The 115343-nt window shown below is 59.9% G+C and carries 89 protein-coding genes and 1 pseudogene (1 of these 90 running past the window's edge); 52 read left to right on the top strand and 38 right to left on the bottom strand.

What is annotated here, in order from left to right; translation table 11 throughout:
• The 5 genes from EAH78_RS29295 to EAH78_RS29275 all read right to left on the bottom strand — a co-directional run.
• Positions 1 to 178 carry the 5' end (the start) of a thiolase C-terminal domain-containing protein gene (locus EAH78_RS29295; RefSeq protein ID WP_140671493.1) on the bottom strand. Its footprint begins 986 nt before the window's first position, so only the first 178 of its 1164 coding nucleotides appear in the window; the start codon lies at positions 176 to 178; its stop codon lies off the left edge, out of view.
• Between the two features lie 163 nt (positions 179 to 341).
• Positions 342 to 3011: a helix-turn-helix transcriptional regulator gene (locus tag EAH78_RS29290; RefSeq protein ID WP_140671491.1), complete on the bottom strand. Its 2670-nt coding sequence runs from the start codon at positions 3009 to 3011 to the stop codon at positions 342 to 344.
• Positions 3012 to 3064: 53 nt separating this feature from the next.
• On the bottom strand, positions 3065 to 3352 hold the full coding sequence (locus EAH78_RS32445; RefSeq protein WP_193560108.1) for a hypothetical protein: 288 nt from the start codon (positions 3350 to 3352) through the stop codon (positions 3065 to 3067).
• A 63-nt stretch (positions 3353 to 3415) separates the two neighbouring features.
• Positions 3416 to 3829, bottom strand: coding sequence for a hypothetical protein (locus EAH78_RS29280; RefSeq protein ID WP_140671489.1), 414 nt, complete (start codon positions 3827 to 3829; stop codon positions 3416 to 3418).
• Positions 3830 to 4077: 248 nt separating this feature from the next.
• Complete coding sequence (locus EAH78_RS29275; RefSeq protein ID WP_170219188.1) at positions 4078 to 5505, bottom strand: DUF1254 domain-containing protein; 1428 nt, start codon at positions 5503 to 5505, stop codon at positions 4078 to 4080.
• 261 nt (positions 5506 to 5766) lie between these two features.
• On the opposite strand from EAH78_RS29275, the gene EAH78_RS29270 reads away from it, so the two are divergent.
• Positions 5767 to 6675 carry a LysR family transcriptional regulator gene (locus EAH78_RS29270; RefSeq protein WP_140671487.1) on the top strand — a complete coding sequence of 303 codons (909 nt, stop codon included), beginning with the start codon at positions 5767 to 5769 and terminating at the stop codon, positions 6673 to 6675.
• Positions 6676 to 6684: 9 nt separating this feature from the next.
• Here the strand turns inward: EAH78_RS29270 and EAH78_RS29265 are convergent, their stop codons facing one another.
• Positions 6685 to 6939, bottom strand: a complete 255-nt coding sequence (locus EAH78_RS29265; RefSeq protein WP_140671485.1) for a hypothetical protein — start codon at positions 6937 to 6939, stop codon at positions 6685 to 6687.
• A gap of 165 nt (positions 6940 to 7104) precedes the next feature.
• On the opposite strand from EAH78_RS29265, the gene EAH78_RS29260 reads away from it, so the two are divergent.
• The gene (locus EAH78_RS29260; protein ID WP_140671483.1) at positions 7105 to 7422 is read left to right on the top strand and encodes a DUF883 family protein; all 318 of its coding nucleotides are present in this window, start codon (positions 7105 to 7107) and stop codon (positions 7420 to 7422) included.
• Positions 7423 to 7494: 72 nt separating this feature from the next.
• Here the strand turns inward: EAH78_RS29260 and EAH78_RS29255 are convergent, their stop codons facing one another.
• Positions 7495 to 8532: an Ldh family oxidoreductase gene (locus EAH78_RS29255; RefSeq protein ID WP_140671481.1), complete on the bottom strand. Its 1038-nt coding sequence runs from the start codon at positions 8530 to 8532 to the stop codon at positions 7495 to 7497.
• Positions 8533 to 8736: 204 nt separating this feature from the next.
• Here EAH78_RS29255 and EAH78_RS29250 point away from each other — a divergent pair, with 204 nt between their 5' ends.
• Together EAH78_RS29250 and EAH78_RS29245 are read left to right on the top strand one after the other, a co-directional pair.
• Positions 8737 to 13590, top strand: a complete 4854-nt coding sequence (locus tag EAH78_RS29250) for a dermonecrotic toxin domain-containing protein (protein ID WP_140671479.1) — start codon at positions 8737 to 8739, stop codon at positions 13588 to 13590.
• Positions 13591 to 13686: 96 nt separating this feature from the next.
• On the top strand, positions 13687 to 14688 hold the full coding sequence (locus EAH78_RS29245; RefSeq protein ID WP_140671477.1) for a FecR family protein: 1002 nt from the start codon (positions 13687 to 13689) through the stop codon (positions 14686 to 14688).
• 56 nt (positions 14689 to 14744) lie between these two features.
• Here the strand turns inward: EAH78_RS29245 and EAH78_RS29240 are convergent, their stop codons facing one another.
• A complete protein-coding gene (locus tag EAH78_RS29240; protein ID WP_140671475.1) occupies positions 14745 to 17090 on the bottom strand; it encodes an acylase in 2346 nt (781 codons plus the stop codon).
• A gap of 226 nt (positions 17091 to 17316) precedes the next feature.
• Between EAH78_RS29240 and EAH78_RS29235 the strand changes: the two genes are divergently transcribed.
• Complete coding sequence (locus EAH78_RS29235; RefSeq protein WP_140671473.1) at positions 17317 to 17718, top strand: fe2+ zn2+ uptake regulation protein; 402 nt, start codon at positions 17317 to 17319, stop codon at positions 17716 to 17718.
• Here EAH78_RS29235 and EAH78_RS29230 read toward each other — a convergent pair.
• Positions 17708 to 17896, bottom strand: coding sequence for a hypothetical protein (locus tag EAH78_RS29230; protein ID WP_140671470.1), 189 nt, complete (start codon positions 17894 to 17896; stop codon positions 17708 to 17710). The genes EAH78_RS29235 and EAH78_RS29230 overlap by 11 nt on opposite strands.
• A gap of 155 nt (positions 17897 to 18051) precedes the next feature.
• Between EAH78_RS29230 and EAH78_RS32395 the strand changes: the two genes are divergently transcribed.
• From EAH78_RS32395 to EAH78_RS29205, 6 genes are all read left to right on the top strand, one after another.
• A complete protein-coding gene (locus EAH78_RS32395; RefSeq protein WP_170219187.1) occupies positions 18052 to 18189 on the top strand; it encodes a hypothetical protein in 138 nt (45 codons plus the stop codon).
• Positions 18190 to 18448: 259 nt separating this feature from the next.
• Positions 18449 to 19690 carry an MFS transporter gene (locus EAH78_RS29225; RefSeq protein WP_140671468.1) on the top strand — a complete coding sequence of 414 codons (1242 nt, stop codon included), beginning with the start codon at positions 18449 to 18451 and terminating at the stop codon, positions 19688 to 19690.
• Between the two features lie 21 nt (positions 19691 to 19711).
• A complete protein-coding gene (locus tag EAH78_RS29220) occupies positions 19712 to 20842 on the top strand; it encodes an acyl-protein synthase (RefSeq protein ID WP_140671466.1) in 1131 nt (376 codons plus the stop codon).
• A 1-nt stretch (position 20843) separates the two neighbouring features.
• On the top strand, positions 20844 to 23246 hold the full coding sequence (locus EAH78_RS29215) for an aldehyde dehydrogenase family protein (RefSeq protein WP_140671464.1): 2403 nt from the start codon (positions 20844 to 20846) through the stop codon (positions 23244 to 23246).
• 64 nt (positions 23247 to 23310) lie between these two features.
• Positions 23311 to 24618 carry an AMP-binding protein gene (locus EAH78_RS29210; RefSeq protein WP_140671462.1) on the top strand — a complete coding sequence of 436 codons (1308 nt, stop codon included), beginning with the start codon at positions 23311 to 23313 and terminating at the stop codon, positions 24616 to 24618.
• The gene (locus EAH78_RS29205) at positions 24618 to 25553 is read left to right on the top strand and encodes a GNAT family N-acetyltransferase (RefSeq protein WP_140671460.1); all 936 of its coding nucleotides are present in this window, start codon (positions 24618 to 24620) and stop codon (positions 25551 to 25553) included. The genes EAH78_RS29210 and EAH78_RS29205 overlap by 1 nt, the downstream gene beginning before the upstream one ends.
• Here EAH78_RS29205 and EAH78_RS29200 read toward each other — a convergent pair.
• On the bottom strand, positions 25542 to 26468 hold the full coding sequence (locus tag EAH78_RS29200) for a LysR family transcriptional regulator (protein ID WP_140671458.1): 927 nt from the start codon (positions 26466 to 26468) through the stop codon (positions 25542 to 25544). The genes EAH78_RS29205 and EAH78_RS29200 overlap by 12 nt on opposite strands.
• 118 nt (positions 26469 to 26586) lie before the next feature.
• Between EAH78_RS29200 and EAH78_RS29195 the strand changes: the two genes are divergently transcribed.
• Positions 26587 to 27582 (top strand): aldo/keto reductase, encoded by a 996-nt coding sequence (locus EAH78_RS29195; RefSeq protein ID WP_140671455.1) that lies wholly within the window; start codon positions 26587 to 26589, stop codon positions 27580 to 27582.
• A gap of 44 nt (positions 27583 to 27626) precedes the next feature.
• Here EAH78_RS29195 and EAH78_RS29190 read toward each other — a convergent pair whose 3' ends face one another.
• Positions 27627 to 28157 carry a hypothetical protein gene (locus EAH78_RS29190; RefSeq protein ID WP_140671453.1) on the bottom strand — a complete coding sequence of 177 codons (531 nt, stop codon included), beginning with the start codon at positions 28155 to 28157 and terminating at the stop codon, positions 27627 to 27629.
• Between the two features lie 384 nt (positions 28158 to 28541).
• On the opposite strand from EAH78_RS29190, the gene EAH78_RS29185 reads away from it, so the two are divergent.
• The 18 genes from EAH78_RS29185 to EAH78_RS29100 all read left to right on the top strand — a co-directional run bounded on the left by EAH78_RS29185 (position 28542) and on the right by EAH78_RS29100 (position 51307).
• Complete coding sequence (locus EAH78_RS29185; protein ID WP_140671451.1) at positions 28542 to 30533, top strand: methyl-accepting chemotaxis protein; 1992 nt, start codon at positions 28542 to 28544, stop codon at positions 30531 to 30533.
• 188 nt (positions 30534 to 30721) lie between these two features.
• Complete coding sequence (locus EAH78_RS29180; RefSeq protein WP_140671448.1) at positions 30722 to 31168, top strand: DUF411 domain-containing protein; 447 nt, start codon at positions 30722 to 30724, stop codon at positions 31166 to 31168.
• Entirely contained in the window at positions 31168 to 31602 is a 435-nt protein-coding gene (locus tag EAH78_RS29175; protein ID WP_140671514.1) for a YqaA family protein, read from the top strand. Before EAH78_RS29180 ends, EAH78_RS29175 begins: the two co-directional genes overlap by 1 nt.
• Before the next feature lie 85 nt (positions 31603 to 31687).
• Positions 31688 to 32713, top strand: a complete 1026-nt coding sequence (locus tag EAH78_RS29170; RefSeq protein WP_140671446.1) for an alpha/beta fold hydrolase — start codon at positions 31688 to 31690, stop codon at positions 32711 to 32713.
• A gap of 13 nt (positions 32714 to 32726) precedes the next feature.
• The gene (locus EAH78_RS29165; RefSeq protein WP_140671444.1) at positions 32727 to 33680 is read left to right on the top strand and encodes a D-2-hydroxyacid dehydrogenase family protein; all 954 of its coding nucleotides are present in this window, start codon (positions 32727 to 32729) and stop codon (positions 33678 to 33680) included.
• Between the two features lie 580 nt (positions 33681 to 34260).
• On the top strand, positions 34261 to 35847 hold the full coding sequence (gene glgA, locus EAH78_RS29160; RefSeq protein ID WP_140671441.1) for a glycogen synthase GlgA: 1587 nt from the start codon (positions 34261 to 34263) through the stop codon (positions 35845 to 35847).
• A 13-nt stretch (positions 35848 to 35860) separates the two neighbouring features.
• Complete coding sequence (treZ, locus tag EAH78_RS29155) at positions 35861 to 37657, top strand: malto-oligosyltrehalose trehalohydrolase (protein WP_140671439.1); 1797 nt, start codon at positions 35861 to 35863, stop codon at positions 37655 to 37657.
• Positions 37654 to 39732 (top strand): 4-alpha-glucanotransferase, encoded by a 2079-nt coding sequence (gene malQ / locus EAH78_RS29150; protein WP_140671437.1) that lies wholly within the window; start codon positions 37654 to 37656, stop codon positions 39730 to 39732. Before treZ ends, malQ begins: the two co-directional genes overlap by 4 nt.
• Positions 39729 to 42506: a malto-oligosyltrehalose synthase gene (locus EAH78_RS29145; protein WP_140671435.1), complete on the top strand. Its 2778-nt coding sequence runs from the start codon at positions 39729 to 39731 to the stop codon at positions 42504 to 42506. Before malQ ends, EAH78_RS29145 begins: the two co-directional genes overlap by 4 nt.
• A 21-nt stretch (positions 42507 to 42527) precedes the next feature.
• Positions 42528 to 42860, top strand: coding sequence for a DUF2934 domain-containing protein (locus EAH78_RS29140; protein ID WP_140671433.1), 333 nt, complete (start codon positions 42528 to 42530; stop codon positions 42858 to 42860).
• Between the two features lie 104 nt (positions 42861 to 42964).
• Positions 42965 to 45124 carry a glycogen debranching protein GlgX gene (gene glgX / locus EAH78_RS29135; RefSeq protein ID WP_140671431.1) on the top strand — a complete coding sequence of 720 codons (2160 nt, stop codon included), beginning with the start codon at positions 42965 to 42967 and terminating at the stop codon, positions 45122 to 45124.
• Position 45125: 1 nt separating this feature from the next.
• A complete protein-coding gene (locus tag EAH78_RS29130; RefSeq protein WP_140671512.1) occupies positions 45126 to 46115 on the top strand; it encodes an acyl-CoA dehydrogenase family protein in 990 nt (329 codons plus the stop codon).
• Positions 46112 to 46870 carry a PIG-L deacetylase family protein gene (locus tag EAH78_RS29125; protein ID WP_140671429.1) on the top strand — a complete coding sequence of 253 codons (759 nt, stop codon included), beginning with the start codon at positions 46112 to 46114 and terminating at the stop codon, positions 46868 to 46870. Before EAH78_RS29130 ends, EAH78_RS29125 begins: the two co-directional genes overlap by 4 nt.
• Entirely contained in the window at positions 46867 to 47466 is a 600-nt protein-coding gene (locus EAH78_RS29120) for an SAM-dependent methyltransferase (protein WP_140671427.1), read from the top strand. The genes EAH78_RS29125 and EAH78_RS29120 overlap by 4 nt, the downstream gene beginning before the upstream one ends.
• Positions 47463 to 48122 (top strand): glycosyltransferase, encoded by a 660-nt coding sequence (locus EAH78_RS29115; protein WP_140671424.1) that lies wholly within the window; start codon positions 47463 to 47465, stop codon positions 48120 to 48122. Before EAH78_RS29120 ends, EAH78_RS29115 begins: the two co-directional genes overlap by 4 nt.
• Before the next feature lie 126 nt (positions 48123 to 48248).
• Positions 48249 to 49007, top strand: coding sequence for a PIG-L deacetylase family protein (locus EAH78_RS29110; protein ID WP_140671421.1), 759 nt, complete (start codon positions 48249 to 48251; stop codon positions 49005 to 49007).
• A gap of 119 nt (positions 49008 to 49126) precedes the next feature.
• Positions 49127 to 49915 (top strand): endonuclease/exonuclease/phosphatase family protein, encoded by a 789-nt coding sequence (locus tag EAH78_RS29105; RefSeq protein ID WP_140671419.1) that lies wholly within the window; start codon positions 49127 to 49129, stop codon positions 49913 to 49915.
• A gap of 315 nt (positions 49916 to 50230) precedes the next feature.
• Complete coding sequence (locus tag EAH78_RS29100; protein WP_140671416.1) at positions 50231 to 51307, top strand: autotransporter domain-containing protein; 1077 nt, start codon at positions 50231 to 50233, stop codon at positions 51305 to 51307.
• 140 nt (positions 51308 to 51447) lie between these two features.
• On the opposite strand, the gene glgB is transcribed toward EAH78_RS29100, so the two are convergent.
• From glgB to EAH78_RS29080, 3 genes are all read right to left on the bottom strand, one after another.
• Positions 51448 to 53679 (bottom strand): 1,4-alpha-glucan branching protein GlgB, encoded by a 2232-nt coding sequence (gene glgB, locus EAH78_RS29090; RefSeq protein ID WP_140671410.1) that lies wholly within the window; start codon positions 53677 to 53679, stop codon positions 51448 to 51450.
• A 2-nt stretch (positions 53680 to 53681) separates the two neighbouring features.
• The gene (treS, locus tag EAH78_RS29085) at positions 53682 to 57023 is read right to left on the bottom strand and encodes a maltose alpha-D-glucosyltransferase (RefSeq protein ID WP_140671408.1); all 3342 of its coding nucleotides are present in this window, start codon (positions 57021 to 57023) and stop codon (positions 53682 to 53684) included.
• A gap of 235 nt (positions 57024 to 57258) precedes the next feature.
• The gene (locus EAH78_RS29080) at positions 57259 to 59256 is read right to left on the bottom strand and encodes an alpha-1,4-glucan--maltose-1-phosphate maltosyltransferase (protein WP_140671406.1); all 1998 of its coding nucleotides are present in this window, start codon (positions 59254 to 59256) and stop codon (positions 57259 to 57261) included.
• A 198-nt stretch (positions 59257 to 59454) separates the two neighbouring features.
• Here EAH78_RS29080 and EAH78_RS32390 point away from each other — a divergent pair, with 198 nt between their 5' ends.
• Positions 59455 to 59619 carry a hypothetical protein gene (locus EAH78_RS32390; RefSeq protein ID WP_170219186.1) on the top strand — a complete coding sequence of 55 codons (165 nt, stop codon included), beginning with the start codon at positions 59455 to 59457 and terminating at the stop codon, positions 59617 to 59619.
• 124 nt (positions 59620 to 59743) lie between these two features.
• Here EAH78_RS32390 and EAH78_RS29075 read toward each other — a convergent pair whose 3' ends face one another.
• Complete coding sequence (locus tag EAH78_RS29075; protein ID WP_140671404.1) at positions 59744 to 60244, bottom strand: MgtC/SapB family protein; 501 nt, start codon at positions 60242 to 60244, stop codon at positions 59744 to 59746.
• Positions 60245 to 60365: 121 nt separating this feature from the next.
• Here EAH78_RS29075 and EAH78_RS29070 point away from each other — a divergent pair, with 121 nt between their 5' ends.
• The 3 genes from EAH78_RS29070 (at position 60366) to mapR (ending at position 63777) form a co-directional block, all read left to right on the top strand.
• Entirely contained in the window at positions 60366 to 60599 is a 234-nt protein-coding gene (locus EAH78_RS29070) for a DUF3203 family protein (protein WP_140671402.1), read from the top strand.
• 195 nt (positions 60600 to 60794) lie between these two features.
• A complete protein-coding gene (gene ccoG, locus EAH78_RS29065) occupies positions 60795 to 62225 on the top strand; it encodes a cytochrome c oxidase accessory protein CcoG (protein WP_140671400.1) in 1431 nt (476 codons plus the stop codon).
• A gap of 142 nt (positions 62226 to 62367) precedes the next feature.
• On the top strand, positions 62368 to 63777 hold the full coding sequence (mapR, locus tag EAH78_RS29060; RefSeq protein WP_123436271.1) for a GntR family transcriptional regulator MpaR: 1410 nt from the start codon (positions 62368 to 62370) through the stop codon (positions 63775 to 63777).
• Between the two features lie 134 nt (positions 63778 to 63911).
• On the opposite strand, the gene EAH78_RS29055 is transcribed toward mapR, so the two are convergent.
• From EAH78_RS29055 to tpx, 7 genes are all read right to left on the bottom strand, one after another.
• The gene (locus tag EAH78_RS29055; protein WP_140671398.1) at positions 63912 to 64658 is read right to left on the bottom strand and encodes an SDR family oxidoreductase; all 747 of its coding nucleotides are present in this window, start codon (positions 64656 to 64658) and stop codon (positions 63912 to 63914) included.
• Between the two features lie 119 nt (positions 64659 to 64777).
• Positions 64778 to 66859: a putative bifunctional diguanylate cyclase/phosphodiesterase gene (locus EAH78_RS29050; RefSeq protein WP_140671396.1), complete on the bottom strand. Its 2082-nt coding sequence runs from the start codon at positions 66857 to 66859 to the stop codon at positions 64778 to 64780.
• Positions 66860 to 67193: 334 nt separating this feature from the next.
• Positions 67194 to 68675, bottom strand: coding sequence for an efflux transporter outer membrane subunit (locus EAH78_RS29040; RefSeq protein WP_140671392.1), 1482 nt, complete (start codon positions 68673 to 68675; stop codon positions 67194 to 67196).
• Positions 68672 to 71779 carry an efflux RND transporter permease subunit gene (locus tag EAH78_RS29035; RefSeq protein WP_140671391.1) on the bottom strand — a complete coding sequence of 1036 codons (3108 nt, stop codon included), beginning with the start codon at positions 71777 to 71779 and terminating at the stop codon, positions 68672 to 68674. The genes EAH78_RS29040 and EAH78_RS29035 overlap by 4 nt, the downstream gene beginning before the upstream one ends.
• The gene (locus EAH78_RS29030) at positions 71776 to 74880 is read right to left on the bottom strand and encodes an MdtB/MuxB family multidrug efflux RND transporter permease subunit (RefSeq protein ID WP_140671388.1); all 3105 of its coding nucleotides are present in this window, start codon (positions 74878 to 74880) and stop codon (positions 71776 to 71778) included. Before EAH78_RS29030 ends, EAH78_RS29035 begins: the two co-directional genes overlap by 4 nt.
• Entirely contained in the window at positions 74877 to 76193 is a 1317-nt protein-coding gene (locus EAH78_RS29025; protein ID WP_140671386.1) for an MdtA/MuxA family multidrug efflux RND transporter periplasmic adaptor subunit, read from the bottom strand. The genes EAH78_RS29030 and EAH78_RS29025 overlap by 4 nt, the downstream gene beginning before the upstream one ends.
• Positions 76194 to 76372: 179 nt before the next feature.
• Positions 76373 to 76873, bottom strand: a complete 501-nt coding sequence (gene tpx / locus EAH78_RS29020) for a thiol peroxidase (protein ID WP_008030203.1) — start codon at positions 76871 to 76873, stop codon at positions 76373 to 76375.
• Between the two features lie 206 nt (positions 76874 to 77079).
• Between tpx and EAH78_RS29015 the strand changes: the two genes are divergently transcribed.
• On the top strand, positions 77080 to 77505 hold the full coding sequence (locus tag EAH78_RS29015) for a YciI family protein (protein ID WP_140671384.1): 426 nt from the start codon (positions 77080 to 77082) through the stop codon (positions 77503 to 77505).
• Between the two features lie 178 nt (positions 77506 to 77683).
• On the top strand, positions 77684 to 78706 hold the full coding sequence (locus EAH78_RS29010; protein ID WP_140671382.1) for an HAD family hydrolase: 1023 nt from the start codon (positions 77684 to 77686) through the stop codon (positions 78704 to 78706).
• 148 nt (positions 78707 to 78854) lie between these two features.
• Here the strand turns inward: EAH78_RS29010 and EAH78_RS29005 are convergent, their stop codons facing one another.
• The gene (locus EAH78_RS29005) at positions 78855 to 79526 is read right to left on the bottom strand and encodes a DUF3313 domain-containing protein (protein WP_140671380.1); all 672 of its coding nucleotides are present in this window, start codon (positions 79524 to 79526) and stop codon (positions 78855 to 78857) included.
• 215 nt (positions 79527 to 79741) lie between these two features.
• Between EAH78_RS29005 and EAH78_RS29000 the strand changes: the two genes are divergently transcribed.
• Complete coding sequence (locus tag EAH78_RS29000) at positions 79742 to 82096, top strand: tetratricopeptide repeat protein (RefSeq protein WP_140671378.1); 2355 nt, start codon at positions 79742 to 79744, stop codon at positions 82094 to 82096.
• 163 nt (positions 82097 to 82259) lie between these two features.
• On the opposite strand, the gene EAH78_RS28990 is transcribed toward EAH78_RS29000, so the two are convergent.
• The 3 genes from EAH78_RS28990 to EAH78_RS28980 form a co-directional block, all read right to left on the bottom strand.
• A complete protein-coding gene (locus tag EAH78_RS28990; protein WP_140671376.1) occupies positions 82260 to 83228 on the bottom strand; it encodes a hypothetical protein in 969 nt (322 codons plus the stop codon).
• 231 nt (positions 83229 to 83459) lie between these two features.
• Positions 83460 to 83969, bottom strand: a complete 510-nt coding sequence (locus tag EAH78_RS28985; RefSeq protein WP_140671373.1) for a hypothetical protein — start codon at positions 83967 to 83969, stop codon at positions 83460 to 83462.
• Positions 83970 to 84039: 70 nt separating this feature from the next.
• A complete protein-coding gene (locus tag EAH78_RS28980) occupies positions 84040 to 84810 on the bottom strand; it encodes a helix-turn-helix domain-containing protein (RefSeq protein ID WP_140671370.1) in 771 nt (256 codons plus the stop codon).
• Positions 84811 to 84887: 77 nt separating this feature from the next.
• Here EAH78_RS28980 and EAH78_RS28975 point away from each other — a divergent pair, with 77 nt between their 5' ends.
• Complete coding sequence (locus EAH78_RS28975) at positions 84888 to 85580, top strand: aspartate/glutamate racemase family protein (RefSeq protein ID WP_140671368.1); 693 nt, start codon at positions 84888 to 84890, stop codon at positions 85578 to 85580.
• A gap of 1 nt (position 85581) precedes the next feature.
• On the opposite strand, the gene EAH78_RS28970 is transcribed toward EAH78_RS28975, so the two are convergent.
• The 3 genes from EAH78_RS28970 to EAH78_RS28960 all read right to left on the bottom strand — a co-directional run bounded on the left by EAH78_RS28970 (position 85582) and on the right by EAH78_RS28960 (position 87725).
• On the bottom strand, positions 85582 to 86103 hold the full coding sequence (locus EAH78_RS28970) for a GNAT family N-acetyltransferase (protein WP_140671366.1): 522 nt from the start codon (positions 86101 to 86103) through the stop codon (positions 85582 to 85584).
• Between the two features lie 173 nt (positions 86104 to 86276).
• Positions 86277 to 87197, bottom strand: coding sequence for a LysR family transcriptional regulator (locus tag EAH78_RS28965; RefSeq protein ID WP_140671364.1), 921 nt, complete (start codon positions 87195 to 87197; stop codon positions 86277 to 86279).
• An 87-nt stretch (positions 87198 to 87284) separates the two neighbouring features.
• Positions 87285 to 87725: a carboxymuconolactone decarboxylase family protein gene (locus EAH78_RS28960; RefSeq protein ID WP_140671362.1), complete on the bottom strand. Its 441-nt coding sequence runs from the start codon at positions 87723 to 87725 to the stop codon at positions 87285 to 87287.
• Positions 87726 to 87931: 206 nt separating this feature from the next.
• Here EAH78_RS28960 and EAH78_RS28955 point away from each other — a divergent pair, with 206 nt between their 5' ends.
• The 4 genes from EAH78_RS28955 to EAH78_RS28940 all read left to right on the top strand — a co-directional run bounded on the left by EAH78_RS28955 (position 87932) and on the right by EAH78_RS28940 (position 91361).
• A complete protein-coding gene (locus tag EAH78_RS28955) occupies positions 87932 to 89365 on the top strand; it encodes a PLP-dependent aminotransferase family protein (protein ID WP_140671360.1) in 1434 nt (477 codons plus the stop codon).
• Positions 89366 to 89488: 123 nt separating this feature from the next.
• On the top strand, positions 89489 to 89782 hold the full coding sequence (locus EAH78_RS28950; RefSeq protein WP_140671358.1) for an antibiotic biosynthesis monooxygenase family protein: 294 nt from the start codon (positions 89489 to 89491) through the stop codon (positions 89780 to 89782).
• A gap of 225 nt (positions 89783 to 90007) precedes the next feature.
• Positions 90008 to 90421 (top strand): cupin domain-containing protein, encoded by a 414-nt coding sequence (locus EAH78_RS28945; protein WP_140671355.1) that lies wholly within the window; start codon positions 90008 to 90010, stop codon positions 90419 to 90421.
• Positions 90422 to 90650: 229 nt separating this feature from the next.
• Positions 90651 to 91361 (top strand): ATPase, encoded by a 711-nt coding sequence (locus tag EAH78_RS28940; RefSeq protein WP_140671353.1) that lies wholly within the window; start codon positions 90651 to 90653, stop codon positions 91359 to 91361.
• Positions 91362 to 91541: 180 nt separating this feature from the next.
• Here the strand turns inward: EAH78_RS28940 and ltrA are convergent, their stop codons facing one another.
• Both ltrA and EAH78_RS28930 read right to left on the bottom strand, forming a co-directional pair.
• Complete coding sequence (gene ltrA, locus EAH78_RS28935) at positions 91542 to 92963, bottom strand: group II intron reverse transcriptase/maturase (RefSeq protein ID WP_140671350.1); 1422 nt, start codon at positions 92961 to 92963, stop codon at positions 91542 to 91544.
• A 481-nt stretch (positions 92964 to 93444) separates the two neighbouring features.
• On the bottom strand, positions 93445 to 98346 hold the full coding sequence (locus EAH78_RS28930) for an NAD-glutamate dehydrogenase (protein WP_140671348.1): 4902 nt from the start codon (positions 98344 to 98346) through the stop codon (positions 93445 to 93447).
• 502 nt (positions 98347 to 98848) lie between these two features.
• On the opposite strand from EAH78_RS28930, the gene EAH78_RS28925 reads away from it, so the two are divergent.
• From EAH78_RS28925 to EAH78_RS28880, 10 genes are all read left to right on the top strand, one after another.
• On the top strand, positions 98849 to 99202 hold the full coding sequence (locus EAH78_RS28925) for a hypothetical protein (protein ID WP_140671346.1): 354 nt from the start codon (positions 98849 to 98851) through the stop codon (positions 99200 to 99202).
• A gap of 286 nt (positions 99203 to 99488) precedes the next feature.
• A complete protein-coding gene (locus EAH78_RS28920; RefSeq protein ID WP_027923426.1) occupies positions 99489 to 100448 on the top strand; it encodes an AAA family ATPase in 960 nt (319 codons plus the stop codon).
• 5 nt (positions 100449 to 100453) lie between these two features.
• Complete coding sequence (locus EAH78_RS28915) at positions 100454 to 101398, top strand: DUF58 domain-containing protein (protein WP_027923425.1); 945 nt, start codon at positions 100454 to 100456, stop codon at positions 101396 to 101398.
• Positions 101395 to 101889 (top strand): DUF4381 domain-containing protein, encoded by a 495-nt coding sequence (locus EAH78_RS28910; protein ID WP_123436198.1) that lies wholly within the window; start codon positions 101395 to 101397, stop codon positions 101887 to 101889. The genes EAH78_RS28915 and EAH78_RS28910 overlap by 4 nt, the downstream gene beginning before the upstream one ends.
• A complete protein-coding gene (locus tag EAH78_RS28905) occupies positions 101882 to 102961 on the top strand; it encodes a vWA domain-containing protein (RefSeq protein ID WP_140671344.1) in 1080 nt (359 codons plus the stop codon). The genes EAH78_RS28910 and EAH78_RS28905 overlap by 8 nt, the downstream gene beginning before the upstream one ends.
• Positions 102958 to 104697, top strand: a complete 1740-nt coding sequence (locus EAH78_RS28900; protein WP_140671342.1) for a VWA domain-containing protein — start codon at positions 102958 to 102960, stop codon at positions 104695 to 104697. The genes EAH78_RS28905 and EAH78_RS28900 overlap by 4 nt, the downstream gene beginning before the upstream one ends.
• Positions 104694 to 106334 (top strand): BatD family protein, encoded by a 1641-nt coding sequence (locus EAH78_RS28895; protein WP_140671340.1) that lies wholly within the window; start codon positions 104694 to 104696, stop codon positions 106332 to 106334. The genes EAH78_RS28900 and EAH78_RS28895 overlap by 4 nt, the downstream gene beginning before the upstream one ends.
• Before the next feature lie 275 nt (positions 106335 to 106609).
• A complete protein-coding gene (locus EAH78_RS28890) occupies positions 106610 to 107854 on the top strand; it encodes an exonuclease SbcCD subunit D C-terminal domain-containing protein (protein ID WP_140671338.1) in 1245 nt (414 codons plus the stop codon).
• Positions 107851 to 111492 (top strand): AAA family ATPase, encoded by a 3642-nt coding sequence (locus EAH78_RS28885; protein ID WP_140671336.1) that lies wholly within the window; start codon positions 107851 to 107853, stop codon positions 111490 to 111492. The genes EAH78_RS28890 and EAH78_RS28885 overlap by 4 nt, the downstream gene beginning before the upstream one ends.
• Positions 111489 to 112085, top strand: a complete 597-nt coding sequence (locus tag EAH78_RS28880; RefSeq protein WP_140671333.1) for a glutathione S-transferase — start codon at positions 111489 to 111491, stop codon at positions 112083 to 112085. Before EAH78_RS28885 ends, EAH78_RS28880 begins: the two co-directional genes overlap by 4 nt.
• Positions 112086 to 112244: 159 nt before the next feature.
• On the opposite strand, the gene EAH78_RS28875 is transcribed toward EAH78_RS28880, so the two are convergent.
• The 7 genes and pseudogenes from EAH78_RS28875 to EAH78_RS32500 form a co-directional block, all read right to left on the bottom strand.
• Positions 112245 to 112502, bottom strand: a complete 258-nt coding sequence (locus EAH78_RS28875; RefSeq protein WP_140671331.1) for a hypothetical protein — start codon at positions 112500 to 112502, stop codon at positions 112245 to 112247.
• Positions 112499 to 112711 carry a hypothetical protein gene (locus EAH78_RS28870; RefSeq protein ID WP_140671328.1) on the bottom strand — a complete coding sequence of 71 codons (213 nt, stop codon included), beginning with the start codon at positions 112709 to 112711 and terminating at the stop codon, positions 112499 to 112501. The genes EAH78_RS28875 and EAH78_RS28870 overlap by 4 nt, the downstream gene beginning before the upstream one ends.
• Positions 112712 to 112826: 115 nt before the next feature.
• Positions 112827 to 112952: a hypothetical protein gene (locus tag EAH78_RS33090; RefSeq protein WP_275671759.1), complete on the bottom strand. Its 126-nt coding sequence runs from the start codon at positions 112950 to 112952 to the stop codon at positions 112827 to 112829.
• A 209-nt stretch (positions 112953 to 113161) separates the two neighbouring features.
• Positions 113162 to 113341 carry a hypothetical protein gene (locus tag EAH78_RS28865; RefSeq protein WP_140671326.1) on the bottom strand — a complete coding sequence of 60 codons (180 nt, stop codon included), beginning with the start codon at positions 113339 to 113341 and terminating at the stop codon, positions 113162 to 113164.
• A gap of 155 nt (positions 113342 to 113496) precedes the next feature.
• Positions 113497 to 114672, bottom strand: coding sequence for a lactonase family protein (locus EAH78_RS28860; protein WP_140671324.1), 1176 nt, complete (start codon positions 114670 to 114672; stop codon positions 113497 to 113499).
• Positions 114659 to 114955, bottom strand: a complete 297-nt coding sequence (locus EAH78_RS28855) for a DUF5629 family protein (protein ID WP_140671321.1) — start codon at positions 114953 to 114955, stop codon at positions 114659 to 114661. Before EAH78_RS28855 ends, EAH78_RS28860 begins: the two co-directional genes overlap by 14 nt.
• 200 nt (positions 114956 to 115155) lie before the next feature.
• A pseudogene (locus EAH78_RS32500) lies at positions 115156 to 115343 on the bottom strand (IS110 family transposase); the annotation flags it as partial.

The raw sequence follows: 115343 nt of genomic DNA, 5'->3' as shown, positions 1-115343 counted from the left end.
TACCGGATTCACCGTGGACGCAGGCAGTAAACACCTGGTCGATCAGGTCATAGTCGATTCGCGCATCGGCCAGCGCCGCACAAATGGCCTGTCCCGCCAACGCTGCATGACTGTCACAGCCACCCAGCGGCAGAAACGGCGCCATTCCCGCGCCGGCGACCAGCACTCTTTCAGACATAAACCCTGCTCCCCACCCACCGATGCGCGTCGCGCTCTTGTTGGGGCCAGACTATGGCGAAGCCGAACAGCACAACCCCCCATTGACAGGGGGGGTGGCCGGAAATCAGATGGGGGGAATTGAATGATGATCCGAACGGATCACCTTGAATCGCAGGCGGGTATCAGCCCGCCGTTTCGAGAATCCCCAGCATGTACGCGCGCGCGACAACATGCTGCCGGGTACCTGCCTGGAATTTTCCAAACAGGTTTTTCAGGTGCCACTTCACCGTTTCCTCGCCGACATTCAGGGCCAGGGCGATTTGCTTGTTGGAAAGATTACGGGCCAGCAGCTGCAACACCTCGCGCTCCTTGGGCGTCAGCAAACGACTGGCTGAGACGCTCGATGTTGCGGACTCCGGTCGCGAAACAGGCATCGGCGCGGAGGATTCTGCCGTTACCGCCGGGAGGGTTGGACGCTGGAGCGTCTGCACCCACTTGGTCAGATCGGGATGAGTGTCTTGCACCACGCGCTGCATATCATTCTCTTGTGCGAGGCTGACCGCTTCCAGTAAACAGGGGGTGCCCTCCTCGCCCGTCGCTTTGAGCGCCAAGGCCCTGAGCAGTTTGATCTGCACAATTTCCCGGCCACGGCGCAGGTGCTCGGCGGTTGCGCCAGCCTTGTCGAGTACAACCAGCATGGCTTCCCACTCACGCTTGGCCAGCAAGACATAAGCCTCAGCCACACCCGCCATCAACGCCAGTTCCGGACCGAGCAGCCCGGTTTGTTCGCGGGCAATGAGCGGTGTAACAGCCTCCAGACGCCGCCATAATGCCTGGCACGTGTCACTGCGCCCCTGCAATGCATGCAGACGAATCTGCTCGCCCAGCGATGCGATGCAAAACCGCGGAATGTCACGTTCTTCACCCAATGCGAATAGAGCCTCAAGAAGGTCCTGCCCGCGATGTCCATGTCCCTGCATCGAAGCCAGTCGAGATGCGGTGATATAGCCCAGCACAATCGCATCAGGCGAAGCGAGACGCTCAACCATGTCCATCCGGTTCGCCAAAACCGTGCTGGCTTCCTGAACTTCCCCTCGCTCCAGCATGACGGTTGCCAGGGCGCTGGCCATCATCACGGCAATCGGGCTGCGTCGACCAATATCTTGCTCGGCGAGCACCAGACTGGCGCGCAAGGCAGCTTGCGACGACAGCATCCGCCCCTCCCAAAGATACGTCAGGCCGACGACCCACTGGCCAAACCCCCGAATGGCATCCAGGCCAGGGCTCCACGTGTAATGCGGTGCACGCTGAAAAATGCGCCGGGCCTTCTCCGGCTGCCCCTGAGACAAGGTCAGACGAGCTATCTGGTTCGCCACAATCGCTTGCACCTTGATCGGGAACGTCGACAACCGGTCAACCCATGGCGTGATGAGGGCCAGCGACTCGTCAGGACGATCTGCAAAATAGGCGGCGGCGGTCTCGATGGCGGCGGCCTCGCAACGGGTTGCTTCATCGGCGGACGGGTGTTGCTCGATGGCGGTAATCAATCGCGCAGCTTCAGCCTGACGCTCGCCCATCGCCAGTGCCCAGGCAGCAGCCAGGCAAATGCGCGGGTGTGACAAAACGGCCTCGGGCTCAAGTTCTTCGACCCATTCCAGCACCCGACTGAACCGGCCCCGCAACATTACGTCGTACAGGCATTTTTCGATCATTTCATAAGCGGGTCTTGGTAGCCCGGCCAAATGGTATTGGCGAGCTGCCTGTTCCAGGAACTCATGTTGTTGCAGCCACAAAGCGGCACGTTCATGAAAACCCTGACGCTGCTCTGGGGCCAATTTTTCAAACCGCCCCAGCAGGAAGTCTCGGGCCAATGGATGAATGCGCACCCAATCGCTATCGACACTTTCGACGAAAATGGGAGTCGAGACACACAGGTCCCGGAGCATTTCTGCCGCGCGCGGATTACCCGTTAATGCGATGCACAAGGAAGGCTGGACCATCTCCAGCAAGGCGATGCCCGTCAAGAACGTGACCTGCTCGTCGGGCAGGTGGGCCACCAGGCTGTCAACGAAATAGCGCTGAATATCGCCTGTGCATTTTGACAACTCAACGATTGCTGCACCCGGACTTGAACTTTTTTCCATCGCTGAAATAGCCAGCTGCAAACCCAGGGGCCAGCCCTCCGTAACCTCATACAGACGCACGCAAAGGTCGGCGTCGATCTTGGCACCAAAGCGTCCCGTGAGTATCGCGACAGCTTCCTCAACACCGAAACGCAAGGCCGCCGTGCTGACCGTTGCGTAGCGCCCCCTCGCCGCGAGGTCCGCCACTTGCAGATTCAAACGTGAGCGGGAGGCCATGATGATGCGTAAATTGGCTGGAGCGTTATGCAACAGATAGGTCAGGGAGTGACGAATAGTCGCGTCGGGCAAGGCGTCAGCTTCATCCAGGATCAGTACGGTCTCGCTGCCCAGATCGGCGACTTCCGCCAGCCACTGTGTCAGCCCTTCGAACTCGTCACGCCCAGGCCCCGGACCAGGCTCGAAGGTACGGGCAAAGGATGGCCGGCCACTGCCAATCGCCATGGCTGCTCCCAGTCCCTGGACAAATCGGGCACCATCATCATGCGCATCGAGCGTCAGCCAGGCCACGACGGCGCCGTGAGACAAACTCTCCCGTCGCCACTGGGTCAGCAAAAACGTCTTGCCGAAGCCGGCTGGCGCATGAACGGCAATCACCACCTTGTCGGTCAGTTCCGGAGTGTCGATCGCCAGCCGGCTGCGCATCCGGGCAGATTTCTGGCCCCGTGGCGGCGTGGTTTTAAGGATCAGTTGTGGCTCTAAGCGATCCATTTTTTCAAGCCTTATGCAAAACGTTGAGCGGCTCGGCCGAGGAACGATATCGATCAACCAATGGGAGGCAACTGGCCCAGGGCAAAGCGCAACTCGTATTTATAGGAGCCGTCAAGCTTGCGGTTTTCCTCGTCAGCGTTGTAGATAGGGTAGACCGCTTCTCCCTTCGAGTTGCCATAAATGCCGAGAACGGCAGCACCCATGCGGTAGAGATAGGCTTCCCTGGCAATGGCGCGGACTTCTTCGGGAGTAACGGATGGTTGTGCGTGCGCCATCGACAGGGCACTGCTCGCCAGTAGCGCCATTGCTGTGTACACCGATTTCAGGGGCGTGACCTTCATGATGTTTTCTCTTTTGTTATCGAAGGATTCGAGTGCTCAGGTGCTTCCTGCACAACCTCGAACTCACCCGGCAGTACGCTGGTCATGGCCTTGGTAGCCGCCTTGAAAGCATTCGCGGTTATCTGCTGACAGGATTTTCAGGTCTTGAATCCAGGTGTTGTCGAACTCGCCAGACGCACGATCGCCAGACAAGGATTTCTGCCGGTCGACGGGCCGGTCGCCCTTCCATACCGTTACCCAACTGAAGTTTAGATCGGTCACTTTGTCCAGCGTGTAAGCAAGGCCGGCGGCAAGGCGCCAGTCCGCCCCCATCGTTGTCGTAGCGTTGCGCCAGGCCGACATCGCCAAGGGACGCAAACCTGACAACCACTGATTATCGAGTTGATGACCGACGAAGAAACTGCCACCCGGTATTGGACCGCGTACATTGCCGCTGCCGATTCCAGAGGTGTTGGTTTCATCGTCCCCGTCGAACATGACGCCCCTCTCTAATGATGCTCAATCACTGTCGATCAAGTAACAGCGCAACCGGGCTCTTCATGGCGAGATGAAATGTTGCCAATGAGTCGACATTGCCCATTTGCGCCCTGTCATGCCCCCCCAATTGCCAATCGTGTTTTTCCGGACATACGGTGCATTAAAGAGTGTCGGACCACTTCACACCCCCCCAATCAAGAGGGGGGCGATTCAGTACATTTGAAACGAATTTTTTCTCGGCCATCGGGTCAGTCGGCAAGCACTAGCGGTGGCACCTGCCACTGGCCCTTGTTCATTTGCTCCTGCGGGCCGTAGATACGGAGCGCCAGGTAAACTGGACCGTCGGGCGCAGGCAGCCAGTTGCTTTCCTTGTCTTTGCCCGGAGAGTCTTTCTGGATATGAATGGTCAGCGAGCCGTCCGCGTTTTTCTGCATGTTTGGCAGCATTGGCGAATTGATCAGATAGCGCTGGATCGGGTTGGCAACCAGCAATTGGGTGGCGCCGTCGTACATCGTTACCGACCAGAATGCATCGGCTGGAGGTAGCTCGCCGGCAGCAAAGGTAAAGGTGTAATTGTGTTTGCTGGCGTCGAGAGTTTCGCCATTGGGCAGGGTACGGGTGAGCGCGTAGCGCGCTTCGGAGGCATCCAGGGCGTAAATACCTGCCTTGGCCACGGCCGCGCGTGCCTGCCAGTCGCCGTTGTAACGCTGGCGATTGCCGCCACCTTCGGTCATCAGGGTCCAGCCGTTGACGCTCTGACCGTGTTGGCTAATGCTCTGTGTGATCAACTTGTCACCGGCGGCGGCCCCGGCAGCAAGTTCCTCGCCATAAACGGCGGCAACGGCCTTGAAGTGGTCCATCTCGCCATTGCCGATACCAATACTCGCCAACTTTTCGCGTATGGCTTTTTCCTCAGGCGCGGCGGGTGCAAAGCGCAATGCAAAGTCCAGATACGCGAAGAAATTTTTCTTGATTGAATCTTTGTCGGCTGCCGGGAAGGTGACGGCTTGGGCTGCAGGGGGGGCAGGCTCCTTCAACCAGGTCGACAGCGGTTGCACCTTGTACCCGGCCTGGATCGCCTTGACGTTTTCAATATCTTGTGGCGAAAACAACTGCGTGCGATACCCGACCATCGAGAATTGCGTCGTCGAGCGGAACATTTTCTTGATGCCCTTGGGCATCTCCCCTTTCCAGTCAGGACCGACCACCAGGTAATCACCGGGGACACCTGCGGTGGCAATACTGCCAATCACGCCGTAATTGTAAGTGTTGCCATCACACAACATCTGCGAGTAGTAGCGCCCCTTTTCCACCGGCGGCACGCTTAACACCATGGGTTCGGCGCGCAAGTCCAGCCAAGCGAAGGAATAAGGAGTGTCACTGTTGGCCGTGACCACGGCCTTGTCCTCTGGAGTAAATACACGCGCAATATTGTGCAAGTGATTGAAGGGGGCTTTGTACTGTGGCGAGTCCTTATCGACTGCGTAGGAATACATCACGCCATAATTCATCACGATGGGCAGGCCGTAGATATAGGCTTCTTCGGCGATGTTCTGGATGCGCAAGGCTTCGACGGGGTTATGCTCCTGCGCAGGCGTTTGCGCAGCGGCCAGATTGGCCAGCAGCAAGACGGTGGCAGCAAGCGCACCGCGAAGCATGGTAGGGCGATGATTCATGGTGTGTTCTCAGTGGATAAGGGAAGTCGCGCTTTTTCCGATGCCGGCGCTTCAGGCGCTTGTCTCCCTGGAAACGGCGATTCCTGTCAGATTGACTGTTTCAGGAATGGGCGCCCCCCCCGCTGACGGGGGGGCGCAGAGCATTGAGGGAATATGAAGAGCGGGATTAGAAATTCTGGGTATCGGCGTGACTCCGTCAGGTATTGCTCATTCTCCGGCGCCGCAGGACCATGAATAAAACCTGAATCGCCACCGAATGATATGAACACTATGAATATCGCCTCCGTTGACCTCAACCTGCTCAAAGTCTTCGAAGCGCTGCATGAAGAGTCCAGCGCCAGCCGTGCGGCCCTGCGCCTAGGCGTAACGCAATCGGCGGTCAGTGCCGCGTTGCGCAGGCTGCGTGAGGTGTATGGCGATCAGTTGTTCGTGCGCACCGGTCGTGGCCTGGCACCGACGCTGAAGGCCAATCAATTGAAACCGGTAGTCAGCGATGCGCTGAACAAATGCCGCCAAAGCCTGGCGATGGTCGATCCGGCGGCTCATCAGTACGACGGCCGCTCAGTGTCGGTGGGGATGTCGGACGATTTCGAGATCGCCTATGGCCGGCGATTGATCGAAGAAATTGCGCGGACAGCGCCGAAGTTGCGGCTGATCTTCCGGCAAACCCACAGCCAGATCGTCGCCCACGCCTTGATGGAGCGCAGCATCGATCTGGCGATCACCGCCGGCGGATTTGCCGACCGCTTGCTCAGCCGTCAGGTGTTGGGAGAAGGCGGATACCTGTGCCTGGTGGATCGCGCCAGCTTGGCCGAAGACCAACAAATCATCAGCCTTGAAGAGTTCGTCGCTCGTGAACACATTCTGGTGTCGTCCGGCGGATTTATCGGCATCACCGATGAAGGACTGGCGGCGCTGGGGCTGAGCCGTCGGGTGTGTGCGTCGACCACCCATTTTGCTGCGTTGCCGCATTTGCTCAAGGGCAGTCAGGCGGTGGCGACCATTCCGGCGCATGCCGCGCAAAGCATCGCGACACTTAGTGGATTGGCACTTTTACCCTGCCCTCTGGGCTTGCCGCGCTACCCGATCGAACTGGGCTGGCGTACCAGCACGCAACTCGACCCGGTGGGGTTGAAAGTGCGCGAAGCGATTATCGCGTGTTTCGCCTGAATACCGGTCTTACTTGTTGGTAGCCATGATGCGGTTGACTTCACTGCGCACCATATTCGCGTATTCCGGCGGCGACATCGCGTCGAGTTCGGCACGAACCCATTCAGCCCACTTGCCTTTGCGCTTGGCGCGCTCCCCGAACAACCGCGCGGCTTCGCCCTTGGATTTGCCCAGGTTGCTTTGCCAGAGGTCGAACAGACGGGATTTTTCATCTTCCAGCGCAGCGCGCTCGGCGAGGGGTTTGTCGGCCAGATTGAAGCTCATGGGAATTTCCTGCTGCGTAAAATAGGCGACATCTTACACCGTAGGACGAAATGTCCGACTCAGGAATTTTCAACCCAGCGGGGCCGACGGAAAAATCCACTGCAACTTTTTCACCTGCGCGTGACTCCATTGTTCACTGCCTACTTACCTGCAAGGAGTACCTCAATGGCTCGGAAAACCGCTGCACAAGTCGCCGAAGACCAAATCAAGGATCTGGCATTCAGCGAGCTGACCACGCTGATCGAAGAGTCGGAAAAACTGCTGAACAGCAGCGCCGCACTGGTCGGCGAGGAAGCAGAGACCCTGCGCGAGCAAATTGCCCTGAAACTTCAGCAGGCACGGGATTCGGTCAGCAATGTGCGTGATCGGACAAAACCCGCCGTCGAAGCCACCGAAACGTACATTGGCGGTCATCCATGGCAAACCGTGGCCATCTCTGCCGGTTTTGGTCTGGTGGTCGGGTTGTTGCTGGGTCGTCGTTAAGCCTCTCCGCTTCGCACAGCCAAAAGGCGAGCCATTGGCTCGCCTTTTTCATGCCTGCTACCAGATTGTTGATTACTGCGCGAGTGCCCGCAAATTCGCCAGCGTCTCGGCGTCGAGCGTAATGCCTTGAGTAGCGGACTTGGCCCGCTGTGAATGGCGCCGATCACCCGGCAGGCGCTTGAGCCCCACGCCATGCATCTGCCGCACCAGTTCCTGGCTGCGCTCGGCAAAGTTTTGCCCGGCGGTCTTGCTTGGGTCGATCACAATCAGCAGTTGCCCGGTCCATGGGGTTTTCGCCCCTGGATGGTTCGACCAATCGAATTCGAAGGAAAAATTCCCACCGGTCAGCGCCGCCGCCAACAGTTCCACCATCATCGACAAGGCGGAACCCTTGTGCCCGCCAAAAGGCAGGAGTGCGCCGCCTTCGAGAATCGCTTTCGGGTCCTGCGTCGGCTGGCCAAGGCTGTCCACGCCCATGCCGGCCGGCAAGCGCTCGCCCTTGCGGGCCGCGATCTGCACATCGCCATGGGCAATTGCGCTCGTGGCCAGGTCAAAGACAATCGGCTCACCATCCGCGCGCGGGGCGGCGAAAGCGATCGGGTTGGTGCCGAACAGCGGACGATCGGCGCCGTGCGGCACCACGCAGGTCATGCTGTTGACCACGCTCAGCGCCACCAGCCCTTCGTAGGCAAAAGGCTCGACGTCCGGCCACAAGGCCGCAAAATGATGCGAGTTACGAATCGCCAGCACCGCAATACCGGCACTGCGAGCCTTTTCCACCAACAGGGCGCGTGCCGCTACAAGGGCCGGCTGGGCGAAACCATTAGCCGCATCGACCCGCACAAACCCCGAGGCGACGTCTTCAACCACCGGGACGGCCTGACCATTGACCCAACCGCTGTTTAATGTCGAGATATAACCGGGTATGCGGAACACACCATGACTGTGAGCACCGTCGCGCTCGGCGCCGGCGCAATTGAGGGCCAGGGTCCTGGCGACATCGGCAGAGGTGCCATGACGCAGAAAAATCTGTTCGAGCAGTTGAACGAGCGCGTCGAAATCGAGCGTTTGGGTGTTCAAACTGACGGCCATTTCGGGCGATACGGTCATCTGAAGCTCCAGTTTTATTATCGAGTACGGGCAACAGGGTGAAACAAGGTTGCAGGGCAACCCAAAGGAGTCGCCGATTAAGCGCTGTTCTACCGGCATTCTGTCAAGCCTGAGCCACACGACCGGCTCAAGCAATATGTACCGCACGCAAGCTTTTTAATGACCGTACCGTTTTTCCTCCACCCAATACATCGAGGAAAAACCATGACTGATCCACTAGCCCCCTATTTTTTCGACGAGGCAGAACGCGCCTCCACTGCACGGCAGCCCGGTGACCGCGAAAAAGCACTGAACTTCACCCTTGCCGACCTGAAATGGTTGAAGAACGTGTATTTGGCGACCGAAGTCGCCCGCACTACGCAAAAAGACCCCATGTACGTTTACCTGCTGTCACTGAACAGGCAGGGCACACCGGATATCCCATTGGCCGGCGCGTTTGCGATGAGCCGGCCGGAGGATGGCGAGGTCACGCTGTACACACCGTGGAAAGGCTTGACCAAGTTTGCGGACATGGACGACCTCAAAAGCAAACTCAAGGAGTGGCTGGCGTCGGACACCGACAAACAGGAGCTGTTGCGCTTTCTCTCTATCGAACAACGCTGCGCGCTATCTGCCAACGCGGATCCTGACATTTCCACTGCAGAAATCGCCGGCGCAGTGTTTCAGGATCAGCAGATCAGGCTTGAGCAGAATCAGGCACTGAACATCAACACGATGATGGGCGAATTGCTGAAAAAACCGACATTGCAATCAATGCTCGATGACACGCTGAAAGATGCATTGCGCAAGCCGTTTCCCGGTTTGGACCAACGTCTGACTCGACTGAAGAGTTTTGTCAGAACAGCGTCCCCCTTCACCGACGGTGAACACCATCACACGATTGCCGAGCGCTCACTCAGTGAAGCCCTCCTCCACTTCTACCTGACCAACCAGTGGCCTGCGGGCGACTCCAGGGTCTTTGCCCATCCAGGGCACGGCGTGAGCAGCGATGCCGATAATCTTGCTTGGGAAAGTGCGGTAAAAGACATCGCCCAAAGCTTCACACCGCACTTGCACAGCCAGCTCGACGTGTTCTGGAACGCGGCCATGAGCAATGGACTGTCACGCCGAGCGTTTTTCAGCGAGGGCTTGCGCGATTCGTTCCACCTCAAGCTTCTGCTTCAGCGCCAGGAGGGGACGTTAACGACGCAGGAATACCTGCAACTGATAAAAGTCAGCCGCATCCCCACGGACGCTGCGCTGCGCGTCGAAAAAGTGCGGGTCACCGCCCCCTTCAAGCACTACGTGGAACTGGCCTCTGCCTTGATGATTGGCGGCGCCGATACGTTGGGATTTTTGTACACCCCGTCTCGCGGCATCGAAGCCACCGACACGTTGCCTGCGATCAAGAAAATCGTGCTGCAAATGCTCAAAAGCGAAGGGCATGAAGACACGTTGCTCAACTTTATGTCGCTGGGTGAACGCAGCACCTTTCTGGGGTTGCCGCCCGATCAGTGCTCTATTGAAGGACGCCCCGTCACCGAGCCGGTATTTGAAGAAGTCATCGCCAGCATCCTCGGCAAGCAGCGGGGCAACCTCAGTCATGCGTTGAGTCGTTACCGTGAAAGCGAAGGCACGCTGTCCCCTCATGCCTTGATTGATAATGCGTTGGATGTCCGTGGTCTGTTCGACGACCGGCTGCTGGCCTGCGATGCCGCCGGCCGCTGGAGTACACGGGTTGATCAACGCTGGAGTGCGCAACCGGTGACCGTGCGAGCCGAGTCAGCAAAGGAAGGTCTGGTGCGCCTTGAGTCGGTTGAACAGGCGCTCGATCAACTGCTGGACAAGCACCCGGCCATTCCCCCAGGCCTAAGCACCCTGGCCCAGGCACACAGCCTGGTCAGTTCATCGGTGGCGAACCTGCAATCGAGTTTCGCCTATACCCTGTCAACGGCATTACGCACAGAACTGAAGTTGCGCACCGTCACACGGACCCTAGGGTCGACGGAACAGGCCATCATCAAAACCGTGCTCGACAGCCCGATTCACTTGCAACGAGCCGCGCTTAACGGTTTTTTGCCGGAGGTATTTTCCCTGGCGTTGCAGCCAGGCGACCTTACAGCCCCGTTAAAACTGGCCAGTTGTTTCGTTTTGACAGAACGAGGCGGCCTGGACCCGAAACATTCGGGCAAATCAGTCTTGTGGACGCCGGCGTCGGGATTTGAGGCCTTCGAGTCACTGTCACGATTACGCACCGCGCTTGATCATCGTCTGCAAGACCGCACGTTGCGGTTAACACTGCTGGAGAACCTCAGTCGTAGCGAGCGATTACCCGGCAGAAGTTACACGCTGGCACCGCTGCAACGGACCCACGGGCATTTTCTCGATCACCTTCAAAAGCCCTATGTTCATCTCGACCAGACGTGCCTCACTCGCGCATTGGCCACGTCGCTCCCCACCTCGCCATTGACTGACCTGCTGCACCTGGTGGCGCTACGGCAGCCGCTGACAGGATTACGCCGTGCGACGGATATTGCCCTGTCCCTGACGACTCAACAAAAACTTCCGACATGGTTGGCCAACGCCTCCATTCAAGACCTGGCGCTGCACGGGGAACTGCTGCAGCAATACCTCGATAACGTCAAAAACGACGAGGATTACCTGACGGGCCTGCGGTCACTGCAGCGCACGGCTCACGCCGAACTGGAAAAACAACTCAAGGCGGACACCTTCTACATCGACCCGGACAAGGTTCAGATCCAGCTCAGCGTACGGCCGACGTCACCGCCCAGTGTGCAAACCCTCACCGACTTTGCATTGACACCTTTCAAGGAACTGGACCAGGCCCGATTCAAACTGGCATCGCTTGATAGCACCGTGATTCCCGAAGAAATGGACGAAAGCTACATCAAAGACCTGATACGAAACCTGAAAACGGGGGAGCAACAGAAAAAAATACTGAGTGAGGCGCTTGCCGACACCCCGGGCAATGCGGATCGCAGAAAACGCTTCTACCGCCAACTGCCCTGGCAACTGATGCATTACGCCCACACAGAAAAATTGCAGGAACGCCTGAGCGAAACCGGGTTTGACCTGGTCCGGCAAATCATGGACATGCCCGACGCCATCGCTCGCGCGGCAGTCGATGGTGCCCATGCAATCATCCGCCCGCTTGAGTTCCTGGGCATCAAGGGCGCACACACGATCAAGGTGGCGGGTGTTTACCTGATCGGCTCAGCCGCCGATAGCACAGCGCCCCAAGTCCTTGTCGCGCCACACTGCCCAAGTCACGGGATAAAGGAATATGAAAACGAAGCCCAACTGCTGACCGAGTTGAAAGCGCAAGGGCCACTGCTCGACTGGGTACTCACACATTCACCCCTGGCGGACCGGTCCCTGCTGGAGCAACGAATAGCGAACACCAATAACCGCACGACCCGCGCAGCGCCGGTGTCTTCCGACGGACCCACCCGCGAGGTCACGCTGGCCTCCAATCCGATCAAAGGCCACCTGTTCAGCCAGTTGTTCAACGACAACGCTGCGCTGTTGGGCCGACTCCTGGGTTGTCAGGCCGACGAGAAAAACCACGCCGAATGGACAACCATCAAGCATGTGCTGGGCGAAGACTTGCACGAGGCCTATTCATTTTTCATCGGCAAACTTGCTTACCCCGTCACGGTTTGGCGCAGTTATCGCGATATCAAGCAATCCGCCGAGGACCTTCAGACACATAAGTGGGGGGCAGCCACAAGAGAATTCATCGAGGGCATTGCTGAACTCGCTACGTTACGCCAATCACTTGGCAATCATGCGCAGCCATCTTCAAACGCGAGTGCCACTGTTGCGCAGGCACCCACCCGTCGCTTCAGCTGGCATGACGTCGACACCACCGCGCCCGAACGCACGCAATTACAGCGCCACGAAAGCATCGATGTTGATCTGGGTTCGCTGACATCAGACTCGACACTCGGGCTATACACCCACCCAAAAACCAGGAAACGCTACGCCGCGGTTGAAGGGAAAGTGTTTCCGGTCAACAAGCACGGTACTCGTTGGCGCATTGCAAGCGCAAAAAACCGTGGCCCGTTGTTGCGCCAAAACCTGGCGAAACAATGGTGCCTGGACCGGGATTCGCGGCTGCCTGGCTTCAGCCTTCTCAACCGATTGCATACGGCAGTGTCGGTGTGGGGAGGTATGAACGTCGACGCCAGAGGAATGCCACGGATCCGTCGGCTGTTCCCGCACAAGGCCCGTCAGATCGAAGAAGCGCTGGACCAGGCCACCACCTATGCCTGGAACAGCTTTCGCAACCTGCAATTGCTCAAGGCTTGCGACGATACGCAGACCCCAGTGCATCAGCTCATCGCCGACTTTATGGGGGTCTCGCACGTATTGCCCGCGCATGTGGAGCAGCTTGAAAAAGTCGTGACCGAAATTTTTTCAGCCTTGCTCGACCCAACGCTCAGAAAGCCCGACTCCAATCGTTTTGTGGTCGGCAAGGTGATTGAGGGCGCGGAGCATACATTCGCCTTCATCATTCCCGGGGATGCAACGAGAAAAATTCACTTGGTCGATAAATTCTTCGCGCCCAATTACGACCATTACCGCCAATACCTTAGCGACGCGCACTTCCCTATTGGTGCCCATAGCAGAGCGATGACGATCATTCACGAACTTGCACACATCGTCTGTAACGCCGAAGACATCACTTACCTTGACCCCGGCCGCCCTTTCGCCGATCTGATCAGCACGTCAGACCCGATTGGCAATGCCCTCAAAAGTGCATTGACAACGGTACAAAGCACCGCACTTTCAATTGAGACGCCGTACACCCAGCTGTTCATGATTAATGACCCTGATACTGACGAGTGGGAGGAACTGGGCGATATCCTTCATGAGGATACTGAACGACTGAAAGATTATGTTTTAGAGCTGACCGGGGCAGAAAACCTGAGCGGGGCTCGCCATACATTCAAGAGAGACCCACTGATACGGCTCAAAGTACAACTGGGTAACGCCGACAGCATCGCGTGGCTGATTGGTAACCTGGGTCGACAATTGCACGCCAGTACGCCGTGAGCACAAAAAATAACGCCAATTGATGGTTAATTGCCATGACGGCTGTTCTCGCAGGCTTCCTCCCAAGGTTAGAATGCCGGAAATCAGGATGAGTCAATGACCGACAATTCTCTATCTCCAGACGACTATGACGCGATCACCGATGCCGCAGCGCATTGGTGCATGCGCTTGCATGCCGTCGACTGCACGACTGAAGAACGGGTAGCGTTCGAACGATGGCATGACGCCCATCCGCTGCATGCATTCGAATACGAGGCCATGCTGGAGATCTGGGAGGTTGCCGGGGATCTGCCGCGCCCTGAAGCCGTCAATCATGCTGCGCGCCTCAAACCTGCCACGCCCTGGCGCAGTGTCGGCATTGCCGCCGCCGTGTGCGCCCTGGCGTTGCCGCTGGCGGCATACAGTGGCTGGAGTTTGGGTTGGTTGCCCAACTCCTATCAACACTTTGAAGCCAGTGATACGGTCCGCCAGGTCACCCTGAGCGACGGCAGTCAGGTGGAACTGAATCTTGGCAGTGAGCTGACGTTCAGCAACTACAAGGATCAGCGCCGAGTCACGCTGAAAAAAGGCGAAGCCTTCTTCAGCGTCAGCCATGACACGACTCACCCTTTTGTCGTCAAGGCCGCCAGCGGCAGGATCCGGGTCACCGGGACCCGATTCAACGTCTGGATGTACGAGGACCAGGTCCGCGTAAACCTGATCGAAGGGTCGGTGCTGGTCACCAGCAACGACGACCTCCAAGGCGATGGTGTACGTCTCGGCCCCGCCATGCAGGCGCGCTTTAAACAGGGTGACTACACGCCACAAATCAGTCAGACCTACGCCAACGATAATTCGCTGGCCTGGCGCAGTGGAAAATTGGTGCTTGATAACCTGGCACTCAACGACGCCTTGCCATTGATCAATCGTTACCTGAGCAAACCCGTGATGGTGGCCGATCACAGCACCGGTCAGATCCGCCTCGGCGGTATCTACAACATCAAGGAGCTCAACAACCTGGTGGCGTCCTTGCCCAAGGTGCTGCCGGTTTACCTGACCCGCAACAAGGACGGCAATCCGGTCCTCAACTCCATTCCGCTTCAAACCCCTAAAAGCTGAAGGCCGCAACCCTTGTAGGGTGCGGCCTTGGTTTTTTGAACCCGGCGCCTTGGCGGTTACTGCGCAGCCACCGTCCCGGCTTTTCCATCCTGCTCGCGAATCGTCTGCGCCTGGTACTGCGGGTCTGCCGTGATCTGCTGCTCGGTAAACGGCAGCACACTCAAGTGCTTCTTCGAAAAAGCCAGCGTCTGGTCCCGGGCGTACTTCGAACCCGGATCGCTGGACAACGAGAACGCCAGCAAACCTTGAGCGTGCGGCCCCTCGTCATCGAAAGTCACTACCTGCAAGTAGCTCGTGCCGCTGACCACTTCAAGTTTGCCGTCTGTTCTCGGCACGCTTTGAATGGCGTTGTAGACGCCCAATGTGCCGGGGCCACCATGGATTGGCGTTTGCTGGCCGCCGCTGCTGACCACTTGAATATCACCCCAGCGTACGTCTGGCTTCAATCCTTGGGCTTTCACCTGTTTTACCGAAACGAGCATGGCCTCGCGAAGCGCCTTGGCGACATCCGCCCGGTCAATGGCCAGACCACGCGGAGTGTTTTGCGGATCTTTGGGATCAAATGCCACGCGCCAGATACCCGGGTTTTGCTGCAACGGCTCCATGATTTTCTGGAAGTGGACAAAGCCCAGACCGCTATCCAGATTCGCCCGGCGGTCCCACGCTTTTAAACTGCCGCACAGCGGCTTGAGCGCCGCGTCATCGGCCACCAGGTCACCGGCACAGAACTGCAGCAGATCCGGCATGACCTGGGCGGCCAGGTACACCTGATCGTCCATTACCATCCGTTGCAAATCCGCTGCCGTCAAAAGCCCGGACTTGTTCAGCGTGCTCAATCGATCCAGTGCAAAACGCGAGCGCATGCCCAACGGCTGGCCTTCCTGGCTGATCAGCGGCGAGAACCCGGTGAGCGGTTGCGCCGGGTTGGCCATCCAGGCGGAATCATTGGAGTGCTGCACAAAATCCTTGCGCGACAACTGCGGCAGATTGGCTGCTGCATAAATGCCTTTTTGCGCCGCTTGCGGGTCAATATCCCAGGCGCAGGCACTGTTGGAGCCGTCGAGCACGATCATTTGCAACCCTGCCCGGGGATCGCTGCACTTGGCCAGTTTTTCGGCATTGACGTTTGGCACCACCGACAGGTTCATGTAAAGCGTTTGCCCTTGATCATCCACGGCCAGGGTGTTGACCCACGGGATGCCCTGAAGGCTGTGCACCGAGGCCTGCAAATCCTTGAGGCTGTTCGCCTGGTTCATCGCATACCACTGCTGAAGGACCCGATCGTTATCCAGGTTGGCGTCGCGCAGGCTGTACGCGTATTGATGATCCCAATCGAGTTTTCCGGGCCATTGCACAATTGGGCCAAACTCCGAGCTGTACACCACGTGCTCGACCTGCGAGGTCTGACCATCGGGTTGCTGCACCTTCACCGTCAGGGTTTGTTTGTGCAATGGTTTGGACTTGCCGTCCAGCAGGTAGCGGGTCGGATCCTTGGGATCAAGTTGCAGCCGATACAGCGTGAAATGTTTGGACGAATCCACCGTGTGGGTCCAGGCCAGGTGCTGGTTGAACCCGATGTTTATCATCGGCAACCCTGGCAGCGCAGCGCCCATCACATCCAGTTTGCCGGGAATTGTCAGGTGCATCTGGTAGAAGCGCATTCCGCCGACCCAGGGGAAATGCGGATTGGCCAGCAGCATCCCGCGCCCGTTGAACGAGCGTTCGCTGCCGATGGCCACGGCGTTACTCCCGCGATCCAGCGCAAACCGCTGCATGCGCGAGGCCGCCACCTGGAAGGACGACGGCGCGGCGCTCACTTGCGTGACGGCTTGGGGCGGGGTGGCACCCGCCAACGCTTCGGCGAACTGCCCTACTCCACCTTCGACCAGCAGACGACGGGTCAGCTTGACCAGGTCCTGGGAAGTAATCTCGCGCACCCAGGCCCCCTGACACTGCGCAGGCAAACCCCGTGCACGGCGTTCTGCCAGCGAACGGTTGTAGCCGGCGACATAACCGTCAACGAGTTGTTGCACTTCGGGCGTTTGCGCCTGCCAGAAACCGGCGACCGCTTCTGGGGTGTTCAGCCAGGTGAAAAACAGGTCGCTGACCAGGTTCTCACGCTCTTCGACAGTCCGTTGTTGCGGACCGAAGTAGCGTGAGCGCTCACCATTGACGGTGACTATTTCGCTGGCCAGCAAACACAGGTTGTCCTGAGCGTAGGCGTAACCGATGCCATAACCGAGCCCCCGCTCATTGTCGGCACGAATGTGCGGCACGCCGAAACCGGTGCGGCGTATGTCAGCGCTCGCCTGCTCTGGCTGACTGCGGGCGTTTGCCGCAAGACTCAGCGCCACTAACAAACCCGCAAGGCTTAGCCTGGTTAACTGCCTGGAAATAATCACACTCGCTCCTGATCGAAAAGACAAACACCCTGCCTTCTCTCAGGAACGAAACAAAAGACAAAAATTTAGGCTCGCAAAGCCATTCCAATTGGCCTTCTCACATGCCGCTGACATGGCGCCGACAAATTTTCTACATTTGGGCCTTCATTATTTGTCGTGCTCGTTCGTCTAAATGACTGAGAGCCCCCTTTACATTTCCTGGCTGGCTCGGAAAAGGAGTTTTTGCATGTACAACTCGCAACTGCCAACGGACGGCAGCAATGCATCAACGGGCCCTGCCATGGGCTCCGGTATTTTCGAGCCGCGCGGCGAGCGCAATGGCAATGAGCGCATCCGATTGCTGCTCAAGAGCTTTGGCCTGCGCACCAGCCTGATTCGCCTCAAAGTCATTGACGCCTTGCTGGTCGCCGCCGAAAGCGACCGAAGCCTTGGCGTGCGCGGCGTGCACAGCCAGTTGCTGGACCTGGACATTCCCTTGTCCTTTCTCAGCGTGCGGGAAGTATTGAAACGCTTGTGCAGCGAAGGCGTGATCACGCTCAATCCGGACAAAAGCTACAGCCTGCATCCGCACGCCTTAGCCATGCTCCATCGCGGTTCATCCGTTCAAGAGGCGTCGCTCAAGGCTTGACCTTGCGACGCATCACGCCGTTGACCACCACCACGATCACCGCCACTCCGATGGCGATGTACTGAAACAGCTTCTCGCTGATGACACCTTCGTTTTGCAGATACGAAAGGCCGAACATGATCCCCAACACGACCAGGGAGATCAGAATCGAGTATTTCAAACGTTGCGATTGAGTCATTGCGAGTTCCTGAACCTGAAATGTATCCGCTTTGTATCCGAACGCATGCCAAACCCCTACCTTTCTACGGGGATGGCGCGCTGTAAACGGGGTCTCATGTTACAGCCGATGAAGAGATTTGGCTTCATAGCGGCGTTAACCATGAGGATTTCGAAATGTTTCGTCGAATCACACAGCTGATTCCCCTGATCGCAATTTTGGCCTTGAGTGGCTGCATCATTTTCCCCCACGGCGGTTGGCACGGGGATCACCACTACGACCGTGGCGGGCCGGGTTATTACCAGCATCGATAACGTTGGGCCGGTGTTCTCTCATAGGTAATTGAACATTCACTTGTAGGAAAACTCTCCAACCCAATAACAACTGAACAAATGCCCGCCCTGTCGCGGGCATTTTTCGTACAGCCTTATTCACCTTGCATTTAAGACTTAGCTGCACTTGGACATATCACGAAAACTGTTGAAGCTTTAAGTCTCAATCGTTCATTGGAACTGCACCGGCTCGCTGGATACTCTATCGCCACATCAATTTAACGCGATCATCAGGAATGTCATGGACAGGCCTTTAATAAAAATAAGCCTGTATCATCTACTTGGCTTTTGCTTTGCAATAACTCTTTTCGAACTGCTGACTTATATGGCCAGCGACATTATCATGCCGGCCATGTTGACCGTCACTCATGACTTGAATGTCAGCGCACAACATATTCCTTACGCTTTCACCCTGTATCTGGCGGGAGGGATACTGTTGCAATGGCTTATCGGGCCACTGTCCGATCACTTCGGCCGCCGTAAAATGTTACTGATCGGTTGCGCACTATTCGCCCTCGCCTGCGGTGCTGCATTCATTGCGCAAAACATTTATGTGTTCAATGGATTACGCCTGATACAGGGCATGGGATTGGGGTTTGTCATCGCCGTCAGCTACCCGGCATTGCAGGAAGTATTCTGCGAAGCGGACGCCATAAAAATCATGGCATTGCTGGGAAATGTCGCATTGCTTTCTCCGCTTCTTGGCCCACTGTTAGGCAGCCTGTTGCTGGAGTGGCTGACCTGGAGGGAGCTGTTTCTACTGTTGGGCATGAGCGGCTTGTTGGTCTGGCTGGCACTTTACGTGTACATGCCGGAAACCGTAGGCACGCTGCGCCACGACGGCCAGCGCCTGATGGCCGTGCCGTTTGAATGGGGCGGTACCGTACGCCGTTATGCCGCATTGCTCGGTAACCCGCGATTCCTCAGCGCCACTGTCGCGCTGGGCATCATGAGTTTGCCCTTGATTGCCTGGATCGGGTTGGCACCGCTGTTGCTGATGCACAATCTGGGGTTATCGCCGCTGGCGTATGGTCTGTGGCAAATCCCGGTGTTTGCGGCGGTCATTCTTGGCAATCTGATACTCAATCGATTGATCGCCAAGACCGAAATCCCCCAATTGATTCGATACGCACTGTGGCCTCTGTGCGGCGGGCTCATCGCATTGGTCATCCTCAGTGCCTACGGCGTCTCGACGCCCTTGCTGATCGGTTGCCTTGGTCTCTACGCCGTCGGACTTGGCATGAGCAATGCCGCACTCTACCGCCTCGCCTTGTTTACAAGCGACGACAGCAAAGGTTTGGTCTCGGCCATGATCGGCATGATCTCAATCGTCGTCATGGGGGGCGGTGGCTCGATTCTCGCGGCAGCCGGCGCCGGGAACAGCCATGAATCCTTCGCCCTGATGGCGGGCATCGCAGGGCTCCTGTGCCTGTTGCCCTTGCGGTTTGTTCTACGCCGCAACGCTGTCGCACTTACCGTCTGATCCCAAAGCGCAGGTCCATTGATGATCCATTTACCCCACACCGATGCGCTTTGCGCGTTAACAAAACCCTATTGCCTGGATTCAGTGCCAGATGGCCTGTTCAATCGGGCGATGAGCGAAATCAGCCTGTTCCATTACCAGCAAACACCGGGATATAAGCACTGGCTGAACGCCAACGGACTTGATGCCAAGGCGTTGGAGTCGATGGATGACTGGTCAAGGTTGCCGCCGATTTTCGCCAACTATTTCAAACGCCATTTACTGTCGAGCCCCTCGGGCGAAGGCGCGCTGGAGCTGACATCGTCAGGTACCAGCGGGCAAAAAAGTCGCATGCGCTACGACACCCGGAGCATGGCGGCCGCCCAAGGCATGGTGAGCCACATCTTCCGGCACTACGGCTGGGACACTCCAGACCGCCCCTGCAACTACTTGCTCCTGAGCTATGAACCCGAAGCAGCCATCAGCCTGGGGACCGCCTTCACCGATCAGTTTTTGTGCAGCTATGCGCCCGCCAACCGAGTCGCCTACGGATTGCGCCTGACCGGCAAAGGCCACGCGTTCGATGTGTTCGGGGTTGTCCACGCCTTGCAGGCATTCGCCGAAGAAGGTTTACCCGTGCGCATTCTTGGATTTCCAGCGTTTCTGTCCCAGGCGTTGCAACACATGGACGACACCGGTTGCGCGGACCTCAAGCTGCCGGCCGAGTCGTTGGTATTTCTCGGCGGAGGCTGGAAAACCCAGGCCGCGCAGGAGATCCCCCTGTCGCAGTTGTATCAACGGATCAACCGCCAACTGGGTATCGAACTGGCTCGCTGCCGGGATGGTTACGGAGCCGTAGAGCACGCCGTGCCTTACGTCCAATGTGCTCACCAGCATTTTCATGTGCCGGTTTATTCGAAGGTTTTCGTGCGCAATCCCGCCGACTTCAGCGTCCAGCCCTACGGCCGGCGTGGCTTGCTGGAATTCGTATCGCCCTACATTTCTTCAAGCCCGGCGCATGCCGTGGTGATGGGCGATCTGGCGACTCTGCATCCCGGCGCAAGCTGCGGGTGCGGCCTGACAACCGACTGGTTTGAACTGCATGGACGCGCCGGAACCACCGCCAGCCGAAGCTGCGCAATGGCCGCGTCCGAACTGATTGGAGAGGCATGAGATGTACTTGATTAATGGCCACCTGCGCGACGATGTCACTCTTGAGGCAACTCTTCAGGGACTGCATCAACAACTGCCACAGCTGCTGAGTGCACCGATCGACAGCGATACCGTGATCGAAACCGCCACTCGTTTTGCCCAGCAATTGCTGGCTCGAACACTGGATCTCCCTCTAGACGATGATCAACGCCAAGGGCTTGTCGACTTTTGCCAGCGCAACAGTCTCAACACCAAACTTGAGCGAGAGCTGGGCGAACAACCCCGCTCGCTGCGACGTATCGACTACCGGCAAGCGAGTTTTGAAAGCTGGCACCCGCTGGGACTGGTCGTGCATGTGACACCGGGCAACGCACCGATGCTGGCGTTCTGCGCAGTCGTCGAAAGCCTGCTCGCCGGCAACATCAACTGGCTTCGTCCCAGTTCCAGCGACGAAGGCGTGACCGCCCGGTTACTCGCGGCGCTGGTGCAGTGTGACATCAGCGGCAGGTTGGCGGATTTCGTCGCGGTGCTGCCTGTCAGCACGGCACAGATCCCTGAACTCTGCGCCCACGCCGATGGCGTGGCTGCCTGGGGGGGTGAAAAGGCGCTCAAAGCCATTCGTGACAACATCCCCGCCGGATGTCGCTGGATCGACTGGGGACACAGAATCAGTTTCGCTTACCTGTCGCCAGACGCGGCCTGTGCATCAACGCTGGATGCCCTGGTGGATGAAGTCTGTAGCCTGGATCAACAGGCCTGCTCCAGCCCGCAATGGTTGCTGGTCGACAGTGACGATCCGGCTGTGTTGCAGGATATGGGTGAGCGGCTGGTCGACGCCTTCAAACGTCGCGCCCCGCAGTGGCCGGCGCTGGTACCCACCGATCAGGAAGCTTCGGAAATCACCACTCGCTGCGCCATGGCACGACTGGACCTCTGCTTCGCGAACAAGACCGGCCGTGTCTGGAACGGCTCGGGGTGGCGGATCATTTGGGAGCACCATCAAACGCTCGCACCATCGCCACTGTTCCGCACGCTGATGCTCAAACCGGTACCGAATCACTTGATCGCCGAGACGTTACTGCCGTGGCGTACCGTGCTGCAAAGTTGCGCGCTGATCTGCACACCCCTGCAAACGCCGCAGCTGGTACGCACCTTGGTCAATGCCGGTGTCACGCGCATTGCGCCCTGCGGGTCCATTCATGACGGCTACACCGGTGAACCGCATGATGGTGTCTACGCGCTGTCCCGTCTGAGCCGCCGAATCTCGGTGAGTTTGCCGCAGGCGACCGTGACCGGGCGGGCAACACTCGACGCGCTACCTCCGCCTCCTCCTGTAGGCCAGGCGCCGATCATGGATAAAAACGCGTTCGTGAACCGGCCAATCAGTGGTGCAGCTCAGTTGTATTTTCGTTCGGGAGGAAGCAGCGGCACTCCGACGCTCTCGGGGTTCAGTTATCGCGATTTCGAGCGACAGATGCGCGCGGCGGCCGACGGCATGTTCGCCGCAGGCCTTGATTCTTCCACGGATCGGGTAATGAACCTGTTCTACGGCGGCAGCTTGTACGGCGGGTTTTCCAGCTTTACCAAGGTGCTTGAGCAGATGGGCATTACCCATTTTCCGATGGGGGCACCGCCAAATGACGACTTCAGTGAAATAGCCCGGATGATCGTGGATTACCGCGTCACCGTACTGATCGGCATGCCGAGCACCTTGCACCGCCTGTTTGCAAATGAACAGGACCCACTTCGTGCGTACGGCGGCATCAATAAGGTGTTTCTCGGTGGCGAGCACCCGGCAAAGGCCAGCGTGCGCCTGATGGAAAGCTGTGGTGTGCAGAAAATACGATCGGCGATCTATGGCTCGGTCGACGCAGGTCCTCTGGGGCATGCCTGCGCCGCGACGGCCGATGGCGTGTTCCATTTGATGTGCGATACCCAACACCTGGAAATCGTACACATTGAACAGGATGTGCCTGTTCAGGCCGACGAGATTGGCCGTTTGCTGTTCACATCCCGGGCACGGCAAGGCCAGGACGTGCGCCGGTATGACGTTGGCGACACCGGTCGCTGGGTAGCCGGAGCCTGCCCATGTGGGCTTGAATCACCTCGATTCCAGTTGCTTCAGCGCCACGGCAAGCTGCTGCGTGTAGGCACACAGTTCATTTCACCGTTGGCGCTGCAGGACAGCATCGGGATGCCAATTCAAATGGTCCTCGACCACACGCCGGACGGCATGGAGCGGTTGCGCGTTTTAGTGAGTTCAGACGCCGACAATGTTTACCAATGTTTATTGACCGATGAAGCACTGTCGAACGCAGTGAGCGATCGCTTTATAACGGTTGTCGTTCACGAGTGCGCCGAATCGGAGTTCGCAAGAAATAAACACAGCGGAAAAACACCTTTGGTCATTGATCATCGAGCATAAATAGATCGCCATTGAGCGACAGCATGTCTTTTAACCGTAGAAATGCCTGACAAAAGAGAAGCCCGTGAATTCAACTTATTCGCTTGAACAGTTTGTGTCTTATATAAGGCAACATTCGAACTACTATCGAAAACACCTGCAACACTTGCCGGCACTCCTCGAAGGCTCTTTAAACAAAGCCACTTTAAAAAATATACCGATCACCAACACCGCTGATTATTGGAAAGGCAGCAACAACTTGAATGATTGGCCCGTGCTGACAGGCCACGTCGATGATGGATTGGTATTTAAAACCGGTGGATCGACGAGCGACGGCAAACTGAGTGTCTATACCGCTCGGGAATGGCACACACTGGTCAGCACATTCGGCGCCAGCCTTGGTGCCCAATTGGAGAACGGCGACCGGGTCGCCAATCTGTTTTTTTCCGGCGATCTATACGCCAGCTTTGTGTTCATCCATGACTCACTGGCCCACGTCAAACTTCCCATTTGCGAGTTCCCGTTCACGGGCAACGTCGATATGCAGGTACTGGCCGACTCGGTTGATCAGTACCGAATCAACGTATTGGTTGGCGTGCCGGCGCAGTTACTGCGATTTGCCGCTTACCTGCACCAGCATCAACGGACGCTGTTGGGGGTGGATACCTTGCTGTACGGCGGCGAAAGCCTGTTCCCCACGCAAATAGCCATGCTCAAGACGGTGCTTCCCAATGTGCGCATTGCCTCTGCCGGCTATGCCAGCGTCGATGCCGGCCTGATCGGGGCCAGCAGCCGTGACTGTGCCTTGGGCGAGCATCGGGCATTTGAACCGCACAACTTGCTGGAAATCATCGATGAACTCACCGGGGAAGTCATTGAAGAGTGTGATCGTACCGGTTTGCTGGTGGTGACCAACCTGACACGTCGGCTGATGCCATTACTGCGTTATCCGGTGGGTGATCGCGCGTGCTGGCGTGAACCCAGCGCCACGCCGATGCGAAAGTTCGCGCTCAAGGGACGCAGCGCCCACAGCCAAAGGGTACGGGTAGGGTCATTGACGCTGCTGGTCGACGAAATCCTGTCGATCATGCAGCGCATTGCTCGCAGTGACCAATGGCAATTGATGATCGAACAAGAAGGCGTCAAGGACATCGTCAGTGTGAAGTGGGTGGTCGACGCCCCATCAAACGACACCGTCCTCCTCTGCGCAGCGTTGTATGAAGCACTGGTCGCCCACTACCGCGGCATCGGGGAGTTGAGTCGCGAGGGGTTGTTGGAGTTACGCGTGGTGCCCTGCGCGGCCACCGATCTGCAACTTCACCCGCGCTCCGGTAAACAGATGAGAGTCCTGGATCTGCGGGTATATGACACGTTTTCAATGGAGGCCGTGTGATGCCAAACATTGTTTATCGCCGCTATGAACCCGGTGATGCGCGCGCCGTCAGCCAGTTATTTCGGGTGGTCTACGGGGATCATTACGTTCAACCGGATGTTTATATGCCGAGCATGATCAACCAGCACAATGCCGACGGTAGCTGGGTTTCCATGCTGGCGGTAGATGGCGAACGCGTTCTGGGGCATGCCGCGTTATGCAACGCCACGCGGACAGTCACCCCGGAACTGGCACTCAGTGTGGTCCACCCCTGCGCGCAAGGGCAACGTATTGCCACGCACCTGAGTCGGGCAATACTGAGGGAGTCGAGTGCGTTGGGGTTCATCAGTGTCTTGATCAAACAAGTCACTCACCATCCCTACACACAACGCATGGCGCAAAACATTGGCTTCCACAGCACGGGGTTGCTCCCCGATTACGTACCGTCTCCTTTCGCAGAACCGCTGCCGGAAACCATCGTGGTCGGTTGTTACGCGGCCCAAGGGCATGCACGTCCCCTGCCCGACCTGCCGTGGCCCGAGAGTTGCCGTCGATTGATGCAGCGGTTGAGCGCTGTGTTCGGGACTTGTCAGGGCACGACATCGCCGTCTTCGATGGCATTGCAAATCAAGCAACACCATCAGCGTTACGCCATCGTCATTCACCGCTTGAACGACCGACTGCTGGATCAGCTCCGGCGGCTGCCACTTCATTGGCTTGTTTGCGCCAAAGTCACACTGTCACAGCACTTTGCCGAGGACCTGCGCCGTTTATCGATGCTGGGTTTCACCTTCACCGGATTGATGCCAGCCCCCCGTAGCCATGGATGGCTAGCCCTGTTTCATCGCGGGGTGCAGCCGCGCCACCTCAGCCTGGATTGCCCTGACATGCAACAGTTGCACGATGACCTGCAGCGCAACATCGGGGCACTGAACAGTGCGTGTTCAGCCGCTTGAATTGTTCCTGTAAACGTTAAGGCCCGGTTGCGCGCATAGCTCCACCAGCCAGTCGACAAACACCCTCACCCGCCGGGACAGCTGGCGGTGAGGCGGGTACAGCGCCGTCAACGGCATCACCGGTGGCGGCACGTTCCCCAGCACTTCGCACAAACGGCCTTCGTCAAGCTGGCGGGCAACGTGGTAATACGGGGTCTGAATCAGTCCATATCCCGCCTCACAGGCAGCCAGATAACCGTCGGCACTGTTGACTGCCACCTGTTTGGGCAGATCCAGGAGCTGAACGTCGTCATCAACCTGAAACTCCAGTCCAAAACGCTTACCGGTGGTGCCGGAGAAATATTCAACCATCCGGTGCCCTTCCAGATCTGCCAGACACTGAGGGATTCCATGGCGCCGCAAGTAGTCAGGGCTGGCGCAGGTGACCTGATCCAGCATGACCAGCGGCCGCGCTACCAATGACTCATCCAGCGCAGAGCCGCCGCGCAACACGCAATCAACGCCTTCACGGATCAGGTCGACGGGACGGTCATTGAGTCCGAGCTCCAGTTCGATCAAAGGATAACGGCGGGTGAACTCGGGCAACGCCGGAATCACGATCAAGCGCCCGATCCCTGCCGGCATGTCCACCCGCAGCAACCCTTTGGGGTTGTGTCGAGCGGCGGAAAACACCGCCTCAGTCTCCTCCAGGTCCGCCAACAGCCGCACACAACGGGGATAATAGGCCGCGCCGTCGAGGGTCAGGCTGATCTGGCGCGTGGTGCGTTGCAGCAGTTGTACCCCCAGATGCGCTTCAAGCTGTTTGATCAACACAGTGACCGATGCGCGGGGCAATTGCAGGCTGTCTGCCGCTTTGGCAAACCCGCCCAGCTCGACGATTCGGGTAAATACGCGCATGGCGTTAAAACGATCCATTGTGCTGGCGTTCCCGAGGATTATTTAGAAATGACGAACAGTGATAGCAGTTTTAGCCGGTTTATCTTGTTTCTGTCGAGGTCGACACTGTGCGCTCACACCACAGGGAGTTGATTTCATGCAAACACGTCAATTGGGCAAAAACGGCCCGCAGGTTTCCGCCATCGGCCTGGGCTGCATGGGCATGACCGATTTCTACACCACCGGCGTGGATACCCGCGAGGCCACCGCCACTTTGCATCGCGCACTCGAACTCGGGATCAACCTGCTCGACACCGCCGACATGTACGGCCCGCATACCAACGAGGAATTGATCGGCAAAGCCATTGCCGGCAAACGCGAGCAAGTGTTTCTGGCGAGCAAATTCGGCATCGTCCGCGATCCGTCGAACCCCACCGCACGGGGTGTCAATGGCCGACCGGAATACATTCGCGCCTCCATCGACGGCACACTCAAGCGTCTCGGCGTTGAAACCCTGGACTTGTATTACCAGCACCGGATAGATCCACAGGTGGCCATCGAAGAAACCGTCGGCGCCATGGCCGAGCTGGTGCAGGCCGGCAAGGTGCGTTACCTGGGCTTGAGCGAAGCGTCAGTCACTACCCTGGAACGGGCGCACAAGGTCCACCCCATCAGCGCGCTGCAAAGTGAGTATTCGTTGTGGAGCCGTGACCAGGAGGAGAACGGTTGCCTGGCGGCGTGTCGGCGGCTGGGCGTGGCGTTTGTGCCCTACAGCCCTCTGGGTCGTGGTTTTCTGACGGGAGCATTGAAAAGCCCGGACGACTTTGCGGCGGATGATTACCGTCGATTCAGTCCACGTTTTCAAGGGCAAAACTTTGCGAAGAATCTGCTGCTGGTGCACCAAGTACAGGCACTGGCCGCAGAAAAAGGCGTGACCGCGGGCCAATTGGCGTTGGCCTGGGTGCTGGCGCAAGGTGACTACCTGATCCCGATCCCCGGCACCAAACAGCGCAAATACCTGGAAGAAAACGTCGCGGCACTCGAGGTGAAACTCAGCGCAGATGAACTGAAAGCGCTGGAAGCGATTTTCCCCGCCAATGCCACCGCAGGCTTGCGTTACCCCGAGGAAGTCATGAAGTTGCTCGACCGCTAACCACAATGCCTGGCCCGCTCAACTCTGAGCGGGCCGGCAACCTGTTATGCCTTGGAGTTGACGCCCTTGTCCGTAGGGACGGTAGTGCCGTTGCCCTTGCCGTAACTGGCCAGGTTTTGCAGGACGTAGATGGCGGTCTTGTATTCCGGGATCAGGCCAACCGCGTATTTATCGCCCTTGATGCTGTTGTTCTGGATGGTGTCCAGTTGCGTGGCGAAATATTCCAGCGCATTGAACTTTGCATCCGGGTCATTCTGAACCCCGAACCGGTCAAACTTGTCCCCGGCGTTCATCAAGGTCATCGACGTAATATCGGAAATCAACCCTCTGCCGCGCAAGAACGCACTGAGGTTGCCCAGTTGTTTGGACGATACATTTTCCGGATCGAAGCCTTTAACGTTCCTGAATATTTTCTGCTCATCCATCCTCGCCGCATTCAGCGCATTAGGATTGGTGCCCACCAGCGCGAGCATTTGCTTGACTCTGGCGCTGTGCGTCACGGGCTTGCCGCCGCCAGTGTTCTGCACCAATAGACCCGCCTTGGCCGTCCACCCCCCTGCATTGCCGATCGTCATGACCGAGCTCCCGACTGCGTGCCCATAAATAGTTCCTTCTTGACCGGGTTTAGAGCGAGCGAGTATCGACTCTGGCCACTGGCCACTCCAACCACTATTTCCTGTTTTTTACAATTTCCGTACATTTCAGATACAAACTAGCAAGTGCCCGGCGTCATTGGTCTAGACAAACTTTTCGGGAGGGGTCTAGACAACTAATGAGGCACTTTGTACGTCTCGGTTAGTTTGTTTGTATCCGTTTCGATACCTGACGCCTGTTTCCGCGGATTCCTGTTCTTGGACGATCGTGCCTAAAGCTATCCCTGCCCAAGCCGATAGCCCGATGAAGCACCGATGCCTCATCCAAACCTAATAATAAAAGTGCTGCACACAAGGACCGGTCCCATGCCCACATTCCGTTCGATCCAGGCTCGCTACACGCTGTTTCTGGTCCTGTTTATCCTGTTGCTGTTCGTGCTGACGGTGGTCGGCATCAGCCAGTTGGTCGCGCCTAAACTGCGCCATACCGAAGAACAGGTGGCCCTCAACCGCATCGCCGACGTCGCCCGGCAAATCCAGGGTGAACTGAACAAGGTTCAGGCACAGCAACGCAGCATTACCCAAACCATTCCGTTGCTCGACAGCGCGGGCATCGACGCGGTGTTGCCAGGCCTCGTGGATCAGTACGGTGAGTTAAAAGTGTTCGGCGGCGGGATCTGGCCGCTGCCCGGCCAACGTGAAGCCGGGCGCAACAAATTCAGCACCTTCTGGCACCGTGACGCCTCGGGCAAACTGGCAGTCAATACGTTCTGGAACAGTGACGCTGCGCCGAACTACTACGACCAGGCCTGGTACAAGGGCGGCATGCAAACGCCACGTGGCCAATGTGCCTGGGCGGCGGCCTATAAAGATGACGCCAGTGCCGAGCCGCGCACCAACTGCGCCATGGCCATTCAGAAAAATGGTGTGGCGTACGGCGTGTCTACCATCGACGTGACGCTGGGCTTCTTCAATGACTTGATCGCGCAAAAGGAAAAAGACCTTGGCGCCGAGATGCTGATCGTCGAAGCCGACGGCAAGATCATCAGCAACAGTTCGCGCATCAGCGGGCCCATCGTGCTGAAAAACATCGGTGAACTGGCGGGCAACTCACCGTTCGCGAGCCAGGTGAAAGCCGGCCTGCAAAACCGTGACCAGTCGCAACGCGTCGAATTCGACAACAACGGCGAAGACAGCACGTTCTTCATGCGCCCCATCGAAGGCTCGCCGTGGTTCCTCGCCACCGCCCTGCCGAGCAAACTGATCACCGCCCAGCGTGATGACGTGCTCAGCACCTTGAGTCTGTTGCAAATCCCGATGGTCATTCTGCTGGCGCTGCTGCAGATCTACGCGATTCGCCAACTGGTCCAGCGTTTGAAAATCCTCAAGGCCAACATCGATGCGCTGTCTGCCGGCGACGCCGACCTGACCAAACGCATCACCATCCGCGCCGAAGATGAACTGGGCGCCATCGGCTACTCGGTCAACGCCTTTATCGTCTACTTGCAGAACATGATCGGTGAAGTGACCCAGGCCACTGGCGCCATGGCGTCGAGCCTGGACAACCTGCAACGCACCTCGGCCCATACCAGTCAGATTCTGGTGCGCCATGCTTCGGAAACCGATCAGACCGTCACCGCCATTACCGAGATGAGTTCGACCGCTGAAAGCGTCGCGCAAAATGCCGCCGAGACAGCGGCCTTCACCAAGCGCGCCAACGAAAACGCCGACCGTTCGCGGGTGGTGGTGGGCGAAGCGTCGAGCAGCGTGGTTGCGTTGATCGAGGAAGTGGCGAGCGCCACCCACAAAGTCGAAAGCATGCAGCAGGACGCCCAACGCATCACCGAGATTCTGGGGGTGATTGGCGCTATCGCCGGGCAAACCAATTTGCTCGCACTGAACGCAGCCATCGAAGCGGCCCGGGCCGGTGAACAAGGCCGAGGCTTTGCGGTGGTCGCCGATGAAGTCCGCGCCCTCGCCGGCCGCACCCAGGCCAGCACCTCGGAAATCAATGAAATGCTCACGCGCCTGACCCAAGGCGTCAGTTCGTCGGTCGCTGCGATGGAAAACACTCAGGCCAGTTGCCAGTCCGCCGCCGACGCGACAGCACGGGTCAACTCCGGCCTGGATGAAATGGCCGGTTCCGTCAGCCACATCAACGGCCTGAGCACTCAAATCGCAACCGCCGCCTCGCAGCAAAGTGCGGTGACCGAAGAGATCAACCGCAGCATGGTGCAGATCCGCCACATGGTGGATGAACTGGTGAAAAGCGGTCAGGCCAGCGAACTGAATACCCGGCAACTGGTGGACGCCAATGCGCGCGTCAGTTCGATCATGGGGCGGTTCAAGGTTCGGTAGCAGCCGAGCTTGTTCGCGATGGCGGTGTGTCATTTAACAATGATGCTGACTGACACCCCGCCATCGCGAGCAAGCTCGGCTCCTACAGGGTTCTTTTGCATTACTTGGAAACAATCTCATCGCTCATCCGTGGCTAAACTGGTCAAAATGCCTCTTTTTTTGACCGCCACCCGAGTCGAGACCTTCCCATGCGAACCCCTCTGCGTCTGATCGCCCTGAGCGTCCTCTTTATTTCCTCCCTGGCTCAGGCCGCCGACCTGATCCCCATCGAAGTGCACCGCGACGCCAATTGCGGCTGCTGCAAAAAATGGATCAGCCATCTCGAAGCCAACGGTTTCAAGGTTGAAGACCACGTCGAAACCAACATGAGCGAATTCAAGCAACAGCACGGTGTGCCACCGCGTCTGGCGTCGTGCCATACCGCGCTAATCAATGGCAAGTTTGTCGAAGGCCATGTCCCGGCAGACCAGGTGCTGGCGCTGAGCAAGCGTGACGACCTGCTGGGCGTTGCAGCGCCAGGTATGCCCATGGGCTCGCCCGGGATGGAAATGGATGGCATGAGCGATGCGTACCAAGTGATCGGCCTGAAAAAGGACGGCAGTGATGTGGTGGTGGCGGACTACCCCGCCCATTGATCTTCGGTGCTTACCTCGGGCTGTTTCTCGCCGCATTCGGTGCCGCGACGCTGCTGCCGCTACAGTCCGAGGCGGTGCTGGTCGGGTTGTTGCTCAGCGACAAATACTGGCTTTGGTCGCTGTTGGCCGTCGCCACCCTGGGCAACGTGCTGGGTTCGCTGGTGAACTGGTGGTTGGGACGCGGTATCGAACGGTTTCGCGACAGACGCTGGTTTCCGGTCAGCCCTCGTCATCTGGAACGCGCCCGACAGCACTATCAGCGTTACGGCCATTGGTCTTTGCTGCTGAGCTGGGTGCCGATTATCGGTGACCCGCTGACGCTGGTGGCCGGCGTCATGCGCGAACCTTTGGGACGATTCCTGCTGATTGTGACTCTGGCCAAGGCCGCCCGTTATGGCGTTCTGGTCCTGGCCACACTGGGCTGGATGGGTTGAACGATCGAGCGCGGCGATTGCCTGTGTTTAATGTCGCCCTAATCAGGCCGATCCAGCATCGGCAGGTTTTCCTTGGAGTTCACCCATGCCCCTCGCCCTCTCCCGCTGGCTGCCCAGCCTGTTGCTGACCGCCGCACTGCCCCTCGTCGCCCACGCCGACGGGCCGGAATATGGCCCTGAATTGCAGGGCTTCGATTACCCGTACACCGTCAAGCATTTCGCCTTCGAGTCCCAGGGCAAATCCTTGCAAATGGGTTACATGGACGTCGCCGCCCATGGCAAGGCCAATGGCCGCAGCGTGGTGCTGATGCACGGCAAGAACTTCTGCGGCGCGACCTGGGACAGTTCGATCAAAGCCCTAAGTGAGGCGGGCTACCGGGTTATCGCCCCCGACCAGATCGGTTTCTGCACCTCGAGCAAACCCGACAGTTATCAATACAGTTTCCAGCAACTGGCGACCAACACCCAGCAACTGCTCAAGACCCTGGGCATTCAGAAGGCCAGCCTTCTCGGTCACTCCACCGGTGGCATGCTCGCCACCCGCTATGCGCTGCAATACCCCGAACAGGTCGAACAACTGGCGCTGGTCAACCCCATTGGCCTGGAAGACTGGAAAGCCCTCGGCGTGCCCTACCGCACCGTCGATCAATGGTACGCGCGCGAGCTCAAACTCAACGCCGATGGCATCCGCACCTATGAGCGCAACACCTATTACGGTGGCCGCTGGAAGCCGGAATTCGATCGTTGGGTCGACATGCTCGCCGGCCTGAACAAAGGCCCGGGGCATACGCAGGTCGCGTGGAACTCGGCGCTGATCTACGACATGATCTTCACCCAACCGGTGTTTTACGAATTCAAAGACCTGAAGATGCCAACACTGTTGCTGATCGGGACCTCCGACACCACGGCCATCGGCAGTGACATCGCCACGCCCGAGGTCAAGGCGAAGCTCGGTCACTACGAGGTGCTCGGCAAACAAGTGGCAAAACTGATTCCACAGTCGACCCTGGTTGAATTCCCCGGCATGGGCCACGCGCCGCAGATGGAAGAACCGGCGCAATTCCACAAGGCCTTGCTCGACTGGCTGAACAAAACCAACCCCGTTCATTGATGAGGTAAGGCTGATGGCGGTGCAGATTGCGGTGATCGATGACTGGCAAGACGTCGCGCGCGACGTTGTGGACTGGTCGGTGCTGGACAGCGTTGGCGAGGTGAGTTTTGTCCATGACTACCCGGCCGACAACGAAACCCTGGCCGAGCGACTGGGTGCCTTCGAAGTGATTTGCGTGATGCGCGAACGCACCCGGTTCGATGAGGACCTGCTGCGTCGGCTGCCCAAACTCAAGCTGCTGGTGACTGGCGGCATGCGCAATGCGGCGCTGGATTTCAAAGCGGCCGCTGCGTTGGGAATCCAGGTCTGCGGCACCGACAGCTACAAACACGCTGCGCCGGAACTGACCTGGGCGCTGATCATGGCCGCCACCCGCAACCTCGTGGCCGAAGCCAACGCCTTGCGTGCGGGACTTTGGCAGCAGGGTCTGGGCGGTGATCTGCACGGCAAGACCCTGGCCATCCTCGGGCTCGGCAGCATCGGCAAGCGCGTCGCCCAGTTCGGGCAAGTGTTCGGCATGCGGGTGATTGCCTGGAGCGAGAACCTGACACCTGAAGCGGCTACCGAAGTGGGCGTGACCTATGTCGGCAAGCAGGAACTGTTCGAACAGGCCGACGTGTTGTCGGTGCATCTGGTGCTCAGCGACCGCAGCCGGGGCCTGGTCGACGCCCAGGCGCTGGACTGGATGAAACCCACGGCGCTGCTGGTCAATACCGCCCGGGGACCGATTGTGGACGAGGCGGCGCTGATCAAGGCGTTGCAGAAAAATCGTCTGGCCGGGGCGGCGCTGGATGTGTTTGAAGTGGAGCCGTTGCCTGAACATCATCCGTTCAGGACGCTGGAAAATGTGCTGGCGACGCCGCATGTTGGCTATGTGAGTCGGCAGAACTATCAGCTGTTCTTTTCGCAGATGATCGAAGACATTCAAGCGTGGTCGACGGGGAAGCCGATCCGGTTGTTGACCTGATACCGAGTTATCGTTCTTCGCGAGCAAGCCCGCTCCCACATTAGATCTCTGGTCTACTCAGGACCAATGTGGGAGCGGGCTTGCTCGCGAAGGGGCCACCAGCAACACCCCAACCTCTTCATCCAAACGCACCGCAACAGTGCACCATCCCCTCCCAACCCGCCCATTTTCGTGACTTACCAGTCCCGTTTTGACCCACCCCCAAAAATAAACCTGCACTTCGTCGGTGCGTTCCCCCCTTCCCCGCGCGGTTCTTTTACCCTCTGGAAACTGATTGTCGAACAATTTCACCAGATGACCCGCCCCGCTCTAGGATCTGGCCTAGACTCATTTTCGCGAGGTAAAACCGGTCGGTCATCTGGTTGTAAAAAACTCGAAACTTTCGGTCCTGGCTATGGGTCAGGTTAAAGGTAGGGCCAACGCGACTGGTGCATTCCTTGCAACGGCCCCTCCAACCCATCTGCTTCAACGCATTGGGCAGCATTTGCCACGATGCGTGCGCGTTTGCGCCCGGCCACAGGAATTGGCCACACCGTTTGTGCCAGACCTAAGCTTTAGATCAACACCACGGGAGATTCATATGATTAGTGCGGCTTTAGATATTCAGGGAGAGCGTGCTCATCAGCAGGTCGGCGAATCGAGCGCCGTCAATGCACCGAGCGCGCAATCCATCAGCGTCCCGGGAACCAAGACGCTGGCACCGGCTGCCAGTCAGAATCCAAATAGAAAGAAAGTGTTGTTCGTGACGTCCGAGATTGCCGATCTGGTCAAGACCGGCGGCCTGGGCGACGTCTCCGCCGCCCTGCCACGCGCCATGGCGCAGTTGCACGATGTGCGGGTGCTGATTCCCGGATACCCGCAAGTGCTGCACAGCGAAAACCCGATCCACATCATTGGTGAACTGGGTGGGCACGCCGCACTGCCGCCTTGCAAGATCGGCCGCATGGACATGCCGGACGGTCTGGTCATTTACGTGTTGATCTGCCCCGAACTCTACGAGCGCGAAGGTTCTCCCTACGGCGCCAACAACGGCCGCGACTGGCCGGACAACCACATTCGTTTCGCCCGCCTGGGCCTCGCCGCAGCCGATATCGCCGCCAATCTCGCACAAATTCATTGGTGCCCGGATCTGGTGCACGCCCATGACTGGCCTGCTGGCCTGGCGCCGGCCTACATGCACTGGCGTGGGCAGCGCACCCCGACGTTGTTCACCATCCATAACCTGGCCTACCAAGGCGTGACCAGCCTCGGCTCCTGCCCTGAACTGGGCATTCCGGCGCATGCCCTGCAACAGGAAGGCATGGAGTTCTACGGCAAGATGTCGTTCCTCAAGGCCGGTATGGCCTATTCGAGCCATATCACCACCGTCAGCGCCACTTACGCTCAGGAAATCACCACGCCGGCCTTCGGCTGTGGTCTCGACGGCTTTCTCGCCGCCAAGACCCAGCAAGGCCTGCTCAGCGGCATCCCGAACGGCATTGATGAAAGTTGGGACGCGGCCACGGATTCACACTTGTTCTGCCCGTTCAGCATCGGTGATTGGGACGGTAAAGCGGTGAACGCCGCGCACGTACGTGAATTGTTCGGCCTCGCCGATTCCGAAGGGCCGCTGTTTGCCGTGGTCTCGCGCCTGGTCTATCAGAAAGGCCTGGACCTGACCGAAGCGGTCTCCGAGTACATCGTCAAATCCGGCGGCCAGATTGCAATCATTGGCCGTGGCGAACCGGAAGAAGAACAAGCCATGCGTGAACTGGCCCTGCGTTTCCCGGGGCAGATCGGCGTGCGCATCGGCTTCAATGAAACCGACGCCCGCCGCATGTTCGCCGGCAGCGATTTCCTGCTGATGCCTTCGCGCTACGAACCCTGCGGCCTGAGCCAGATGTACGCCCAGCGCTTCGGCTCGTTGCCGGTCGCCCGCAACACTGGCGGTCTGGCTGACACCATTGAAAACGGCGTGACCGGTTTCCTTTTCGATGAATCCACCGTCGAGAGTTATCAGGAAGCCCTGAGCCGTGCGTTCAAGGTATTCGCCTTCCCCGACCTGCTGCATGCCATGCGGTGCCGGGCCATGGCCGCGCCGTTCAACTGGTGCAAGGCGGTGGAACCCTACGCCGAACTCTACGAACAACTTGTGGCCAAGGCCCTGGGTAAATCGGGCCGACAGTAAGAGGTTTTCAACGATGCCGTTACGGACCCTTGAGACCTGGCCCCACGGCGCGATCATGCTGGACGCAGAGCACACGCGTTTTGCCTTGTGGGCGCCGGATGCGTTTTACGTCAGTGTCGAACTGGAAAATGGACAATCCTTGCCGCTGTTGCCTCAGGTTGACGGCTGGTTCGTGATCAAGACCCGCTGTCCCGCGGGCACCCGCTACCGCTACAACATCGATGGCGAACTGGACGTGCCGGACCCGGCCTCCCGCGCACAGGCTGGGGACATCGGCAGCCACAGCGTGGTGGTCGATCCGCTGGCTTATCGATGGCAACACAACACCTGGCAAGGTCGGCCATGGAACGAGGCGATCATCTACGAGCTACACGTCGGTGTACTCGGCGGTTTCAGTGCCGTCGAGCAACATTTGTCGCGCCTGGTCGAACTGGGCATCACCGCGATTGAACTGATGCCGCTGGCGCAATTCCCCGGTGAGCGCAATTGGGGCTACGACGGCGTCTTGCCTTACGCGCCCCAGGCGTCCTATGGCTCGCCCGAGCAACTCAAGCACCTGATCGACACCGCCCACGGCCTTGGCCTGGCGGTGATTCTCGACGTGGTTTACAACCACTTCGGTCCGGACGGCAATTACCTGCACCGCTACGCCAAGGGCTTTTTCCGCGAGGACAAACACACCCCTTGGGGCGCGGCCATCGACTTCCGTCAGCGTGAAGTTCGGGATTTCTTCATCGACAACGCGTTGATGTGGTTGCTGGAGTATCGCTTCGACGGCTTGCGCCTGGACGCGGTGCACGCCATTGAAAGCCCGGACTTCCTTGAAGAGCTGGCGCAACGAGTTCGCCAGCAAACCGAACCCTCGCGCCATGTGTGGCTGATGGTGGAAAACGAGCACAACGAGGCGAGCCTGCTGGAAAAAGGCTTCGATGCGCAGTGGAACGATGACGGTCACAACGCCTTGCATGTGTTGCTGACCGGTGAAACCGATGCCTACTACGCCGATTACGCCGAGCAGCCCACCGAACAACTCGCTCGCTGCCTGAGCCAGGGTTTTGTGTTTCAGGGCCAGCTCAACCGCCACGGCACGCCGCGAGGTGAATCCAGTGGTCACTTGCCGCCGACCGCCTTCGTGCTGTTTCTGCAAAACCATGACCAGATTGGCAACCGTGCGTTGGGTGAGCGGCTGCATCAACTGGCTCACCCCGATGCGCTCTACGCGGCCACCGCACTGCTGCTGTTGTCGCCGATGATCCCGCTGATGTTCATGGGGGATGAATTCGCCGCGCAGGCGCCGTTTCTGTTTTTCACCAGCCACCACGGTGAACTTGCAGAGTTGGTGCGCGAAGGTCGACGCAACGAGTTTGCGGCGTTCAGCGCCTTTGCCGATCCGCACAAACGTGAACAGATTCCCGACCCGAATGCACCCCGGACCTTCGAAGCATCGCAACCGAAGCTGAACGCCAGTGCACTGCCAGCCATTCACGACCTGTATCGCCGCCTGTTGCAGTTGCGCCATCAGCATCTCATACCGCGGCTGCCCGGCACCCAGGCATTGGGCGCCGACGTGCTCGGCCACGCAGCCGTGACGGCGCGCTGGCGGCTGGGCGATGGCAGTGAGCTGCGCATTGACCTGAACCTCAGCGACACGCCAGTGGTCCACACCCCACAGGCCGACACTATCTTGCTGTTCGAACACCCGCCCCACTCGGCCGGCCTGTTGCACGAGGGCAAACTTGCCCCGTATTGCGCGCTAGTCAGTCTCACGGCCGCAGCCCCTTTGCTACCCCCGGATGGAGAGCGCCTATGAGCGATGCGCAACTTGAAATACTGGCCAGCCGCGCAGGGCTGGCTGTCGACTGGATCGACGCCAATGGTCGCCCGCAAAAAGTCGGCCCGTCGGTGCTGCGCGCCGTGCTCACCGGCCTCGGCCACCCGGCCGGCAGTGCCCAGGAAATCGACGCGAGCCTGCTGGAGCTGCAAGCCGTCCAGCAGACCCATCGCCTGCCGCCGCTGTTGACGGTCGATGTCGGTGCGGGCCTCGATCTGGCGCGTTACTTCGAGCCTGAAACCCCGTGCGACATTCACCTCGAAGACGGTTCGAAGATGTACCTGAAACTCGATGCACAAGCCGTGCTGCCGGGGCTGGTTCCAGTCGGCTACCAGCACGTCAGCATCGACAGACAATCCTTCACCCTGGCGGTAGCGCCCGAGCGCTGCTACAGCGTCGGCGACGCGGTCGACAATCCGATCCCGCGCACCTGGGGCCTGAGCGTGCAGCTGTACTCCCTACGACGTGCCGGCGATGGCGGTTTCGGCGACACCCAGGCCCTAGAAGATCTCGCACGGGTGGCCGGTGAGCGCGGCGCCGAGGCGCTGGCGATCAGTCCGTTGCACGCCATGTTCGGCAGCGACACGCAGCGCTACAGCCCTTACTCGCCCTCCAGCCGACTGTTTCTCAATAGCCTCTACGCCGCACCCGGTGCCATCCTCGGCGAGCGCGCGATGCGTGCGGCGATTGACGCCACGGGGCTGGCTGCAGAACTGCAAGCGCTTGAAGAACGCCCGCTGATTGACTGGCCCGTGGCCGCCCGAGCCAAACACCGAATTCTGCAGGCGTTGTACGAAGGCTTTGTCCACGGTGAGCATCCTCTGCATGAAGACTTCAGCAGCTTCCGCCATGCCTCGGGCGAAGCACTGGAAAACCATTGCCGCTTCGAAGCCCTGCAAGAGACCCGCGCCGCCAAAGGCGAAAGCCTCGACTGGCGCGAGTGGCCCGAGCAATGGCGCGACCCGCGCAGCGCCGCCTTGGCCGAATTCGCCGAAGAGAACGCCGCACGCATCGGTTTCTTCGCCTTCTGCCAGTGGTTGATCACCCGTTGCCTGGAGCGCGCGCAAACCGCCGCCCGCAGTGCCGGGATGAGCATCGGCCTGATCGCCGACCTCGCCGTGGGCGCCGACGGCGGTGGCAGTCAGGCCTGGAGCCGTCAGGACGAGTTGCTCGCCTCGCTGACGGTAGGCGCGCCGCCAGACATCCTCAACCGGGCCGGTCAGGGCTGGGGCATCTCTGCGTTTTCGCCCGAAGGTCTGGTGCGCAACGGGTTCCGTGCGTTTATCGAAATGCTCCGGGCCAATTTCGCCCACGCCGGCGGCCTGCGGATCGACCACATCATGGGCCTGCAACGTTTGTGGGTGATCCCCAACGGCGCGCCGCCCCGCGATGGTGCCTACCTGTACTACCCGGTCGACGACTTGTTGCGCTTGCTCACGCTCGAGTCCCACCGCCATCAAGCGATTGTGTTGGGCGAAGACCTCGGCACCGTGCCGGACGGCCTGCGGGAAAAACTCATCGCACGCTCGATCCTCGGCATGCGCGTGCTGTTGTTTGAACAGGACAACGCCCACTTCAAGCCGATCCTCGACTGGCCGGAAAATGCACTGGCGACCACCAGCACCCATGACTTGCCGACGCTCAATGGCTGGTGGCACGGCCGCGACATCGACTGGAACGCCCGGCTCGGCCTGACCGACGCCAGCGGTGAAATCGAGTGGCGCCAACACCGCGAACGCGAACGCGAAGGCCTGCGTCGGGTGTTGAGCCAGGACCCTCAGAATTTTCGCGAAGAGTCCCACGAAACCGATCAGGTGCTCGACGCCAGCGTCCGTTTCCTCGGGCACACCCGCGCGCCGTTGGTGTTGCTGCCGCTTGAAGATGCGTTGGGCATCGAACAGCAGGCCAACCTGCCCGGCACCATCGACACCCACCCCAACTGGTCACGACGCCTGCCCGGCGACAGCGAAAGTCTGCTTGATGACCCGGACGCGGCCCGACGCCTCGAATTGCTCGCCTGCGCGCGGCTTCAGGCGGGCGAGCGTGACCAATGACGGCGTCGATTATCCAACCACTGCGGGCGACCCTGCGGCTGCAATTTCATAAAGGCTTCACCCTTGATCAAGCGGTGCCGCTGGTGCCCTATTTCGCCCGTCTGGGCATCAGCCACGTCTATGCCTCGCCGCTACTGGCCGCCCGCGCCGGCTCCATGCATGGCTACGACGTGGTGGACCCGACCACCGTCAATCCCGAACTCGGAGGTGAAACCGCACTGCGGCGCTTGGTCGGTGCCCTGCGCGAACACGGGATGGGCCTGATCCTCGACATCGTCTCCAACCACATGGCCGTCGGTGGCGCGGATAACCCGTGGTGGCTGGACTTGCTGGAATGGGGGCGCCTGAGTCCGTTCGGCGAGTTTTTCGACATTCAATGGCATTCGCCGGACCCGTTGATGGAAGGTCAGTTATTGCTGCCGTTCCTCGGCAGCGACTACGGCATCGCCTTGCAGGACGGCACCCTGCCCTTGCACTTTGATGCGCAGAACGGCAGCTTTTATGTGCAGCATTACGACCACCGCTTCCCGATCTGCCCGATGAACTACGGCGAGTTGCTGCCCACCGAGGTCGAACCGCAGAAGTCGCTGGCGGAGCGCTTCACCACCTTGAGTTACCAGACCGACGCGCACAGCCTGGCGGTGCCGCTGAAAGCCGAATTGCGTGAACTGGCCAGCGATCCGGCGCTGCTCAAGTCCATCGAACAGCACCTCGGCGCTTACGACTCGCTCACTACCGATGGTTTCCAGCGCCTGCACAACTTGCTCGAACGCCAGAGCTATCGTCTGGCCAGTTGGCGCACGGCAGCGGATGACATCAACTGGCGGCGTTTTTTCGATGTCAACGAACTGGGCGGTTTGCGCGTCGAACGGCCGGCCGTGTTCGAAGCCACCCACGCGAAAATCTTCGAACTGGTGGCTCAAGGTCTGATCGACGGTCTGCGCATCGACCACATTGACGGCCTCGCTGATCCCCGTGGCTACTGCCGCAAACTGCGACGCCGGGTCGATAGCCTGTCACCGGGGCGGCACTTGCCGATCTACGTCGAGAAGATCCTTGGCAAAGGCGAAACCCTGCACCGCGACTGGTCGGTAGACGGCACCACCGGTTATGAATTCATGAACCAGCTGTCGCTGCTGCAACACGATCCGCAAGGCGCGCAAACCCTGGGCGAGCTCTGGCAGCGCCTCAGCGAACGGCCGGCCGACTTTCAGCAGGAAGCCCAATTGGCGCGGCAGCAGATCCTCAATGGCTCGCTGGCCGGTGATTTCGAAAGCGTCGCCCAGGCCTTGCTGCAAGTGGCCCGCGACGACCTGATGACCCGCGACCTGACCCTCGGTGCAATCCGCCGGGCGTTGCAGGAATTGATCGTGCACTTCCCTGTGTACCGCACCTACATCAGCCCCCGTGGCCGCTTCGCTGAAGACGACGTGTTTTTCCAGCAGGCCATGGACGGTGCACGGCAAACATTGAGCGAAGCCGATTGGCCGGTGCTCGATTGCCTGGCCGGCTGGCTCGGCGGCGAGCCGTGGCGCAAGCGTGCGGTGGGTCGCCAGCGCAAGATCCTCAAGCATGCCTGCGTACGCTTTCAGCAACTGACGTCACCGGCCGCCGCCAAAGCCGTTGAAGACACCGCGTTCTATCGCTCGGCCGTGTTGCTGTCGCGCAATGACGTGGGGTTCAGCACCGAACAGTTCAGCGCCCCGGTGTCGGACTTCCATGCGGTCTGCGCCCATCGCCTGGCCGAGTTCCCGGACAACCTGCTGGCCACCGCCACCCATGACCACAAACGCGGCGAAGACACTCGCGCACGCCTGGCCGTGTTGAGCGAACGTAGCGCGTGGTACGCCGAGCAAGTCCCGCTTTGGCGCACGCTCGCCCGCCCATTGCGCGACGACGACCACATGCCGTCGGCGGGCGATGAGTTGATCCTGTATCAGGCGATCCTAGGCAGTTGGCCGTTGACCCTGCACATCGACGATCAACCGGCGTTGGAGGACTACGCCAAACGCCTCTGGCAGTGGCAACAAAAAGCCCTGCGCGAAGCCAAACTGCAAAGCAGCTGGAGCGCGTCGAACGAACCGTATGAACAGGCGATGCAGGCGTTTATCGAGCGGCTGTTTCTGGCCCCCGAAGGTGAGCTGTTACGCGCAGCCCTCGGTAAAGCGGCCCAGGCCATCGCCCCTTCCGGCGCTATCAACAGCTTGGCGCAAACCTTGCTGCGCATGACCGTGCCGGGGGTGCCGGACCTCTATCAGGGCAACGACTTCTGGGATTTCAGCCTGGTCGATCCGGATAACCGCCGGCCGGTGGATTACGTCAGTCGTGAGCGAGCCCTTCAAGCAACACCGCAGGTGCCCGAACTGTTGTCGAACTGGCGTGACGGGCGCATCAAGCAGACGCTGATCGCCGAGGTGCTGAACCTGCGCGCCGAGCATGCCGAACTGTTTTCCCGAGGGCGCTATCAAGCCCTTGAAGTGATCGGCAGTCAGGCCCATCGGGTGCTGGCATTTGCCCGCGTACTGGAGGGAAAACGCGCCATCGTGATCGTCCCGATTCGCTGCGCCGAACTGCTGAAAAACAGTGCCCAACCACAGATTGATGCGCCGCTGTGGGGCGATACGCGGGTGAGATTACCGTTCGCCTCCTCGGATGAAAATCTGAAGGGACTTTTTTCCAGCGTCGCAGTCACAAAAAACAGGGAGCTGAACATCAGCGCCGCGCTGGGGGTTGTCCCGGTCAATCTCTTTATCCAACTCTTTACACAAGCTTGAGTTCAGTTCAGGAGCATTGCGATGAGTACCGACGATAAACGCGTTCGCGAATTTGCCTATCAGATTTGGGAATCAGAAGGAAAACCCGAGGGTCAGGAAGCGCGCCACTGGGAGATGGCACGCAAGCTCGCTGAAGCGGAAGCCCTGGCGCCGAAAAACTCACCGAAGGCCAGTGGCAGCAAAACCACTGCCAAGCCTGCGGCAGTCAAGGCCAATGGCGCTCTGGAGGGTAAAGCCAACGACGCCAAACCGAAGGCCAAGGCCAAACCCGCAGCGGCGTCGAAAGTGATACCGCCGGGCGAGAAAGCCGTCGAGAAGAAGCCGCGCGTGGCGAAAAAACCACCGATCACCTGACGGGCCAACCGAATTGTCCTGATCGAAAACGTGGCGAGCTCGCTCGCCACTGAGGGCGCGTTCGCCCCCGAAAAACAGCTGACCCTTTCTTGCAGGAGCACTTGATGACCACGCCAAAAAAATCCGCGCCAGAACCTCACGCCGAGGCGTCGCGAATCCGTGAAGGCTTGCCCTTCCCGTTGGGCGCAACCTGGGATGGTCTGGGGGTCAACTTTGCCTTGTTTTCCGCTAATGCCACCCGCGTCGAGTTGTGCATCTTCGATGACGCCGGCGAAGTCGAACTTGAACGAATCGAGCTGCCCGAATACACCGACGAGATCTACCACGGCTACTTGCCTGACGCCCACCCGGGCCTGATCTATGGTTATCGCGTCTACGGCCCGTACGACCCGGCCAACGGTCATCGTTTCAACCCCAACAAATTGCTGATCGACCCCTACGCCAAGCAATTGGTCGGCCAGTTGAAATGGTCCGAAGCTCTGTTTGGCTACACCATCGGCCACCCCGACGCCGACCTCAGTTTCGATGAGCGCGACAGCGCGCCCTTCGTGCCCAAATGCAAAGTCATCGACCCGGCGCACACCTGGGGCCACGACCATCGCGTCAGTGTGCCATGGGACAAAACGATCATTTACGAGACCCACGTGCGCGGCATCAGCATGCGTCACCCTTCCGTCCCCGAGAATGTGCGCGGCACCTTCGCCGGGTTGATGGTCGATGACGTGCTGGAACACATCCGCAAGCTCGGGGTGTCGTCGGTGGAATTGCTGCCGATCCACGCGTTCGTCAATGACCAGCACTTGCTGCACAAGGGCATGACCAACTATTGGGGCTACAACAGCATCGCCTTCTTCGCCCCGGATCCGCGTTACCTGGCCAGCGGCAAGATTGCCGAGTTCAAGGAAATGGTTGCGCACCTGCACGAAGCCAACCTGGAGGTGATCCTCGACGTGGTCTACAACCACACTGCCGAGGGCAACGAGCAAGGGCCGACGCTGTCCATGCGCGGTATCGACAACGCCTCGTACTACCGCTTGATGCCCGATGACAAACGCTTCTATATCAACGATTCCGGGACGGGCAACACCCTGGACCTGAGCCATCCGTGCGTCTTGCAAATGGTCACCGATTCCTTGCGCTATTGGGCGACGGAAATGCACGTCGACGGTTTCCGCTTCGACCTGGCGACCATTCTCGGGCGCTACCACGACGGTTTCGATGAGCGTCACAGCTTCCTCGTAGCCTGTCGTCAGGACCCGGTGCTGCGTCAGGTGAAGATGATTGCAGAACCGTGGGATTGCGGCCCCGGTGGTTATCAGGTCGGTAACTTCCCGCCGGGCTGGGTGGAATGGAACGACAAGTTCCGCGACACGGTGCGTGCGTTCTGGAAAGGAGATGACGGTCAGCTCGCCGATTTCGCCAGCCGCATGACTGCCTCCGGCGAGATGTTCAATCAGCGCGGCCGACGCCCCTATGCCTCGTTGAATTTCATCACCGCCCACGACGGTTTCACCCTCAATGACCTGGTGTCGTACAACGACAAGCACAACGAAGCCAACGACGAGAACAATCAGGACGGCAGTAACAACAACCTGTCCTGGAACCACGGCGTCGAAGGCCCGACCGACGATCCCGAGATCAACGAGTTGCGCCAGCGGCAAATGCGCAACTTCTTCGCCACGCTGCTGCTGTCCCAAGGCACGCCAATGCTGGTGGCCGGCGACGAATTCGCCCGCACTCAGGAAGGCAACAACAACGCCTATTGCCAGGACAGCGAGATCGGCTGGGTCAACTGGGACTTCAGCGAGGACGGCAAAGCCCTGCTCAAGTTCGTCAAGCGCCTGATCAAGTTGCGCCTGGCGTACCCGATCCTGCGTCGCGGCCGCTTCCTGGTGGGTAATTACAACGAGGACATCGGGGTCAAGGACGTGACCTGGCTTGCGCCTGACGGCAGTGAAATGTCCCAGGAACAATGGGGCGAGGCCCACGGTCGTTGTCTCGGGATTTTGCTCGACGGCCGCGCCCAGGAAACCGGCATCCGTCGTAAAGGCGCCGACGCAACTTTGTTGCTGGTGGTCAACGCGCACCACGACATCGTCAACTTCACATTGCCGGAAGTGCCGGACGGCGGGTTCTGGACCTGCATGATCGATACCAATCAACCATCGGTTCGTGGGCAGGAACGCTTTGAAATCGGCCACGAATATTCCGTGACGGGCCGTTCGCTGCTGCTGTTCGAATTGCAGCATGAGGAAGAAGAGTGAAATGGACCTTCAGGCGTTTCTGGCTCGTCGATCCGCGGAATACGCTGACACTCAGGCGTTAGGTCGTTGCCTGCGGGCGCTGGTGGAGGCGGGGCTGGATCAGCTTCCACTACCGGGCAGTGGCCGGACGCTGGAGCGTTTTCAGCGTTTGGCCGAGGTTGGCGGGCATGATCTGGGGTTGTGCAAGTTGTACGAAGGTCACACCGATGCACTGGCAATCATCGCGCAACTGGGTGGCGAGCCCACACCCGGCAGCACGTGGGGCATGTGGGCCGCCGAACCGCCGAATGCGCGGGTGCGGGTCAGTCGGCAAGGTTTAAGCGTGAGGCTGGATGGGCGCAAAGCCTGGTGCTCGGGCGCGACGGTGTTGAGCCATGCCCTGCTCACTGCGTGGGATGAAAACGACTGTCAGCAACTGGTCGCTGTGGCGCTGGATCAACCTGGCGTGAGCGTGACGGATCAAGGCTGGCAGGCCGTTGGCATGGGCGCCACCGGCAGCGTAGAGGTCCTGTTCGACAATGCTGACGCGCACCTCATTGGCCAACCCGGTGATTACCTGCAACGGCCGGGTTTCTGGCAGGGCGGCATCGGCATTGCTGCCTGCTGGTACGGCGCCGCATGTAGCCTCGCCGAACGCCTGCGCACTCACTGCGCGCAACGCGAAGAACCCCATGCCCTCGCCCATCTCGGCGCGGTCGACAGTGCTCTTTTCGCCGCCGCGCAGGTGTTGCGCGCCAGCGCCATGAGCATCGATGCCTCGCCGCTGGATAACGCCCAATTGCTGGCTCGTCGTGCCCGGGCGGTTGTCGAACAGGCCGCTGAACAGGTGATCCTCCACGTCGGCCACGCCCTCGGCGCCGGGCCTTATTGCAAGGACCGGCAGTTCGCCCGACTGATTGCCGACCTGCCGGTTTTCCTCAGGCAAAGCCATGCCGAGCGGGACCTCGCCGCGCTGGGCAAACATTCCCTCAACGGGACATGGACGTTATGAAAACCAACCCCATCGTCGGCCAGGGCACGCCCCTGCACCTGTGGCAAACCTCCCGTCATCTGGCGCAATTGCCGGTAATCGACATCCTCAGCCTGGTGCCCGAAGGCACTCGCGCGGTGATCATCGCGCCGCACCCGGATGACGAAGTGCTGGGCTGCGGTGGTTTCCTGCAAATCCTCGCGGCGCAGGGTCGGGCGCTGCAACTGATCTCGGTTACCGACGGCAGCGCCAGCCATCCCGGTTCCACACGTTGGCCCGTGGCGCGCCTGAGCGCCGTTCGCCCGCAAGAATCGGCTGAAGCGCTGCGCCGTCTCGGTCTGCCGCTGCACCAGCTGAAATGGCTGCGCGGCGGTTTCAGCGACAGCCAGGTTGCCGCACGCGAAAACGAGTTGAGCGCGTTCATCGAACAGCACCTGCGCCCCAACGATGTGGTGTTCACGACGTGGCGAGAAGACGGCCATTGCGATCATGAAGCCGTGGGCCGAGCCAGCGCCACCGCCGCCGGACGCGTTGGTGCGACTCTGCATGAGCTGCCTGTGTGGACTTGGCACTGGGCAACGCCGGAAGACGCGTTTGTGCCATGGCACCGGGCACGCAAAATCCTCCTGACGCCGCCGTTGATCGCGCGCAAACGCCATGCGATCCACGCCTTCGCCAGCCAATTGGAAGGAGATCCGCACATCGGCTTGCCGCCCGTGTTGGCGCCCTATGTGCTGGACCGCTTGTTGCAGCCGTTCGAGGTGGTGTTTCTATGAGTGTCGACGATCGTTATTTCGACGGTTTGTTTGCCGGTAACGATGATCCGTGGGCGTTTCGTCAGCGCTGGTACGAGCAGCGCAAACGCGCCATCACCCTCGCCGCCCTGCCCCGTGCGCATTACCGCGCGATCTTTGAACCCGGCTGCGCTAATGGCGAACTGAGCTTTGAGCTGGCCAGCCGTTGCGATCGCCTGCTGTGTTGCGACACCGCTGCCACAGCCGCTGCGTTGGCGCGCACCCGCCTCGGCCCGTTCGACCACGCCGAAGTGCGCCACTCACGCTTGCCTGCCGATTGGCCGGAGGAACAATTCGACCTGATCGTCCTCAGCGAAATCGGTTACTACCTCGACGCTGAGGACTTGAAACGCCTGATCCAGCGGGCCGAGCAGTCACTCACCGCCGACGGCCAACTGCTGGCCTGCCACTGGCGCCCGCCCATCGACGGCTGCCCGTTGAACGCACGACAAGTTCACGAGTTGCTCCACGAACAACTGCCGCTGGCGCGCCTGGTCCTGCATCAGGAAGCGGATTTCCTGCTGGAGCTCTGGAGTCGTGAACCGCGCTCGGTGGCAACACTTGAGGGCCTGCGATGATTGGCATTCTGATCCCCGCGCATAACGAAGAAGATTTGCTCGCCGAATGCCTGCAAGCCGCCCTGAACGCCGCGCAACATGAGTTGCTGCGCGGTGAAAGCGTCGCGGTGCTGGTGGTGCTCGACAGTTGCACCGATCGATCGGGCGAGATCGTCCAGCGTTACCCGGTCCACAGTCTGAGCATCGAGGCCCGCAATGTCGGCCAGGCGCGCGCGGTCGGGGCCAGTTTTCTGCTTGCATTGGGGGTGCGCTGGATTTCCTGCTCCGACGCTGATAGCCGTGTCGCGCAGGATTGGCTGGTGGCGCAGTTGTCCCTGGATGCGGACGCGGTGTGCGGCACAGTCACGGTCGATGCGTGGCATGAATCATTCAATGAATCGGCCCAGATTCGCTACCACCAGCATTACCAGGCCCGCGACGGCCATCGGCATATTCACGGAGCCAATCTGGGTATCAGCGCAGACGCCTATCGGCGCGCCGGGGGGTTCGAACCGCTGGCCTGCCATGAAGATGTGCAACTGGTGCGACAACTGGAGCGCTGCGGCGCGAACATTGCCTGGAGCCATCGCCCGCAAGTGCTCACCAGCGCTCGCCTGGACAGCCGCGCACGGGGTGGTTTCGGCGACTATTTGCACGATCTGGCACAGATCGATTAAAAAAAACCGGCTTAGCTGGAACCGTTACGCGACGAATAGGATTACTTGAGCAATACTCAGCACGCGACAATCCAGGGTACGGAGAAATCGCACATTGCTCTCAAACAGAACAAGGACGTAGCCCCGATGAAATCCGTCTCCATCATCGACAGCAGCCAGCCAGCACAAATCTGGAACAGCGCGCTGCAACTGGACAACATCCCCGTCATCAACACCCAGACCCTGGTCCCCGCCGGCGCCCGCGCCGTGGTGATCGCGCCGCATCCCGGCGATGAAGTGGTCACCTGTGGCGGTCTGCTGCAGTTGCTCTCGACCCTCGGTCATCCCCTGCAATTGATCTCGGTCACTGATGGCAGTGCCACTCAACCGGGCTCGCAGCAATGGTCTGAAAAACGTCTGAGCGTGTTTCGCGGCCAGGAAAGCGTCGAGGCCTTGCGCCGGCTCGGCTTGCCGATGCACAGCCTGAAATGGATTCGGGGTGGCTTCACTGATTTCGTCCTGGCTGAACACGAGACGCAACTGACTCGGTTCATCGCCCGCTATTTGCGTCCCGGCGACGTGGTGTTCAGCACCTGGCGCGAAGACGGCACGCCCGACCACGACGCCGTCGGCCGTGCCAGCGCCGCGGCTGCGGGCATGGTCGGTGCGACATTCCATGAACTGCCGATATGGGCCTGGCACTGGCCGGCTCGCGATCAGGGGCTGATGCCCTGGCACCGGGCCCGCAAAATACGCCTCGACACCTGGACCGTCGCGCGCAAAAGCCACGCCACCCATGCCTACGCCAGCCAGCTCGACGGCGAACCGGCGCTGGGCATTGCACCGCTGCTGCCCCGAGTGATCCTGGACCGTATGCGCTTGCCCTATGAAATCGTCTTCCTCTGAATCCCCAAATTTTCAACCCGACACACATCGGTGGTGAGCACACTTTCCCTGATTGCCACTGAACTGCCCGCCGCCTCATCAGTCGCATGCATAAGCAGCCACGATTCAGAGGAGCCTACGTGACCAGCGATCCCGAGCAGCGGGCCACCCTCAAGCCATCCCGGGCGATTCATCGCCTGCGGGTGCTGACGGTCAATACTCACAAGGGCTTCACCGCCCTCAACCGGCGTTTCATCCTCCCGGAGCTGCGCGAAGCGGTGCGCAGTACGTCGGCGGATCTTGTGTTCCTGCAAGAAGTGGTCGGCGAACACGATCGGCACTCTTCGCGTTATTACAACTGGCCGCAGACCTCGCAATACGAATTTCTCGCCGACAGCATGTGGAGCGATTTCGCCTATGGGCGCAATGCGGTCTACCCCGATGGTCACCACGGCAATGCCCTGCTGTCGAAATACCCGATCCGCGAATTTCGAAACCTTGATGTATCGATCACCGGCCCTGAACGGCGCGGGTTGTTGCATTGCGTGCTGGAGGTGCCGGGGCACGCCGAAGTGCATGCGATTTGCGTACACCTGAGCCTGCTGGAAAGTCATCGTCAGTTGCAGTTGCAGCTCCTCTGCCAACTGCTCGAGTCCCTGCCCGACGATGCCCCGGTGATCATCGCCGGTGATTTCAACGACTGGCAGTTGCAGGGCAACGCCGCCCTCGCCCGTCGTGACTACCTGCACGAAGTGTTCGAACGCCATAACGGACGACCCGCCAAAACCTACCCAGCGCGTTTTCCGTTGCTACGCCTCGACCGGATTTACCTGCGCAATGCCAGCAGTCATGAACCGCGAATCCTCGGCAATAAACCCTGGACGCACCTGTCGGATCACCTGCCGCTGGCGGTGGAGGTACACCTCTAGCAACCGAGTAAAAGCTCTGATTTACGGTTTTTTTGACGTTTTCTCGAACAAACAAGCGCTTAGATCTGCGTCGTAAATCAGTCACTTGCAACACCTAAAATACCCATACCATTTATCGGCCATTTTCTTGACGCGCCGTCCGTGGTCTTCTTAGCTACACCTTACTACCCCCGAAGTACCATCAGGGGGCAACCCCTCAGACACCCGCCAATCCGGGCGCCCAGCGGCTTGCCCTCAATCCATTCGGCCGCCCCTCATTCGGGGTAGGAGAGACGCCAAAGCGAGAGTACGCATGCGATTGCAAGGTAGACCCCCATGAGAACTTCATTCACCCAACAAGAGATAAAAGTCACTTTTTGCACTGTTTCGAGCTCTATCCTGCTGTGTTCGACCATGGAGATCCAGGCGGCCCCGCCGCAAGAAGAACCCCTTCCATGGTATCGCCAGGATGTTCCGATCCTCACCTTGCCTACCCCTGCGTTTACTGCAACCTACCCTGGCCATTTCAACGCGGCGTCCGATATCCGAAGTTCACAGCTGACCATTGAAGACCAGGCACCTTCAGCCTGGGATCAGATCTACGGAAAACCTTCGCGGCAGGCTCAAACCGATTACCTTTCACAGGCCTATTCGGTTCCCGGCAGTAACGGCGAATTCAAAGGGCCGGCGTTCCTCACCCTACAGAGCGCTAACGGCCATACGCAGCAAATCGGCTTGATCGGCGGCACTACCCAGTTACAAGGCAGCAGCAACGGCCTGCTGACCAGCCCGGCCCTGGCCAATCCCAAAAATGACACCCTCAACCTTCAAGGCGAAAGCCTGGGCGCCTACTGGAGTCTGATCGGCCCTCAAGGCTGGCACGTCGATTTGGTCGCCAGTGGCGGCCGTGTCACCGGCTACAGCCGTAATTTAGACGGCACTCGGCAAGCCACCGAAGGCAGCGCAATGACATTGTCGGTAGAAGGCGGGTTTCCGATTGGCCTGAGCGAGAACTGGGTAGTCGAACCCCAGGCGCAGTTGATCAATCAACGCATCACTCTGGATACGCCGTATGCCGGCTCGGGCAATGCGTCATCCAGCGATCTGACGTCCTGGAGCGGACGGGTCGGTGCGCGATTGAAAGGGAGTTACGACATCAACGGCCTGGGCGTCGAACCCTACGTGCGGACCAACTTGTGGCACACCGTGTACACCGGTAATACCGTCACCCTGGACCAGGTCGACAAGATCAGCAGCAGTCGCAATTCATCGACGGTTGAGGTGGGGTTGGGGCTGGTGGCCAGGGTTACGCCGGCGGTGAGTTTTTACGTCAGTGCGGATTACAGCAGTGATGTGGATGACAATGATTTGAATGGGTTGATCGGGAGTCTGGGGGTGCGGATGCGGTGGTGAGCGTTCAGTTCACTGGAAGTGTTGCCTAGCCTGGCCCCTTCGCGAGCAAGCCCGCTCCCACATTCGACCGCATTCTCATGGAAGAACTCGGTTAAATGTGGGAGCGGGCTTGCTCGTGAAGGCAGCACCTCGGTTCTGAATCAGCCCTCAGGCCGCAAGATCAACACCGCCAGCGGCGGCAAATTCAACACCAGTGACAGCGCCTGCCCATGGCTCGGTTCCTCCTCCGTAAATGCCCCGCCACTGTTGCCATAATTGGAGCCGGCATACATCGCCGCATCGCTGTTGATCACCTCGGTCCAGCGCCCGGCAATCGGTACACCGACGCGATAGCCCTCACGCGGCACCGGCGTAAAGTTGGCCACGACCAGCACCGGCCGCCCTTCTTTGCTCCAGCGCAACCACGCGTAGACGCTGTTGATCGCATCGTCGCCAATCAGCCACTGGAAGCCTTGCGGCGCATCGTCCTGCTCATGCAGCGCCGGCTCTTCGCGGTACAACCGATTGAGGTCGCCGACCAGTTTCTGCACGCCTTTGTGTTCAGGGTATTGCAGCAAGTACCAGTCGAGTTGCTGGTCGTGGTTCCACTCGCGCCACTGGCCGAATTCGCAGCCCATGAACAACAGTTTCTTGCCCGGGTGGGTCCACATGAAGCTCAAGTAGGCGCGCAGGTTGGCGAACTTCTGCCAGCGGTCGCCGGGCATCTTGTCGATCAGCGAATGCTTGCCGTGAACCACTTCATCGTGGGAAATCGGCAGGATGAAACGCTCGGACCAGGCGTACACCAGGCCAAAACTCAGTTCGTTGTGGTGATGGGCGCGGTACACCGGGTCCTGCTGGATGTAATGCAACGAATCGTGCATCCAGCCCATGTTCCATTTGTAGGCAAAGCCCAGACCGCCTTGTTGCGTGCTTTGGCTAACGCCCGGCCACGCAGTGGATTCTTCGGCGATGACCAGCGCACCCGGCGCCTCCAGCGCCACCACGTCGTTGAGGTGTCGCAAGAAGTCGATGGCTTCGAGGTTTTCCCGACCGCCGTGGCGGTTCGGCACCCATTCACCAGCCTTGCGCGAGTAATCGCGATAGAGCATCGACGCCACCGCATCGACGCGCAGGCCATCGACGTGAAAATGCTTGAGCCAGTGAAACCCCGAGGCCAGCATGTAGCCGTGAACTTCGGTGCGGCCGAGGTTGTAGATCAGCGTGTCCCAGTCCTGATGAAAACCTTCCTGCGGGTTGCCGTATTCATACAACGCCGTGCCATCGAATTGCGCCAGGCCGTGGGTATCGGTCGGAAAATGCGCCGGCACCCAATCGAGAATCACGCCGATTTCCGCCTGGTGGCAGGCGTTGACGAAGGCGGCAAAGTCATCCGGAGAACCGTAACGGGCGCTGGGGGCGAATTGCGACAGCAGTTGATAACCCCATGAGCCGCCGAACGGGTGCTCCATGATCGGCATCAGCTCGATATGGGTGAAACCCAAGTCTTTCACGTAAGGAATCAGCCGCTCACCCAACTCATGCCAGGTGTACTGGCGGGCGACTTCGCCCAAATCGTCCAGCTCACATTGCCAGGAACCGGCATGCAGTTCGTAGATCGACAGCGGCGCCGCAGGTCGCTGGCGTTCGCCACGCGACTCCATCCACGCCTGATCCTGCCAATCGATGTTCAGCGGCGAGGCAACCTTGGAGGCCGTGTCTGGCGGCAAAGTAGTGGCCAGCGCCATCGGGTCAGCCTTGAGCGGCAATATGCCTTGGCTGCCGAGGATTTCGTATTTGTACGCCTCGCCCGCACGCAGGCGCGGGATGAACAGCTCCCAGACTCCGGTCGGATGGCGCAGACGCATGGGATGGCGGCGACCGTCCCAGTTGTTGAAATCACCGACCACCGACACGCGCTTGGCGTTGGGCGCCCACACGGCGAAGCGCACGCCGTCGACGCCGTCGACCGTCTTCAACTGTGCGCCTAGGCAACTGCTCAGGTCGCGATGATTGCCTTCAGCGAACAGGTACAAATCCATCTCGCCGAGCAGCGGGCCAAAGCTGTAAGGGTCTTCGCTGACTTGCTCGCCGCCAGCCCAACGGGTGCGCAGCAGGTACGCCTGGGCGCGATCGAAATGCCCGACAAACAGCCCCGGCGTCTGGGTGGCTTCAAGGTTGCCGAGTTCTTCCCCGGAGTCCCTGGCCAACACTTGCACGCTCAAGGCGTCCGGCAGATAGGCACGAATGAATTGCCCACCGTGGCCATCGCCATGGGGGCCGAGAATTGCAAAGGGGTCGTGATGTTCGGCGCGTACCAGCGCGTCGATATCCCGCGATCTGGGCAGTAACGCCTCTTTAGCGTGACCCTGTTCCTTGTTCGAGAAACTCATGACTACTCTCCACCAAGATCGGAAAAGGGTTTAAGCCCACTCAATAATCCATACAAGCCGTGCAGTGGCACCGGCAGCCAAGTGGGGCGATTTTCGGCCTCATACGCCACTTCATAAGCCGCCTTCTCCAGACAGAACAACGCCAGCGCGGCGTCCTCGCCTTCCGGATCTTGCCACGCATGAGCAAGACTAGCTGCCGCCAGCCGATAAGCGTCGACAAATGCCTGTTTTGCTTCAATCAGGTACCGCTCGGCGACCCGTTGGCGCGCGACCTGAGCCTGCGCCGTGTTGTCGACGTTGTGCACATTGATCGTCATCGCGGCCGCGTAATCGAACGAACGCAACACACCGCTGACGTCTTTGTACGGACTGTGCTTGCCCCGCCGTTCATGCAGCGGCCGTGCCGGTTCGCCCTCGAAATCGATCAAGTAAGCATCGCCTTTGATCACCAGCACCTGGCCCAGGTGCAAATCGCCATGCACACGTATGCGCAAGCCACCGACGGCTTTCTTGCCCAGTTCCTGAACATGGCTGAGGATGGCTTTTTTGTCGTCCAGTAAACGACTGACCAAGGTTTGGTCCGCCGGGTTCAGTTGATTTTGATGCTGCTTGAGCAACTTGAGCGCGTGTTCCAGTTGCGCCGCCACGTCCTTGGCCGAGGCCTGTGCCTCTTTCTGTGAAGTCACCTGCGGCGCGAAGTCCTTGTCTTTGGTCGGGGCCGCCAGGGCCTGGTGCATTTCTCCCAGACGCTGGCCGAGCATACCGGCAAAATCCCTCAGCTCGCCGAGCGCGTTGTAGTGCTGTTCCTGCTCGGAGATCGCGTCAGCCAACTCGTCACGCAGCGCGCGTTCAAGGTTGTTCTGGGTCCATTCCCAGGCATCGCCCTGATTGTTCAGATAGCCCTGGGCAATCATCAACAAGGTGTCTTCGCCGTGTTCGTCGCGGCGCACCACCGAGCCCAGCAGTGGCGAGATGTTCTGGAACCCGGCATTGGTCAGGTAGGCGCTCATTTCGAGTTCGGGGTGCACGCCCGAGGCGAGTTTGCGGATCAGTTTGAGCACCAGGCTGTTGCCGATCACCACCGAACTGTTGGATTGCTCGGCGGACAGATACCGCACCGGCGACTCTTCCGTCAGCCCCAGTTTTGCCAGCTCCGCAGTCGGTTCGAAACGAATGTCCCCGGCGCTCGACGACAGCACGGTTTGGTTCTGCATGCCTTGCAACACGGTCCGGATAAAGTGTTCGAGGCTGAACGCATCGGTAATCAAGCCCACCTGCCGCCCACGTCGCACCCGCGACAAGGCCAACTGCTGAGGCAGCGCGGCGCCCACCTGATCTTCAGGGATAAAGCCGAATGGCAACTGGTAGCGGTGAGTCTGACCAGCGCTGGTGACTTCGATTTCGCTCAATAGCACCGGGTGCAACGGATCGCCGAAGCGCACACCGTAAGCCAGGTTGACCTGTTCGATGGCCGCGTCCTTGCCGGCAAACCAACGGCGGTTCTGTAGCCAGCTCGGCAGGATGCCTTGCTCCAGCGTGCCACGGGATGGCGTTTCGAGCAGTTCTTCCATGCGTTTCTTCAACACCAGCGTGGTGAAATCCGGCAGGCTTTGCGCCGGCTCCACGTGCCAGCTCGGCATCTGGTTCTCCGCCGCGAGCCCGAACCAATAGAAGCCGTATGGCGCCAGGGTCAGGAGGAAATTCAACTGGCCAATCGGCGGAAAGGCATTACCCCCGAGCATCTCCACCGGCACCATGCCGACGTACGCCGAGAGGTCGAGTTCCGCCGCCTGGGCACTGCGCGAAACGTTGGCCACGCAGAGGATGATTTCGTGCTTGCCATCTTCGCCCGTGAATTCCCGGGTGTAGGCCAGAATCCGCCGGTTGCTCGGCGAGAGCATTTTCAGCGTACCGCGCCCGAATGCCTTGGACTGTTTGCGCACGGCGAGCATGCGTCGGGTCCAGTTGAGCAGCGAATGCGGATCGCCGGCCTGGGTTTCGACGTTGACCGACAGGTAGCCGTATTGCGGGTCCATGATCGGTGGCAACACCAGGCTGGCCGGGTCGGCGCGGGAGAACCCGCCGTTACGGTCAATCGACCACTGCATCGGTGTGCGCACACCATCGCGGTCTCCGAGGTAAATGTTGTCGCCCATGCCGATTTCATCGCCGTAATACAGGGTTGGCGTGCCGGGCATCGACAGCAGCAGACTGTTGAGCAGCTCCACGCGACGCCGATCACGCTCCACCAGGGGCGCCAGTCGGCGGCGAATCCCCAGGTTGATCCGCGCCCGCCGGTCGGCCGCGTAGTAATTCCACAGGTAATCGCGTTCCTTGTCAGTGACCATTTCCAGGGTCAGCTCATCGTGGTTGCGCAGGAAAATCGCCCACTGACAGTTGGCCGGGATCTCCGGGGTCTGGCGCAGGATGTCGGTGATCGGGAAGCGATCTTCCTGGGCCAGCGCCATGTACATGCGCGGCATCAACGGGAAGTGAAAGGCCATGTGGCATTCATCGCCATTCAAGCCCTGGGCGTCGGTTTCACCGAAATACAACTGGGTGTCTTCCGGCCATTGATTGGCTTCGGCCAGCAGCATGCGGTCGGGGTAATTGGCGTCGATCTCGGCGCGGATCTGCTTGAGGACGTCGTGGGTCTCGGGGAGGTTTTCGTTGTTGGTGCCGTCCCGCTCGATCAGGTACGGGATGGCGTCCAGGCGCAGGCCGTCGATGCCCATGTCGAGCCAGTAGCGCATCACCGAGAGCACGGCTTTCATGACCTGCGGGTTATCGAAGTTCAGGTCCGGCTGGTGGGAATAGAAACGGTGCCAGAAGTATTGGCCGGCCACCGGATCCCAGGTCCAGTTGGATTTCTCGGTGTCGAGAAAAATGATGCGGGTGCCGTCGTACTTGTGGTCGTCATCGGACCAGACATAGAAGTCCCGCGCCGCCGAACCCGGTTTGGCCTTGCGGGCGCGCTGGAACCAGGCGTGTTGGTCCGAGGTGTGGTTGATGACCAGCTCGGTAATCACCCGCAAGCCGCGTTCATGGGCTTCGGAGATGAACCGTTTGGCGTCGGCCAGCGTGCCGTAGTCGGCGTGGACGCCACGGTACTCGGCGATGTCGTAGCCGTCGTCACGGCGGGGCGAGGGGTAGAACGGCAACAGCCAGATGGTGTTGACGCCAAGGTCGGCGATGTAGTCGAGTTTGGCGATCAGACCGGGAAAGTCGCCGATCCCGTCGTTGTTGGAATCGAAAAATGATTTGACGTGAACCTGGTAGATCACCGCGTCCTTGTACCAGAGCGGGTCCTTGATGAAGGTGGCTGCCTTGGGTTTCTTCGCCATTTGAAACTCCTGTTAAATCAGTGAAGCCGAGGGCTGACCACTCACCTTGATGAGACGCCCTGTGGCGAGGCGGGCTTGCCTGTGGCGAGGGGGCTTGCCCCCGTTCGACTGCGCAGCAGTCGTGAATCCGAATTGCGGGGTGCATCTGCAAGAAAGCAGGGGCCGCTTCGCGGCCCAACGGGGGCAAGCCCCCTCGCCACAGGCAAGCCCCCTCGCCACAGGGTTCGCGGTGTCTTCAAGAGGTGGTTATTCGCCAAATGCCGAACGGCTGATACGCCGGGTCGATACGCATAAACTGGTACTTGCCATACCAGGTCCAGCGATGCCCATTCATCAAGTCTTCGCCCTGGGTGCTGGCGTCGTCAGGCAAACCCATTTCCCACAGCGGCAATTCGAAACTCGCCTCCTGAACGTTATGCGGATCGAGACTCACCGCCACCAGAATGAAGTTGCTGCCGTCCGCGCTGCGCTTGCCGAAATACAGGATGTTGTCGTTCCACGCGTTGTAGACCTTCAGGCCCAAGTGCGTTTGCAACGCAGGGTTCTGCCGGCGGATGCGGTTGAGCTGGGCGATCTCGGCAATGATGTTGCCCGGCGCATTGAAGTCCCGCGGACGAATCTCGTACTTCTCGGAGTCGAGGTATTCCTCTTTGCCCGGGATCGGCGCCGACTCACACAACTCGAAACCCGAGTACATGCCCCACAGGCCAGAGCCCATGGTCGCCAGCGCCGCGCGAATCAGAAAACCGGCACGCCCGGACTCATGCAGAAAGAAGGGGTTGATGTCCGGCGTGTTGACGAAGAAGTTCGGCCGGTAGCATTCACGCCACGGCGATTCATTCAACTCGGTGAAATACGTCGCCAACTCATACTTGGAGTTGCGCCAGGTGAAATAGGTGTAGCTCTGCGAATAGCCGACCTTGCCCAGCCGCGCCATCATCGCCGGCGTGGTAAAGGCTTCCGCGAGAAAAATCACCTCGGGGTACAGCGCGCGCACATCGGCGATCAGCCATTGCCAGAACGGCAGCGGCTTGGTGTGCGGGTTGTCGACACGAAAGATCTTCACACCCTCCTCGACCCAACCGACCACGATGTCGCGCAGTTCGACCCACAGGCTGGGAATCGCCTCGGTCGCATAGAAATCGACGTTGACGATGTCCTGGTATTTCTTCGGCGGGTTCTCGGCGTATTTGATCGTGCCGTCCGGCCGCCAGTTGAACCAGCCAGGATGCTGCTGCAGCCATGGGTGATCCTGGGAACACTGAATCGCAAAGTCGAGGGCGATTTCCAGCCCGTAGTCCGCTGCAGTGGCGACCAGTCGGCGGAAGTCTTCGCGGGTACCCAGTTCTGAATGAATCGCCTCGTGCCCGCCCTCTTCGCTGCCAATCGCATAGGGGCTGCCGGGATCGTCGGGACCGGCGGTCAGGGAATTGTTCGGGCCTTTGCGGAAACTGCGGCCGATCGGGTGGATCGGCGGAAAGTACAGCACGTCGAAGCCCATGTCCTGAATCATCGGCAACCGCGAGTGCACATCATTGAAGGTGCCGTGACGGGCCGGATCGTCGGTGATCGAGCGCGGAAACAACTCATACCAACTGGCGAACTGCGCCAGCTCGCGCTCAACATCCAATGGGAATTCAGGGCTCAGACTGATGTAGGCGCGATGATCGGCCTGCGCCATCAGCTCGGCGCTACGTTGGTGCAGAAACAACGCCACCTGCTCGTTTTCGAGCAAGCCGGACAACTCGTGGTGCAGCGCCGCCAGTTGCTCGCTCAACTCGCCGTCGCTGCGTTCGGCCGCTTTCTGGACCTGAGTGCGCCCCTCCTGCAACTCAAGACTGACCGGGACTCGCGCCGCGTGCTTCTTCTCCAGCTCATAGCAGAAGCTGGCGAACTGATCGATCCAGGCTTCGATGCAGAACAGATAGCGGCCCTGACGCTCGACGCGGAACTGGCCTTGCCAGCCGTTGTTACCCAGCTCCGCCATGACTGCGCTTTGCCAGACATCGTCGCCTTCGCCACGCCAGCGCACTCGCACGGCCAGTTTGTCGTGACCGTCGGCAAACACCTTGCTGGTCACCACCACGTCCTGGCCGACCACGGCTTTGACGGCGAACTGTCCGCCATCAAGGCTCGGTTGGGTGTTTTCAATCGCGATGCGCGGCAGCAATAAAGCCTGCGACAGCGGCATGTGAGGGTTGTAGTTCAGTTCTGACGGTTTTTCAGCAGTCATCGAGCATCTCTCCTTTACGCCCCATGGACGCTCTTGTACCGGATGTTCCCTGAATTGATTCACTTAGGTTGGGAGCCACCGGCTGCGATAAAAGTTCAGAGGGAATTGCCCTGGCGTTTTGCGGGGAATCAATTCCCGCGTCAGGAGGTCAATCCACTTAAGCACGACTTACGCCATGTGCCACTGGAGGCTTGAACAATGAGTATTCCAATCCCTGCCGAAACACCTGATCCGAACATCGACAGCCCGGTCATTCCACCGACCGAGCCAGATCCTGTGCCCGAGCAAGACCCGCCAGGCACTCAACCGCCACCTCGGGAAGAACCTCCGAGCACGATGCCGCCGGTGATTGTGCAGCCCTAGTGTTACCACCATTTGATTGTTCCCACGCTCTGCGTGGGAACGCAGCTCGGGACGCTTCGCGTCCCACCCAGAGCCGAACGCGGAGCGTCCGTTGAGGCATTCCCACGCGGAGCATGGGAACGATCTACGGGGTGCGGTCCTTGTCGATCAGGCGCACGATCCTGGGCATCACGCTGAAAATCGCCAACGCCAGAAACGTACTGAGCACCGCCGTCGCCTCGCGCCCCAACCCGGCCGACACGCCGATGGCGGCGGTCATCCATAAGCCGGCGGCGGTGGTCAGGCCTTTGACGTGGCCCTCATCGCCCTCGTTGTTTTTCAGGATAGTCCCGGCGCCAAGAAAACCGATCCCGGCGATGACGCCCTGCACCACCCGGCTCATGGCGTCGGCCTCTGAGCCGGACATCTGCGGCACCAGCACAAACAGCGCCGCCCCCAGCGCCACCAGCATGTGGGTGCGCACCCCGGCGGCCTTACCCTTGTGCTCGCGCTCAAAACCGAGAATCCCGCCCAGCACCGCCGCTATCAGCAGGCGCACGGTAATGCGCGTCAATTGGGACGCGTCACCGATGTCGGCAAACTCCGCTTGCAGCGTCACCCAAACTTCATGCCACCAGGCGTTCATGCTGTGGTCCTTGTGCAAGTTGTTTGAGGATTGACCGCACCGACCATTAATCAGTTGCACCGAACGATGGCCAGCGAATGCGCCCTAACGGATAAGTACCCGCAGAAAAAAGGACACCACCATGACCGTGCGCATCGAAAACGAGACCTGTTTCTTCACCACCGAAAACGGCGAGGAAATTCGCCTGGGCCCCGACGTCACCATCGTCACTGACCCGGAAAAATCCATGTCAGCGGTGGATATCAATGGCCAGCATATCTACATCACCGAAGCAGAAGCCGATGCATTGACCGTAGCAGGCGCGGTGGACGGTCGCCGGCATTTGAAGGCCACAGACGGTGATTCGGTGATCTGACTGACGCCGATCAACAACCGCAGCGCAGGCTTGAGATAGGCGCCTGCGTCCTGCCGGGGCAGGTGCTTCAAGTTGTCGCTCAGGGCGGATCAGTGTTCATCTGATCCGCTTTTTATTGCAATACCTGAGTCTGTTATGCAAACAGATCGACGCTCATAGTGCGCTGGCCTGATGGAGGCTGATGAGCGACAGACCATGAGCGATAGAATCCCCGTCCGATTAGTTGAAAACACCCCAGCGGTACAGACGTTTGAGCCTTCGCGACCGAAGATGAAGGCCAAGTCCAGCGACAACCTGGTCCACACCCGAAGCTTCACCGGCCTGTTCCGCACCTTGCGATTGAGCGGTGCGGGATTTCTGTTTTTGCTGTTCTTCGGCACGGTGTGGCTGAACTGGGGCGACCGTCAGGCGGTGCTCTGGGACCTTTCCGAAAGCAAATTCCACATCTTCGGCGCGACCTTCTGGCCGCAGGATTTCATCCTGCTCTCGGCGCTGCTGATCATCGCCGCGTTCGGCCTGTTTGCGATCACCGTGTTCGCAGGCAGAGTCTGGTGCGGTTACACCTGCCCGCAGAGTTCCTGGACCTGGATCTTCATGTGGTGCGAGAAGATCACCGAAGGCGAGCGCAATCAGCGCATCAAACTGCAAGCCGCCCCGTGGAGCTTGAACAAACTGCTGCGCCGTTCCGCCAAGCACACGCTGTGGCTGGCAATCAGCCTGCTCACCGGCCTGACGTTTGTCGGCTATTTCACCCCAATCCGGCCCTTGGCCGAAGAACTGCTGACATGGCAAATGGGCGGTGTCAGCCTGTTCTGGGTGCTGTTCTTTACCGGCGCCACGTACATCAACGCCGGCTGGCTGCGCGAAGCCGTGTGCATGCACATGTGCCCGTATGCGCGGTTCCAGAGCGTAATGTTCGACAAAGACACCCTGACCATTTCCTATGACGCGGCCCGTGGCGAAAACCGTGGCCCGCGTAAACGTGAGGTGAAGCCGGCCGAGGCAGGCCTGGGTGATTGCATCGATTGCCAGCTGTGCGTGCAGGTCTGCCCGACTGGCATCGACATCCGCGACGGCTTGCAGATGGAATGCATCGGTTGTGCCGCGTGCATCGACGCCTGCGACTCGATCATGGACAAAATGGGCTATGCCCGTGGGCTGATCAGCTACACCTCGGAACATGAATTACAGGGCGGCAAGACGCACCTGTTGCGGCCACGGCTGATCGGTTATACGGCGGTGCTATTGGTGATGATCGGCGCCCTCGCTCTGGCGCTGGTGGAACGGCCGATGGTGTCGCTGGACGTGAGCAAGGACCGTGGATTGTTCCGCGAAAACAGCCAGGGGCAGATCGAAAACATCTACAGCCTCAAGGTCATCAATAAAACCCAGCGGCGCCAGGACTATCGTTTGAGCCTGGTGGAGGGCGACGACTTCCAGTTGCAAGGCAAGACGCAACTGAGCCTGGCGCCGGGCGAGATTGTCGATGTGCCGGTGTCGGTGGCGATGACAACGGAACGGCCGAGCAGCAGCTCGCAGACGATCCGGTTCAAGATTGAAGACAGCGATGAGCCGGGTATTTATAGCGAAGCGAAGAGCCGGTTTGTTGCGCCGATGAACCGTTAAGGCTTTAGACTGCGGTGCTCCATTCGCGAGCAAGCCCGCTCCCACATTAGATCTCCAGTGTTCACAGATCTAATGTGGGAGCGGGCTTGCTCGCGAAGAAGTCACCTCGATATTTCTGATTGAAATCAAATCCAGGCACTCGATGAAGCGCTACGAAAAATTCGCCGACGACATCGCTGAACTGATCCGCTCCGGAGTCCTCGGCCCCGGCCAGCGCGTGCCGTCGGTACGCTACGCCAGCCAGACCTATGGGGTGAGCCCCTCCACGGTGTTCCAGGCCTACTACCTGCTCGAACGCCGTGGCCTGATCCGCGCCCGCCCGCGTTCCGGCTACTTCGTCAACGTCCACGCACCGAGCCCGTTTTCGGAGCCGGTGATCAGCAGCCAGGTCAACGAGTCCACCGAAGTCGACGTCAGCGAACTGGTGTTCTCAGTGCTCGACTCGATCAAGGACCCGAACACCGTCCCGTTCGGTTCGGCCTTCCCCAGCCCGACCCTGTTCCCGTTGCAGCGCCTGTCGCGCTCGCTGGCCAGCGCCTCCCGGGAGATGGACCCGCGCATGGTCGTCACCGACATGTCGCCGGGCAACCCGCAATTGCGTCGGCAAATCGCCCTGCGCTACATGGTCGGCGGGCTGATGTTGCCGATGGAAGAGCTGCTGATCACCAATGGCGCCCTGGAAGCCTTGAACCTGTGCCTGCAAGCGGTCACCGAGCCCGGCGATCTGGTGGCGATTGAAGCGCCCGCGTTCTACGCCTGCCTGCAAATACTGGAACGGCTGAAACTCAAGGCCGTGGAAATTCCGGTGCATCCTCGCGACGGCATTGACCTGGGAGTGCTCGCCCAGACACTTGAGCGTCATCCCATCAAGGTCTGCTGGTGCATGACCAGCTTCCAGAACCCGATGGGCGCGACCATGCCCGAGGCGAAAAAACAGGAACTGGTGGAGTTGCTCCGTCGCCATCAAGTGCCGCTGATCGAAGACGACGTCTACGCCGAGCTGTATTACGGGCAGCAGGCGCCGAAACCGGCCAAGGCGTTTGATACCGAAGGGCTGGTGATGCACTGCGGCTCGTTCGCCAAAAGCCTCGCCCCCGGCTACCGCATTGGTTGGGTCGCGGCGGGACGTTACGCGCAGAAGATCGAACGCTTGAAACTGATGACCTCACTCTGCGCCTCAATGCCGGCGCAGGCGGCCATCGCCGATTACTTGCAACACGGCGGTTACGACCGGCATTTGCGTAAATTGCGTTACGCACTGGAAGAACAGCAAAGCGCCATGCTCGCCGCCATCGCTCGCTACTTCCCGGCACAGACCCGTGTCAGTCAGCCAGCCGGCGGCTACTTCTTGTGGCTGGAACTGCCGCCGCAGATGGATTCGCTGAAGTTGTTCCAGATGGCCTTGGCGCAAGGCATCAGCATCGCGCCGGGGCCGATTTTTTCGCCGACGCAGCGGTTTCGAAATTGTATCCGGCTGAATTATGGCAGCCCGTGGACCGAGGATTCGGAGAAGGCGATGGAGACGTTGGGGCGGATTGTGCGGTCGTTCTGAAAATATTGTGGCGTTTCGACTTACGCCTTCGCGAGCAAGCCCGCTCCCACATTTGATGTGTGAACGACACAAAATTAATGTGGGAGCGGGCTTGCTCGCGAAGAGGCCAGTACAGGCAATACAAATCTCAGCGATTAACGCCCACCGCCAAGATCAACAAACGTCCCGGTCGCATAAGAAGCCTTGTCAGACAGCAACCACACAATCGCTTCCGCCACTTCATCCGGCCTTCCACCGCGAGCCATCGGAATCGCCGACTCAAGCTTGCTGACCCGGTCCGGATCGCCGCTCAGCGCATGGAAGTCGGTGAAGATAAACCCTGGCCGCACGGCGTTGACGCGAATGCCCTCGCCCGCCACTTCCTTGGACAGACCAATGGTGAAGCTGTCCAAGGCACCTTTTGATGCGGCGTAATCCACGTACTCGTTGGGCGAGCCCAAACGCGAGGCCACCGAGGACACGTTGACGATGCTGCCACCCTGCCCGCCATGTTTGGGCGACATGCGCAGAACCGCGTGCTTGGCGCAGAGGATCGGCGCCAGGACGTTGGTCTTGAGAATTTTGAGAATGCGGAACTCGGACATTTCGTCGACACGGGACTTGTGCCCGACGGTGCCGGCATTGTTGACCAGTGCCGTGACCCGGCCCAGTTCGGTGTCCACGCGGCGGAACATGGCGATCACTTCATCTTCGATGCTGACATCGGCGCGCACCGCAATGGCTTGGGCGCCCAGTGCGCGGACTTGCTCCAGCACACTTTGCGCGGCGGACTCGTCAGACTGGTAGTTGATACAGATCCGATAGCCCTGTTCGGCGGCCAACAATGCGGTGGCGGCACCAATGCCGCGTCCGCCACCGGTGATGACGATGACTTTGTCCATGTTAGCGTTCCCCCAAAACCAAGCGTAAACAGTCGGGGTCAAGAATAACCGTCATTGCCGGCTTTTGCATGGACTCACATCAACAGATACCCCCCACACCACCGCCCATTCGGGGATTTTCAGGCTGTGGTCAGTTGTTCTGCGCGCAGAATGTCGACCATGAAGCGGTCGGCCGGCAGCGGGTGCCCCAACAGGTAACCCTGTAACGAATTACATCCCAGCTTGGTCAGGAAGTCTTGTTGCACGCCGGTTTCGACGCCTTCAGCAACGATCCGCAAGCCCAGCGCCTGACCGAGTGCGACGATCGCCGAGACAATCGCCGCGTCGTCGCTGTCGTGTTCCAGGTCGCGGACGAAACCGCGGTCGATCTTCAACTCGTTGGCCGGCAGGCGCTTGAGGTACATCAGGCTCGAATAGCCCGTCCCGAAGTCATCAATGGACAGGTCAACGCCCATGGCCGAGAGTTCCTGCAACACCGTCATGCTCGCATCGGCGTCGCTCATGGCGGTGGTTTCAGTAATTTCCAGGGTCAGGCTATTGGCCGGCAGCCGATGGGTGCTCAGGGCCTTGGCGACGCTTTGAACCAGCCCGGCATGGCAGAACTGCAACGCCGAGAGGTTCACCGCGATCCGCCAGTCGGTGTAGCCCAGCACATACCATTCGCGCATCTGGCGACAGGCTTCGTTGAGGACCCACTCGCCGATCGGAATGATCAGCCCGGTTTTTTCCGCCAGATCGATAAACGTGTCCGGCAGGATCATGCCCCGCGTCGGATGCTCCCAACGCAGCAGTGCTTCGGCCCCCACCGGCCGGCCATTAATCGCGTCAAACTTGGGCTGGTAATAGAGGCTGAACTGTTTCTGTTCGAGCGCATTGCGCAGGTCTTGCAACAATTGCAGCTGCTTGCGCGCGTTGCTGTTCATCGAAGCGTCGAAGAAGCTGTAGCCGTTTTTTCCGGCACCCTTGGCGTGATACATCGCTGCGTCGGCGTTCATCAGCAGGTCCTGGGCGGTCTGGCCGTTGCCCGGATACAGCGCGATGCCGACGCTGGCGGAAATCTGCAAGTCGTGTTCAGCCACCCGGAACGAGCGAGCAATCAAACCGACCTGACGCGCCGCCAGGCTCAGCGCGTCATCCGGCTCGGCGAGCCGCACCAGCAATACAAATTCATCACCACCGATGCGTGCCAATGTGTCCTGACTGCGCAAATCTTCACGCAGGCGCAGGCCGACTTCGCGCAACAACTGATCACCCATGTGGTGGCCAAAGGCGTCATTGACCGGTTTGAAGCCGTCCAGATCGATGAACATCAACGCGAAACAACCGCCCTGCTCCTTGACTTTGGACATCGCTTGTTCGATGCGATCGGCCAGCAAAACGCGATTGGGCAAACCGGTCAGAGGGTCGTGCAAGGCCAGTTGGGTCAGTTCGCGGTTCGCCTCGGTCAGCGAGCGCGCGAGGTCAGCGGTGCGCGCTTCCAGACGCGCGTCAAGCACCGACGTCAACAAGGCGATGCTCAACACCGCCAGCGTGGTGATCAGCACCAGATTGTCCAGGCCCTTGCCGTTCAGACCGCTGACGGCAGCGCCACAGAAACTGCCGTCCGCAAAGCGCGCTGCCGCCATACCGGTGTAGTGCATGCCGACAATGGCGATGCCCATGATCACCGCCGCACCGCCGCGGATCAGACCGACATACGGCGTGTGCTGACGCAGACGGAAGGCGATCCAGAGCGCCGCGCCCGAAGCGCCAATAGCGATCAGCAGCGAGGCGCCAAACAGCGTCGGGTCGTAATCAATGCCCGGTTGCATGCGCATGGCCGCCATGCCGGTGTAGTGCATCGCACTGATCCCGGCGCCCATCACCATCGCGCCAAACCCTAGTTGCCAGGCCGGCAACTTCGGCTGACTGACGAGCCACAGGGCAAATCCGCAAGAGAGGATGGCGGTCAACAGCGACAGGAAGGTGATCGTGAGGTCGTAGCCCAGGTCAATCGGCAATTTGAACGCGAGCATGCCGATGAAGTGCATCGACCACACGCCAATGCCCATGGCAAAGGCGCCGCCCGCCGTCCAGAAATGCACAGCCCGGCCTTTGGCCGTGGCAATTCGCCCGGTCAGGTCGAGCGCGGTATAGGACGCGAGAATCGCCACACAGAGCGAAATGATAACCAGGGTGGGTGAATAGCTACCGATCAGCATGAGACTTCTCGCGAGCGCCCGCCGTAGAGCGTCCTTACTCGGGGGGCAAATGCGGGCGATTGTACTGATTGCGCAAAAGAACGCACTGACAAAATAAGCAACTGGCCATCAACCCGATGAAACGCTTGTTTGATGTCAGGAAAAGAGGCCGGAAACACCTGATACCCGCCAATTCACACGCAACGCTGAACCTGTGGCGAGGGAGCTTGCTCCCGCTGGACTGCGCAGCAGGCCCCTCCTTTTTGGGGCCGCTTCGCTGCCCAGCGGGAGCAAGCTCCCTCGCCACAGAAAAGCGCCCGAGCACGGACCGAGCCTCACGTCAGCTGCTACAGGGTTATTTGTTTTCGCTGACCTGCAACGCCCCGTCCCAACCGCCGCCCAGCGCGGCGATCAATTGCACACTGGCAATCAATCGGCTCTGCAAGAGATCCAGCACACTGCGTTCATTGCTTAATGCCGTTGCCTGAACCACCACCACGTCCAGATAAGCAATCAAACCGGCCTTGTATTGATTCTGGGTCAGGCGCAACGAGATACGCGCTGCCTCCAGTGCTTCCTGGCGCACGCCGGCTTCCTGCTCCAGCACCTTGAGCTGCACCAGGTAGTTTTCCACTTCGCGGAAGCCGTCGAGCACGGTCTGGCGGTACTTGGCCACTGTCTCGTCGTAGGCCGCTTCACTGCGATCGACTTCTGCCGAGCGCTGTCCGCCATCAAACAAGGTCATGGCCAGTTGCGGCCCGACCGACCAAAAACGATTCGGCACGCTGATCCAGTTGGAATAGGTGCTGCTGCTATAACCACCGTTCAGGCTCAAGGTGAAATCCGGGTAATACGCGGCCTTGGCCACGCCGATATTGGCGTTGGCGGCCATCACCGAGCGTTCGGCGGAGGCAATGTCCGGACGGCGCTCCAGCAATTGCGAAGGCAGGCCCACTGGCACTTCGGGCAAGGTCGGGATGCTGGTGGTTTCTGCCAGGCTGAATTCGGCTGGAGGCAGCCCGATCAGCACGGCGATGGCGTTTTCGAACTGGGCACGCTCCCAGATCAGGTCAACCATGTCGGCCTGGGTGCTTTTGAGTTGAGTCTGCGCCTGCGCCACTGCGTCCCGGCCGGAAACACCGGCGCGGTATTGGTTTTCCGTCATGGTCAGCGAACGCTGATAAGCCTCGACCGTCGCTTCCAGCAAACGCTTCTGTTCGTCTATCACCCGCAATTGCAGGTAGTTCTGCACCAGCTCAGACTGCTGGCTCAGTCGCATCGCGGCCAGGTCGGCAAAGCTCGCCTGGGCATTGGCGGTGTCGGCCTCAAGACCTCGGCGCAGTTTGCCCCACACGTCCGCCTCCCAACTGACCCCGGCCTGCGCGGTGTAGGTGTCACGAATACCGCTGGAGGAACTGGTCAGGCTTGAGTTGCTGCTGCCGGTGCCCTGACTGGAGCGGTTTTTGCCCACGGTCAAATCCACCGTCGGAAAAAACGCCCCGCGTGCGCTGCGCACCAAGGCCTGGGCCTGACGGTATTGCGCCTCGGACTGGGCCACCGTCTGGTTGGAGCGGTTGAGTTGCTCAATCAGGCCATTGAGCTGCTGATCGCCATACAACTCCCACCAGGCACCGCGCGCCAGGGAGTCACTCGGACTGGCCTGACGCCAGCCGGCCGCTTCCTTGTATTGCACCGGCGCGGCAGCTTGTGGACGCTGATAGTCCGGGCCGACAGCACACGCGCTGAGCATCGCCACGCACAGCGCCAGACTCAGCAGACGCGAGCCTCGGGCGGCAGCCAGCGGGGCGGCCAGATTGATAAGCGAACGGTCAGTCATAGCGGAGTTTCCAAAGCAGCATCAGTACGCACCCCACGCCATTTATTGAAGCGATGGCGCAGTTTGTCGAGATAGAGGTAAACCACCGGGGTGGTGTAAAGGGTCAACACCTGGCTGAAGATCAGCCCGCCAATGATGGTCAGGCCCAGTGGCTGGCGCATTTCCGCCCCTTCCGCCCGGCTCAGCAGCAACGGTACGGCGCCGAGGATCGCCGCCAGGGTGGTCATCAGGATTGGGCGCAAACGTTGCAGACAGGCACTGCGAATTGACTCCAACGGCGCCAGGCCTTGTTGGCGTTCGAGTTGCAGTGCGAGGTCGATCATCAGAATGGCGTTTTTCTTCACCACGCCGATCAGCAAAAACAGCCCCAGCAACGAGATCAGGCTGAACTCGCCGCCCAGCGCATAGATCGACAGCAACGCGCCGACCCCGGCCGACGGCAAGGTCGACAGAATGGTCAACGGATGGATGTAGCTTTCATACAGCACACCCAACACCAGGTAGACCGCCACGAGCGCGCCGAGAATCATCCACGGCTGGCTCTTTTGGGTCGCGGCGAACGCATCGGCGGTGCCGGCCATTTTCGCGATCACGTCTTCAGGCAGCCCAACTTTGGCAATCGCCCGTTCGATGGCGGCAGTGCCCTGCTCCACCGTCACGCCTTCGGCCATGTCAAACGACAGGCTTTCGGAGGCAAACTGGCCTTCGTGGCTGACCCGGTCGTCTTCCAGGCTGTTTTCGTAGTGGGCGATGGTCGACAGAGGAATCCGCGCACCGTCGGCAGTGATCACCTGCACTTGTTTGAGCGTCACCGGATCCTGGGCGTATTTCGGATCGACTTCCATCACCACCTGATATTGGTTGAGGCTGTCGTAAATCGTCGAAATCTGCCGCTGGCTGTAGGCGTTGTTCAGCACGGCCGTGACCATGCTCATGTCGACACCCAGGCGCTTGGCCTGATCGCGGTCGACAATCAGCGTGACCTGTCGCGCACCACGACCTTCCCGAGCGTCAATCGCCGTCAATTCCGGCAACGCCTTGAGCGCGGCAACGACTTTCGGGTACCACTCGCGCAACGCGCCCAGGTCACCGCTTTGCAGAATGTAGGAATACTGCGACGAGGTCTGTTCGCGGCCACCGCCAAATTGCAGGTCCTGGTCCGCCATCAGCATCAGCTGCGCGCCGGGGACCTTGGGCATTTCCTTGCGCAGGCGCTCGATGACCTTCTGCGCGGAAATGCTGCGCTCCTTGATCGGCTTGAGCCGCACGATCATGACGGCATTGTTGGTGCCGTTCGTGCCTCCGATGAACCCTGCGACGCTTTCTACTGCCTCGTCCTTGAGCACGGCACGGCGGAAGGTTTCCATTTTGGGTTGCATCACGTTGAACGACAAACCGTCGTCGCCGCGAACAAAACCAATCAGCTGACCGGTATCTTGCTGCGGCAAGAATGTTTTAGGAACAACCACATACAGCGCAACGTTCACGCCAATTGTCACCAACAGGCTGAGCAAAGTCAGTCGACGATGACGCAATACCCAATCGAGGCTGGTCGCGTATTTGCCGACCATCCATTCGTTGGTGCGCTGGCTCCAGCGCTGCAAACGGTTTTCCTGTCCTGGCGTGTGCGGCTTCAGCCAACGGGCGCAGAGCATCGGCGTCAAGGTCAGCGAGACCACCAGCGACACCACGATGGACGCGGCCAGGGTGATGGAAAACTCGCGGAACAGACTTTCGATGATCCCGCCCATGAACAGGATCGACAGGAACACCGCCACCAGCGAGACGTTCATCGACAGCAAGGTAAAGCCGACTTCCTGAGCACCGAGGTACGCGGCCTTCATCGGCGGCACGCCTTTGTCGATGTGCCGGGAGATGTTCTCCAGTACCACGATGGCATCGTCGACCACCAGCCCGGTGGCCAGGATCAGCGCCATCAGCGACAGGTTGTTCAGTGAAAACCCGTAGAGGTACATCACGGCAAAGGTGCCCACCAGCGACACTGGCACCGCCAATGTCGGGATCAGCGAGGCGCGGAAATTACCGAGGAACAGGAACACCACCAGGATCACCAGCGTCACGGCGATCAACAGGGTCATTTCCGCTTCGTGCAAGGTTGCCTTGATCACCGGCGAACGGTCCATCGCCAGGTTCAGCTTGACGCTGGCCGGCAGCACCGCCTGTAACGCCGGCAACTGCGCCTTGATTTCATTGACCGTCTCGATGATGTTGGCACCGGCCTGACGGTTGATCACCAGCAACACCGCCGCGTCATCGTTGAAGAAGCCGCTGTTGTAGCGGTCTTCGACGCCGTCGCTGACCTTGGCCACATCCTTGAGGCGCAGGGCTGCACCGCCGTTGTAGTGGATGATCAGCGACTCGTAGTCCTTGGCTTTTTCCAGTTGATCGTTGGCCTGGACCTGCCACAATCGTTCGCCGTCTTCGACCGAGCCCTTCGGCCTGCGCACGTTGGCATTGGCTATGGTGTTGCGCACATCGTCCAGGGCCACGCCGTACTGGTTGAGGGCTTGCGGTTGGAGCTCGATACGCACCGCCGGCAACGAACTGCCGCCGATCTGCACTTCGCCTACGCCCTGCACCTGCGACAGGCTTTGGGACAGGATGGTCGAAGCCAAATCGTAGAGCTGGCCCTTTTCCAGCACATCCGAGGTCAGCGACAGCACCATGATCGGCGCCTGGGACGGGTTGATCTTCTTGTAGGTCGGCATGCTGCGCATCCCGCTCGGCAGCAGGTTGCGCGAGGCATTGATCGCCGCTTGCACTTCTCGCGCCGCGCCGTTGATGTCGCGGTCGAGGTCAAATTGCAGGATCACCCGGGTCGAGCCCTGGCTGGAGCGGCTGCTCATGGTGTTGACCCCGGCGATGGCGCCGAAGGAGCGTTCCAGCGGCGTGGCCACGGTCGAGGCCATGACCTCGGGGCTCGCGCCGGGCAGGCTGGCCTGCACCACGATCACCGGAAAATCCATCTGCGGCAACGGCGATACCGGCAACAGGCCGAAACTCACGCCGCCCAGCAGCATGATCGCCAGGCTCAGCAACATCGTTGCGACCGGGCGCTTGATGAAAGGTCCGGACAGATTCATGGCTGCTCTACCGTTTCCACGGCGTCAGACTTGTGGCCCCAGCGCCGACCGAGACGGTCGAAGTACAAATAGATGACGGGCGTAGTGAACAAGGTCAGCACCTGGCTCACCAGCAATCCACCGACCATCACCAGGCCCAGTGGTTGACGCAATTCCGCGCCGGAACCGGTGGCCAGCATCAGCGGCACCGCACCAAACAACGCTGCCAGCGTCGTCATCAGAATCGGCCGGAAACGCAGCAACGCGGCTTGATAGATCGCGGTTTGCGGGTCCATGCCCTGATTGCGCTCTGCGTCGAGGGCGAAGTCGATCATCATGATCGCGTTCTTTTTCACGATACCGATCAGCAAAATGATGCCGATGATCGCGATCATGCCCAGGTCATTGCCGCTCAGGATCAAGGCCAGCAAGGCGCCGACCGCCGCCGAGGGCAAGGTCGAGAGAATGGTGATTGGATGGATGTAGCTCTCGTACAGCACGCCGAGCACGATGTACATGGTCACCACCGCGGCCAGAATCAGCAGCAAGGTGCTCGACAGCGACGCCTGGAAAGCCTCGGCCGCGCCCTGAAACTGGGTCTGCACGCCAATCGGCATGCCGATGTCTTTCTGCACTTGATCGATGATCTCGACCGCATGCCCCAGCGCCACACCCGGCGCGAGATTGAACGACATCATTACCGCCGGGAACTGGCCGATGTGGGTGATTGCCAGTTGCGCCTGGCGCTCTTCGATGTGCGCCAGGCTGGACAGGCGAACCTGCCCGCCGTCGGTGGTTTTCACGTGAATCTGATTCAGCGCATCCGGACCGATCTTCTCCCCGGACTGCGATTGCAGGACCACGCGGTACTGGCTGGCCTGGGTGTAGATGGTCGAAATCTGCCGCTGACCAAAGGCGTCGTACAACGCATCGGTGATGTTCGAGACCGAGACCCCGACCCGTGAAGCGGCATCGCGGTCGATCACCAGATAAACCTGTAAGCCCTTGTCCTGCAAATCACTGGCGACGTCGGTCAGTTCTGTCCGATGGGACAGCGCATCGACCAGACGGCCGCTCCACAGGGCCAGCAATTCCGAGTCCGGTGACGACATGCTGAACTGGTATTGCGTACGGCTGACACGGTCTTCGATGGTCAGGTCCTGCACCGGCTGCATGAACAGGCGGATGCCGACCAACTTGTCCAGTTCCGGTTGCAGGCGGGCAATCACCTTGGTCGCGCTCAGGTCACGGTCGTTATGGGACTTGAGATTGATCAGCAGGCGACCGCTGTTCAGCGTCGAGTTGTCACCGTCCACACCGATGTAGGACGACAGGCTTTCCACCGCCGGGTCGGCGAGGATCACCTTGGCCAGCTCCTGCTGACGCTCGCTCATCGCGGCGAAGGAAATCGACTGCGGCGCCTCGGAAATACCCTGGATCACCCCGGTGTCCTGCACCGGGAAGAAGCCCTTGGGCACCACCATGTAGAGGAACACGGTCAGCGCCAGCGTGCCGATGGCCACCAGCAATGTCAGCGGCTGGTGCTTGAGCACCCACTGCAATTTGCGCCCGTAGGCCGCGATCATCCAGTCGATTGCTGCACCGCTGGCCCGGTAGAAACGCCCCTGCTCCTCTTCCTTGGGTTCACGCTTGAGCAACCGCGCGCACATCATCGGCGTCAGGGTCAGGGACACCACCAGCGAAATCAGGATCGCTACCGCCAGCGTAATCGCAAACTCGCGGAACAAGCGGCCTACCACGTCGGCCATAAACAGCAGCGGGATCAATACCGCGATCAGCGACAGGGTCAGGGAAATCAGGGTGAAGCCAATCTGCTTCGCGCCCTTGAGCGCGGCATTCAGGGGGGTGTCCCCTTCTTCGATAAACCTGGAAATGTTCTCCAGCATCACGATCGCATCGTCCACCACAAAACCGGTGGCGATGGTCAGGGCCATCAAGGTCAGGTTATTCACCGAGAACCCGGCGAGGTACATCACGCCAAACGTGCCGATCAATGACAACGGCACGGCAATCGATGGAATGATCGTCGCACTGGCGCGGCGCAGAAACAGGAAGGTGACCATCACCACCAAGGCAATGGCGATCAGCAACTCGTGTTGCACGTCTTTGACCGAGGCACGAATGGTCTGGGTGCGGTCGGTTAGTACCGTGACGTCGAGGCCGGCCGGCAGGTTGTCGGTGATGCTCGGGAGCAAGGCCTTGATCCGGTCGACCACCTCAATCACGTTGGCACCCGGCTGGCGTTGGATGTTCAGCAGCACGGCCTGGTTTTCATTGGCCCACGCCGCCAGACGTTCGTTTTCGGCGCCGTCGACGATTTCCGCCACGTCCTTGAGCCGCAATGGCGCGCCGTTGGCATAGGCCAGAATCAAGTTGGCGTAGTCCTTGGGCGAAGTCAGCTGATCGTTGGCATCGAGCATCGACACCCGGGTCGGACCGTCGAAGTTGCCCTTGGGCTGGTTGACGTTGGAAGCACCGATCAGCGTGCGCACGTCCGACAGGTTCAGGCCGTTGGCCGCCAGCGCCTCGGGATTGACCTTGATCCGCACCGCCTGACGCTGGCCGCCGGCAATGCTGACCATGCCGACGCCGCTGATCTGGGCGATTTTCTGCGCCATGCGCGTGTCGACCAGGTCATTGAGCTTGGGCAACAACATGGTTTTGGAGGTAATGGCCAGGGTCAGTACCGGGGTGTCCGCCGGGTTGACCTTGTTGTACACCGGCGGTGCCGGCAGGTCCTTGGGCAGCAAATTGGTCGCGGCGTTGATCGCGGCTTGCACCTGTTGTTCGGCGACGTCCATGTTGATGTCGAGGCTGAACCGCAAGGTGAGCACCGACGCGCCGCCCGAACTGGTCGACGCCATCTGGGTCAGGCCGGGCATCTGCCCGAACTGGCGCTCCAGTGGCGCGGTGACCGCGCTGGTCATGACATCCGGGCTGGCGCCGGGATAGAGCGTCATCACGCGAATCGTCGGGTAGTCGACTTGGGGCAACGCCGACACCGGCAGCAACCGATAGGCGATCAAACCGGCCAGTACAATGGCCAGCATGCTCAGGGTCGTGGCGACCGGGCGAAGGATGAACAGCCGCGAGATGTTCATGCGCCGCCCTTTTTCGCCTTGTCGGCGGCGGCCGCCTCAGAAGCATCCACCGCCGATTTGCCTTGCAAGTGCCCGGTCGGGGTGGTCGGTACGTCTTCAGGGCTATTGACCACTTCGACTTCGCTGCCGTCCTTCAAACGGTCGGTGCCTTCCAGTACCACACGATCCCCGGGCGCAAGGCCTTCAGTGATCACCGTGTTCAGCCCATCGCTGGCGCCGACTTTCAACTGACGGATCGTGACCTTTTTGTCGCCGTCCAGCGCATAGGCGAAGGTGCCGTTGGTGCCGAACTGAATCGCTGCCGACGGTGCGAGCACCACACCCTTGAGGGTGTCGGCGAGCAAGTGGACGTTGACGAACTGATTTGGGAACAGGGTTTGATCGCGGTTTTCGTAGCGCGCCTTGAATTTCAGGGTGCCGGTGGTGGTGTCGATCTGGTTGTCCAGGCTCTGCAAGACACCAGTGGCCTGCAATTTGGTGTCGCTGCGGTCCCAGGCTTCGGCGGGCAGTTTGGCGCCGGTGCGATAGCGGGCCAATACCACGTCAAGGCTGTTTTCCGGCAAGGTGAAGGCGACGCTGATCGGCTGGGTCTGGGTGATGATCGCCAGCGCCGTGGTGTCATTGGCGGCGACCAGGTTGCCGACGTCGAGCTGACGCAATCCGACACGCCCGGTAATCGGCGCGCGGATCCTGGTGAATTCGAGATTGAGCTTGGCGTCGTTGACCGCCGCCTGATTGGTCTTGACGGTGCCCAGGTACTGACCGACCAAGGCTTCGGCAGTGTCCAGGGTTTGCTTGGCGATACTGTCTTCCTTGAACAGCCCGCGATAACGCTCGACATCGACCTGGGCGTTTTTCAGTTGCGCCTGGTTCTGCAGCAACGTGCCTTCGGCCTGGAGCAAGGCGTTCTGGTACGGGCGCGGGTCGATTTCAGCCAGCAAATCGCCAGCCTTGACCATTTGCCCTTCCTCGAAGGAAATCTTGATCAGCTCACCGCCCACACGGCTGCGCACATTGATGGTGTTCAGTGCGGTAACGGTGCCCAACGCCTTGTAGTACAGCGGAAAGTCACCCTTGACCGCAGGCGCCACGCGAACAGGCACCGGACCGGTTGCCCCGCCGAAACCAGGGCGCATCCCCCCGGACTTGCCGGTATGGCCAGCCACGACTTTCGGCCCTGCGCCCTCCTTTTGAGCTGCGCCGGTGGGCCAGAATTTCCAGCACACGCCAGCGATGACCAACAGGACTAGCAGGCCGAACAGCCAGCGACGAGGACTACGGGAAGCGGAGGATTGCATTGAATGATCAACCATTGGGCGCGTGGGCTTCTTTTACATGAGGCTGAACGATAAGCACTGACGGCTATTAAGCAAAGCGGCTTTACCGGCAATTTACCTTCGGCTTACGTAACAGGAGATTTATCTAAAGCACTGAAGCACAAATGAAAACGGCCTGGACAGGGCCAGGCCGTTAACAATTGTAATGACGTCGCTTATTTCAGAACGGCGAGTGCAGCTTCGTAGTTCGGTTCTTCAGCGATTTCCTTGACCAGTTCGCTATGCAGCACGTTGTCGTTTTCGTCCAGCACAACAACCGCACGGGCGGTCAGGCCTTTGAGCGGGCCGTCAGCGATGGCAACACCGTAGTTCTCGATGAACTCGGCACCGCGCAGGGTCGACAGGTTCTGCACGTTTTCCAGGCCTTCGGCGCCGCAGAAGCGTGCCTGGGCGAACGGCAGGTCAGCGGAGATGCACAGCACAACGGTGTTGGCGACATCGTTGGCCTGGGCGTTGAACTTGCGAACCGAGGTCGCGCAGGTCGGGGTGTCGACGCTTGGGAAGATGTTCAGCACTTTGCGCTTGCCGGCGAAGCTCGCCAGGGTCACGTCGGACAGATTGCCGGCAACCAGGGAAAAGGCTGGCGCCTTGGAACCGGCTTGTGGCAGTTGGCCGTTGACTTGAACCGGGTTGCCTTTGAGAGTGACTTGAGCCATGAACGGAGTCCTTCTGAACGTTGTGGTAAAGAATCTCGGAAAGGCCAAAGTTAACCACGAAATTGGCTGGCGACCTATGGCCTGATACAAATCGTGAAGTGTTTTGGTCAACCCTAAATGCACATAAATCCTCGACGACCTGTCGAACTGCCCTGTCGCCATTCGACCATGTAGTGAATCCCCCCACCTCCACCGGAGATTACACCATGCGATTCATGATCATCATCAAAGCCAGTCAGGACTCCGAAGCCGGCGTGATGCCCACCGAAGAACTGCTGACCGCCATGGGCAACTACAACGAAGAACTGGTCAAAGCCGGCATCATGCTCGAAGGCGAAGGCCTGCACCCCAGCAGCAAAGGCGCACGCGTGCGTTTTTCGGGTGACAAACGTAGCGTCATCGATGGCCCCTTCGCCGAAACCAAGGAGCTGATTGCCGGCTATTGGATCTGGCAGGTGAAGTCGAAACAGGAGGCGATCGACTGGGTCAAGCGATGCCCGAACCCGATGCCGGGCACCGACGCAGAGATCGAGATTCGTCAGGTGTTCGAGGCGGAGGATTTTGGTGCCGAGTTCACCCCGGAACTGCGCCAGCAAGAAGAACGAATTCGCGCGGAGGCGAAAAAGCCCTGAGCCTCCCCTCGACTGGAAGACCTGCTGCACGCCTGCTAAGGCCGTGCGCCAGCCGAAGCCCAGGCGTTGAGGCAACTCAAGGATTCGTTGTCTACGCTGCATAGTCAGGCCAAACAACGGCAGCCTTGTCCGCCTTGGCACTACGGCCGTTAAACCCTGCTCACCAAAAGGATGTCCCATGACGAACCCGATATCGATCCGCCGCCGCTTTGGACTGACCCTGCTTTTCGCGCTGGCCCTGCCATTACTCGCGCAAGCCACCGAAGCGCTGCCCTCGTGGAACGACGGCCCGTCGAAGAAAAACATCATCGAGTTCGTCCAGGCTGTCACCGACCAATCCAGCAAGGACTTCGTCAAACCCGAAGACCGCATCGCCGTCTTCGACAATGACGGCACCCTGTGGAGCGAGCAGCCGATGTACTTCGAGATGCTGTTCGCCCTCGAAGAGGTCAAGCGCACCGCGCCGCAACACCCGGAATGGAAAACCACCCAACCGTTCCAGGCCGTGCTGGAAAACGACCACAAGGCGCTGGCGGCTTCCGGTCTGGAAGGCATGATGAAAATCTTCGGGGCAACCCACACCGGGATGACCAGCGAAGCGTTCGACGACTACGCCAAGACCTGGCTTAGCCAGGCCAAGCACCCGAAAACCGGCAAGCTGTACACCGAGATGGTGTTCCAGCCGATGCTGGAAATTCTCGACTACCTGCGCGAACAAAACTTCAAGACCTACATCGTCTCGGGTGGCGATACCGATTTCATACGCGCCTTCGCCGAGAAGGTCTACGGCGTCCCACCGGAACAAGTGATCGGTACTTCGTTTGTCACAACCTTCCAATACAAGGACGGCCAAGCCTCGATTCTGCGCACGCCGAAACTGGCCCACTACGATGACGGCCCGGGCAAACCGGAAAGCATCAATGCGATCATCGGCAAACGTCCGATCCTCGCCTTTGGCAACTCCGATGGCGACTTGCAGATGCTGCAATGGACCGCAGCCGGGCCGGGCAAACGATTCATGGGGCTGGTGCATCACACCGACGCCAAACGCGAATGGGCCTATGACCGCAAGTCCGACATCGGACGGCTGGACAAGGCCCTGGACGAAGCAAAAACACGTGACTGGACGGTCGTGGACATGGCTGCTGAATGGCGTCGCATCTATCCCTACGACGCCGCCACACCCGAGCAACAACAGTAAAAAAGCGTAACGCAGGACCGCAACAAACGTTTATTCCATCGCGAGCAGTCTCGCTTCCCCGAGTGGATTTGTGGTGTACACAGATCCAGTGTGGGAGCGAGCCCGTTCCGGGCGGCGTTCCAACGGTGAGGCCATTCGCCTCAGTGCATCACTTGGACTTGAGTTTCAAATACGACTGATTCAAATCCGACGCCCAGCCATCGATCACGCCTTTGACGTCATCCGCCTTCATCACCTGAGCGTCGTTTTCCAGCGGCTTGCCGGTGCCCTTGCGCACGACCTGGGCGATGACTTTGTTGGTGCTGCCATCGATAAACGCCGCTTCGGTGGCCAGGTCGGTTTCCTGATCACGGATACCACTGGCGGTGCTCACTGCCGCAGCGACCAGCGCAATCGGGATCACTTCGTAAGGCTTCAAGCCTTCGGTCTTGCTGCTGACCGCAGTAATGGCGGCACGCACCACAATCACACCCGGGCCAGGGCCGGCGGCCAATGGCAGCGACTTGGCCAGTTCACGCTTGAGCGCCTGGTCGTAATAACCGGTGATGCCACTGAGGGTGGCCTGAGGGATTTTCACGGTGGGCTGTGGCGCCGGGTAAAGCTGGGTCGGCTCGACATAAACGCTGGAGAACTTGCTGATATCCAGCGCAGGATCGACCCAGCGCATCACGGTTGCGCCGGACGGCGACTTGGCTTCTTCGAGCTGGCTGTAATCCTTGAGGAAGCCGGAATACTGCTCCGGCTCGACGACCTTGCTCGCACACCCAGTCACCGCGATTGTGGCGATGCACAACGTGCTCATCATTAACGCAAGCTTCATGCTTGAACTCCTGTTTTGAAGGGCGAACACCCTAGTGCAAAGGCGACTGGAGTTATAGGCATTTCGCGATAAAAACCTTAAAAAAATTACACATTTCATCTAACGCTGCGTGCCTTTTCACAACCGTCATTTGACAGGTGCCTGACATCCAGCAAAGCTGCACTCAGCGTGATCGCGCGCCTCAAGGCAAACGCACCTGGACTACGGAAGTCGCAATGCCGAAGCATAAAAACAAAGCAACAAACCCCAACCCTGATTCGTATCCGAACCTGATCAATCGCTACCTCTTTCCCGTGTCCATCGGCGCACTGCTGTTGGCGGTCGTCGCCATCGGCTGGTTTCTGTTCAGCAGCACGCCGGCACCGCTGAAGCCCGTTTTTGTCACTGCCCCAGTCGCACAACCGACCAAACCGCAACCGGTGGCGCTGGCCCCGGCGAAGATGGTCGATGAGCAACAATGTCAGGGCTGCCACAGCGAGCAGGTCAAGGACTGGAAAGGCTCCCATCACCAGTTGGCGATGCAGGCAGCCAATGCCGAGACGATGTTGGGCGACTTCAACAACGTCACCTTCAAAGCGGAGAACGAAACCACCGTTTTCTCGCGCAAGGACGACGGCTTCTGGGTCAACACGCCGGGTATCGATGGCAAGAACGCCGACTTCAAGGTGGCCTATACCTTTGGCATCGCGCCGTTGCAGCAATACCTGATCGACGTCGGCGAAGGTCGCCTGCAACCCTTGGGCGTGGCCTGGGATACCGAAAAACACCGCTGGTTTCACCTCTATCCGGGCCAGAGTGTGAACTTCAAGAACCCGCTGCACTGGAGCAAACCGAGCCAGAACGCCAACTTCATGTGCGTCGAGTGCCATACCACCGGCTACAAACGTAATTTCGATGCTGCGAAAAACACCTTCGACAGTCACTGGAACAGTCTCGGCGTTGGCTGCCAGGCGTGCCACGGCCCGGCTTCCAATCACCTGGAATGGACGGCGAAAAAAGGTGATGTGATTCACGCCGGTTTCGCGGTCGACCTTAAGGACAAGAACGCCACCGTCGAGATCGAAACCTGTGCCCGCTGCCATTCGCGCCGGGCACCGCTGAGCGATGGCTACACCGCCGGCAAACGCCTGATGGATGACTATTTGCCAAGTCCCCTGACCCGCGAGTTGTATGCGCTGGACGGCAAGATCAAGGACGAGGTGTTTGAACACGGCTCGTTCGCCCAAAGCAAAATGTTCGACAAGGGCGTGCGCTGCAGCAACTGCCACAACCCGCACAGCACCGAACTCAAGGCGCCGGGGAACGGCGTTTGCCTGCAATGCCACAACACCGCGGGTAAAACGCCGGTGGAAGGCGTCGACGGCAAAGGCCTGCAAGCGAAAAACTACGATTCCATCGAGCACACCCGCCACACCATGGGCCAGCCGGGCTCGCAGTGCGTGGATTGCCATATGCCCGGCAAGTTCTACATGGGCAATGACTTGCGGCATGACCACAGCTTCAGTATTCCCAACCCGGAACGGGCGAAAAAGCTTGGCACCCCGGACGCCTGTCTGACCTGTCACCAGGGCAAGGACGGCGACAAAGTCACCGAGCAATTCAAACTGTGGAACAGCGCACCGACCGCACAGGCCCCGCGTTATGACGAAAGCCTGTGGCTGATTCGCAACGGTCAACCCGGCGCGGCGCAGGCCCTGTATGAGCAGCTGCAACGCAGCAACCTGCCGGCGATTCAGCGAGCCACCTTGCTCGCCGAGTTGCCGCTGTACCCGAGTGAACAGGCGTTGAAACTGGCCACCAAGGACCTGAGCAATCCGGCGCCACAGGTGCGTGAAAGTGCCGTACGCGCCATCAGCGCGTTCCTGCCGCCACCTGAGTGGGCGCCGCTGTTGACGCCGTTGCTGACAGACCCGGTGATGGCGGTGCGAATTGCCGCAGCCCGGGACCTGCTGGGTGCCGCCCGTAGCGGTTTGGGCGCGGCCCAGGGCAACTGGAATGCGGCGATTGCCGAGTATGAAGCGGCACAGAAAAGCCTGCTGGAACGCGCCGAAGCCAACCTCAACCTGGCGATGCTCTACCAAGCCAGCGGCCGCAACGACGAGGTTGAACCGTACCTGCGCACGGCGCTCAAGCGCGATCCGGATTTCTACCCGGCACTTGTAACACTGGTGCAATGGCTGGAGGCCAATGGCCGTAGCCAGGAGGCGCAGTCACTGCTGGCGCAAGGCTTGAAAGACCACCCGGACGCCGCTTTGTTGCAGTACACCCAGGGCTTGTCGCTGGTGCGGGCGGGCAAATCGGACCAGGCCATGTCGGCGCTACGCAAAGCCGCGCAACTGGAACCGCAGAGCGCCCAATACGGCTACGTGCTGGCCGTGGCGTTGCATGACAGCGGCAAGGTTGAAGAGGCCTGCGAAGTGCTGGAGCGCTTGCTGAAAGTGCAACCGGCCAACCGCAATGCACGGCTGACGTTGATCCAGTACTACCTGGGCAATGGACAGGAACCCAAGGCGCAGGTGTTGTTGCAGGGCTGGAAGAAAATGAACATGAGTGATCCGGCATTGAAATAAATGTCTGGTTCCCCAATCAATGGGAGCCGGACACCCTGTGGCGAGGGAGCTTGCTCCCGCTCGGCTGCGCAGCAGTCGCAGCTTTCAGGGCCGCTTCGCGGCCCAACGGGAGCAAGCTCCCTCGCCACAGGTTATTTGCCAGTCCTCGCAGACCGCCCTCTTCCTACCACGAAGAACCACTCTTCAATGCCAGCTCCCGCCTACTGTTGGCCCGCATCGCCTTGATCAGCGACACCGTGCCCACCAGCAAAATCACCGCTGCAAACAAAAAATCGATTTTGTACAACTGAAAGTCATTCAGCGGCCCCACCAGCAACACCCGTATCGCCCCGATACTGACCAGCGTCGCCAAAAAGTCGATGCCCGGTTCATCGCGATAAAATACATGCAGCAACGGCAAGCCGATCACCAGCAGCAACATCAAGACGATCATCTTGAACGAGCCCTTGCGCTCGACGCTGAACGCACACTCATTGGCGGCATAAGGTTTGTAGTCTTCTTCACGCGCCAGCGCGTTTTTCTCGTTGATGTATTCCGCGCGGTTGTACTTCTGGATCGGTGTGAAGGTGTTCGACATCTCCATGCTGGTGGTGATGTGCCTGAACTTGAGGTCGATGCGATCGTTGCCCTTGAGGTAATACAGCACCGGTTTGTAGCCGTAGCGGTACGTATCGAACGGGAAGTCCGCCGCCCGCCCCTGCACGCCAATGGGGCGCGGTTCGAGTTCGGCATAGGCGCTCTTGTTCAGTGATGACAGGTTACGCGTCAGTGGCTGGACCTTGACCTGCTCAAGGAAAATCGGCGTGACGCCGTACGACCATTGCAAGGGCTCCAGACGCAGGCGCAGCTCGTTGCGGGCCAGGTCGTAGCGGTTGAACGTACGTTCGGAAACCACGACCGCGCCGCTGAGCATGAACTCGCCGCGCAGGTTGTTGGTGATCCGCAGGGTCAGTTGATCCTTGCCCAGCGCAGCGCCATCACTGGCCGGTGGCGTGCCGCACCAGGCGGTACTGTCGAAGGCGCCGCCCAACAGGCCGTCACGGTTATCCTTGAACACATAAACGTAACTGGCCCACAGGGCCAGCATCAGCATTAGCGATATCAACCCTAAAATCTTTTTGCCCGCACTCACACAAGACTCCTTTCTTCACTTGCTCCCTGACAAGCCGCGGACTTTACCAAAATGCCATCACTGCCCCAAGCAAAAACACACCCCGTAGCAACGTCGAGCCTGCAATGCGTTTGCTCGCAGCTGTCAGCACTGCGAGGCTGCGACGGGGTTGGCGGTATTTTTGAGGGGGGCGGCGCAATGCGTTACAGATTCAGATACACGAGCAAGCTCGGCTCCTACAGGGGGGTTGGGTCAGTCCGGGAGGACTTGGCCGCGATCACGCGGAATCAGGCTTTGCAACTGCTGCGCCAGAAAATTCGCATCGAACGCAAACGTGTCCGGATCTTTCAAGCCATTGGTCTTGCGCCACTGCCAGCTGGTCGACGGCGGCAGGCACACCAGCGAAACGCTGCCATAGCGCGCGGCCGTCAGGCCCATCACCGCCAGGGAAATCTGACCGCCCGCGCCCATCACGTCCGGCACGAACTCCACCGGTTTGCCGGCAATGACAATGGACAGTTTCTCGGTCTTGAACGGCGACGTCTCGACCGGCACGCTCGGCCCCGAAGCCACATACGTCTCGCGGCTTACTTCCAGCAGATGCGGCGCCTGGACCGGTTCCAGCCACTGCTGGATCTGATCGAACAGCTCACCGATACGCGTTGCCCAAAGCGCCGATTGCGACTCGAACGTCTGCTTTTTGTGCGCTTCGCTTTCTGCGTAGTGGCGAAGCATTTCGCCCAGTTGTTGTACGTCGTCCATTGCGGTGTTCCTTTGTTTGGAGCGGTGCTGCGGACATTGAGCATGGCAGAAGCAGGCCGCCGACGTACGACTAAAAGCGCGCGCGGTATTGGCTGGGGGTCATGGCCAGGTGTTTGCGAAAAACACTGCCCATGTGCGACTGATGGGCGAAACCGGCGTCCAGGGCGATGCTGGCCAGCGGCAGGTTGGTGTGTTCGATCATCCGTCGGGCGGCCTGCAGGCGCACCTCAACGAGATACGCATGCGGTGTCAGGCCCATAGTCCGGGTGAAGTCGCGTAAAAACCGCAGCTCGTTGTGCCCGTAAGTCGCGGCCAACTGGTCCAGCGTCAGCGGCTCATGGAACTGCTCGGCGATCTGATCCAGCACCGGGCCGAACGCTTTGGCATCCGGTCCGTATTTAGTCATCACGGGCGCCTGGTCAATCAGGCCCAGGGCGGCTTGTTCAAGCGCCATCAGATCAGGTTGCGGAGTGAGTATCAGGCGGCGGATCTCGCGTGCCAACGTCAGCACCTGTCGATCTCCGGCTGATTGGACGCGCTGGCTGACAGCGGGCAGAAACTGGCTGGCGAATGGCTTATCCAGGCGCATCAACAGGTATTCGCCACCGCTCGCCGATTCGGAAAACACCTCGACGCCCACCGGCGTAAACGCCAGTACACCGGGCAAGGTATCGAAATCCACCCGCCGGTCCGAGTCAATGGCGTGAACGCCTTGCTGGCGTTCCAGCGTCACCCCCAGGGTCAACGACTGCGCGGGATCGCAAACACTGTAAGCCGCACGGGGCAACAGTTGCAGGCAAACCCTGCCGCCCAGCACGTGCTGGTTCAGCACGCCGGGCATGTGAAATTTCCTGATAGATGACCGTAAGGATCCACGGGATACTCTCGCAAGGTTAGCCATTTCACAGGGAGCACCGCATGCGCACCATCGGCCTTATCGGCGGCATGAGCTGGGAGTCCAGCGCCGAATATTATCGCCTCATCAACCAGCAGGTTCGTAACCGGCTCGGGCCGTTGCGTTCGGCGCAGTTGCTAATGTACAGCGTCGACTTCGGGCCTGTCGAACAGGCCCAGCATGCTGGGCGCTGGGACGATGCGGCGGCGATTCTGGTGGATGCGGCGCGGCGGCTTGAGGCTGGCGGCGCCGAGTGTGTGGTGTTGTGTACCAACACCATGCACAAGGTGGCCGGGCAGATTCAGGCCGCGATCACGGTTCCGTTCCTGCACATCGCCGACCCGACCGGTCAGGCTGCCGTCGATGCCGGTGCGCTGAAAGTCGGGTTGCTCGGGACCGCGTTCACCATGGAACAGGACTTTCTCAAGGATCGTCTAAGCGCGATGGGTTTGACCGTGCTGGTGCCGGAAGCCGAGGAACGCAACGCCGTACACCGGATCATCTACGACGAGTTGTGCGTGGGGGTGATCAGCGAGACGTCGCGCAAGGTCTATCAGCAGGTGATCTCGTCGCTGACGCAGCGCGGCGCCCAGGCGATCATCCTGGGGTGTACGGAGATCGGCATGCTGATCAAACCCGAGCACAGCGCCCTGCCCCTGCTCGACACCACCGAACTGCATGCGCAGGCGGCGGTGGCGTTCGCATTGGGCGTCTGAGTCAATCGGCGTCAGGCGAGCGACGCAGGCGCGCCATGCTCAAGGTGTCGACCAGTCGGCCGTCACGCACGGCATAATCGCGGAACAGGCCTTCGGTCTCGAAACCGAACTTTTGGTACAGACCGATGGCCGCTTCGTTGTCGGCGTACACCGAAAGCTCGACCCGTCGCAGGTTCATCCAGTTGTCGGCGATGTCCAGCACCGCCGCCAACAGCGTCGAACCCACACCTTTTCCCTGCCACGCCACCGCGACGCCCATGCCGATGCTGCCGGCATGGCTGCGGCGGATTCGCGAGAACTGTTCCAAGCCAATGTTGCCGATAACGGTGCCCTGATGCAGCGCGACCAGTTTCACCAGCCGCTCATTATCCGAGGCCAGGCGCTGGCGCCAGATCTCGGTGGATTGAAACGGCATTTGCAGGACCTGACGGGTAATGGCCGGGTCGTTGTAGAGCGCGGTGACGCCGTCGATGTGGGCTTCGCTGAAACGTTCGAGGGTGATGACCGGTTCGGTGGCGGGCATGGGTGATTCATCCTTGATGCAGACATGGCCGCTTACTCTACAACGCATTCTTGCAGCATGGCGACATTCACTGTGGGAGCGGGCTTGCTCGCGAAGGCGGTGTGTCAGTCGCCATTAACGTTTAATGACACACTGCCTTCGCGAGCAAGCCCGCTCCCACATTTTGACCGCGTTCAGCTCTCGAACCACTCCCGGCGCTCGTTGAAGGTGTTGTGGATCAGCTCGACGAGCATCTGCACGTCTGCCTGACCTTGGGTTTCTGCATTCACCGCCATCCACACCTGACGTTGCATCGGCTGCTCGAACAGTTCAGGCAACGCAATCAAACCGCGGTCGAATTGGCTGATGTAGCGCGGCAACAGTCCGATACAGGCACTGCAGCGGATCATCTCCAGCATCAGTTCATAGGAATGCAACTGCACCACGCCGGCCAGACGCTGATCCACCACACTGTTCCATGGCCGAAAACTCTCGACCTGATGGTCATGCTGCCACTGCACGAGCATGAAGTCGGCCAGGTCATCGAGGCTGTCCGGCCGCGCCGCGACCCGTGAATAGCGTTTGGCGATGTGCGGCAGATACTCCAGACGCGCCAGTCGCTGTGGCTCGCTGACCGCAAAACTCGGCCCCGGCAGCGGCGACTCGGTGCCGGCCAGCCACAGCACCACATCGGCGCTGATCGCTTGCAGGCTCAGTTCGCTGTCGAGGGTAATGATGTCCAGGCGCACGCGGGCGTTACGGCGCAACAAGGCGACCAGGTCACGGCCCAGGATGTCGTGCAGGATCGACTCGGCCACCGCCAGGCGAATCAGCGGTTGTTCGATCACCGGCGCATCGCGCTCATGGGCCAACGCGATCAGTTGCGCCTGAAGCGCCATTCCTTCACGACTCAGGGCCAGGCCATTGTCCTGGTGATTGAACAGCGAACATTGCAATTGCGACTCAAGCTGCGCCAGGTGTTTGCGCAATTGCGTGGATTTGATATTGAGGCTGCGAGCCGCCTGCATGAAGCACCCGCAACGGGCGCTCACCCGGAAGGACTGCGCCAGTACCGGGTCGATGCCGGCCGCGCAGGTGGATTCCATCAATGACATCGGTGACTCCCTGTCGATCTATCCTTGAAAACCTCATCCTGCGCAGCCTGTATGAACCTGATGTGACACCGGGCGCGGATAATCGATTCAGCCGCCAGGGGTTTGCCGAAAACTCACTGCCAAGCGATTCCAGCTGTTGATGGTGGTCACGGCAACCGTTAAATCGACCAGTTCCGCTTCGCTGAATTGCTCCCTCGCCAGTACGAAAACGTCATCCGGCACGTGGCTTTCGGAGAGCAGCGTCACCGCTTCGGTCCAGGCCAGCGCCGCCCGTTCCCGAGGGTTGAAAAAGCCGCTGTCACGCCACACCACGATCGAATACAAGCGCCGATCGGTCTCGCCCAAGCGTCGTGCGTCCACCGAGTGCATGTCGGTGCAGAAAGCGCAGCCGTTGAGCTGCGAAGCGCGGATCTTGATCAAGTGCAACAACGCAGGCTCGATACTGAGGTTGCTGGTCAAGGCTTCCATGGCAATCATCGCTTTCATCGCTTTGGGCGACGCGCTGTAGTAATCCAGGCGGGAACTCATGGGGCGACCTCGTGGATCAGAGAGTGACCTCCACGTTAGGCGGTGATGCGCGCACGTTACAGTGCCAATTCGCCGAAAAAGCCAGGGACCACTCGGCAAACAGACCAATCGCAGGAATTTGGCCCACGCAACTTCTGCACGGCCGCGCATGCGGGTAATCTGGCGCGACGCACACGCGCCTCAACCGCTGCAGGAGCCTCGCCGGTATGGAACTTCATGTTGTCATCAACGGCCGCAAGGACCTGACGGGCCAGTTGTACAACCAGTTGCGCAGCGCCATCGAATCCGGGCGCCTCGCCGCCGGGACCCAGCTGCCGCCCAGCCGTTTACTGGCCGAACAGCTGGGGATTTCGCGCAAGACCATTTCCGACACCTACGCGCAACTGACCTACGAAAACTTCCTCACCGGGGTGATCGGCAAAGGCACTTACGTGAATGCCCGGCCCTCGAAAATCGCCCGCAAACAGAGCCATTCCGAGCTGGCGAGTTTTGAGGTCATCGAGTCCTGGCGCAAGTTGCCCGTGTTCCTGCGGCATCCGACGCTGGAAGGCTCGTTGCGCTACGACTTCATTGGCGGCGCCACCAGCAAGGGCCAGTTCCCGCAGGATGACTGGCGTCGCTGTACTTCCCACGCCTTGCGCCAGATTGCCGGTTCCAAAGGCTTCTACAGCTTGCCCGAGGGCTTGCCGGCGCTGCGCAACGCCATCGCCCGGCACATCGCGTTCTCGCGCGGGGTCAATTGCCAGGACGAAGACGTGGTGGTGTGCAACGGCGCGCAACAGGCGCTGGACCTGATTTCCCGGGTGATCACGCGCCCCGGCAGCATCGTCGCCATGGAAGACCCCGGTTACCCGCCGGCCCGCCTGTTGTTTGGCTCGCACGGTGCCACAGTGATCGGTGTGCCGGTGGACGCCGAAGGCATTCAGGTCGACAAAATCCCCCTCGGCACGCGGCTGATCTACGTCACACCCTCCCATCAGTTCCCGCTGGGCCTGCCGATGAGCCAGGAACGCCGGGTGGCAATGCTGGAACGCGCTTATGAACTGGGCGCGATCATCATCGAGGACGATTACGACAGCGAATTTCGCTACGAGGGCCGCCCTACCGATTCGCTGCAAAGCATGGATGAGCGCGGGATCGTCGCCTACGTCGGGACCTTCTCGAAAACCTTGCTGCCAGAGTTGCGCCTCGGCTATGCGATTTTGCCGCCGGCGATACTCGAAGCGGTGATCCGCGCCAAGCAACTCACTGACTTGCACACCTCGACGATGCCGCAATGGGCACTGGCCAAATTCATCGCCGAAGGCTGCCTGCTCAAGCATATCCGCCGCTGCCACACGATCTATGCCGGGCGTCGCGAGCGGATTCTGGCGCGCATGGCAGGCGATCTTTCGCCGTGGTTCGAGCCAGTGCCGACCACGGCCGGGTTCCATATGGTGGTGATGTGCAAAGTGCCTATCGATCTGGCCCTGGTGATTGAATTGGCGAAAAAAGTCGAAGTCGGGCTCTATTCGATCGAGGCCTTTTACTTCCAGCAAGCGCCTCAGGCCGGGCTTTTGCTGGGTTTTGGCGCCATTGACACGCTGGATATCGACACTGCCCTGGACCGTCTGCGCGACATCTTGCAGCAGGTGGCCTGACGGATTGGTCTGCGCCTTTAACGGGCGATTGGCTATTGGTGGTCCGGGGTTGCAGGCCTATCCTGCATAAGCGTTATCCCTCAATGAGCAGGATTCGTCCGGCCTGATTCAGGAGTGTGAGCAATGTCCAACGAAGTGATCAATACCGTACAGGTGCAGGCCGCCGCCGGCCGCTCGGATGAACTGGGCAAGCAACTGCAAAAGATTGTCGAAACCCTGCGCGAACTACCGGGCTGCGACTCCTATATGGTCGACCGCTGCCCCGAGGACACCAACCGCTGGACCGTCAGCGCGCGCTGGCAATCGGAAGCGGCCATGCATTTGCATTTCAACTGCCCGGAAGTCCAGGGCTTTATCGGCCTGATTGACAACCAACTGGCGAATGCCGTGGATTTCAACAGCTTCCCGATCCGCTAGAACACCCACGTACCCTGTGGCGAGCGAGCTTGCTCGCGCTGGGCTGCGCAGCGGCCCCACAATTTTGTGAGCGCTGCGCACTCAAGCGCGAGCAAGCTCGCTCGCCACAGGACTTCATCGATTGGGCTGGATTGGTCCCCTCACCTTCCCGAATATTGGCTGTTTGATTGGCCCACCCTGCGGACTATCGTTGTTCCCGACGATAACCACCGCAGGTAATGAACCATGAAAGCTTTGCGTTTCCTTGCTGCCCCGCTCGCTGTCCTCGCCCTGACCGCTTCAGTCTCCGTGCTCGCCCACGAAGGCCCTTCAGAAAAGGTCACGGTGTTGCAGGACGAATTGCTGAAAAACGTCCCCGGCAAAAAAGCCATGATGATCGAAGTCGACTACAAACCTGGCCAATCCTCGATTGCCCATAAGCATGAAGGCACGGCCATGGCGTACGTCATTTCCGGCTCGATCACTTCCCAGGTGAAGGGAGAAAAAGCGATCACCTACAAGGCCGGCCAATACTGGTACGAGCCTGCAGGATCGGAACATCTGGTCTCGAAAAACGCCAGCGCCACCCAGCCTGCCAAACTGCTGGTGTTCATGGTGTTGTCGCCTGATGAGAAAGTGTTGATCCCATTGGAAAACTGATGGCTGAACGCACAGCTATAAATAAAAAGGCCCGAACTTCGATTTCGGGCCTTTTTATTTCTCGACGCAATCAACCGACCCTGTTTAAACCAAATAAAACTATTGGCCTGCCAATAAGCCCACTTATTGGTTATTTAATTCAGCGAAGACAGGTTTAGTCTGGAATCACCGCCGGGCAATACCGGCACTCAAACTTTCCGACTTCAAGTTGTTTCACGGGAGTAACACCATGAAACTTGCGCTTGTCAGTACCTTGACGATAACGGTTGTTTTAGCAGGCTGCTCGATACCCACCGCCCCCAGTGCGGTCTCTTCGCTGGACGGCATCTTTACCGCGCCTGTTGGCCGTAGCAACGCCACGAGCATTCCTAATGGCCATAACGTCTCGCTGGGTATCGTCTACAGCCGTAACACCCAAACCAATCGCGCCTACCTCCAGGACTACCAGGCCAATGCAGGCACAGGTTTCGGCCAGAGCCTGCTGGTTCATTCGATTCATGACGCTTTCGTGAACACGTCCAAACCCGACCTCGCCGTGGATTGGGTCAACGCGTCGTTGCAACGCCAGTTCGGCTCGGTCACGGTGTACCCGGACATGCAAAGCCTCAAGGCGGCGAAACCGGATGTGGTCGCGATTATCGACAGCCGCAGCCAGTTGATGACCTCGCGCAGTTCGGATTTAGCGGCGGATGTCAGTGCAGACTTTTACGACTCTAATCTCAATTATATTGGCACCGCACAAGGGCATGACGCGAAAACACTGACGCCTCTATGGGCGGACTTCAAACCCAGCCCAGAGATAGTGGCGGATATTAACGAGCAACAGGATGTACAAGTCAGGGCGCTGCAAAAGTTTGACCAGTCGCTCAGTAATTTATTGACCCGTCCGACAGATAAAGTGTCGATGCTGAATAATAATACCGGCCGGAAGTTGTATTAAGGCTATAGGCCTCTTCGCGAGCAAGCCCGCTCCCACATTTGAAATGCGTTCCAATGTGGGAGCGGGCTTGCTCGCGAAGGGGCCTGAACAAACACCCCATAATCATCAGATCGAGTAGGAGGCGGATTTACATCCGCCGTCCTCTCACACCACCGTACGTACGGTTCCGTATACGGCGGTTCAGGCTATGCGACTAAGCCGATTGATCGTATCCAGTATTGAGACCAGGCCCAGCGCATCCCATTGTTTCTTGGGCAGTGCCCGATTCATATGGGATGCTCCAGAGTTCCACCAAGGGCCTCGGCCATTGAAGGCCGAGTGACAGGCCCGGGCTTCGTTGAGTCCTGCACGCATCAAGTTGCGAGCCCTCGTAGAAGGCAGCTTCCAGTGGCGCCACACGACACAACGAAGTTTTCGGCGCACCCATCCATCAAGATTTTCAAGGGAGCCTTTGCTTTGACTGAGCCTGAAGTAACCGGCCCAGCCACGCAATACAGGGTTTAGTTGCTCGATGACATCTGACAACTTTCGACCCCGCGCTCCACGCTGCAGATCTCTGAGTCGGTCGCGTAAGCGACCCAGACTCATCGTCGCCACTCTTAACCTCGGCTGGCGATGCAAGCTCATCCCATAGCCCAAGTAATCACAGACCCAAGGCCGTGCCACGCGGCTCTTTTCCCGGTTCAACGTCAGTTTCAGGCGCTGGCTCAGGAAACGTTCAACACCAGCCATCACCCGTTCGCCAGCGCGACGACTACGCACATAAATGTTCGCATCATCGGCATAACGCACGAAGCGATGCCCCCGCCGCTCCAGCTCGCGGTCGAGTTCGTTGAGCAGGATGTTCGACAGCAACGGCGAGAGTGGGCCGCCTTGCGGCGTCCCTTCCTGCCGTCGGCTGACGAGTCCACCTGACATCGTTCCCGCTTCGAGATAACGACGGATCAGCGTGAGCACCCGCTTGTCTTCGATTTGACGCTCGATGTACGCCATCAATACATCGTGGTTGACCCGATCAAAGAATTTCTCCAGATCGAGTTCCACGCACCAGCGGTGACCCGCCGCCACATGGCCACGGGCAGCTTCGATGGCTTGGTGAGCGCTTCTACCTGGACGAAAACCGTAGCTGTAATCCGAGAACAGCGGGTCGAAGATCGGCGTGAGCTGTTGCAGCAGAGCCTGTTGGATCAGGCGATCCACAACGCAGGGAATACCCAGCTGTCGGGTGCCGCCTTTGGGTTTGGGGATGTCGACGGCGCGCACACCTTGCGGGTGATACTCGCCGGCCAGCAACCGAGTCTTGAGAATCGGCCAATACTGTTTCACGTAGTCCGCCAACTCGTCGACCGTCATGCCATCGGCACCCGGTGCGCCCTTGTTGCTGACTACGCGTTGATACGCACGCTTGAGGTTGGCCGGTGTAAGCACCCGCGCCATCAGCGTGTTCGGCTCCGCGTTCGTCCACGTCACAGACGCCGCTGATACCTGTGCGCTGTCAGCCGTCATCCTCGGATTCTGTCCGGGACTCGGAGTAACAGTCTTCTCTGGGAGAAATTTCTGCATTTCGGTATTCAACGAGACTTTGACGCCTATTGGCGGCATAATCTGTTCAGCCCTTGGTGACGTGGTTATTCGTCACTTACTACGGCCTCAGCTGACTTCTGCTCGTTCATCCCGTCGCCTCACGACGCTCGGTAGCACAATGGCAAACGGGGCAGATCTCCCAGGGTAATTCGCGCGACCTTCCTGCTTATGCCTGTCGGATCTACGTCGTAGCGTTCCGTGCAAGTATTGGGCTTTGACGATTTGCGCCGTCTTACCCCACTACGCCGCCTAATCCGCTTCCTGTTCGTCAGGCCAGCATTTTGCCTCGGGCTTCCTTCAGATTCGCGGTCACCCGCGACACCCTTGCCTCTGGCTAACACTTCCCCTTGCCGGGTGTGTAGAGGACTTGCACCTCCAAGTCACCAGCGTGGCCACCACAGCCAAGCTGGTTGCGCTTCGCGCAACGCGCCATGCCTGGCGCACGCAAAAAAAAAAACCCCGCATGTCTCCATGCGGGGTTTTTTCATTCAGCGCCTGATCAGGCCGCCGGCTCCAACTCTTCGCTGACGACAGTCGTGGTAGTCACCACCGCTTGCCCGCTCAATGCCAGGTCCAGCAACTCACGGTTGGCTACCGCGTACATGGCGTAGTCCGTGCCGCTGGCGGCACGGATTTCCACCAGCATGGCGCGCCAGCGTTCGATCATGCCTTCGTGCGATTCCATCCACAGCGCCAGGCGTGTTTCCACGTCCTGAGTGCCGTCGCCCTGTTGCAGGACGGAGATGGTGATCGCACGTTGCTGCCAGTCGACGTCATCACGGAACGCTTCACGGGCCAGGGCTTGCCAGTTGTTTTCAACCGGCAGAGCGCTGATCTGTTGCAGGTACCAGGTGATGTCCAGCCCGCTGCCGACGGCGAAGTAAGCCTTCGCGACGTCCGCTGCGTTCTGGCCGGTCACGTCCGACGCTTCGATGATGGGCAGCAAGGTGTACAGGTGAGTGGTGCCTGCAACCATGCGCGCCAGCAGCTCAGGTACGCCAGCGGCGACGTAAGCCTGATAGCGGGTCTGCCAGCCTTCGCGGGTCGGGCCTTCCAGCAGTTCGTCGAGCTTGAGGCCCAGCGCTGCCAGATGTGGACCGAAGTGCGCGACGTCACGAGCGGCGTTCTGCTCGTTACGACGGCTGCGCAGGAACCAGCGCGTAGCGCGGCGACCCAGACGCATCAGCTCGTCCATCAGCTCCAGTTGCACGTCAGCGGAAACCTGGTAGTCCAGGGCTTCGATCTGACGGAACCAGTGCGGGAGATGGAAAATGTCACGCACGATCACGTAGGCACCCGCCACGTTCGCCGGGCTCATGCCGGTCGACTCTTTGAGTCGTTGAACGAAGGTGATGCCCATGTGGTTGACCAGGTCGTTGGCGATCTGGGTGCTGACGATTTCGCGCTTCAGACGGTGACGGCGCATGGCTTCGGAGAACTTGCTCACCAGGGTCGGCGGGAAAGCGGTTTCCATGTCGCGGGTCAGGTAGTCGTCATCCGGCACCAGGGAGTTGAGCAACGCCTCCTTGAGGTCGATCTTGCTGTAGGAGATCAGCACCGACAGCTCGGCGCGAGTCAGGCCGTGGCCTTCTGCAACGCGCTCGTTGATCGCTTCCTCGTTCGGCAGAAACTCGATGGCGCGATCCAGCTTGCCGCGGCCTTCCAGATCGTTCATCAGACGCTTGTATTCAGCGATACGCGGCAAGGCACGACGCGCCGCCAGGGACAATGCCTGAGTCTGCTTGTAGTTGTTGCCCAGCACCAGGCTGCCGACTTCGTCGGTCATGCTCGCCAGCAACTGGTTACGTTGCTTGTCGGTCATGTCGCCCGCTTGAACCACTTCGTTCAGCAGGATCTTGATGTTGACTTCGTGGTCGGAGCAGTCCACACCACCGGCGTTGTCGATGAAGTCGGTGTTGGAACCGCCGCCATTGAGACCGAATTCGACACGACCCAATTGGGTCATCCCGAGGTTACCGCCCTCGCCCACGACTTTGCAGCGCAGTTCGTTGCCGTTCACGCGCAGTGCATCGTTGGCCTTGTCGCCGACATCGGCGTGGCTTTCGCTGCTGGCTTTGACGTAAGTACCGATACCGCCGTTCCACAACAGGTCTACCGGTGCCTTGAGCAAGGCATTGAGCAGTTCGGTCGGGGTCAGCTTGTCGGCCTGAATGTCGAAGCGCTCTTTCATCTGCGGGGAAATCGCGATGCTTTTCGCGCTACGGGAGAAGATCCCGCCGCCTTCGGACATGATGCTGGTGTCGTAATCCGACCAGGCCGAACGCGGCAGGTCGAACAGGCGCTGACGTTCGGCGAAGCTGTTCGCCGGCTGCGGGTTCGGGTCGATGAAGATGTGCAGGTGGTTGAAAGCAGCCACCAGTTGCAGCGTCTCGGACATCAACAGGCCGTTACCGAATACGTCGCCGGCCATGTCGCCGACACCGACCACGGTGATGCTGTCTTTCTGGACATTGATGCCGCGTTCGCGGAAGTGACGTTGAACGCCAACCCATGCGCCCTTGGCGGTGATGCCCATTTTCTTGTGGTCGTAACCGGCGGAACCGCCGGAAGCGAACGCGTCACCCAGCCAGAAGCCATAGTCAATGGCGATGCCGTTGGCGATGTCGGAGAAGGTCGCAGTGCCCTTGTCCGCTGCCACGACCAGGTACGGGTCATCGTCGTCATGACGCACGACGTTGGCCGGCGGAACCAGTGCGCCGTCCTTCAGGTTGTCGGTGATGTCCAACAGGCCCGAAATGAAGATGCGGTAGCAGGCGATGCCCTCGGCCGCGATCTCGTCACGGTTGCCGCCCAGTGGCAGGCGACGCGGCAGGAAGCCGCCCTTCGCGCCCACGGGCACGATGACCGAGTTCTTCACTTGCTGGGCTTTTACCAGGCCCAGGACTTCGGTGCGGTAGTCTTCTTCACGGTCGGACCAGCGCAGACCGCCACGCGCCACGTTGCCGAAGCGCAGGTGCACGCCTTCGACGCGAGGCGAGTAGACGAAGATTTCGAACTTCGGTACCGGCTTCGGCAGCTCTGGAATCTGGTGCGGGTTGAACTTGAAGCTGAAGTACGACTTGTTCTTGCCGTTCGCATCAGTCTGATAGAAGTTGGTGCGCAGGGTGGCCTTGATCAGGTCCAGGTAGCGACGCAGGATGCGGTCTTCGTTCAGCACCTGGACTTCGTCCAGAGCGGCGATGATCGCGTGTTCCAGGCGTTGCTGCTTGTCTTCCAGATCGTCGCCGGACAGCTTGCGCGCCAGGTAGAAACGGGTCTTGAACAACCGGGTCAACTCGCGAGCGATGTCGGTGTGGTTGTTCAGGGTGCTGGCGATGTAGCCCAGGTCGAAGCCCAGACGGATCTGCTTCATGTAGCGAGCGTAAGCACGCAGCAGCGCGACATCGCGCCACGGCAGGCCGGCGGTCAGCACCAGACGGTTGAATGCATCGTTCTCGGCATCGCCACGCACGATGTGGACGAAAGCGTCCTGCAGCGTGTCGTTGAGTTGCTGAATGTCGAGTTCCAGGCCTTCGGCAGCGGTGAACGCGAAATCGTGAATCCAGAACTCGCGGCCATTGGTGTGGCGCAGGCGATACGGAAATTCACCCAGTACGCGCAGGCCGAGGTTTTCCAGGATTGGCAACACGTCGGACAGCGCCAGCGGGGTATCGGCGTGATACAGCTTGCAGTGCAGCATGCGCTGGCCGGACACCTGGCCCAGTGGCTGATAAAAGCTCATCACCAGTGGGTTTTTTTCGTTCAGGCTCAGCAGGTGTTGCATGTCGACCACAGCCGAATGGGCCGCGAAACGCTCGCGGTAACCGGCCGGAAAGCCTTTCGGGAAGTCGGCCAGCACGTTGGTGCCATGGGCTTCACCGAAGCTTTCAACCACAAGGCTGGCGTAGTCGTCCTGCCAACTGCGGCAGGCTTGCACCACTTCTTTTTCCAGCAGAACCGGGTCGATGTCGAGGCGGTTCTTCGGATCGACGCGCAGGATCAGTTGCACGCGGGCCAGCACGGACTCGGAGAAGAACGTCCAGAATTCGCAATCCGAGGCTTTCAGGCGATCCATCAGCACTTGCTGGATCTTCTGGCGCACTTCGGTGGAGTAGATGTCACGTGGCACGTAGGCCAGGCAGTAGCAGAAACGGCCGTACGGGTCTTTGCGCAGGAACACGCGAATCTTGTTGCGTTCCTGGATCTGCACGATCGACATCACGGTGCTGAACAGTTCGTCGACCGGCGTCTGGAACAGGTCATCGCGCGGCAGAACTTCGACCACCTGCGCCAGTTCCTTGCCCAGGTGAGCCTTGGCCTGGAAGCCGGAACGGCGTTCGATTTCTTCGACCTTGCGGCGGATGTACGGGATGACCCGCACGCTCTCGCCATACACCGAGGAGGTGTACAGGCCCATGAAACGGCATTCCTTGATCACGTTGCCGTCGGCATCGATTTCACGGATCGACACGTAGTCCGGGTAAGCCGGACGGTGTACACGGCTTGGGTGCGCAGCCTTGGCGAACGACAGCAAGGTCGGTTCGCGCAGGTAGTTGACGGCGTAGTCTTCGATGCGCAGGTCATCGTAGGTCAGGCCGGTGCGCAGCAGTTTGGTCAGGCCGAGGAAGGAATCCTGGTCGTAGACGATGTGGCCGCCATCGGCTTCATCACGCACCACGAATTCTTCGTAGCCGAGGAACGTGAAGTGGTTGCCCACCAGCCATTCCAGGAAGCTTTTGATTTCGCCTTTTTCTTCAGGGTCGACCGCGTACTGGCTGTTGTCCAGACCGGTGAGGATTTCCTGGACCTTGGCTTTCATCGGTTCGAAATCGGCGACGGCGACGCGGACTTCACCAAGCACCTGCTCCAGCTCTTTGCTCAGGACATTGAGCTCGGCGGTGTTGGCGCAACGGTCGATTTCCAGGTACATCAGCGATTCTTGAAGAATGCCTTCGCCCTGGGTGCCTTTCGGCAGGATTTCCAGCAACTCGCCCTTGCTGCCGCGACGCACGCTCAGCACAGTGGTTTGCAGGGTATGAATGCTGTAGCCGCGACGGTTCAGCTCGGTACGCACCGAGTCCACCAGGAATGGCAGGTCGTGGTGCAGCACTTCGACCGCGGTGTGGGTCGACTGCCAGCCGTGGCGTTCGTAGTCGGGGTTGTAGACGCGCACTTGCGGTTGCGCGTGATCGAAGCGCTCAAGCAGGCGCCACGCAGAAAGGGTGCAGCCGGCGAGGTCGGACAACCGACGCTGGGTCAGCTCGTCCAGGGAAATGATGCCGAAGAATTGTTCAGCGAACAGCGCCACTTGTGGCAGTGCCTGTTCACTGATGTGCTGTGCCAGTGCCGCTTGCAGTTGGTGCTGGAAGTCGGCTTTGCTGGCTGCGGTGAAGAACGCCATCTGTGGTACTCCGCTTGGGCTTGTTATTGATGGAAGCGTCGCGTGCAAAACCCCTTTCGGGGCGATCCGTCACCCTGCTCCTGATTCTCGGGCAGAGGAAACAGGGGACAGGTGGGTGAAGCTGGACGAGACACTCAGGTCACATTCACCTTCCATGAATGGGCATCTGCAAAACCGACTGGGCTGCGAACAGCGCAATGTCTTTACAGGTGCTCATCCGTTGCGCAGCTTAACGAGTGCGGCAAGGCCCGTGCTTGCGGTGCTGCGACATATTCGGTCATCGGTACGCAACTGGCGGCACACGCCTCGAACAACACTAGCAGCCGTGGGCAAAAACGGGCGTTTTATCCCCGGTTTTCCGGCACCTGCGTACCAGAAATGACCAGTAACACTCCAAGTGTCCACGCCCCTCCTCTGACACTCATCCGAGCAGAAATTCCGTCGGGCTGGCAGAATTGCGTTTTGTGCGTCTTCACCACGCTCGTCGAGCCAGGAATTTCCCATGCAAATGACCACCGCCCTCTTGATTGTGAACCCTTGCGATGACGAGGAAGACAACATGGCCATGCTCTGCTGCCACAGCGAGGCGGGCGACATGTTCCTGATGACCCGCTACCCGGACGAGGACGAACTGGAAATCACCCTCGACGGCGAGCCTTCGACGCTGGACGGCGTGAAAGTCACTCTCAGCACGACCCGTTTGCTGATCGAAATCGCGGCGGCGGATGCGGATGCGTTGAATGGGGATGATTCTTTGGAAATCATTCACAACACTGAGGCGGGGGATTTGGCGGAAGTCGAGGAAACGCTGAAAAATATTCTTGAAGGGACCGGGACTTATATAAGCCAGCTTTAGATCTCAGCGCTTGGACGGAAGCCTTCGCGAGCAAGCCCGCTCCCACATTCGACCGCATTCTCATGACAGAACTCGGTTGAATGTGGGAGCGGGCTTGCTCGCGAAGGGGCCCGAAAGAAAGGCACTACTTTCCAGCAGGGACAAAATTCAAACAATTTCGCCAACCATTTCCCGCACTTTGCACAAAATGCCGTTAGTCGCCGCCCCCCGCGATGGATTAAAGTAACGCCCCCAGCCCAAGCGTTATTCGAACGACTTCGGCCACCTTCTCCAGGAACAGTCATCGATGGAACATCGTGAAGCGCTGCTCGCGCTGCGAACCTTTCTTTCAACGCAGATTCTCGGCCAGGAAAAACTCATCGAGCGCTTGCTCATCGCTTTGCTTGCTGACGGCCACATGCTGGTCGAGGGCGCACCGGGCCTGGCCAAGACCAAGGCCATCAAAGAGCTTGCCGAAGGCATCGAAGCGCAGTTCCACCGCATCCAGTTCACCCCCGACCTGTTGCCGGCCGACATCACCGGCACCGAAATCTATCGCCCGGAAACCGGCAGCTTTGTCTTCCAGCAAGGCCCGATCTTCCACAACCTGGTGCTGGCGGACGAAATCAACCGCGCCCCGGCCAAGGTTCAGTCGGCGCTGCTCGAAGCCATGGCCGAGCGTCAGGTCAGTGTCGGGCGCAGCACCTATGAGCTGTCGCCGCTGTTTCTGGTGATGGCCACGCAAAACCCGATTGAGCAGGAAGGCACCTACCCGCTACCCGAAGCCCAGCTCGACCGCTTCCTGATGCACGTCAAAATCGGTTTCCCGGACGCCGCGGTTGAACGCAAGATCCTCCAGCAAGCCCGTGGCGAAGCCCTGAACGGCGAAACCAAGCCGGAACGCCGGGTCAGCCAGCAGGCGATTTTTGCCGCGCGTAAGGAAATCCTCGGTTTGTACATGGCCGACGCCGTGGAGGAATACCTCGTACAACTGGTCATGGCCACGCGTAACCCGGGCAAGTTCGATCCGGAAATGGCCGACTGGATTGCCTACGGCGCCAGCCCTCGCGGTTCCATTGCCCTCGACCGTTGCGCCCGGGCTCACGCCTGGCTGGCCGGTCGCGACTTCGTCAGCCCGGAAGACATCCAGGCGGTGCTGTTTGACGTGCTGCGCCATCGCATCATTCTGTCCTTTGAAGCCGAAGCGGCTGGCATCGACCAGGACCGGGTGGTCCAGCGGATTCTCGACGTCGTAGCCGTCGCTTGACCCCGATGAACGCCCTACTGCCGCCCGAACCGGGTATCCGTGTCAGCCTCGCCGAGCTGATCGACATGCGCCATCGCGTGCGTGAAGTGCAGTTGTTTTCCACGCCGAGCCAGCGCAGCCCGTTGATCGGCCTGCACCATTCGAAATTTCGCGGGCGTGGTGTCGACTTCGATCAGGTGCGGGTGTATCAGGCCGGCGACGATGTGCGCACCATCGACTGGCGCGTGACCGCGCGCACCCAGGAGCCCCACACCAAACTGTTCCATGAAGAACGCGAGCGGCCGATTTTCATCATGGTCGAGCAAAGTTGCCGGTTGTTTTTCGGTTCGGGCCTGATGTTCAAATCCGTACTCGCCGCCCAGGCCGCCAGCCTGATCGGCTGGGCCGCGCTGGGGCATAACGACCGGGTCGGCGGGTTGGTGTTCGGCGACAACGAGCATTACGAAATCAAGCCGCGGCGCAGCAAACAGAGCCTGTTGCAATTGCTCAACCGGCTGGTGCGGGTCAATCAATCGCTGCACACCGAAACCGAGCAGAACCGCGATTCCCTCAACCTGGCCCTGCGTCGGGCGCGGGAAGTTTTGCGGCCCGGTAGCCTGGTGATCGTGATCTGCGACGAGCGCGCCCTGACCGAAGGTTCGGAACAACAGTTGAGCCTGCTGTCGCGCCATTGCGACCTGTTGCTGCTGCCCCTCTCCGATCCGCTGGATCACGCCCTGCCCGCCGCCGGTTTGCTGCGTTTCGCCGAACGCGGTGCGCAACTGGAACTCGACACCCTGAATTTTGACCTGCGCCAGACTTATCGCGCGCAGGCCGAGGCGCGCATCGCCCGCTGGGAATTGCTCGCCCAGAAGCTGCGTGTGTTGCTGATGCCGTTGAGCACCCAAAGTGAAATGGTCGAACAACTGCGCGAATTCCTGAACCCACAGAAACCGGGGAAAGGTCGATGAGCAGCCTCGATCAATTGCAGCCGCTCATTACCCCGCCACCCATCGAATTCTGGCCGCCCGCGCCGGGCTGGTGGCTGTTGCTGTTATTGCTACCGCTGATCGGATTTGGCCTGTGGCGGATGCGCCACTTGGTCGTGCGCAAACGTCCCATCGTTCGCGCCGAACAACCGCTGGACCCGGTGCGCCTCGCCGCGCTGGCCGAACTGGCGCAAATGCCCAAACCCTACGACGGCGCACCGGCGGGCGCCTGGTTGCAACAGCTCAATGGCTTGCTCAAACGCCTGTGCCGCAATCACTACCCCTACAGCCAAAGCCACACCCTCAACGGACGCAAATGGCTGGCTTTTCTCGATAACCGCTGCCCGGCTGCCGGCCTGACGCGCTGGATGGTGCTGGTGGAAGGCGCCTACAAACCCGAATGCAAACTCGACGACAAGGCCATCGCCGGCCTGACCCAAGCCGTCGACACCTGGATTCGCAAACATGTTTGAGTTCGCCTGGCCGTGGATCTTTGCCTTGCTGCCCTTGCCGTGGCTGATGCGCGTCTTGCTGCCAGTGGCCGACAGCGGCGAGCCGGCCCTCAAAGTCAGCTTCCTCAATGACCTCGAAGGCCTGGCCCGACGCCGCGCCCGGGCGAATCTGCCAGCGTGGCGCCAACAGGCACCGTTCATGCTGCTGTGGCTGTTGCTGCTGATCGCCGCCGCGCGCCCGCAATGGCTCGGCGAACCGCTGCCGATTGCCGCCAGTGGCCGCGACTTGCTGGTGGCCGTGGACGTGTCCGGTTCGATGGATTTCCCTGACATGCAGTGGCAGGGCGAGGACGTCAGCCGCTTGAGCCTGGTGCAGCATTTGCTCGGTGATTTCCTCGAAAGCCGCAATGGTGATCGGGTCGGCCTGATCCTGTTCGGCAGTCAGGCCTATCTGCAAGCGCCGCTGACCTTCGACCGGCACACCGTGCGCGTGTGGCTCGACGAAGCGCGGATCGGCATCGCCGGCAAGAACACTGCCATCGGCGATGCCATCGGCCTGGCCCTTAAGCGCCTGCGCCTGCGTCCGGCACAGAGCCGTGTGTTAATTCTGGTGACTGACGGCGCCAACAACGGTGGCGAAATCGACCCATTGACGGCGGCGCGACTGGCGGCCAACGAAGGGGTGAAGATCTACCCCATCGGCATTGGTGCCAACCCGGAAGAAAGCGGCACGCTGGGCTTCCTCGGCGTCAACCCGAGCCTGGACCTCGATGAGCCGGCCCTGAAAGCCATCGCCGAAGCCACCGGCGGTCAGTACTTCCGCGCCCACGACGGCAACGAACTGCAGATCATCAAGGACACCCTCGACAAACTCGAGCCGGTCACGCAACAACCGACCCAGGCCCGTCCGGCACAGGCGTTGTATCACTGGCCGCTGGCCATGGCGCTGCTGTTGAGCATGCTGTTGGTGGTGCGCGAACGCTGGCCGGATAACCTGTTGCAACGCCTGTTTACCAAGAACCTGTTCTTGCAATCGCCCCTGCCGGATTGGCGCCAGCGCCTCAAACGCCTGCGCGTGCGGAGACGCCGATGAGCGCGCTCTGGCCTTTCTGGTTCCGCCCGTGGTGGCTGTTGCTGTTGCCCGTACTCGGCTGGCTGCTGTGGCAACTCTGGCACCGACAAAAACGCGCTGGACGCTGGCAGATGATTCTGCCGCCAGCCTTTCACGCTGCGCTGCTCAGCGGCGGTAACGGCCGCGACAGCAAACTGCCGTGGGTCGTGCTCGGCCTGGCCTGGGTGTTGACTGTGCTGGCGCTGCTCGGCCCGAGTTGGCAGCGGGTCGAACAAAACAGTCAGAAACCCGCCGACCCGCTGGTGGTGGTGCTTGAGCTGACCCCGGAAATGCTCGCCACCGACGTGGCGCCGAACCGGCTGGAGCAGGCGCGGCGCAAGCTGCTCGACCTGCTTGAGGGGCGCAGCGACGCGCAGACCGCCATCGTCGTCTACGCCGGCAGCGCCCACACGCTGGTGCCGCTGTCGGATGACCTGTCGACCAGCCGCAACCTGCTCGATGCGCTGAAACCGTCGCTGATGCCCGAGGCCGGCCATCGCGCCGATCTTGCGGTGAGCAAGGCCCTGGCTTTGCTGAGTCAGGGTGCTTTGGGTGATGGCCGGATCCTGCTGATCGGCTCGACCCTGACCGAACAGGAACGCCAAGGCATCCAAAAGGCGCTGGACGGTCACTCAACGGAGTTCTTGATGCTGGGCATCGGCACCGCAGAAGGTGCGCCGGTGGCTCAGGAGGACGGTAGCTTCCTCAAGGACAATGAGGGCGCGATTCTGGTGCCGCGCCTGGACAACTCAAGCCTCAAAGCCTTTGCCCATGATCTCGGCGGACGCTATCGCCAGGCGCAGCTGGACGATGCCGACCTGCGCGCACTCGGCCTGCTGGATGGCCCACGCCTGCTACGCAATGACGGGCAAATGTTGCGCCTCGATACCTGGGCCGACCAGGGTTACTGGCTGTTGCTGCCGCTGTTGCTGCTGGCGGCGTGCGCCGGGCGGCGCGGCTGGTTGTTCTGCCTGCCGTTGCTGTTGGCGCTGCCGCAACCGAGTTATGCCTTCGACTTCGAAGACTTGTGGCTGCGCCCCGATCAACGGGGCCTGCATCTGCTCAGGCAAGACCATCCGGCCAGGGCTGCGCAGTATTTTGAGGACCCGCAATGGCAAGGCGTGGCGTTGTATGAAGCCGGCGACTACAGTGGCGCCGCCCAGCGGTTTGCCCAGGGCAGTGACGCCCACGCCCACTACAATCGAGGCAATGCCTTGGCCAAGGGTGGTGAGCTGGAAGCCGCGTTGGATGCGTACGAACAGGCACTGGAACTGCAACCGGATTTGCGCCCGGCCCTGACCAACAAAGCGTTGGTGGAAAGTCTTCTCAAGCAGAAAAACACCCCGCCGCCGGTTGAGCCAGAGACCTCCGATGACAACGAGGCTCAATCCGCTGCGCAAGAATCGCAGCCCGGTGCCGCCACGCAACCGACGAGCAACGGCGAACCGCAAACCGACGTCCAACAGACCACACCGGACGCCGAACAACAGGCCACCTCGCCGCCGAAACCGGGCGCCAATGAAGTGCCGGGCAGCGAGTTGGGCGACGAGCAAAGCACCAAGCCGCCGCCGCGCCCGACCAGCGACACGATCGAAGGCGAACAGCTTCAGGCATTGGAGCAATGGCTGCGCAAGATCCCGGATGATCCGGGTGAACTGCTCCGACGCAAATTCTGGTACGAACAGCAACAACATCAGGATCAGGGAAAAACTCGATGACCCGCTTCACCCTCTTCATGCTTGCCCTTCTGTGCTGTGCCGTTCAGGCCCAGGCAGCGGGGCTGGTGGCCAGCGTTGACCGCAGTCGCCTGAACTCCGGCGAGACGGTCGAGCTGACCCTTGAGTCCGGCGACGTCACCCAGTTCGGCAAGCCGGACCTGAGCCCGTTGGAGCCGCTGTTCGAAGTGCGCGGCACCCGTCAGGTCAACCAGCTGAACACCCTCAGCGGCGACAACCGCGCGACCACGCGCTGGATCATTACCTTGCTGCCCAAGGAAAACGGCAGCGTGACCATTGCGCCGTTGCAACTGGGCGAAGCGCAGAGCCAGCCGATCACGCTGCAAGTGGTCGAGAGCGAAAACCAGGACACCGCGACTAAACTGGCCCCGGTGTTCATCGACGCCAGCCTCGACCAGAGCAGTGTGTACGTGCAGGCCCAGGCGATCCTGACCTTGCGCATCTACCATTCCGTGTCGCTGTACGACGACAGCAGCCTGACCCCGTTGCAGGTGCCCGATGCGCGCATCGAACAACTGGGCGACTCGCGCACCTATGAAAAAGTCATCAATGGTCTGCGCCACGGCGTGATCGAAATGCGCTACGCGATTTATCCGCAACACAGCGGCGAATTGGCGATTCCGGCGCAGATCTTCAGTGCGACCCTCGTCGATACTCAGCCGGCGCAGGACGCCGCCGCCCAGGTGCCGAAATCCGGCAAGCTGATGCGCGTCAGCTCCACGCAAATGTTGCTGACGGTCAAGGCCAAACCCATCACCTACCCTACCGACCTGCCTTGGTTGCCGGCCCGCAGCGTAACCCTGAGCGAAAGCTGGAACCCGGAACCGGACCACGCCCAGGTCGGCGACTCGCTGACCCGCAGCCTGATCCTCAAGGCAGAAGGCCTGGCCAGTTCGCAATTGCCGCCGCTGCCGGCCACCGACGTCAATGGCTTGCGGCGCTATCCGGATCAACCGGTGCTGGGCAACCAGAACAGCGAACGCGGCCTGATCGGCAGTCGCGAAGACCGTGAAGCCTTGGTGCCTGCGCGTAGCGGTGCCATCGAGTTGCCGGCGGTGGATGTGGTCTGGTGGAATACCTTCGAAGATCATCTGGAACGCAGCAGCCTGCCGGCGCGCACGCTGCAAGTCGCCAATAACCCGAGCATGCAGGTCGATACACCGGCCGGAATGCCTCAGGTCGGTTCCGCCGCGGACAGCGACACCCTGTGGCGCTGGAAACTCAGCACGCTGATCCTGACCTGCACCACCCTGCTGGGCTTCGGCCTCTGGTGGCGTGCGCGCTGGCAACCGGCGATCATGCGGGCAACGCAGACCGGCCCGAGCCCGCGCACCGTTCTCGACGACCTCAAGCGCGCCTGCCTGGCGAACGACTCACACGCCACCCGCCAGGCGCTCGACGCCTGGGCGCGGCAACAACCGGAAACCCTGGCCGACATGGCCGCCCGCTTCGTGCCCTTGTCCGATGCGCTGGACGGCTTGAACGGCGCGCTCTACAGCGAAACCGGCCAGTACTGGCAAGGCGAAGAACTGTGGCGCGCGATCAAGGCGATTCCGATTGCCGAGCGGGTTCAGGACCCGGTGGGTGATAGCGGCCTCCCTCCCCTATACCCCAAATAACCCCCCCTCCTGAAGTGACCGGGCTTTTGTGGCGAGGGAGCTTGCTCCCGCTCGGCTGCGCAGCAGTCGTAAACCGGCTGACGTGGCGCATCTGAAGAAACGGGTGCCTGGTTTTAGGGCCGCTTCGCAGCCCAGCGGGAGCAAGCTCCCTCGCCACAGGTCCGCGGTTTGATCACATCCACCGCGCGCCACGCTTTTTTTGCCAGTAAACTCCCTCCCCTTTAGCCGCCCTCATTCCTCACGCGGCCATCACCTTATTTACAACGGAGTCCGCCTTGCGTCTGTTCCACACCTCCGACTGGCACCTTGGACAGAATCTGCACGGCCAGGAACGCGATTTCGAGCACGCCTGTTTTCTCGAGTGGCTGTTGCGCCAGCTGAAGCTGGACCAGCCCGATGTGCTGCTGATCGCCGGCGATATCTTCGACACGGTCAACCCACCGGTCAAAGCCCAGGAGCGCCTTTACGACTTCATCGTCAGCGCCCACGAGCAGCAGCCATTGCTGACCATTGTGATGATCGCTGGTAACCACGATTCCGGCTCGCGGATCGAGCTGCCCGCACCATTAATGCGCCGCTTGCGCACCCACGCGCTCGGCCGCGTGTTGTGGCTGGATGACGGTCAACTGGATGCTGAACGCCTGTTATTGCCCCTGCCCGATGCCAGTGGCAAAACTGCCGCCTGGTGCCTGGCGCTGCCGTTCCTGCGCCCTGCCGAAGTCACCGGCGCGCAGTTGGGCGACAATTATTTGCGCGGGATTGGCCAGGTTCACGAATGGCTGATCGAAGCGGCCAACGCCAAGCGCACCCCCGGCCAAGCGCTGATCGCCATCAGCCACGCGCACATGGCCGGCGGTTCGGTGTCCGAAGATTCCGAGCGCAGCCTGATCATCGGCAACGCCGAAGCCCTGCCCGCCAGCCTGTTCGGTCCCACCATCAGTTACGTCGCCCTCGGTCATTTGCACAAGCCGCAGAAGGTCAACGGCGAAGAACGCATTCGCTACAGTGGCTCGCCGATACCGCTGTCGTTCTCCGAGATCGGTTATCAGCACCAGATTCTCGACGTCACTCTCGACGGCGAAACCCTGATCAGGGTCGAACCGAAACTGATTCCACGGGCGGTGAACCTGCAACGCATCGGCCCGGCGCCGCTGACAGAGCTCCTCTTGCAACTGGCGGACCTGCCCAACATCGATTTGCTCGCTGACATCCAGCGCCAACCGTGGCTGGAAGTCCGCGTGCGCCTCGACGAGCCGCAACCCGATCTGCGTCATCAGGTTGAAACCGCCCTGCAAGGCAAAGCCGTACGTCTGGTGCGCATCGCCGCTGAATACGCCGGCAACGGTAGCCGTGACAGCGTCGACGACGGCACCACGCTGGTCGAACTGGACCAGCTCACGCCTCAGGAATTGTTCAGTCGCGCCTGGCAGGACAGCTACGGCAGCGAGGTCGATGAGCAAACGCTGAAGGACTTTGCCGAGTTGCTGCAAGACGTGCAGATGGAGAGCGAACAGCCATGAAAATTCTCGCGATCCGCCTGAAAAACCTCGCCTCCCTGGCCGGCCCATTTGAGATCGACTTCACCGCTGAACCTTTGGCCAGTGCCGGTTTGTTCGCGATCACCGGGCCGACCGGCGCCGGCAAAAGCACCTTGCTCGATGCCTTGTGCCTTGCGCTGTTTGGCGCCGTGCCGCGCCTGAGCAATGCCCAAGTCTCGGCGAAAGCGCCGGATGCCGATGGCGAAATCAGCACCGGCGACCCGCGCACATTGCTGCGTCGTGGCACCGGCGAAGGCTACGCCGAAGTGGATTTCGTCGGTATCGACGGCCGTCGTTACCGCGCGCGCTGGGAAGCCAATCGCGCCCGGGAAAAAGCCGGCGGCAAGCTGCAAGCCAGTCGCCAAAGCTTGCGCGATATCGATCAGGATCAACTGCTGGCGAGCCAGAAAGTAGAGTTCAAAACCCAGCTCGAATCCGTATTGGGTCTGAACTTCGAGCAGTTCACCCGCGCCGTATTGCTTGCCCAGAGCGAATTCAGTGCCTTCCTCAAGGCCAACGATAACGAACGCAGCGAACTGCTGGAAAAACTCACCGACACCGCGCTGTACACCCAGCTCGGTCGCCGCGCCTTCGACAAGACCAAAGAGGCGCGTGAAGCGCACAAGCTGTTGCAGGACCAGGCCACTGGCGTAACCCCGCTGGCGCCTGAAGCCCGTGCCGAGCTGGATGAGCGCTTCAATGAAGCGCAGCAACAACTGAAGACGCAGCAGGCGCAGCTCAAGCAGCTTGAGCTCCAACACACCTGGCTCAAAGACCTGCGCCAGTTGCAGGACGAGCAACTGAGCGCCACTGAGCAATTGACCGGCGCGCAGCAGCACTGGGAAAGTCAGGTCGGTGAACGCCTGAAACTGACGCGCCTGGAGCAGTTGGCCCCACAACGGCACCAATTCGCCCGCAAAACCGAACTCACCGCCCAGCTCACACCGCTGGCCGCGCAGATTCAGCTGCACACGCAACAGCAACAGCAACTGACCGAGCGCCAGACGCTACTCGAACAGAGCCTGAGCAGTGCCCACACCGCGCTGTCCGAAGCGCAACATCAGCACACCCACAGTGCGCCGTTGCTGCGCCAGGCTTTCGAAGCACAAAGCACCCACGCCCGCCTGGTCAAGGACACGAGCCTCAGCGCCGATCTCAAGCAGCAAGCCGAACTGGCCTGCACACAGGGTCAGAGCACGATTCAAGGTTTGCTGGACCAGCAGAGACTCGTCGGCGAACGCCTGCAACGCATCGCCGGGGAGCTTGAACAAAACGCCGCTCTGGCGCCACTCAGCGAGGCATGGAATGCCTATCGCGATCGCCTGCAACAGCTGATGTTGATTGGCAATCGCTTGAACAAGGGCCAAGCCGAAATGGCCGCCCTGGAACTCAGCGCCACACGCGCAGCGGAAGAATTCGCCGCGCAAAAGCAGCAGCTGGAAGTGCTCTACAAAGAGGCGGGCGCCGAGCCCGAAGCCGTGGCTGAACAGATCCAGTTGCTCGGCAATCTGTTGCAGGACAACCGCAAGCAACTGCGCGCTTTCGAAGAGCTGACACGCCTATGGACCCAACAGCGAGAGCTGGACAGCCGTGGCGCGGAGCTTCAACAACGCCTGTCAACCGCTCAGCAGGAACGGGATCGACTGACCCAGGACGGGGTAAAAACCAAGAACGAACTGACGGTCGCCGAACAGACCCTGACCGTCACCCGCGAACTGCTGGAGCGTCAGCGTCTGGCCCGCAGCGCCAGCGTCGAAGAACTGCGTGAGCAGTTGCAGGACGATCAGCCGTGCCCGGTTTGTGGCAGCCCCGACCATCCCTATCATCAGCCGGAAGCGCTGCTGCAAAGCCTCGGTCGCCATGATCAAAGCGAACAGGCCAACGCGCAGAAAGCCGTCGACCAGCTGAAGGAAAAACTCACTGATTTGCGCGGGGAAGTCGGTGGACTGATCGCTCAGCAGAAAGAGCTGATACAACAGCAAGAGCAGCTCGCTACCCAGCAACAAGCCCTGACGCCAAGTCTGGAAGCCCACCCGTTGTCGGCGCAATTGCTTGCCCAGGACGCGAACAAGCGCGATGCCTGGCTGGCCCAGCAAAACAATCAATTGAACCAGAGCATCAGCCAGGACGAACAACGGCAAACCGCCCTGCTCACCTTGCAACAGGACGCCGCACGCCTTCAGCAACAACTGCGCAGTGCCGAAACGGCGAGCCAGCAAGCGGCGCAGCACTTGAGCACTCAGCAACGCGAGTTGAGTAGCGATCGCCAACGTCTGGATGAAGAACTGACCGCATTCAGCACCCTGCTCCCGACCGACACGCTGGAGGCGTTACGCAACGAACCTGCCGCGACGTTCATGCAACTCGACCGGCAGATTGCTCAACGTATTGAGCAGCTCGACCAGCAACGCGATGAACTCAGCGAACAACTGCAACGCCAGCAGACGCTGGAGAAAGAACAGGACCGCCAGCAGACGCGCCTTCAGCAACTGGAAGCTGCCCGGCAGCACTTCGATTCCCTTGCCGCGCAACAGCAAGCCTGTCAGCAGACCCTGACGCAATTGCTGGGCGCACACGCCAGTGCCGAGCAATGGCAGCAGCAACTCGATCAAGCGGTCGAACAGGCACGCACCGCAGAATCGACCGCCAATCAAGAACTGCAAACCGTGCGCACGCGCCTGGTGCAACTGGCGGCCGAACTCAAGGCCTTGCAGGAGCGCTCGCAGGCACTCGAAGCCGAAGACCGCGAGTTGAACAGCAAGATCGCCGATTGGCGCGCGCTGCATCCGGAACTGGATGACGGTGGTCTGGAAGCGCTGCTGAGCGTCGACGACCAACAGGTCAGCGAACTGCGCCAGCAATTGCAGCACAGCGAAAAAGCCATCGAACAGGCCAAGGTCTTGGTGCAGGAACGCGACAAGCGCCTGCTCAGCCATCAGGCGCAGCACAACGGCAATCTCGACGCTGAACAACTGGTCATCGCGCTCGGCGAACTGCAAAACCTGTTTGCCGCCAGCGAACATCGCTGCGCCGAACTGCGCGCCGAACAGGCCGAGGATCAGCGCCGGCAAAACGCCAATCAGGCGCTGGCACAGCAGATCGCCGATGCCTACACCGAGTATCAGCGCTGGGCGCGATTGAGTGCCCTGATCGGCTCGGCCACCGGCGATACCTTCCGCAAGATCGCCCAGGCGTACAACCTCGACCTGCTGGTGCATCACGCCAACGTGCAGTTGCGCCAATTGGTGCGCCGTTATCGGTTGAAGCGCGGCGGCAGCATGCTTGGATTGTTGGTGATGGACACCGAGATGGGTGATGAACTGCGCTCCGTGCATTCGTTGTCAGGCGGCGAGACGTTCCTGGTGTCGCTGGCGTTGGCCTTGGGCCTGGCGTCGATGGCCTCGAGCACGTTGAAAATCGAATCGCTGTTCATCGACGAAGGCTTCGGCAGCCTCGATCCGGAATCCCTGCAACTGGCCATGGACGCCCTCGATGGCTTGCAGGCTCAGGGTCGCAAAGTCGCGGTGATTTCCCACGTGCAGGAAATGCATGAACGGATTCCGGTGCAGATTCAGGTTCATCGCCAGGGCAACGGCCTGAGTACCTTGGAGGTGAAATGAATACGCTGTATTCCTTCCGCCGCTGCCCGTACGCCATGCGTGCTCGCATGGCCCTGCGCTATTGCGGGGTTGCGGTTGATATCGTCGAGGTCAGCCTCAAGGCCAAACCTGCCGAGATGCTCGCGCTGTCCAGTAAAGGCACGGTGCCGGTGCTGAACGCTGATGGCTGGGTGATTGATGAAAGCCTCGCGATCATGCACTGGGCGTTGGCGCAAAACGATCCGCAAGACTGGTTGCTCAAGGATGATCCCGCCGGACAGGCGCAGATCGCCGCTCTGATCGAAGCGAATGACCAAGTGTTCAAGGTGCATTTGAATCGCTACAAGTACGCCGAACGCTACCCCGAGCAGCCGATGGAGGTTTATCGGGCGCAAGGTGAGGTGTTTTTGCGTCAACTTGATGAATGGCTGGAGGGAAGCGCTTACTTGCTGGCCGAACATCCAAGCCTGGCGGACGTAGCGTTGATGCCGTTCGTACGGCAGTTCGCCCATGTCGATCGCGAGTGGTTTGCGCAGACGCCTTATGCGCGTTTGCAGCACTGGTTACAGCGGTTTCTGGAGTCAGAGCTGTTCAGCGGTGTGATGCAAAAGTGAGAACACCCCATAACCCGTGGCGAGGGAGCTTGCTCCCGCTCGGCTGCGCAGCAGTCGTAAATCCAGACAATTGGGTGGTTCAGAAGGATTGCAGGGGGCTGCTTCGCAACCCAGCGGGAGCAAGCTCCCTCGCCACAATGGATCGTGTTGGCAGTTGGATCAGGTAAACACTTCACACATCCGCAACACCGAGCAATCCACCTGGAACCGCCCGAAGAAGTCGACCTGGCGCTTGATCGGTGGATTGCCCGCCAACAGCCCCATCGCCTTCTGCGTTTCAATATTGCGTGAAAGGTTGTGATTGGCCTCTATCGACCGAGCCACGGAACCCGCCGAAGCCTGCCCGATACCCAGTAACGAAGAGCCGTTGGTGATGAATGCCAGAAAAGCGATTACCCAGAGTTTGCGCCCTTTCATGCCCCGAGCACTCCCGCCAATTCTGCGTGATCGACCACGCTGTCTTGAGCGCGGTGTTCGAACTGGATGGCGGGATAGGCGACCTGAATCGGTGCGTCTACGGTGTGTTGCGATTGAGCTGAAAGGCTGACCACCAGCACCATTGCGACGTAAAGACCGATGGCCAGGTAGGCGCCGTGTTTGGCAGAAGTGAGGATTGAGCTGGCCATGGTGTTCTCCGTGGGCATGTTTCGATGCCCACAGAATCAATCAAAAAAGCCGTGGTAACCACTCAGGGTTATCCATAGTGACCATCAGCTTGGTTGATCATTAAGCCAGTCTATTTCAGTCGTTGATAAAACTCATCATGCGCTCGCGGGCCGCGTCCGGCTCGTCTGGAACGGGCTGGGCGTCCGAAAGAATGGGGGTGGAATACAGAAAAAGAAGAACCACTGCCAGACGCATCGCCATGCTGTCGATCCTTGTTAATAGGAAGGAGTCAAAAACTCAGCGTCAAATCTAGACCCGTGGCCATGTGATATCAACTCGGGAGTTGATGGCAATATGATGCTTTCGTAAACGCGTTATGCAGGAGCGACATCACTCAGGTTTCTCAACGCTTTTCAGCTTGATCGACGCAAGTGACTTCGCTCCTGCATAAAAGGTGCAGGGATTGAAGCTCAGGCTTGGGTTTTGTGATCCAGAGCGGCGTAGAAGTTGGCGCTCTGTTGCAGGTATTTCTGGGTGTAGCTCTGGGCGTGGGATTTTTTCTCGCTGATTTCAACGTTGGCACTGGCTGGCAGAGCGACGCTGGCGGAGATGGCGGAAGCGGCGATTACAGAGAAGAGATTGAAGTTCATGGCGGTATTCCTCGGATTCAGTTGGCTTGCTTGCCCGGTGGGGCCGTGAAGCAAACTTACCTTCGAGGGTCCGCGTCTTGAAATGCTTTGTAGCATTAGCAGATATCAGCATCATTAATAGAAGGATGCAGGCCCCTTGTACCGGGGCCTGCGGCCTATTGACGCAGCATGAACTTGAGATCGCTCGGCGCGTCCATCGGCAGCTTTTGCACGGTTTTACCCAGCAGACCGGTCTTGGCATCGCGTTCGACGACGATAATCTGGTTGCTCTTCTGGTTGGCAATCAACACGAATTGGCCACTGGGGTCGAGGCTGAATTCGCGCGGATGGTCGCCTTCCACGGAGCGTCGTTGCAGTTCCTTGAGCTGGCCAGTCGCCGGGTCGATGGCAAACACCAGTAACTGATTGGCGGTGCCACGGTTGCTGACGTAGAGAAATTTGCCATCCGCGGAGGCATGCAGCGCCGCCGCAGCCTTATCAGACGCGGGCTGGCCCGCCGCGAGGTCAACCAGCTGCGTTTGCTCCAGTTTGCCGTCGTTGTAATCGAACACGGCCACCTGCGCACTCATTTCCATGGTCAGCCAGGCATGCTTGCCATCGGCGCTGAACAGCAGATGACGCGGCCCACTGCCCGGTGGCAGCTGCACCGAAGCCGGTTGGGCGGGCGTCAATGGCAGGTCCGGGTTGGCCTTGGGGTCGAAACGATAGACAAAAACCTTGTCGGCGCCCAGGTCATTGGAGAACACGTAACGACCGTCCGGCGAAGAGATCGTCGAATGCACGTGCGCCGACATCTGCCGCTCGGGATTGACCCGACTCGACGGATGACTGCTCATCTGCACCACGGTGTTGAGTTTTCCGTCCACGCCCACCGGCAACACCGCAAGGGTGCCGCCCGGATCTTGCGCCACCGAATAGTTGCTGATGAACAGATGACTGCCATCGCCGCTGAGGCTCGAATGAGTCGGCTCGTTGCCCAGGCTCTGCGCCTGATTGATCAGGCTCAGGGCATGGGTTTTGGGATCGATCGCATAACTGCTGACGCGCCCGACCGGATCTTTCTGCCCCGGACCGTTTTCGTTGACCACGAACAGCCGATGCTGATCCTTGGACAGGGTCAGCCAGGACGGGTTTTCACTCTTGATCACTTGCAGTGGCTTGGGGTTGATCTGCCCGGTTGAGCTGTCGAAGTTCAGGCGATAAATGCCCTGGCTCTGACCTGCCGTGTAGGAACCCACCAGCAGCTGATAGTCCTCGGCCGAGGCGGTCTGAACGCCCATCGCGCCGATACTGCCAGCCATCAACAGAGGCCAGATCTTACGCACCCTCATGCTCGTCGTCCTCGTCGTCACCACCGCCGAATGCGGTCAGGCACACCAACCGGTGTTCTCCGGAACTGCCGGTGATCAGCCAGCTTTGCAAGTCTGGATCGAAGGTCGCAGCCTCAACTTCGGCCGGGGTGAATTCCCAATGCTTGGATACACGACCGTCGATGCATTCGATGTGCAAGTTGTCGTCTTCATCGAGGGAGAATTCGAATGCGTGCAACCCGTCGATTTCCACCATGTCGCAGTGTTCGAGGGTGTTGAGCAAGGTGTCGGCTTGGGCAGTCATGGCAATCAATCTTTGAATGGGAAAGACGCAATGATAGCTCAATGTGCTCGCGGCCCGATGCCGAGCACAAAACTCCGACACAACACCGTACCAATGTGGGAGCAACTGTCTTGATGACTTTATTTTTAAGGCTTATCGGAAGACAGCTGAACTCCCACGGCTCCAGGCCATGCAAATTCCTTACAAAACACGCAGCCTGTTTAGGCTGCCTGTTCTCGCCACTCAGTTTTCTCTCGAATCATGGCATTCAGCCGTATCAACAACACTCGCATGCAGGCGATCAGCGCTACTTTGGCGCATTTACCTTTCTGGCGTAATGCTTGATACCGAGCCTTGAACTCAGGCTGTCGCCGGATCACCACCCAACAGGCCATGTACATCGCGCGAC

The sequence above is a fragment of the Pseudomonas arsenicoxydans genome (assembly GCF_006438915.1).
Taxonomy (GTDB): Bacteria; Pseudomonadota; Gammaproteobacteria; order Pseudomonadales; family Pseudomonadaceae; genus Aquipseudomonas; species Aquipseudomonas arsenicoxydans_A.
This window is presented reverse-complemented; position numbering and strand designations above follow the sequence as displayed.

Coding starts and splice junctions, on each gene's coding strand:
- EAH78_RS28955 (WP_140671360.1), top strand. CDS start 87,932: ATGGAACTTCATGTTGTCATCAACGGCCGCAAGGACCTGACGGGCCAG.
- EAH78_RS29140 (WP_140671433.1), top strand. CDS start 42,528: ATGAGTACCGACGATAAACGCGTTCGCGAATTTGCCTATCAGATTTGG.
- EAH78_RS28915 (WP_027923425.1), top strand. CDS start 100,454: ATGAACGCCCTACTGCCGCCCGAACCGGGTATCCGTGTCAGCCTCGCC.
- EAH78_RS33090 (WP_275671759.1), bottom strand. CDS start 112,952: ATGGCGATGCGTCTGGCAGTGGTTCTTCTTTTTCTGTATTCCACCCCC.
- EAH78_RS28870 (WP_140671328.1), bottom strand. CDS start 112,711: ATGGCCAGCTCAATCCTCACTTCTGCCAAACACGGCGCCTACCTGGCC.
- EAH78_RS29120 (WP_140671427.1), top strand. CDS start 46,867: ATGAGTGTCGACGATCGTTATTTCGACGGTTTGTTTGCCGGTAACGAT.
- EAH78_RS29180 (WP_140671448.1), top strand. CDS start 30,722: ATGCGAACCCCTCTGCGTCTGATCGCCCTGAGCGTCCTCTTTATTTCC.
- EAH78_RS32395 (WP_170219187.1), top strand. CDS start 18,052: ATGTTTCGTCGAATCACACAGCTGATTCCCCTGATCGCAATTTTGGCC.
- EAH78_RS29170 (WP_140671446.1), top strand. CDS start 31,688: ATGCCCCTCGCCCTCTCCCGCTGGCTGCCCAGCCTGTTGCTGACCGCC.
- EAH78_RS29030 (WP_140671388.1), bottom strand. CDS start 74,880: ATGAACATCTCGCGGCTGTTCATCCTTCGCCCGGTCGCCACGACCCTG.
- EAH78_RS29145 (WP_140671435.1), top strand. CDS start 39,729: ATGACGGCGTCGATTATCCAACCACTGCGGGCGACCCTGCGGCTGCAA.
- EAH78_RS28895 (WP_140671340.1), top strand. CDS start 104,694: ATGACCCGCTTCACCCTCTTCATGCTTGCCCTTCTGTGCTGTGCCGTT.
- EAH78_RS29275 (WP_170219188.1), bottom strand. CDS start 5,505: ATGAATCATCGCCCTACCATGCTTCGCGGTGCGCTTGCTGCCACCGTC.
- EAH78_RS29230 (WP_140671470.1), bottom strand. CDS start 17,896: ATGACTCAATCGCAACGTTTGAAATACTCGATTCTGATCTCCCTGGTC.
- EAH78_RS29250 (WP_140671479.1), top strand. CDS start 8,737: ATGACTGATCCACTAGCCCCCTATTTTTTCGACGAGGCAGAACGCGCC.
- EAH78_RS29070 (WP_140671402.1), top strand. CDS start 60,366: ATGACCGTGCGCATCGAAAACGAGACCTGTTTCTTCACCACCGAAAAC.
- EAH78_RS28970 (WP_140671366.1), bottom strand. CDS start 86,103: ATGCCCGCCACCGAACCGGTCATCACCCTCGAACGTTTCAGCGAAGCC.
- EAH78_RS29055 (WP_140671398.1), bottom strand. CDS start 64,658: ATGGACAAAGTCATCGTCATCACCGGTGGCGGACGCGGCATTGGTGCC.
- mapR (WP_123436271.1), top strand. CDS start 62,368: ATGAAGCGCTACGAAAAATTCGCCGACGACATCGCTGAACTGATCCGC.
- EAH78_RS29075 (WP_140671404.1), bottom strand. CDS start 60,244: ATGAACGCCTGGTGGCATGAAGTTTGGGTGACGCTGCAAGCGGAGTTT.
- EAH78_RS29265 (WP_140671485.1), bottom strand. CDS start 6,939: ATGAGCTTCAATCTGGCCGACAAACCCCTCGCCGAGCGCGCTGCGCTG.
- EAH78_RS28985 (WP_140671373.1), bottom strand. CDS start 83,969: ATGGACGACGTACAACAACTGGGCGAAATGCTTCGCCACTACGCAGAA.
- EAH78_RS29025 (WP_140671386.1), bottom strand. CDS start 76,193: ATGGTTGATCATTCAATGCAATCCTCCGCTTCCCGTAGTCCTCGTCGC.
- treS (WP_140671408.1), bottom strand. CDS start 57,023: ATGGCGAAGAAACCCAAGGCAGCCACCTTCATCAAGGACCCGCTCTGG.
- EAH78_RS29290 (WP_140671491.1), bottom strand. CDS start 3,011: ATGGATCGCTTAGAGCCACAACTGATCCTTAAAACCACGCCGCCACGG.
- EAH78_RS29205 (WP_140671460.1), top strand. CDS start 24,618: ATGCCAAACATTGTTTATCGCCGCTATGAACCCGGTGATGCGCGCGCC.
- EAH78_RS28905 (WP_140671344.1), top strand. CDS start 101,882: ATGTTTGAGTTCGCCTGGCCGTGGATCTTTGCCTTGCTGCCCTTGCCG.
- EAH78_RS29215 (WP_140671464.1), top strand. CDS start 20,844: ATGTACTTGATTAATGGCCACCTGCGCGACGATGTCACTCTTGAGGCA.
- EAH78_RS28885 (WP_140671336.1), top strand. CDS start 107,851: ATGAAAATTCTCGCGATCCGCCTGAAAAACCTCGCCTCCCTGGCCGGC.
- EAH78_RS28960 (WP_140671362.1), bottom strand. CDS start 87,725: ATGAGTTCCCGCCTGGATTACTACAGCGCGTCGCCCAAAGCGATGAAA.
- EAH78_RS29115 (WP_140671424.1), top strand. CDS start 47,463: ATGATTGGCATTCTGATCCCCGCGCATAACGAAGAAGATTTGCTCGCC.
- EAH78_RS28975 (WP_140671368.1), top strand. CDS start 84,888: ATGCGCACCATCGGCCTTATCGGCGGCATGAGCTGGGAGTCCAGCGCC.
- EAH78_RS29015 (WP_140671384.1), top strand. CDS start 77,080: ATGCGATTCATGATCATCATCAAAGCCAGTCAGGACTCCGAAGCCGGC.
- EAH78_RS29280 (WP_140671489.1), bottom strand. CDS start 3,829: ATGTTCGACGGGGACGATGAAACCAACACCTCTGGAATCGGCAGCGGC.
- EAH78_RS29165 (WP_140671444.1), top strand. CDS start 32,727: ATGGCGGTGCAGATTGCGGTGATCGATGACTGGCAAGACGTCGCGCGC.
- EAH78_RS32445 (WP_193560108.1), bottom strand. CDS start 3,352: ATGAAGGTCACGCCCCTGAAATCGGTGTACACAGCAATGGCGCTACTG.
- EAH78_RS32390 (WP_170219186.1), top strand. CDS start 59,455: ATGAGTATTCCAATCCCTGCCGAAACACCTGATCCGAACATCGACAGC.
- EAH78_RS28865 (WP_140671326.1), bottom strand. CDS start 113,341: ATGAACTTCAATCTCTTCTCTGTAATCGCCGCTTCCGCCATCTCCGCC.
- EAH78_RS29270 (WP_140671487.1), top strand. CDS start 5,767: ATGAACACTATGAATATCGCCTCCGTTGACCTCAACCTGCTCAAAGTC.
- tpx (WP_008030203.1), bottom strand. CDS start 76,873: ATGGCTCAAGTCACTCTCAAAGGCAACCCGGTTCAAGTCAACGGCCAA.
- EAH78_RS29110 (WP_140671421.1), top strand. CDS start 48,249: ATGAAATCCGTCTCCATCATCGACAGCAGCCAGCCAGCACAAATCTGG.
- EAH78_RS29010 (WP_140671382.1), top strand. CDS start 77,684: ATGACGAACCCGATATCGATCCGCCGCCGCTTTGGACTGACCCTGCTT.
- ccoG (WP_140671400.1), top strand. CDS start 60,795: ATGAGCGATAGAATCCCCGTCCGATTAGTTGAAAACACCCCAGCGGTA.
- EAH78_RS28875 (WP_140671331.1), bottom strand. CDS start 112,502: ATGAAAGGGCGCAAACTCTGGGTAATCGCTTTTCTGGCATTCATCACC.
- EAH78_RS29100 (WP_140671416.1), top strand. CDS start 50,231: ATGAGAACTTCATTCACCCAACAAGAGATAAAAGTCACTTTTTGCACT.
- EAH78_RS28925 (WP_140671346.1), top strand. CDS start 98,849: ATGCAAATGACCACCGCCCTCTTGATTGTGAACCCTTGCGATGACGAG.
- EAH78_RS28920 (WP_027923426.1), top strand. CDS start 99,489: ATGGAACATCGTGAAGCGCTGCTCGCGCTGCGAACCTTTCTTTCAACG.
- EAH78_RS29035 (WP_140671391.1), bottom strand. CDS start 71,779: ATGAATCTGTCCGGACCTTTCATCAAGCGCCCGGTCGCAACGATGTTG.
- malQ (WP_140671437.1), top strand. CDS start 37,654: ATGAGCGATGCGCAACTTGAAATACTGGCCAGCCGCGCAGGGCTGGCT.
- glgX (WP_140671431.1), top strand. CDS start 42,965: ATGACCACGCCAAAAAAATCCGCGCCAGAACCTCACGCCGAGGCGTCG.
- EAH78_RS28950 (WP_140671358.1), top strand. CDS start 89,489: ATGTCCAACGAAGTGATCAATACCGTACAGGTGCAGGCCGCCGCCGGC.
- EAH78_RS28900 (WP_140671342.1), top strand. CDS start 102,958: ATGAGCGCGCTCTGGCCTTTCTGGTTCCGCCCGTGGTGGCTGTTGCTG.
- EAH78_RS29200 (WP_140671458.1), bottom strand. CDS start 26,468: ATGGATCGTTTTAACGCCATGCGCGTATTTACCCGAATCGTCGAGCTG.
- EAH78_RS29000 (WP_140671378.1), top strand. CDS start 79,742: ATGCCGAAGCATAAAAACAAAGCAACAAACCCCAACCCTGATTCGTAT.
- EAH78_RS28980 (WP_140671370.1), bottom strand. CDS start 84,810: ATGCCCGGCGTGCTGAACCAGCACGTGCTGGGCGGCAGGGTTTGCCTG.
- EAH78_RS29005 (WP_140671380.1), bottom strand. CDS start 79,526: ATGAAGCTTGCGTTAATGATGAGCACGTTGTGCATCGCCACAATCGCG.
- EAH78_RS29130 (WP_140671512.1), top strand. CDS start 45,126: ATGGACCTTCAGGCGTTTCTGGCTCGTCGATCCGCGGAATACGCTGAC.
- EAH78_RS29125 (WP_140671429.1), top strand. CDS start 46,112: ATGAAAACCAACCCCATCGTCGGCCAGGGCACGCCCCTGCACCTGTGG.
- EAH78_RS28860 (WP_140671324.1), bottom strand. CDS start 114,672: ATGAGGGTGCGTAAGATCTGGCCTCTGTTGATGGCTGGCAGTATCGGC.
- EAH78_RS29220 (WP_140671466.1), top strand. CDS start 19,712: ATGATCCATTTACCCCACACCGATGCGCTTTGCGCGTTAACAAAACCC.
- ltrA (WP_140671350.1), bottom strand. CDS start 92,963: ATGCCGCCAATAGGCGTCAAAGTCTCGTTGAATACCGAAATGCAGAAA.
- EAH78_RS29260 (WP_140671483.1), top strand. CDS start 7,105: ATGGCTCGGAAAACCGCTGCACAAGTCGCCGAAGACCAAATCAAGGAT.
- glgB (WP_140671410.1), bottom strand. CDS start 53,679: ATGAGTTTCTCGAACAAGGAACAGGGTCACGCTAAAGAGGCGTTACTG.
- EAH78_RS28880 (WP_140671333.1), top strand. CDS start 111,489: ATGAATACGCTGTATTCCTTCCGCCGCTGCCCGTACGCCATGCGTGCT.
- EAH78_RS29195 (WP_140671455.1), top strand. CDS start 26,587: ATGCAAACACGTCAATTGGGCAAAAACGGCCCGCAGGTTTCCGCCATC.
- EAH78_RS29225 (WP_140671468.1), top strand. CDS start 18,449: ATGGACAGGCCTTTAATAAAAATAAGCCTGTATCATCTACTTGGCTTT.
- EAH78_RS29040 (WP_140671392.1), bottom strand. CDS start 68,675: ATGACTGACCGTTCGCTTATCAATCTGGCCGCCCCGCTGGCTGCCGCC.
- EAH78_RS28940 (WP_140671353.1), top strand. CDS start 90,651: ATGAAACTTGCGCTTGTCAGTACCTTGACGATAACGGTTGTTTTAGCA.
- EAH78_RS29235 (WP_140671473.1), top strand. CDS start 17,317: ATGTACAACTCGCAACTGCCAACGGACGGCAGCAATGCATCAACGGGC.
- EAH78_RS28855 (WP_140671321.1), bottom strand. CDS start 114,955: ATGACTGCCCAAGCCGACACCTTGCTCAACACCCTCGAACACTGCGAC.
- EAH78_RS29050 (WP_140671396.1), bottom strand. CDS start 66,859: ATGCTGATCGGTAGCTATTCACCCACCCTGGTTATCATTTCGCTCTGT.
- EAH78_RS28930 (WP_140671348.1), bottom strand. CDS start 98,346: ATGGCGTTCTTCACCGCAGCCAGCAAAGCCGACTTCCAGCACCAACTG.
- EAH78_RS28945 (WP_140671355.1), top strand. CDS start 90,008: ATGAAAGCTTTGCGTTTCCTTGCTGCCCCGCTCGCTGTCCTCGCCCTG.
- EAH78_RS28910 (WP_123436198.1), top strand. CDS start 101,395: ATGAGCAGCCTCGATCAATTGCAGCCGCTCATTACCCCGCCACCCATC.
- EAH78_RS29190 (WP_140671453.1), bottom strand. CDS start 28,157: ATGACGATCGGCAATGCAGGGGGGTGGACGGCCAAGGCGGGTCTATTG.
- glgA (WP_140671441.1), top strand. CDS start 34,261: ATGATTAGTGCGGCTTTAGATATTCAGGGAGAGCGTGCTCATCAGCAG.
- EAH78_RS29245 (WP_140671477.1), top strand. CDS start 13,687: ATGACCGACAATTCTCTATCTCCAGACGACTATGACGCGATCACCGAT.
- EAH78_RS29255 (WP_140671481.1), bottom strand. CDS start 8,532: ATGACCGTATCGCCCGAAATGGCCGTCAGTTTGAACACCCAAACGCTC.
- EAH78_RS28965 (WP_140671364.1), bottom strand. CDS start 87,197: ATGTCATTGATGGAATCCACCTGCGCGGCCGGCATCGACCCGGTACTG.
- EAH78_RS29185 (WP_140671451.1), top strand. CDS start 28,542: ATGCCCACATTCCGTTCGATCCAGGCTCGCTACACGCTGTTTCTGGTC.
- EAH78_RS29080 (WP_140671406.1), bottom strand. CDS start 59,256: ATGACTGCTGAAAAACCGTCAGAACTGAACTACAACCCTCACATGCCG.
- treZ (WP_140671439.1), top strand. CDS start 35,861: ATGCCGTTACGGACCCTTGAGACCTGGCCCCACGGCGCGATCATGCTG.